Source organism: Polaribacter sp. M10 (assembly GCF_054968445.1).
In genome coordinates, this window is sequence record NZ_JBSSBG010000001.1 from 115,344 (window position 1) to 230,686 (window position 115,343).

At 29.3% G+C, this 115,343-nt stretch carries 100 protein-coding genes (2 of these 100 cut by a window edge); 72 read left to right on the plus strand and 28 right to left on the minus strand.

The features are described from left to right. The 9 genes from ACWYN7_RS00475 to ACWYN7_RS00515 form a co-directional block, all read left to right on the plus strand. Positions 1 to 303: the 3' portion of a hypothetical protein gene (locus tag ACWYN7_RS00475; RefSeq protein WP_462857881.1), read on the plus strand. It extends 6 nt beyond the left edge of the window; the window shows 303 of its 309 coding nt (coding positions 7-309); the start codon falls outside the window, past its left edge; its stop codon occupies positions 301 to 303. 155 nt (positions 304 to 458) lie between these two features. Then, positions 459 to 1,916, plus strand: a complete 1,458-nt coding sequence (locus tag ACWYN7_RS00480) for an NAD(P)/FAD-dependent oxidoreductase (protein ID WP_462857882.1) — start codon at positions 459 to 461, stop codon at positions 1,914 to 1,916. A 96-nt stretch (positions 1,917 to 2,012) separates the two neighbouring features. Continuing rightward, the gene (locus ACWYN7_RS00485; RefSeq protein WP_462857883.1) at positions 2,013 to 2,147 is read left to right on the plus strand and encodes a hypothetical protein; all 135 of its coding nucleotides are present in this window, start codon (positions 2,013 to 2,015) and stop codon (positions 2,145 to 2,147) included. 154 nt (positions 2,148 to 2,301) lie between these two features. After that, positions 2,302 to 3,612, plus strand: coding sequence for a TolC family protein (locus tag ACWYN7_RS00490; RefSeq protein WP_462857884.1), 1,311 nt, complete (start codon positions 2,302 to 2,304; stop codon positions 3,610 to 3,612). A gap of 50 nt (positions 3,613 to 3,662) precedes the next feature. Continuing rightward, a complete protein-coding gene (locus tag ACWYN7_RS00495) occupies positions 3,663 to 4,736 on the plus strand; it encodes an efflux RND transporter periplasmic adaptor subunit (RefSeq protein WP_462857885.1) in 1,074 nt (357 codons plus the stop codon). 128 nt (positions 4,737 to 4,864) lie between these two features. After that, positions 4,865 to 8,059: an efflux RND transporter permease subunit gene (locus ACWYN7_RS00500; RefSeq protein WP_462857886.1), complete on the plus strand. Its 3,195-nt coding sequence runs from the start codon at positions 4,865 to 4,867 to the stop codon at positions 8,057 to 8,059. Positions 8,060 to 8,155: 96 nt separating this feature from the next. Then, on the plus strand, positions 8,156 to 8,461 hold the full coding sequence (locus ACWYN7_RS00505; RefSeq protein WP_462857887.1) for a hypothetical protein: 306 nt from the start codon (positions 8,156 to 8,158) through the stop codon (positions 8,459 to 8,461). A 20-nt stretch (positions 8,462 to 8,481) separates the two neighbouring features. Then, the gene (locus ACWYN7_RS00510) at positions 8,482 to 8,667 is read left to right on the plus strand and encodes a YgaP family membrane protein (RefSeq protein ID WP_462857888.1); all 186 of its coding nucleotides are present in this window, start codon (positions 8,482 to 8,484) and stop codon (positions 8,665 to 8,667) included. 105 nt (positions 8,668 to 8,772) lie between these two features. Further along, positions 8,773 to 9,174, plus strand: a complete 402-nt coding sequence (locus tag ACWYN7_RS00515) for a VOC family protein (protein ID WP_462857889.1) — start codon at positions 8,773 to 8,775, stop codon at positions 9,172 to 9,174. A gap of 40 nt (positions 9,175 to 9,214) precedes the next feature. Here the strand turns inward: ACWYN7_RS00515 and ACWYN7_RS00520 are convergent, their stop codons facing one another. Continuing rightward, positions 9,215 to 10,117, minus strand: a complete 903-nt coding sequence (locus ACWYN7_RS00520; protein ID WP_462857890.1) for a YihY/virulence factor BrkB family protein — start codon at positions 10,115 to 10,117, stop codon at positions 9,215 to 9,217. A 415-nt stretch (positions 10,118 to 10,532) separates the two neighbouring features. Here ACWYN7_RS00520 and ACWYN7_RS00525 point away from each other — a divergent pair, with 415 nt between their 5' ends. Continuing rightward, the gene (locus tag ACWYN7_RS00525; protein WP_462857891.1) at positions 10,533 to 11,402 is read left to right on the plus strand and encodes a DUF6252 domain-containing protein; all 870 of its coding nucleotides are present in this window, start codon (positions 10,533 to 10,535) and stop codon (positions 11,400 to 11,402) included. A 61-nt stretch (positions 11,403 to 11,463) separates the two neighbouring features. Here ACWYN7_RS00525 and ACWYN7_RS00530 read toward each other — a convergent pair whose 3' ends face one another. Both ACWYN7_RS00530 and ACWYN7_RS00535 read right to left on the minus strand, forming a co-directional pair. Then, positions 11,464 to 14,916, minus strand: coding sequence for a hypothetical protein (locus ACWYN7_RS00530; protein WP_462857892.1), 3,453 nt, complete (start codon positions 14,914 to 14,916; stop codon positions 11,464 to 11,466). Between the two features lie 151 nt (positions 14,917 to 15,067). Next, the gene (locus ACWYN7_RS00535; protein ID WP_462857893.1) at positions 15,068 to 16,246 is read right to left on the minus strand and encodes an acyl-CoA dehydrogenase family protein; all 1,179 of its coding nucleotides are present in this window, start codon (positions 16,244 to 16,246) and stop codon (positions 15,068 to 15,070) included. 187 nt (positions 16,247 to 16,433) lie between these two features. On the opposite strand from ACWYN7_RS00535, the gene rnpA reads away from it, so the two are divergent. The 21 genes from rnpA (at position 16,434) to purD (ending at position 38,637) form a co-directional block, all read left to right on the plus strand. Then, positions 16,434 to 16,820: a ribonuclease P protein component gene (gene rnpA / locus ACWYN7_RS00540; RefSeq protein ID WP_462857894.1), complete on the plus strand. Its 387-nt coding sequence runs from the start codon at positions 16,434 to 16,436 to the stop codon at positions 16,818 to 16,820. Next, complete coding sequence (locus ACWYN7_RS00545) at positions 16,813 to 18,447, plus strand: S41 family peptidase (RefSeq protein ID WP_462857895.1); 1,635 nt, start codon at positions 16,813 to 16,815, stop codon at positions 18,445 to 18,447. Before rnpA ends, ACWYN7_RS00545 begins: the two co-directional genes overlap by 8 nt. A 25-nt stretch (positions 18,448 to 18,472) precedes the next feature. Next, complete coding sequence (locus ACWYN7_RS00550) at positions 18,473 to 20,152, plus strand: DUF6909 family protein (RefSeq protein WP_462857896.1); 1,680 nt, start codon at positions 18,473 to 18,475, stop codon at positions 20,150 to 20,152. Between the two features lie 39 nt (positions 20,153 to 20,191). Further along, positions 20,192 to 21,235 (plus strand): hypothetical protein, encoded by a 1,044-nt coding sequence (locus tag ACWYN7_RS00555; RefSeq protein WP_462857897.1) that lies wholly within the window; start codon positions 20,192 to 20,194, stop codon positions 21,233 to 21,235. 3 nt (positions 21,236 to 21,238) lie between these two features. Continuing rightward, on the plus strand, positions 21,239 to 22,246 hold the full coding sequence (gene rfbB, locus ACWYN7_RS00560) for a dTDP-glucose 4,6-dehydratase (RefSeq protein WP_462857898.1): 1,008 nt from the start codon (positions 21,239 to 21,241) through the stop codon (positions 22,244 to 22,246). After that, positions 22,246 to 23,100, plus strand: coding sequence for a glucose-1-phosphate thymidylyltransferase RfbA (gene rfbA, locus ACWYN7_RS00565; protein ID WP_462857899.1), 855 nt, complete (start codon positions 22,246 to 22,248; stop codon positions 23,098 to 23,100). Before rfbB ends, rfbA begins: the two co-directional genes overlap by 1 nt. Beyond that, positions 23,100 to 23,642: a dTDP-4-dehydrorhamnose 3,5-epimerase gene (gene rfbC, locus ACWYN7_RS00570; protein WP_462857900.1), complete on the plus strand. Its 543-nt coding sequence runs from the start codon at positions 23,100 to 23,102 to the stop codon at positions 23,640 to 23,642. Before rfbA ends, rfbC begins: the two co-directional genes overlap by 1 nt. Positions 23,643 to 23,852: 210 nt before the next feature. Further along, positions 23,853 to 25,238 (plus strand): lipopolysaccharide biosynthesis protein, encoded by a 1,386-nt coding sequence (locus tag ACWYN7_RS00575; protein ID WP_462857901.1) that lies wholly within the window; start codon positions 23,853 to 23,855, stop codon positions 25,236 to 25,238. 118 nt (positions 25,239 to 25,356) lie between these two features. Continuing rightward, positions 25,357 to 25,815: an acyltransferase gene (locus tag ACWYN7_RS00580; protein ID WP_462857902.1), complete on the plus strand. Its 459-nt coding sequence runs from the start codon at positions 25,357 to 25,359 to the stop codon at positions 25,813 to 25,815. After that, entirely contained in the window at positions 25,812 to 26,813 is a 1,002-nt protein-coding gene (locus ACWYN7_RS00585; RefSeq protein ID WP_462857903.1) for a hypothetical protein, read from the plus strand. The genes ACWYN7_RS00580 and ACWYN7_RS00585 overlap by 4 nt, the downstream gene beginning before the upstream one ends. Beyond that, positions 26,800 to 27,645 (plus strand): hypothetical protein, encoded by an 846-nt coding sequence (locus tag ACWYN7_RS00590; protein ID WP_462857904.1) that lies wholly within the window; start codon positions 26,800 to 26,802, stop codon positions 27,643 to 27,645. The genes ACWYN7_RS00585 and ACWYN7_RS00590 overlap by 14 nt, the downstream gene beginning before the upstream one ends. Positions 27,646 to 27,647: 2 nt before the next feature. Next, complete coding sequence (locus ACWYN7_RS00595; RefSeq protein ID WP_462857905.1) at positions 27,648 to 28,409, plus strand: glycosyltransferase family 2 protein; 762 nt, start codon at positions 27,648 to 27,650, stop codon at positions 28,407 to 28,409. Between the two features lie 403 nt (positions 28,410 to 28,812). Further along, positions 28,813 to 29,580: an O-antigen ligase family protein gene (locus ACWYN7_RS00600; protein ID WP_462857906.1), complete on the plus strand. Its 768-nt coding sequence runs from the start codon at positions 28,813 to 28,815 to the stop codon at positions 29,578 to 29,580. Next, positions 29,558 to 30,643, plus strand: a complete 1,086-nt coding sequence (locus ACWYN7_RS00605) for a glycosyltransferase (RefSeq protein ID WP_462857907.1) — start codon at positions 29,558 to 29,560, stop codon at positions 30,641 to 30,643. Before ACWYN7_RS00600 ends, ACWYN7_RS00605 begins: the two co-directional genes overlap by 23 nt. Then, positions 30,636 to 31,856 (plus strand): O-antigen ligase family protein, encoded by a 1,221-nt coding sequence (locus ACWYN7_RS00610; protein ID WP_462857908.1) that lies wholly within the window; start codon positions 30,636 to 30,638, stop codon positions 31,854 to 31,856. Before ACWYN7_RS00605 ends, ACWYN7_RS00610 begins: the two co-directional genes overlap by 8 nt. Continuing rightward, on the plus strand, positions 31,840 to 32,388 hold the full coding sequence (locus ACWYN7_RS00615; protein ID WP_462857909.1) for a WcaF family extracellular polysaccharide biosynthesis acetyltransferase: 549 nt from the start codon (positions 31,840 to 31,842) through the stop codon (positions 32,386 to 32,388). Before ACWYN7_RS00610 ends, ACWYN7_RS00615 begins: the two co-directional genes overlap by 17 nt. Then, complete coding sequence (locus ACWYN7_RS00620; protein ID WP_462857910.1) at positions 32,378 to 33,544, plus strand: glycosyltransferase; 1,167 nt, start codon at positions 32,378 to 32,380, stop codon at positions 33,542 to 33,544. The genes ACWYN7_RS00615 and ACWYN7_RS00620 overlap by 11 nt, the downstream gene beginning before the upstream one ends. A gap of 56 nt (positions 33,545 to 33,600) precedes the next feature. Next, positions 33,601 to 34,935: an exopolysaccharide biosynthesis polyprenyl glycosylphosphotransferase gene (locus ACWYN7_RS00625; RefSeq protein ID WP_462858294.1), complete on the plus strand. Its 1,335-nt coding sequence runs from the start codon at positions 33,601 to 33,603 to the stop codon at positions 34,933 to 34,935. 3 nt (positions 34,936 to 34,938) lie between these two features. Next, the gene (locus ACWYN7_RS00630; RefSeq protein ID WP_462857911.1) at positions 34,939 to 35,709 is read left to right on the plus strand and encodes a glycosyltransferase family protein; all 771 of its coding nucleotides are present in this window, start codon (positions 34,939 to 34,941) and stop codon (positions 35,707 to 35,709) included. 209 nt (positions 35,710 to 35,918) lie between these two features. Then, entirely contained in the window at positions 35,919 to 37,271 is a 1,353-nt protein-coding gene (locus ACWYN7_RS00635) for an exopolysaccharide biosynthesis polyprenyl glycosylphosphotransferase (protein WP_462857912.1), read from the plus strand. Positions 37,272 to 37,362: 91 nt separating this feature from the next. Continuing rightward, positions 37,363 to 38,637, plus strand: coding sequence for a phosphoribosylamine--glycine ligase (gene purD, locus ACWYN7_RS00640; protein WP_462857913.1), 1,275 nt, complete (start codon positions 37,363 to 37,365; stop codon positions 38,635 to 38,637). Between the two features lie 21 nt (positions 38,638 to 38,658). On the opposite strand, the gene ACWYN7_RS00645 is transcribed toward purD, so the two are convergent. Next, positions 38,659 to 39,699 (minus strand): sensor histidine kinase, encoded by a 1,041-nt coding sequence (locus ACWYN7_RS00645; protein WP_462857914.1) that lies wholly within the window; start codon positions 39,697 to 39,699, stop codon positions 38,659 to 38,661. Positions 39,700 to 39,734: 35 nt separating this feature from the next. Then, complete coding sequence (locus tag ACWYN7_RS00650) at positions 39,735 to 40,430, minus strand: response regulator transcription factor (RefSeq protein WP_462857915.1); 696 nt, start codon at positions 40,428 to 40,430, stop codon at positions 39,735 to 39,737. Between the two features lie 183 nt (positions 40,431 to 40,613). On the opposite strand from ACWYN7_RS00650, the gene ACWYN7_RS00655 reads away from it, so the two are divergent. Both ACWYN7_RS00655 and ACWYN7_RS00660 read left to right on the plus strand, forming a co-directional pair. Next, positions 40,614 to 42,302, plus strand: a complete 1,689-nt coding sequence (locus ACWYN7_RS00655) for a T9SS type A sorting domain-containing protein (RefSeq protein WP_462857916.1) — start codon at positions 40,614 to 40,616, stop codon at positions 42,300 to 42,302. A gap of 93 nt (positions 42,303 to 42,395) precedes the next feature. Beyond that, on the plus strand, positions 42,396 to 43,118 hold the full coding sequence (locus ACWYN7_RS00660) for a 3'-5' exonuclease (RefSeq protein ID WP_462857917.1): 723 nt from the start codon (positions 42,396 to 42,398) through the stop codon (positions 43,116 to 43,118). Here ACWYN7_RS00660 and ACWYN7_RS00665 read toward each other — a convergent pair. Then, positions 43,115 to 44,974: an ABC-F family ATP-binding cassette domain-containing protein gene (locus tag ACWYN7_RS00665; RefSeq protein ID WP_462857918.1), complete on the minus strand. Its 1,860-nt coding sequence runs from the start codon at positions 44,972 to 44,974 to the stop codon at positions 43,115 to 43,117. The two genes, ACWYN7_RS00660 and ACWYN7_RS00665, sit on opposite strands and share 4 nt — an antisense overlap. Before the next feature lie 368 nt (positions 44,975 to 45,342). Here ACWYN7_RS00665 and ACWYN7_RS00670 point away from each other — a divergent pair, with 368 nt between their 5' ends. The 5 genes from ACWYN7_RS00670 (at position 45,343) to ACWYN7_RS00690 (ending at position 50,041) form a co-directional block, all read left to right on the plus strand. Then, on the plus strand, positions 45,343 to 46,359 hold the full coding sequence (locus tag ACWYN7_RS00670; RefSeq protein WP_462857919.1) for a sugar phosphate nucleotidyltransferase: 1,017 nt from the start codon (positions 45,343 to 45,345) through the stop codon (positions 46,357 to 46,359). Between the two features lie 69 nt (positions 46,360 to 46,428). Beyond that, a complete protein-coding gene (locus ACWYN7_RS00675; RefSeq protein ID WP_462857920.1) occupies positions 46,429 to 47,340 on the plus strand; it encodes a tetratricopeptide repeat protein in 912 nt (303 codons plus the stop codon). Between the two features lie 3 nt (positions 47,341 to 47,343). Continuing rightward, positions 47,344 to 48,114, plus strand: a complete 771-nt coding sequence (lolB1, locus tag ACWYN7_RS00680; protein WP_462857921.1) for a lipoprotein insertase outer membrane protein LolB1 — start codon at positions 47,344 to 47,346, stop codon at positions 48,112 to 48,114. Then, positions 48,115 to 49,353 (plus strand): murein hydrolase activator EnvC family protein, encoded by a 1,239-nt coding sequence (locus tag ACWYN7_RS00685; protein WP_462857922.1) that lies wholly within the window; start codon positions 48,115 to 48,117, stop codon positions 49,351 to 49,353. Between the two features lie 127 nt (positions 49,354 to 49,480). Beyond that, positions 49,481 to 50,041, plus strand: a complete 561-nt coding sequence (locus ACWYN7_RS00690; RefSeq protein WP_462857923.1) for a type 1 glutamine amidotransferase domain-containing protein — start codon at positions 49,481 to 49,483, stop codon at positions 50,039 to 50,041. Positions 50,042 to 50,108: 67 nt separating this feature from the next. Here the strand turns inward: ACWYN7_RS00690 and ACWYN7_RS00695 are convergent, their stop codons facing one another. Genes ACWYN7_RS00695 through ACWYN7_RS00705 form a run of 3 tightly spaced genes read right to left on the minus strand, consistent with a single transcriptional unit; the run spans position 50,109 to position 52,083 of the window. Further along, entirely contained in the window at positions 50,109 to 50,606 is a 498-nt protein-coding gene (locus ACWYN7_RS00695; RefSeq protein ID WP_462857924.1) for a mechanosensitive ion channel domain-containing protein, read from the minus strand. Between the two features lie 14 nt (positions 50,607 to 50,620). Then, positions 50,621 to 51,130, minus strand: coding sequence for an acyl-CoA thioesterase (locus ACWYN7_RS00700; protein ID WP_462857925.1), 510 nt, complete (start codon positions 51,128 to 51,130; stop codon positions 50,621 to 50,623). Between the two features lie 47 nt (positions 51,131 to 51,177). Beyond that, positions 51,178 to 52,083 (minus strand): HU domain-containing protein, encoded by a 906-nt coding sequence (locus ACWYN7_RS00705; RefSeq protein ID WP_462857926.1) that lies wholly within the window; start codon positions 52,081 to 52,083, stop codon positions 51,178 to 51,180. 92 nt (positions 52,084 to 52,175) lie between these two features. Between ACWYN7_RS00705 and dprA the strand changes: the two genes are divergently transcribed. The 6 genes from dprA (at position 52,176) to ACWYN7_RS00735 (ending at position 56,811) form a co-directional block, all read left to right on the plus strand. Further along, on the plus strand, positions 52,176 to 53,276 hold the full coding sequence (gene dprA / locus ACWYN7_RS00710) for a DNA-processing protein DprA (RefSeq protein ID WP_462857927.1): 1,101 nt from the start codon (positions 52,176 to 52,178) through the stop codon (positions 53,274 to 53,276). 35 nt (positions 53,277 to 53,311) lie between these two features. After that, positions 53,312 to 54,379, plus strand: a complete 1,068-nt coding sequence (locus ACWYN7_RS00715) for a hypothetical protein (protein WP_462857928.1) — start codon at positions 53,312 to 53,314, stop codon at positions 54,377 to 54,379. 36 nt (positions 54,380 to 54,415) lie between these two features. Beyond that, entirely contained in the window at positions 54,416 to 55,189 is a 774-nt protein-coding gene (locus ACWYN7_RS00720) for an alpha/beta fold hydrolase (RefSeq protein WP_462857929.1), read from the plus strand. A gap of 115 nt (positions 55,190 to 55,304) precedes the next feature. Then, a complete protein-coding gene (locus ACWYN7_RS00725; RefSeq protein WP_462857930.1) occupies positions 55,305 to 56,165 on the plus strand; it encodes a phosphatase PAP2 family protein in 861 nt (286 codons plus the stop codon). Between the two features lie 38 nt (positions 56,166 to 56,203). Continuing rightward, positions 56,204 to 56,530, plus strand: coding sequence for a nucleotide pyrophosphohydrolase (locus ACWYN7_RS00730; protein WP_088353997.1), 327 nt, complete (start codon positions 56,204 to 56,206; stop codon positions 56,528 to 56,530). After that, positions 56,530 to 56,811 carry a hypothetical protein gene (locus tag ACWYN7_RS00735; protein WP_462857931.1) on the plus strand — a complete coding sequence of 94 codons (282 nt, stop codon included), beginning with the start codon at positions 56,530 to 56,532 and terminating at the stop codon, positions 56,809 to 56,811. Before ACWYN7_RS00730 ends, ACWYN7_RS00735 begins: the two co-directional genes overlap by 1 nt. 49 nt (positions 56,812 to 56,860) lie before the next feature. On the opposite strand, the gene ACWYN7_RS00740 is transcribed toward ACWYN7_RS00735, so the two are convergent. Further along, positions 56,861 to 59,965, minus strand: a complete 3,105-nt coding sequence (locus ACWYN7_RS00740; RefSeq protein WP_462857932.1) for a WD40/YVTN/BNR-like repeat-containing protein — start codon at positions 59,963 to 59,965, stop codon at positions 56,861 to 56,863. A 55-nt stretch (positions 59,966 to 60,020) separates the two neighbouring features. Here ACWYN7_RS00740 and ACWYN7_RS00745 point away from each other — a divergent pair, with 55 nt between their 5' ends. The 4 genes from ACWYN7_RS00745 to ACWYN7_RS00760 all read left to right on the plus strand — a co-directional run bounded on the left by ACWYN7_RS00745 (position 60,021) and on the right by ACWYN7_RS00760 (position 64,725). After that, positions 60,021 to 61,250: a 3-phosphoshikimate 1-carboxyvinyltransferase gene (locus ACWYN7_RS00745; protein WP_462857933.1), complete on the plus strand. Its 1,230-nt coding sequence runs from the start codon at positions 60,021 to 60,023 to the stop codon at positions 61,248 to 61,250. A 74-nt stretch (positions 61,251 to 61,324) separates the two neighbouring features. Next, positions 61,325 to 62,374 carry a tRNA preQ1(34) S-adenosylmethionine ribosyltransferase-isomerase QueA gene (queA, locus tag ACWYN7_RS00750; protein ID WP_462857934.1) on the plus strand — a complete coding sequence of 350 codons (1,050 nt, stop codon included), beginning with the start codon at positions 61,325 to 61,327 and terminating at the stop codon, positions 62,372 to 62,374. A gap of 231 nt (positions 62,375 to 62,605) precedes the next feature. Beyond that, on the plus strand, positions 62,606 to 63,643 hold the full coding sequence (gene rlmN / locus ACWYN7_RS00755) for a dual-specificity RNA methyltransferase RlmN (RefSeq protein WP_462857935.1): 1,038 nt from the start codon (positions 62,606 to 62,608) through the stop codon (positions 63,641 to 63,643). 104 nt (positions 63,644 to 63,747) lie between these two features. Next, positions 63,748 to 64,725 carry a polyprenyl synthetase family protein gene (locus tag ACWYN7_RS00760; RefSeq protein ID WP_462857936.1) on the plus strand — a complete coding sequence of 326 codons (978 nt, stop codon included), beginning with the start codon at positions 63,748 to 63,750 and terminating at the stop codon, positions 64,723 to 64,725. On the opposite strand, the gene ACWYN7_RS00765 is transcribed toward ACWYN7_RS00760, so the two are convergent. After that, positions 64,722 to 66,620, minus strand: coding sequence for a DUF4139 domain-containing protein (locus tag ACWYN7_RS00765; protein ID WP_462857937.1), 1,899 nt, complete (start codon positions 66,618 to 66,620; stop codon positions 64,722 to 64,724). The two genes, ACWYN7_RS00760 and ACWYN7_RS00765, sit on opposite strands and share 4 nt — an antisense overlap. 115 nt (positions 66,621 to 66,735) lie before the next feature. Continuing rightward, a complete protein-coding gene (locus tag ACWYN7_RS00770) occupies positions 66,736 to 68,244 on the minus strand; it encodes a GH3 auxin-responsive promoter family protein (RefSeq protein WP_462857938.1) in 1,509 nt (502 codons plus the stop codon). Positions 68,245 to 68,302: 58 nt separating this feature from the next. Here ACWYN7_RS00770 and ACWYN7_RS00775 point away from each other — a divergent pair, with 58 nt between their 5' ends. Together ACWYN7_RS00775 and ACWYN7_RS00780 are read left to right on the plus strand one after the other, a co-directional pair. Next, positions 68,303 to 69,094 (plus strand): DUF2797 domain-containing protein, encoded by a 792-nt coding sequence (locus tag ACWYN7_RS00775; RefSeq protein WP_462857939.1) that lies wholly within the window; start codon positions 68,303 to 68,305, stop codon positions 69,092 to 69,094. A 12-nt stretch (positions 69,095 to 69,106) separates the two neighbouring features. Beyond that, positions 69,107 to 69,529, plus strand: a complete 423-nt coding sequence (locus ACWYN7_RS00780) for a secondary thiamine-phosphate synthase enzyme YjbQ (RefSeq protein WP_462858296.1) — start codon at positions 69,107 to 69,109, stop codon at positions 69,527 to 69,529. Here ACWYN7_RS00780 and ACWYN7_RS00785 read toward each other — a convergent pair whose 3' ends face one another. The 8 genes from ACWYN7_RS00785 to ACWYN7_RS00820 form a co-directional block, all read right to left on the minus strand. Continuing rightward, entirely contained in the window at positions 69,530 to 70,348 is an 819-nt protein-coding gene (locus tag ACWYN7_RS00785) for an HAD family hydrolase (protein WP_462857940.1), read from the minus strand. Between the two features lie 4 nt (positions 70,349 to 70,352). Further along, positions 70,353 to 71,366, minus strand: coding sequence for a LacI family DNA-binding transcriptional regulator (locus tag ACWYN7_RS00790; protein WP_462857941.1), 1,014 nt, complete (start codon positions 71,364 to 71,366; stop codon positions 70,353 to 70,355). Positions 71,367 to 71,402: 36 nt separating this feature from the next. Further along, positions 71,403 to 72,818 carry a mannosyltransferase gene (locus ACWYN7_RS00795; RefSeq protein ID WP_462857942.1) on the minus strand — a complete coding sequence of 472 codons (1,416 nt, stop codon included), beginning with the start codon at positions 72,816 to 72,818 and terminating at the stop codon, positions 71,403 to 71,405. Continuing rightward, positions 72,818 to 74,308, minus strand: a complete 1,491-nt coding sequence (locus tag ACWYN7_RS00800; protein WP_462857943.1) for a cellulose synthase family protein — start codon at positions 74,306 to 74,308, stop codon at positions 72,818 to 72,820. The genes ACWYN7_RS00795 and ACWYN7_RS00800 overlap by 1 nt, the downstream gene beginning before the upstream one ends. Continuing rightward, positions 74,308 to 75,000, minus strand: coding sequence for a glycosyltransferase family 2 protein (locus ACWYN7_RS00805; protein WP_462857944.1), 693 nt, complete (start codon positions 74,998 to 75,000; stop codon positions 74,308 to 74,310). Before ACWYN7_RS00805 ends, ACWYN7_RS00800 begins: the two co-directional genes overlap by 1 nt. Continuing rightward, the gene (locus tag ACWYN7_RS00810) at positions 75,000 to 75,476 is read right to left on the minus strand and encodes a toxin-antitoxin system YwqK family antitoxin (RefSeq protein ID WP_462857945.1); all 477 of its coding nucleotides are present in this window, start codon (positions 75,474 to 75,476) and stop codon (positions 75,000 to 75,002) included. Before ACWYN7_RS00810 ends, ACWYN7_RS00805 begins: the two co-directional genes overlap by 1 nt. Before the next feature lie 102 nt (positions 75,477 to 75,578). Next, on the minus strand, positions 75,579 to 77,198 hold the full coding sequence (locus tag ACWYN7_RS00815) for a 4Fe-4S binding protein (RefSeq protein ID WP_462857946.1): 1,620 nt from the start codon (positions 77,196 to 77,198) through the stop codon (positions 75,579 to 75,581). Between the two features lie 101 nt (positions 77,199 to 77,299). Then, entirely contained in the window at positions 77,300 to 78,649 is a 1,350-nt protein-coding gene (locus tag ACWYN7_RS00820; protein ID WP_462857947.1) for an NAD(P)/FAD-dependent oxidoreductase, read from the minus strand. A 171-nt stretch (positions 78,650 to 78,820) separates the two neighbouring features. Here ACWYN7_RS00820 and ACWYN7_RS00825 point away from each other — a divergent pair, with 171 nt between their 5' ends. From ACWYN7_RS00825 to ACWYN7_RS00850, 6 genes are all read left to right on the plus strand, one after another. Further along, positions 78,821 to 79,702 (plus strand): NUDIX hydrolase, encoded by an 882-nt coding sequence (locus ACWYN7_RS00825; protein WP_462857948.1) that lies wholly within the window; start codon positions 78,821 to 78,823, stop codon positions 79,700 to 79,702. 26 nt (positions 79,703 to 79,728) lie between these two features. Next, positions 79,729 to 80,730 (plus strand): glycoside hydrolase family 113, encoded by a 1,002-nt coding sequence (locus ACWYN7_RS00830; protein WP_462857949.1) that lies wholly within the window; start codon positions 79,729 to 79,731, stop codon positions 80,728 to 80,730. A 79-nt stretch (positions 80,731 to 80,809) separates the two neighbouring features. Then, positions 80,810 to 81,643: a universal stress protein gene (locus tag ACWYN7_RS00835; RefSeq protein WP_462857950.1), complete on the plus strand. Its 834-nt coding sequence runs from the start codon at positions 80,810 to 80,812 to the stop codon at positions 81,641 to 81,643. Positions 81,644 to 81,650: 7 nt separating this feature from the next. Continuing rightward, positions 81,651 to 82,388, plus strand: a complete 738-nt coding sequence (locus ACWYN7_RS00840) for a hypothetical protein (protein ID WP_462857951.1) — start codon at positions 81,651 to 81,653, stop codon at positions 82,386 to 82,388. Further along, on the plus strand, positions 82,388 to 83,665 hold the full coding sequence (locus tag ACWYN7_RS00845) for a BamA/TamA family outer membrane protein (RefSeq protein WP_462857952.1): 1,278 nt from the start codon (positions 82,388 to 82,390) through the stop codon (positions 83,663 to 83,665). Before ACWYN7_RS00840 ends, ACWYN7_RS00845 begins: the two co-directional genes overlap by 1 nt. A 69-nt stretch (positions 83,666 to 83,734) precedes the next feature. Further along, positions 83,735 to 84,460 (plus strand): metallophosphoesterase family protein, encoded by a 726-nt coding sequence (locus tag ACWYN7_RS00850; protein ID WP_462857953.1) that lies wholly within the window; start codon positions 83,735 to 83,737, stop codon positions 84,458 to 84,460. Between the two features lie 265 nt (positions 84,461 to 84,725). Here ACWYN7_RS00850 and ACWYN7_RS00855 read toward each other — a convergent pair whose 3' ends face one another. The 4 genes from ACWYN7_RS00855 to mfd form a co-directional block, all read right to left on the minus strand. Then, positions 84,726 to 86,087: a hypothetical protein gene (locus ACWYN7_RS00855; RefSeq protein ID WP_462857954.1), complete on the minus strand. Its 1,362-nt coding sequence runs from the start codon at positions 86,085 to 86,087 to the stop codon at positions 84,726 to 84,728. 26 nt (positions 86,088 to 86,113) lie between these two features. Beyond that, complete coding sequence (locus ACWYN7_RS00860) at positions 86,114 to 88,516, minus strand: TonB-dependent receptor (RefSeq protein WP_462857955.1); 2,403 nt, start codon at positions 88,514 to 88,516, stop codon at positions 86,114 to 86,116. 274 nt (positions 88,517 to 88,790) lie between these two features. Beyond that, entirely contained in the window at positions 88,791 to 89,648 is an 858-nt protein-coding gene (locus ACWYN7_RS00865) for a DMT family transporter (RefSeq protein ID WP_462857956.1), read from the minus strand. 72 nt (positions 89,649 to 89,720) lie between these two features. Beyond that, a complete protein-coding gene (gene mfd, locus ACWYN7_RS00870) occupies positions 89,721 to 93,053 on the minus strand; it encodes a transcription-repair coupling factor (protein ID WP_462857957.1) in 3,333 nt (1,110 codons plus the stop codon). Positions 93,054 to 93,178: 125 nt separating this feature from the next. On the opposite strand from mfd, the gene ACWYN7_RS00875 reads away from it, so the two are divergent. After that, positions 93,179 to 93,775 (plus strand): hypothetical protein, encoded by a 597-nt coding sequence (locus tag ACWYN7_RS00875; RefSeq protein ID WP_462857958.1) that lies wholly within the window; start codon positions 93,179 to 93,181, stop codon positions 93,773 to 93,775. Here the strand turns inward: ACWYN7_RS00875 and ACWYN7_RS00880 are convergent. Together ACWYN7_RS00880 and ACWYN7_RS00885 are read right to left on the minus strand one after the other, a co-directional pair. Further along, the gene (locus ACWYN7_RS00880; RefSeq protein ID WP_462857959.1) at positions 93,772 to 94,254 is read right to left on the minus strand and encodes a thioredoxin family protein; all 483 of its coding nucleotides are present in this window, start codon (positions 94,252 to 94,254) and stop codon (positions 93,772 to 93,774) included. The genes ACWYN7_RS00875 and ACWYN7_RS00880 overlap by 4 nt on opposite strands. Before the next feature lie 9 nt (positions 94,255 to 94,263). Further along, positions 94,264 to 96,498: a TonB-dependent receptor gene (locus ACWYN7_RS00885; RefSeq protein WP_462857960.1), complete on the minus strand. Its 2,235-nt coding sequence runs from the start codon at positions 96,496 to 96,498 to the stop codon at positions 94,264 to 94,266. Between the two features lie 99 nt (positions 96,499 to 96,597). Between ACWYN7_RS00885 and ACWYN7_RS00890 the strand changes: the two genes are divergently transcribed. The 12 genes from ACWYN7_RS00890 (at position 96,598) to ACWYN7_RS00945 (ending at position 110,573) form a co-directional block, all read left to right on the plus strand. Further along, on the plus strand, positions 96,598 to 97,254 hold the full coding sequence (locus ACWYN7_RS00890) for a metal-dependent transcriptional regulator (RefSeq protein WP_462857961.1): 657 nt from the start codon (positions 96,598 to 96,600) through the stop codon (positions 97,252 to 97,254). Then, entirely contained in the window at positions 97,251 to 98,087 is an 837-nt protein-coding gene (locus tag ACWYN7_RS00895) for a ZIP family metal transporter (RefSeq protein WP_462857962.1), read from the plus strand. The genes ACWYN7_RS00890 and ACWYN7_RS00895 overlap by 4 nt, the downstream gene beginning before the upstream one ends. A 77-nt stretch (positions 98,088 to 98,164) precedes the next feature. Beyond that, positions 98,165 to 101,290: a UvrD-helicase domain-containing protein gene (locus ACWYN7_RS00900; protein WP_462857963.1), complete on the plus strand. Its 3,126-nt coding sequence runs from the start codon at positions 98,165 to 98,167 to the stop codon at positions 101,288 to 101,290. A gap of 48 nt (positions 101,291 to 101,338) precedes the next feature. Next, complete coding sequence (gene kbl, locus ACWYN7_RS00905; protein WP_462857964.1) at positions 101,339 to 102,532, plus strand: glycine C-acetyltransferase; 1,194 nt, start codon at positions 101,339 to 101,341, stop codon at positions 102,530 to 102,532. A 115-nt stretch (positions 102,533 to 102,647) separates the two neighbouring features. After that, on the plus strand, positions 102,648 to 103,997 hold the full coding sequence (locus tag ACWYN7_RS00910; RefSeq protein ID WP_462857965.1) for an OmpA family protein: 1,350 nt from the start codon (positions 102,648 to 102,650) through the stop codon (positions 103,995 to 103,997). A 154-nt stretch (positions 103,998 to 104,151) separates the two neighbouring features. Further along, positions 104,152 to 105,663, plus strand: coding sequence for a F0F1 ATP synthase subunit beta (gene atpD / locus ACWYN7_RS00915; RefSeq protein ID WP_462857966.1), 1,512 nt, complete (start codon positions 104,152 to 104,154; stop codon positions 105,661 to 105,663). A 65-nt stretch (positions 105,664 to 105,728) separates the two neighbouring features. Then, positions 105,729 to 106,022 carry a FoF1 ATP synthase subunit delta/epsilon gene (locus ACWYN7_RS00920; protein ID WP_462857967.1) on the plus strand — a complete coding sequence of 98 codons (294 nt, stop codon included), beginning with the start codon at positions 105,729 to 105,731 and terminating at the stop codon, positions 106,020 to 106,022. Between the two features lie 301 nt (positions 106,023 to 106,323). Then, positions 106,324 to 106,953, plus strand: coding sequence for a hypothetical protein (locus tag ACWYN7_RS00925; RefSeq protein ID WP_462857968.1), 630 nt, complete (start codon positions 106,324 to 106,326; stop codon positions 106,951 to 106,953). A 598-nt stretch (positions 106,954 to 107,551) separates the two neighbouring features. Continuing rightward, the gene (locus tag ACWYN7_RS00930) at positions 107,552 to 108,298 is read left to right on the plus strand and encodes a sensor histidine kinase (protein WP_462857969.1); all 747 of its coding nucleotides are present in this window, start codon (positions 107,552 to 107,554) and stop codon (positions 108,296 to 108,298) included. After that, on the plus strand, positions 108,295 to 108,939 hold the full coding sequence (locus tag ACWYN7_RS00935; RefSeq protein ID WP_462857970.1) for a response regulator transcription factor: 645 nt from the start codon (positions 108,295 to 108,297) through the stop codon (positions 108,937 to 108,939). Before ACWYN7_RS00930 ends, ACWYN7_RS00935 begins: the two co-directional genes overlap by 4 nt. Before the next feature lie 20 nt (positions 108,940 to 108,959). Then, positions 108,960 to 109,355: a 30S ribosome-binding factor RbfA gene (gene rbfA, locus ACWYN7_RS00940; protein ID WP_462857971.1), complete on the plus strand. Its 396-nt coding sequence runs from the start codon at positions 108,960 to 108,962 to the stop codon at positions 109,353 to 109,355. Positions 109,356 to 109,370: 15 nt separating this feature from the next. Further along, a complete protein-coding gene (locus tag ACWYN7_RS00945; protein WP_462857972.1) occupies positions 109,371 to 110,573 on the plus strand; it encodes an ABC transporter permease in 1,203 nt (400 codons plus the stop codon). Between the two features lies 1 nt (position 110,574). Here ACWYN7_RS00945 and dusB read toward each other — a convergent pair whose 3' ends face one another. Further along, positions 110,575 to 111,576, minus strand: coding sequence for a tRNA dihydrouridine synthase DusB (gene dusB / locus ACWYN7_RS00950; RefSeq protein WP_462857973.1), 1,002 nt, complete (start codon positions 111,574 to 111,576; stop codon positions 110,575 to 110,577). Positions 111,577 to 111,666: 90 nt separating this feature from the next. Next, positions 111,667 to 112,890: a M28 family peptidase gene (locus ACWYN7_RS00955; RefSeq protein WP_462857974.1), complete on the minus strand. Its 1,224-nt coding sequence runs from the start codon at positions 112,888 to 112,890 to the stop codon at positions 111,667 to 111,669. Between the two features lie 42 nt (positions 112,891 to 112,932). Here ACWYN7_RS00955 and ACWYN7_RS00960 point away from each other — a divergent pair, with 42 nt between their 5' ends. The 3 genes from ACWYN7_RS00960 to lepA form a co-directional block, all read left to right on the plus strand. Beyond that, positions 112,933 to 114,030, plus strand: coding sequence for a TolB family protein (locus tag ACWYN7_RS00960; protein WP_462857975.1), 1,098 nt, complete (start codon positions 112,933 to 112,935; stop codon positions 114,028 to 114,030). Positions 114,031 to 114,141: 111 nt separating this feature from the next. Further along, the gene (locus tag ACWYN7_RS00965; protein ID WP_462857976.1) at positions 114,142 to 114,417 is read left to right on the plus strand and encodes an EF-hand domain-containing protein; all 276 of its coding nucleotides are present in this window, start codon (positions 114,142 to 114,144) and stop codon (positions 114,415 to 114,417) included. Positions 114,418 to 114,527: 110 nt separating this feature from the next. Next, positions 114,528 to 115,343, plus strand: the 5' end (the start) of a protein-coding gene (gene lepA, locus ACWYN7_RS00970) for a translation elongation factor 4 (protein ID WP_462857977.1). 981 nt of this gene lie beyond the right edge of the window; the window shows 816 of its 1,797 coding nt (coding positions 1-816); the start codon lies at positions 114,528 to 114,530; the stop codon falls past the right edge of the window.

The following is a 115,343-nucleotide window of genomic DNA, read 5'->3' on the forward strand; positions in this document are numbered from 1 at the left end:
GGAACATTAATCTCTTTAATTAGTGTTTTTATTGGTATTTTAGGCGCTAATCTTTTTGGTGTTTTTAATAAAAAATATTCTTTTGGTTTTACAGGAAATACTTTAATAGGTGTTTTTGGTAGCATTTTATTTATCAAATTATTTGGCAGATTAGGTTTTAATCCTTGGTATATTATGCAAAACGAAACATTTAATAGTTGGTTATTTGTTATTAACTGTTTGGTTTCTTTTTTAGGAGGCGTTTTAGGTCTCTATTTTCTGAAAAAAATATATTTTAAAATGAATAAAAAAGCAGCTAATTAGCTGCTTTTTTTGTGTAACAAAAGTTACTGTACAATACTCTTAAAAATACAATCTTTACAAAGGTTAAAGTGTTTTATTTGTAAGATAATCAAACTGGTACTTAAAATTTGATGTTTTAACTCAAGCTTTTTTAATAAATATCAAATCAAAACAAGATGTCTAAAATCGTCATTTTAGGAGCAGGAATTTCTGGTCATGTAGCAGCTTCACACCTTAGAAGAAAGTTGGCTAAAAAACACGAAGTTGTTGTAGTTTCTCCTAATAGCAATTACCAATGGATTCCTTCTAATATTTGGGTTGGAATTGGTAGAATGAAATCAAAAAAAATCTTATTTCCTTTAGCACCTTTATATAAAAAGAAAGGAATTGGTTACAAACAAGCCAAAGCAATTTCTTTTTTTCCTGAAGGAGATGCAAATGAAGAAAAACCTTACGTTTTGGTAGAATATGTTGTGGGAGAAAATAAAGGAAAACAAGAAAAAGTTACTTACGATTATTTAATAAATGCTACCGGACCAAAATTAAATTTTGAAGCCACAGAAGGTCTAATTCCCGGACAAAATAAAACCTATTCTGTTTGTACATATACACATGCAGATCATGCTTGGGAAGGTTTAAACGAATCTATTCAGCAAATGAAAGCTGGAAAAAAAATGAAGATTTTAATTGGTACAGGTCATGCAAAATCTACTTGTCAAGGTGCAGCTTTTGAGTATATTTTAAATGTAGAAAAAGAATTACGTCGTCATAAAGTTAGAGATATGGCAGAAATAACCTGGATTTCTAATGAATATAGTTTAGGCGATTTTGGGATGGATGGAATGCTGATGAGTTATGGAGATATGATAATGAAATCTAGCGAAATGATTGAAATGATTTTTGAAGATAGAAACATTAAATGGATACTTGGAGCTGGTGTAAATAAAATTGAAGATGGTGTTGCTCATTATGAGAATTTAGATGGCGAATACAAATCAGAAACCTATGATTTTGCCATGTTAATTCCAGCTTTTTCTGGTCATGGATTTAAAGCTTATGATAAAAATAAAGAAGATATTACAGAAAAATTGTTTAAAGGTTTTATGATTGTAGATGCTGATTATACACCAAAACCTTACGAAGAATGGACGGTTCAAGATTGGCCAGAAACCTATCAAAACCCTAGTTATAAAAATATTTTTGCACCAGGAATTGCATTTGCGCCACCACATACAATTTCTAAACCAAGAACAAGTAAAAACGGAACACCTATTTTTCCTGCACCACCAAGAACAGGAATGCCATCAGGAATTACAGCAAAATTAGTTGCAGATAATATTATAGACTCTATTAAAAAAGGAGGTGAATCTTTGCATCACAAAGGATCTATGGGAAATATGGGTGCAGCATGTATTGCATCTGCAGGATTTGGTTTTTGGGACGGAAGTGGTGTAAGTATCACAACATATCCAATTGTTCCAGATTTTGTAAAATATCCAGATTCTCATGGAAGACATTTAGGTAAAACTTTTGGTGCAATTGGTTTGGCAGGTCATTGGCTTAAATTAATGCTACATCATGCATTTATTTACAAAGCAAAAATGAAACCTTTTTGGTGGTTGATTCCTGAATAGGAATCAAACTAACAAAGGTTGATTCCTGAATAGGAATCCAACTAACAAAGGTTGATTTGAAAAAAGAAAAATAATAATAATTTTAAAATATAAAGTATGAGAAGAATATCTCCAAGAATGCGATTTAGAATGATGAATCCTGTTCTTCAGTTTTTTAAATTCATTATCTTAAGTGTAAAAATAATGGTGATAGTTGCTGGAGGACATGGAGGCACTAGAAAAGTAAACTGATGTGGTTATCAGTTTTGGTTGGTTAAAGATGTTAAGTGGTTTTAATATCTTAAAAAGAGAGCTTTTTGCTCTCTTTTTGTTTTTAACATGTAACATAGGTTACAGACTACAACTTATTCTCACCATATTTTTGTACCAGATAATTATAAGATAGATGAAAAACACAGTAAACATATTTTTATTTCTTTTGTTTGTAAGCACTTTTTCTTTACAAGCACAGAAATTAAAACCGATTTCTAAAGCAGAAGTTTTAAAACAAGTTTCTGAAAAGAATACAACTATTAAAATATCAGAATCAGAATTTAACGCAGCAAAAGCAGATTACAATCAAACAAATGCAGTGTTTTTACCAAACATTACAGCAAGTCATACTGGTATTTCTACAACAAATCCTTTAATGGCTTTTGGGTCTAAATTAAATCAAGAAATTTTAACTCAGAACGATTTTAATCCTGCTTTGTTAAACGATCCTACAACTACAAGAAACTTTGCAACAAAGTTAGAAGTTCAGCAACCATTAATAAATCTTGATGGTTTTTATCAACGAAAAGCAGCAAAATCTAAAATGCAAGCCATGTCTTTAAAAACAGAAAGAACACAAGATTACTTGGTCTTTGAAGTAGACAAGGCTTACATGCAATTACAATTGGCATACAAAGCTGTAGAAGTTTTAGAAAAAGCGTTAAAAGCGGCAAATGCCAACAAAGAAATGGCAGCCAATAGTTTTAAAGAAGGGTTTTTACAGAAAGCAGATGTTTTAAATGTTGAGGTAAGAGTTACTGAAGTTAAAAACCAATTACAAACCGCAAAAAGTAATGTGCAAAATGCTTCTAATTATTTGTCTTTTTTAATGAATGATGAAAGCTATGTGATCTACAAACCAACAGAAAATTTATCAGTAGCTAGTTTTAATGTTGATGACAAAAAAATATCAGAAAACAGAAGCGATATCAAAGCAATGGAACTTGCTTTAAAAGGTTACGAAGCAATGAATAAAGCTGATAAAATGGCTTTTTTACCAAGATTAAATGCCTTTGGTAGTTACGAAATGTATGATAATAAAATATTTCAAGGAGATGCAAACGGATATATCATTGGTGCGCAATTAAGTTGGGATATTTTTCAAGGATCTAAACGTTTTGGAAAAGCACAAAAAAGTAAAGCTGAATTTGAAAAATCAAAATTAGAATACAATCAATATGTATCTAAAAGTAATTTGGAATTAAACAAAGTAAAACGTCAATTGGTTGATGCTAAGAATAGATTAGAATTAACAAGTTTAGCAGTGCAACAATCCGAAGAATCTTTAAGAATTAGAAAAAACAGATTTAAAGAAGGTTTAGAAAAAACATCAGATTTGTTAATGGCAGAAACGCAATTTTCTCAAAAGCAATTAGAATATTATCAAACTATTTTCGAGTACAATTTTACTCAAACTTATTTAGAATTTTTAACCAAAGAATAGAAAAAGTTGGCAGTAAATGGCCATAGTTTTCAATAATAAAATCCATACAAATGAAAAAATATATCTACATAATTACTTTATTATCAGCTTCATTATATCTAACAAGTTGTGGTAGTGAAGACAAAAAAGCAATCGTTGATAATTCACCAGCAATTAAAGTTGTTGTAAATAAAATTACAGCAAACAATAACAATCCGTTTTTATCTGTAAGTGGAAAAATACAAGCTACCAATAGTGCAGATTTAAGTACTAGAATGATGGGTTTTGTAAAAAAAGTACACGTAAATGTTGGTGATAAAGTTAAAAAAGGTCAGCTGTTAGTTTCTATAAATAATACAGATTTACAAGCCAAAAAAGCACAAGTTGATGCTGGTATTGTGCAAGCACAAACTGCTTTTACAAATGCAGAAAAAAATTACAATCGTTTTAAAAACTTATTGGCTAGTAGTAGTATTTCTCAAAAAGAAATGGATGATATGACTACCAATTATCAAATGGCAAAAGCAGGTTTAGAATCTGCTAAACAGATGAAAAACGAAATCAATGCGCAGTTTACTTACTCTAATATTACTGCGCCTTTTAGCGGAATAATTACAAATAAAAATATAGATGCTGGAGATATGGCAAACCCAGGAATGCCTTTAATTAGCTTAGAATCTCCAAAAGATTTTGAAGTATTGGCAATGGTTCCAGAAACTGAAATTTCTGAAATTAAAAAAGGTACCAATGTAAATGTTTTGGTAAAAGCAATTGACAAAACTGTAAAAGGAAAAGTTACAGAAGTAAGTACTTCTGCAAAAAATACTGGAGGACAATATTTAGTAAAAATAGCCTTAGAAAAAACAGAAGTCAATATTTTATCAGGAATGTTTGCTACAGTACAATTCCCTGTAGAACAAAAAATGAAATCTGAGATGGTTTTAATTCCTGTAGATGCAATTGTTAAAAACGGACAATTATCGGGTGTTTATACAGTAAGTCAGACGAATACAGCTTTGTTGCGTTGGTTGCGTTTGGGTAGAACTTATGGTAATAATGTTGAAGTTTTATCAGGATTAAATGCTGATGAATCTTATATAATTTCTGCTGATGGTAAATTATTTAACGGAGCAAAAATAAAATAAGCACATCCTCAATCCTTCCCAATGGGAAGGAAGCCAAAACGGAATCGAACTAAAAAAAATAAAAAATTAACTGTAAAAATTCCCAAACAGTTTTTCCCCTTTGGGGAAATTAAAAGGGGCTTAATAATATGAAAGAAGGTTTAGCTGGTAAAATTGCAAAAGTCTTTATTGGATCAAAACTTACAGTATTGCTGATGATCGTTTTTATGGTGATTGGTGTATACAGTTCGTTTTTAATTCCTAGAGAAGAAGAGCCACAAATTGATGTGCCAATGGCAGATATTTTTGTGGGATATCCAGGAGCAAGTCCTACAGAAGTAGAAAATAGAGTTGTAAAACCTTTAGAGAAATTAATTTCTAATATTAAAGGTGTTGAGTATGTGTATGCCACTGCAATGAACGAAAAAGCAATGGTAATTGTTCAGTTTTATGTGGGCGAAGATATTGAGCGTTCGTTCGTAAAATTGTACAACGAAATTAACAAACACATGGACCAAATGCCACAAGGTGTTACGTTTCCGTTAGTTAAAACACGTGCTATTGATGATGTACCAATGCTAGGTTTAACTTTGTGGAGCGAAAATTATAACGATTTTCAGCTTGGGCAAATGGCACAAGAGTTAGAAACTGAAATTAAAAAAGTTAATGATGTTTCAATTACACATAAAATTGGCGGAAGAAATCGTCAGTTAAGAGTGGTTTTAGACAAGGATAAATTGGCCGCAAGCGGATTAGATTTCTTGTCGGTTTCAGAAATGATAAAAGCCAACAATTCACAATTAATATCTGGTAGTTTTGATAAAAATGATACTGAATTTCTGGTAAATACAGGTAAGTTTTTAGCTTCTGTTACAGATGTAGAAAATTTAGTAGTTGGTGTGCAAAAGAATCAACCAATTTATTTAAAACAAATTGCAACTATTGTTGACGGACCAGAAATTCCACAAAATTACGTGTCTTTAGGTTTTGGAAAAGGGAGTGAAAAATCGTCTGAATATCAATCAGAATATCCTGCAGTAACTATTTCTGTAGCCAAAAGGAAAGGTGCAGATGCAATGAAAATTGCTGAAGTTATTTTAGATAAAGTAGCTCATTTACGTACCACTTTAATTCCAGATGATGTTCACGTAGAAGTTACCAGAAATTACGGAGAAACAGCTTCTCATAAAGTATCAGAATTATTGTTACACCTTATTGGTTCTATCATTGCAGTTACACTTGTGGTTATGTTAGCTATGGGCTGGAGAGGTGGTTTGGTCGTGTTTTTATCTGTACCCATTACGTTTGCTCTAACATTGCTAAGTTATTATATGTTAGATTATACCTTAAACAGAATTACACTATTTGCATTGGTTTTTGTAACAGGTATTGTGGTTGATGATTCTATAATTATTGCAGAAAATATGCACAGGCATTTTAAAATGAAACGCTTGCCTTTTAAACAAGCAGCTTTATATGCCATTAATGAAGTAGGTAACCCAACAATATTAGCAACTTTTACAGTAATTGCTTCTGTTTTACCAATGGCTTTTGTGTCTGGTTTAATGGGGCCTTATATGGCACCAATGCCAATTGGAGCATCAATTGCAATGATTTTATCATTATTTGTGGCCTTAACTATTACACCTTATTTAGGGTATATTTTCTTAAGAGAAAAAGACAAAAAAGGAGGTGAAGAAAAATCAGAAAAACCTTTAGAGCAAACCTTTATTTATAAAGTTTACAATAAGTTAGAAAGGCCTTTGTTAGAAAACGGAACCAAAAGATGGTTGTTTTTAGGAGGAACATTTTTTCTTTTGATTGCAACAATGGGGTTATTTGTAACCAATTCTGTTGCCGTAAAAATGTTGCCTTTTGATAATAAAAACGAGTTTCAAGTAGTAATTGATATGCCAGAAGGCACAACTTTAGAAAGAACAGGAGTTGTTACTCAAGAAATTGCTCAGTATTTATCTACAAGACCAGAAGTAGTTAATTATCAGAATTATGTAGGTACTTCTGCACCTATAACTTTTAACGGTTTAGTGCGTCATTACGATTTACGTGGTGGATCTAACATGGCAGATATTCAAGTAAATTTATTAGATAAAGAAGAACGTTCAATTCAAAGTCATGGAATTGCAAAATTGTTAAGAGCAGAAATTCAGAAAATTGCATCAAAATACAATGCCAATGTAAAGTTGGTTGAGGTGCCACCTGGACCTCCAGTTTTATCAACAATTGTTGCTGAGGTTTACGGACCAGATTATAACGAACAAATTAGAATTGCAAACGATGTTCAAAATATCTTAAAAAATACTGATGATGTTGTAGATATTGATTGGATGGTAGAAGCTGATCAAAAAGAATATCAATTTGAAATCAATAAAGAAAAGGCAATGTTGTATGGAGTTGCGCCACAACAAATTGCATACACAATGAATATGGCTTTATCAAACAGGCCAATTACAACTTTGTATGATGAAGATGCTGTAAATCAAGTTGGTTTGGTGTTGAGTTTAGATGAAAAAGAAAAATCTACCATTTCAGATATTTCTCAATTAAAAGTAAAGTCTAAAATTGGCAATATGGTTCCAATTGCAGATTTGGTTGATATTAAAGAAACCAATGCAGCAAAAAGTATTTATAGAAAAAATCAAAAACGTGTTGTTTATGTTATGGCAGATATGGCAGGGGAATTAGAAAGTCCTGCTTATGCAATTCTGGGAATGGAAAAGAAATTGAAAGAAATTGAACTTCCAGAAGGTTACAAATTAAACGAAATGTATTTAGGACAACCAGATTTTGAAGACGATTATACAGTAAAATGGGATGGAGAATGGCAAATTACATTAGAAGTTTTTAGAGATTTAGGAATCGCTTTTTTAGGTGCAATTATCTTAATTTATATTTTAATTGTGGGTTGGTTTCAGAACTTTAAAGCACCAGTTGTAATGATGGTTGCTATTCCTTTATCATTAATAGGAATAATTTTAGGCCATTGGATGATGGGCGCATTTTTTACAGCAACTTCATTTATTGGTATGATAGCTTTAGCCGGAATTATGGTAAGAAACTCGGTTTTATTGATCGATTTTATCAACCTAAGAATTGCAGAAGGAGTGCCAATTAAACAAGCTGCTATAGAAGCAGGAGCAGTAAGAACAACGCCAATTTTATTAACTGCAGGTACTGTTGTAATTGGAGCTTTTGTTATTTTATTCGATCCAATTTTTCAAGGGTTAGCAATTTCTTTAATGGGAGGTACCATTGTATCTACGGTTTTTACATTGTTGGTTGTACCATTGGTGTATTATATGATTGAAAAGAAGAATTATAAATAGTTGGTCAGGTTGAGCGCAGTCGAGTCCTCTTTTTTAAGTTCAGAGGTTTTAATAAAATCTCGACTGTGCTCAAATTGACAATAAAATTTAAATCAGATGAAATTAGTTTTAGTTACAGCAGTAGAAGCATATCAAAAAGAAGTTTTGCAAATCTTTAAAAAAGCAGATATAGATAATTTTAGCAGTTCAGATATTGATGGTTATAAAAATGTAGCTACAGTATTGCAAGCTTCTAGTTGGTTTTCTGGACAAAAACACGGAAATGAATCTACGATGTTTTTCTCTTTTACAGAAGAACAAAAAATAGATAATTTGTTTGTGCTTTTAGAAGCGTTTAATAAGAATTTAAAAACAAACAATCCTTTAAAAGCGATTGTTTTACCAATAGAAAGATTTATATAAATTAATAAAAGAAGATAAAAATGTTAAATAAATATTTTAGAATTATAGTAGGATGTATGGTGTTATTAATGGTAACCTTATCTTATTATGTAAGCATAAACTGGTTGTGGTTTGGTGTATTTATTGGTGTAAATATGATTCAATCTGCATTTACAAAATGGTGTTTGTTAGAAACTATTTTGTTAAAATTAGGAGTTAAGAAATAGGTGTAAATGTGCAACTGCAAATAAGCTAACTTTTAAAGTATAAGAGCTAATCTAGGTCTGATAACAGTAGTAATTTTGGTTATGATAACAATAAACAAAAGAATTATGAAAATTAGACCTTATTTATCATTTGACGGAAATTGTCAACAAGCAGCCAACTTTTATACTTCAATTTTTGGAGGAGATATTATAGAAAAAACAACTTATAAAGAAGCAAAAATTGATATTCCAGATCATTATTTAGAAAAAATTCAACATTTAGAAATAAAATCTAAAAACTTTCATATTATGATGTACGATGCTTCTCCAGATACACCACTTACAAATGGAAATAATATGCATTTAGCAGTAGATTTTGATTCAGAAAAAGAATTAAACGATGTTTTTAATCAATTAAGTAGTGCAGGTATTGTACATACACCATTACAAGAAACCTCGTGGAATGCTATTTACGGAAGATGTACTGATAAATACAATATCCATTGGATGTTAAATTTTAAAGCTTAAAATTAAGGCTATCTAGAAATAATTTTTTAGATAGCTTTTTTTATTCTACAATCTTTTTGGGTTGTTCTAAAAGATATTTTCTTGAGTAAGCTCTTGTAAAATGCGCACCGTAAAATAAGATTAAACTAGTGTAAGAAACCCAAAGCATTATTAAAATTATAGAACCTGCAGCACCATAAGTAGAACCAGGTTCTAACTCACTAAAATAAATTGCTAATAAATATTTACCTACAACAAAAAGAATAGAAGTTAAAAGAGCACCAATTCTTACAGCTCGCCAAGGTATATTTGCGTTAGGTAAAACTTTAAACATGGCTGCAAAAATAAAATAGATAGAAGCTAAAGAAATAAAAATGTCTAAAGTAAAAATTGAGTTTACAAGATCATTAGACAAAAAGTTTTTTAAATTTTTTTCAAAAGTACTTAATAAGGATGTTAAGACTAAACTGATTAATAAAAGAAAAACAATTATTAGAATAAAACCAAAGCTTTTTAATCTTACAAAAACAGTTTCTAAAACACCATTTTTAAACCTAGGTTTTGCATCCCAAATAGCATCTAAAATATTTTGTATTTGAAAAAACACACCAGAAGAACCATAAATTAAAGTTGAAATACCAATAATTGTAGTAAAAAATGATGTTTTTTTATCACCATCATTAATCATCATTTGTTGTATTGTTTCTGCTGTTTCTGTACCAATAGCTTTAGAGATTTCATCTAGAATTTGTCCTTCTACAATTTCTTTCCCCCAAATAGATCCTACCAAATTAAAGATAATTATAATAAGTGCAGGTAAAGATAATATGGCATAATAAGCAATAATGGCAGCTTTGTTAAAAGGAGCATCGTTAAACCAAGATTTAGCACTGGTAACTAATAATTCTGGTAAATGTTTTAGTTTAAATTTTAATTTTATGTCTTTTTCTTCTTTTTTTCTCATATAAAGCTAATTTACTGAATAAAAAAGGAGTTGCCTTTTGAAACACTTTGTTTTTTAGTAAAAACAAAATTAATTTATCTTTAATTAAGATAAAGTGTGTTCATATTTAAAATTAATTTTTTATTTTTATTTATTCTAAATAAAGAATTATATTTGCAATCTAATTATTACTAATGATTGTTTTTTATACTGCAAAGAAATCGATTATTTCTATAGAAAATGCTTCTGTTTGCAATAGTGTTTGTACTTCTAATTGTATTAAGCCAAAAAATAAATGTTGCAATAAATACAAGAAAAAAGGCGTTAATTGTAAAAGATGCCCAAAAGTTTTATTAGAAACTGCTTCTTAAACTTTTGGTATTCGGGTTTAATTAAATAATTAATATCCTTACTTTTGTTTTTTAACATTTAAGCAATGAAGCATATAAAGGGTTGTTTCCTTTTTTTATCAATTTTATTCATTTTCAATTCTTGTGAAGAAAATGGGATTTTTTTTCCTGTTTACGAAAACAACGCAATATTTCAAACCACTTTTGATGGTGCAACATTTGTAACAAACGATGTTAATTTTACAATAGAAGGAGAAGATCTTTTTATAAATGCATTAGATGTTAATACAAACGAATCTTTTACTTTAAGAGTAGATAATTTTGATATTGGTACTTTTAGTTTCGAAGGTTTAAATACTATTGCAACTTATGCAGAAGACGCTTCGAATACTACTGATGTTTGGACCACTTTTAGCGAAACTTCAAGCAGAGGTACTATAGAAATAACCAACATAGATTACATTTACAATACCATATCTGGTAATTTTAATTTTATTGGCAGAAACAGTATTTCTGGTAGTTCTAAAGCTTTTTTTAGTGGTAGTTTTAGTGAGGTTCCTAAAGGAGAATTCCCAATTGGTAGCGATGGTTTTACTGCAAAAGTAGAGGGTGTAGATTACGAAGATATTAGCTTGTTTAGTAATTTAATTACCCTTGGCAATAACAAATTAATTACAATTGATGCCAATAAAAGTGCCACTGAAACCATAAGTTTAATTGTACCTTATAATGTTACTGTTGGCGAATATGATTTTGGTAGTTTTGCTTCACAAACATATCCTACAGCACAGTACACTGTAAATGGTGTAACTTATGAGGCTAGTGGTAAAATTAGAATTATTAGTCATAATATTACTACAAATCTTATTACAGGTACTTTTGAGTTTGATGCAACTGCTGCATCATCAACGAATAGTTTTGCCATAACAGAAGGGCAGTTTAGAGTTTCTTATTAAAAAAAACATCCTACAAGATTATAAAAACCTTGCAGGATGATAGTTAACAAATAGTTGTAAATTACTTTACTTTTTTACATAAAGGATCCGCTCCAATTGTTCCGTTTAAACTTTCTAAATAAAATTTAGATTTTGCTTGTTTATGCAGTTCTCTAATTTTTTCTAGGCGTTTGTTTATATTCATTTCAGCCACTAGTTCTTTATTATCTAGATTAGAAATAAAAGCTTCTAAATAGTCGATTTGTTTTTTATAAAAAGCGATGTCTTTTTCTTGTTTTAATTTTAAACGTTCTAAATACCAATCGCTATTAATTACATAATCTCTATCAAAATATTTACGCAATTCTGGGTCACTGATTTCTTTACCTTCATAATTGCCATAAGCCATTATGTGCAATAATATTTTTAAAGGAGGTATTGCTGCATCTACACTTCCGTCTTCAAAATAGTTTAAAGCTACTTTTTGTTGCGCTTCGCAAATGTTTTTAATTCCATCTACATAATCTTCTAAACCTTGCAATTCTGGTTTTAACATTCTTTCGCTAAATACAGCAGTTGGTTCATCAAAAATTCTACTCATACATCTGTAAGCAAATTTTTTGGTAATTCTATATCCTAATCTACTTGCTAAGATTTTTTCTCCTTCATATTCAAAATCATCAATTTTTTCTAAAGCATTTTTCTTAATTAAATAATTAGGATCTCTGTCTTTTGGTTCTAATCTAGCCCAAATTTCAGGGATTAATAAGCTAACATCATGATCTATTTTATTTTCTGCACCAACATATCCTGCAGCAGTGCTAAAACCATTAGATTCTGTTAAAATATGAGACAACAAAGCATTGTTTAAATCTGTTGTTGGTGTTAGCATGTTAAATGGTGCTTTGGTTAAAGCTCCTTCAGAACCTGCTCCTGTTGTTGATGGAGATTTACCTGTTAAACTACAGATAAAGTCCATAAATAATTCTGGAGTTTCTTGATAATGAATTGGGTTGTATACTGCTAAAGGTCTAATTCCGTTTGCTTTATCTACTGGGTTGTTTCTTCTTCCTGGTAAAACAGCGTTTACAACATGGTTTAAAGGTTCTTTTAAAGACATTCTTCTTACCAAACGAACACCAATATCTGCTAAATAACTAGCTTCAGTTTCTTTAATAAATTTGTTTGGCTCTAAATAACGAGGGTTTTTGGTTGGCTCTCCATTTACTAATCTTGTATGAGAAGGAACAACAAAATACTCTTCTTCTTTATCGCTATTTACAATACTTTCTATAAAGTCTTGTACAGGTTGTGTATATTTATCAAAGTTGATAGTATCTTCGTACAACGCAATAGCATCTTCTTTTTTAAGCAACTCATAGTTTGTTAAAAAACGTCCTTCAGTTACTAAATCTAATTCTGCGCCTTTGTCATAACCTCTAACTACAGCCTCATCTGGTCTTTGAAATAAATGAGCCTCGCAGTTTGTTACTATTTTTAAACTCTTATTTTTAAATTCAGGATTTAAATTTTTAAGTGATTCTCTAGGCAGTGTAATTGAAGCTGAAATATCATCTTCCGTCTGAATTTTTTCGCAAGGAGAAAAGTCTGAACGTAATTTATTTAGCATCCAATTTCCTTCTGGATTAAATCCAATACGAACATAACTACCAACAACTGGTGTATTTTGATATCTTACACCTGTACCTTTTTGACCATTAATAATTTCAACAGTCATGTATTGTTTCCAGTTTAAACCTCCATGTGCTTGTCTGTATAAACGTTTTACAAATAACACTAAAGAACGAATGTGAACAGGAATGTTTTTAAGCATTTCATTATACTCATCAGAATTTTGATCTGAAGGAGTTAATAATCGAACAGCAGAACTTAAAGATCTTTTTTCGCTTAAAAATGATCTTGATACTGGTCTGTTTGGATCTTTTACTTTCCAACGATTTGAGTAAGTATATTCAATAATTTCATCGGCCTTTTTAAAATCTTCTTCTATATCTTGAATGTTAAAATTGCTATACGTAATAGCGTTTTGCATCGATTTAGAAATTTCAGATTTACCACCACCAGAAACTGTACAAGGTTTATGACAGAAAACACCTTCTGCAAACGTATCAACTATTCTCCATAAATTAACCGATTTATGTTTCTCAAGTTTAAACTTATTACCTGTTGGATGAACATAAGTTTTGTGAGGAGATAAAGTTAATTTTTGTTCCTTACTATTATGCATCCATGTAATGCTATTTTTGTTGATGTTTACATAAGCAAACTCAGGTATATAAATTATATTAGGATACTTTTTGTCTATGGCATAGTTTTCTGGTTGCACATCAATAGTATCGCCTAAAAGTTCTTTTACTTCTTCGAAAGTATGTTTAAAATTATGGAATTCAGAGTAATCTTTACCATCTAAAGTATCGCCCATAACTCTTCTTGCAAAAGCAATAGCACCACCTGCGTGTTCTTCTTCTACTAAACCAAATAAGTTGGCTGAGTAACTGATTTGAGTTTTAATTTCTTTTTTAGAATAACCATAGTAGTTGTCTGCAATTAAAGTGATAACCACACCTCTTTCATCTCTACATGTAATTTTAAATGCGCCACCATTGTTGTATAGTTCGTTTTCGTCTTTATAACACATTCCATCTTTTCTTTGACGCTCAGTTGCATCATCAAAATGAGGTAAACCAACATCTTTTTTCTTTAGTTTTAATAATTGCGGAGCTAAAACAATACATCCTGTATGACCTGTCCAATGTTCTGGGTCTAAAGCAGCATCATTATGTGCTAAGTTTGGATCGCCAGCATTACCAAAAATAGATTCAACAAAATCTAAATTACTTACCAAGTTACCTGGTACAAAAAAACGAACTTCTAAAGATTTTTTTGAAATTACTCCTTTTACTTCAGGACATACAGTTGGCCTTAATAACATAGAAACCATTACTTTAGCCTTTTCTTCTTGGTCAGCTGTAAATGGTAATATTTTTAAATCATCAGAAGGATTAAAAGCGGCATGTAAAAAATGTGCAAAAGTAACTTTTGGTACTTCAAATTTATCTAAAGGCACAGGTAAATCACCTTCTACAATATGAAAAGTACCTTTTGTAGTTCTTTTATCGTGCAAAGGATTGTTTAAAATACCTTGTTTAACTCTGCTTGTTGTAACCAAATCACTTTTAAAAGAATTACCATCTGGTGGTAAACTTGCTTCTCTTGCTTGTCCTTTTTTAGATAGAATTAATGTGTTATTTGGTATTTTTAATGATTTATCTATAGATACTTCCTTTAAATAATCATCTATAAAACTTTGAATTCTTGAATCGGCAGGAGAATGATGATCGGCCAATAATCTTGATTTTTCTTGTAGACTTTTAACAAGACCTAATGATAATTCTTCAAATTTTGGATCTAAAAATTTCTCAGGATTTTCTTCATTGTCTTTAAAAGTTGGCTGACCTAAAGAAGCTAACCTTAAGTTTATAAACTGAACGATGTCTTTTCTAGTTTCTTGCATGGAGTTTTACTTTAATTATGATTGGAATAATTTCTAAAGCAAAACTATAGCATCAATTAGATTAAAAAGCTGTCAAATGTCATATATTCAAAAAATTAACGAATACGATATAGAAAAAATAAAAAGTAAATAGTAGTGTTGTTAATAGAAATTATTTAAATGCATTTAATCCTGTAACGTCTAAACCAGTTATTAATAAGTGAATATCATGTGTACCTTCGTAAGTTATAACACTCTCTAAATTCATTGCATGACGCATAATAGAATATTCGCCAGAAATACCCATTCCACCTAACATTTGTCTTGCTTCTCTTGCAATATTTATAGCCATTTCTACATTATTACGTTTAGCCATAGAAATTTGTGCAGAGGTTGCTTTGCCTTCATTTCTTAAAACACCTAATCTCCAAGCTAACAATTGTGCTTTGGTGATTTCAGTAATCATTTCTGCTAACTTTTTTTGTTGTAATTGAAACTGACCAATAGGTTTACCAAATTGATGACGTTCTTTGCAGTAACGCAAAGCTGTATCATAACAATCCATAGCAGCACCAATGGCTCCCCAAGCAATTCCAAAACGAGCAGAATCTAAACAACCTAAAGGAGCACCCAAACCAGATTTATTAGGCAATAGATTTTCTTTAGGCACTTTTACATTATCAAAAATTAACTCGCCTGTAGAAGAAGCGCGCAAAGACCACTTGTTATGTGTTTCTGGGGTAGAAAAACCTTCCATACCACGTTCTACAATTAAACCATGAATTCTACCTTCTTCATTTTTAGCCCAAACCACTGCAATTTGTGCAAAAGGAGCGTTAGAAATCCACATTTTTGCACCATTTAAAAGATAATGGTCTCCCATGTCTTTAAACTTAGTTTCCATACCTCCAGGATTAGAGCCATGATTGGGTTCTGTTAAACCAAAACAACCCATCCATTCTCCAGAAGCCAATTTTGGCAAATATTTTTTTCGCTGTTCTTCTGATCCGTATTTGTAAATAGGATACATTACTAAAGAAGATTGCACAGAAGCAGTAGAGCGAACACCAGAATCACCACGTTCTATTTCTTGCATAATTAATCCGTAAGAAATTTGATCTAAACCAGCACCTCCATAATTTGTAGGAATATATGAACCAAAAGCACCAATTTCTGCTAAACCACCAATAATTTGTTTTGGGAATTCTGCTTTTTGAGCATATTCTTCTATAATAGGAGACACATCTCGTTTTACCCAACTTCTAGCAGATTCACGTACTAATTTATGTTCATCAGTTAATAAATCATCAATATTATAGTAATCTGGAGCTGTAAATAAATCTGGTTTCATATCTCTAATTTTCTAAAGGATAAATTGTAAAATGTATAAATTTTAACAAAAATATTGATTATTGTTTAATTTTTTGAAATAATATTCAGAAAATATTTGTTAATTTACTTTTATAAAAATACTGAATTTTTGAATTTCCTTTGTTGAAAGTCATAAAAAGTTATCCTTTTCAATTAAGTTTGTAGTAATGAAGTTTACCCTAGGAAAACAAGAAAGATTAAAAAGTAGAAAATTAATAGAAAAGCTTTATAAAGAAGGAAAATCTGTAAAAGCTTTTCCTTTAAGAATGGTTTATCTCCAAATAGAACATACGTCAGATTTTCCTGCACAAGTTGGGGTTTCTGTAGCAAAACGAAATTTTAAGAAAGCGCCTCACAGAAATCGACTTAAAAGAGTAATGAGAGAAACGTATCGTTTACAGAAAGAAATTGTGTACAATAATTTAGACAAACCTTACGTTTTTATGATTTCGTATATTGGTAAAGAAGAAAAACCTTATGAAGAACTTTTTTCTAAAATGAATAAACTGTTAAACTTATTTGTAGAAGAAGTAAAAAATAAAGAAAATGAGTAACCTAAAAATCAAAAGACATACAATACTAATTCTATTAGTTGCAACGGTTTTTTTATCGTTTTCTTTTAAATCTAATTTTTTTGAGGTAGCCAAACAAATAGAAATATATAACTCTTTGTTTAAGGAGTTAAATATGTATTATATTGATGAAATTAATCCTGCGGATTTAACAGATAAAGTAATTAAAAACACTTTAAAAGATTTAGATCCGTACACCAATTTTTATAATGAGCAAGATGTAGAAGATGCTAGAATAAGAAGAGAAGGTGAGTATGCAGGTATAGGAGTTTCTGTTTATTATACCCAACAAGGTATTCAAATAAAAGAAATTTATAAAGGTTTTTCTGCAGATAAAGCTGCTTTAAAAGCAGGAGATGTAATAATTTCTGTAAATGGAGAATCTATTAAAAATATGGATAGAGATCAGCAATCTATGTTTTTAAAAGGCGCTCCAGATACCCAACTAAGCATAGAAATTGAGCGTCAAGGAAATATTATTAAAAAACAAGTAAACAGAGAACAAGTAGAAATAAATCCTGTTCCTTTTTTTAGTATGATTGATAATGAAACAGGTTACATTACTTTAACGAGGTTTAATAACAAAGCATCATCCGAAGTAAAAAAAGCTTACAGAGCATTAAAGAAAAAAGGAATGAAAAAGTTGGTTTTTGATTTAAGATCGAATCCAGGAGGTTCTTTAATGGAAGCCATCAATATTACAAACTTTTTTATACCAAAAGGTAAAACTATTGTTACAACCAAAGCTAAAATTAAAGAATTAAGTCAGGCTTACAAGGGCACTAATGATCCTTTAGATCTAGAAATTCCTTTGGTAGTTCTAATTGATGGTAAGTCTGCATCTGCATCAGAAATTGTTAGTGGTTCTTTGCAAGATTATGATAGAGCTGTAATTATGGGGCAGCGTTCTTTTGGTAAAGGTTTAGTTCAGCGTCAAAAAGAATTGACATATGGTACGCAATTAAAATTAACAATTTCTAAATATTATACACCAAGTGGCAGATGTATTCAAGAATTAGATTACACCAATAGAGATGATAAAACAGGTAAGGTTCCAAAATTTTCTGACCAAGGAATTAACGAATTTAAAACTGCAAAAGGACGTACAGTTTTTGATGGAGGAGGAGTACTACCTGATATAGAAATTAAAGAAACTAAAAGAACAAAAGCAACAGAAAGTTTATTAAATTCTAAAGCAATTTTTAATTTTGCTACCGATTATTTTTATAAAAATAAAGAAATTGATTCTGTAGAAAGTTTTGCTTATAAAACTGCAGATTTCAAAAAGTTTACAGAATATTTAAAAACAGATACTACGTTTGTTTTAGAACAAGAAAGGCTGTTTAAAAAAGCTTTTTTAGCTTCTAATAGAGACAATATTTTAAAAGAATATAAAAAAATAAAAAACATACTTTTAGAAGAAAAAATTAAAGAAGTGTCCAAAAATCAAGACATTATAAATGCTTTAATAGAAGAAGAAATTATTAAAAGATATTATTATAGCGAAGGTGTTTATAAACACAATTTAAAGCAAGATAACACCATATCTAAAGCTGTAGAATTATTAAAAAATCAAGATAGATATAATCAAATATTATCAGTTAATTAATTATATATTTGCTCCACAAAATAAAATGCTAGATCCAAAAAACATAGAAAGAACAAGAGCCCAAGAATCTACAAATGCAATAGAAAAACTTTATATTTCTATGCGCCATTTGTTTAGTAGAGGCTTTTACAAACCAATGGGAGTTTCAGGTGAAACTCTTCGTAAATCGTTATTGCTTTTAAGGCCAGAAATTTATGGTTCTATAGCAGAAGAAAAAATAGAATTAAAGGGTTTAACGTATGTTATCGAAAGACTTCCAGAAGGCATAGAACAATGTCAATTTATCAATTTAACTGCAGACGAAGGTTATAAAAATTCTCATTTTAAACCAATTATTCCTCCAAAAAGGAGAAGAAATTGTTACAGGATTGATAAAGATCAAATGAATATCGAAATTACCAGAGGTAGATCTGAAATTTATGATATTCTTACGCATCTTACTTTTTTGTTTATAGAATCTCATAAAATTCAAGAACGTGTTTCTTTAGACGAAGGTGAGAGTTTTACAAGAGAATGGCTTCATTTAGAAGACGTTGTTTTGCATAAAAAGAAAATATCCGAAGAAGAAAAAGAAGTCTTAATAGTTCATTTAGGAAATATTTTAGGAAGAACTTTTGATGAGGTTTCTGAAATATTTAAAGTTTTTTCTACAGAAAAAAGACCAAATAAATTTTTTGAGATCATTTATTGGTTGGGTAAACTCGCTATTAAAGAAGTGTACGAAGGAGAAAAACGAACAGTAACTTTTAGCTCTCTTTTAATAGAAGAAATAGGGCATCATATTTATGGTGAAATTTGGGCAAATGATATCAAACACATTTTAAAAGAATACAATCTTTTAAAAAGACCAATACATATTATTAGTGCAAATATGCACAGCGTTTTAAATTCTATTTATGCAAACGGAGCATTACCAGATGAAGCAGCAACGCACAAAGGCTTTGAACTTTTTCAATTATTAAGCAATGCAGATAGCAAACCTTTGCAAAAAAGAGTCAAAGATTATGCATCAGAAAATGGGTTGATTTATGTAAAAGATACTTCTGGTACAAACATTAATGTACAAATTATAGATACAGATAAAATAAATTTCGATGTTTCATCGTTTCAAAGAGAAAACTCTTTGGATAAAAATCCGGTGATTATTGTAATGGATTATGCGTTTGGTGAGCAAGCTTATGAAACTATGGATGAATTGCTTAAACCTTATAATTTTAATAATGAAAAGATTCATTTAGATGTAGAATCTGTTTCAATTATGGGGAAAGCAGGAATTTTAGAAGGTGGTAAAGGAGATATAATGATTCCTTCTGCCCATATTTTTGAAGGTACAGCAGACAATTATCCGTTTAAAAATGAGTTAACCAAAGAAGATTTAGAAAATTTTGGCGTGCAAGTTTTTGATGGTACAATGATTTCTGTTTTGGGAACATCACTCCAAAACAAAGACCTTTTAAAGTTTTTCCATGATTCTACTTGGAATGTAATTGGTTTAGAAATGGAAGGTGCACATTACCAAAAAGCCATACAATCTGCCTCTAAAATTCGAGGAAATATATCAGAAAACGTAAAAGTTAGATATGCTTATTATGCATCAGATAATCCTTTAGAAACTGGTGCAACTTTAGCCTCAGGAGGTTTAGGAATGACAGGTGTTGTGCCTACTTATGCAATTACGCAAAAAATATTAGAACAAATTTTTTAAATCAATTAAAGATCCATTTTATAACCAAACTTTAAAAAAATGTCAACAAACCAAAAAGATAAAAATAACGAAGAAGAAGTAGACTTAGGATCATTATTTTTAATTATAGGTAAAGGTTTTACAAAATTCTTTAATTTTATAGGTGCTATTTTTAAAGGGATATTTCATGTATTCATATCAATTTTAATATTCTTTAAAGATAATTTTATAAAAATCGGAATTGCAGGCTTAATTGGTGTAATAGCGGGTGTATTTTTGGAGGTAAAAAGTGAAAAAAAATATGGTTCTGAATTATTGGTAGAACCAAATTTTAAGAGTGCTTTACAACTTTATAATAATGTTAATTTTTATAATGATCTAGTAAAACAGAAAGATACTGTAACTTTAAGTAAAGTTTTCGATTTAAATATGGAAGATGCTTCTTCCTTAAAGAAATTTTCTATAGAACCTTTAGTGGTAGATACAGATAAAATTAATGCATATAACGATTTAATTTTATCAGTAGATACATTAACTATTAAGAGTTATGAATACGAAGATTTTAAAAATTCATTTACCGATTTCGATTATAAAGTACATAAAATATCTGTAGTTGCTACTAAAAATGATGTTTTTAATAAGTTAGATGATGTAATTATTTCTTCAGTTGTTAATAATAAATATTTTAACAGAATAAAAGAATTACAGAACGAAGATTTAAATAGAACAGACTCTTTATATCGACTTAATTTAGCGCAAATAGATTCTTTAAGAAGGGTTTATATGGAGGTAATGCTCGAAGAAGCCAAAAAACAAACTACAGGTACAAATATCGATTTAGGAGGACAAAAGAAAACTTCTAAAGAATTAGAATTATTTGATACCAATAGAAAAATAAATGCCGATTTAAGAAATATAGCAAAAGAGAAATCTAAGAAATATGAAGTTATAAATGTTATTTCTAACTTTCAGCCAGTGGGTTATGAACTAAAAGGAGTTACTAAAAATTATGGATTTTTATTAGGTGTTATTGGTGCTGGTTTAATGATTGTATTTTTACTTTTAATTAAATTAAATAAGTTTTTAGAGAATTATAAAAAATAAATAATGCATACAGTTTTAATAACTGGAGGAGCAGGTTTTATTGGCTCTAATTTTATTCCGTTTATTTTAGAAAAACAGAAAGATTTAAGAGTAGTTAACTTAGATTTATTAACCTATGCAGGAAATTTAGAGAACTTAAAAGAAGTTGAAGATAATTCTAACTATACTTTTATAAAAGGAGATATTTGTGATAGAAAATTGGTAGAAAGTTTGTTTAAGCAATACAACTTTACAAGTGTTATTCATTTTGCAGCAGAATCGCATGTTGATAATTCTATAAATAATCCAGATAGTTTTATTAAAACAAATGTTTTTGGCACTTTTAACGTTTTAGATGTCGCTAAAAACCATTGGATGGATGCAGCTAATAATTATAAAAATGATTTTATTAACGCTAGATTTCATCATATCTCAACAGACGAAGTTTATGGTTCTTTAGGAAAAACAGGTTTTTTTACAGAAAAAACGCCTTATGCTCCAAATAGTCCATACAGTGCTTCAAAAGCATCATCAGATTTTTTAGTTCGTAGTTATTTTCATACTTATGGGTTAAATGTAGTTACTACAAATTGTTCCAATAATTATGGGCCTAAACAACATGACGAAAAATTGATACCAACCATAATTAGAAAAGCACTTTCAGGAGAAAATATTCCTATTTATGGTGATGGTAAAAATGTTAGAGATTGGTTATATGTTATAGATCATTGTAAGGGAATAGAACTTGTTTTTAGAAATGGAAAAGCAGGAGAAACCTATAATATTGGAGGTAATAATGAGCATAATAATTTGTACATTGCCAATAAAATTTGTGATTACTTAGATGAAGTTTTTCCTAAAAACACATCTTACAAAAACCAAATAACCTTTGTTAAAGATCGTTTAGGACACGATTTTAGATATGCAATTGATGCTACTAAAATTGAAAAAGAATTAGGTTGGCAAGCAAATGAAAATTTTAACGGAGGCATAAAGAAAACAATAAACTGGTATATTAAAAAGTATAATTAATGAAAGGGATAATTTTAGCAGGTGGTTCAGGCACAAGATTGCATCCTCTTACTTTAGCAGTAAGCAAGCAATTAATGCCTATTTATGATAAACCTATGATATATTATCCTTTATCAACATTAATTTCTGCAGGTATCAACCAAATATTAATTATTTCAACTCCTAATGACCTGCATTTATTTAAAAACTTATTAGGTGATGGAACTAAGTTTGGCTGTGAATTTTATTATGAAGCGCAAGAAAATCCGAATGGTTTGGCAGAAGCGTTTTTAATAGGAAAAGATTTTATTGGTAAAGATAAGGTTGCTTTAATTTTGGGTGATAATATTTTTTATGGTACAGGATTGTCTAAATCTTTAAAAGAAAACACTAATCCAGAAGGCGGAATTGTGTATGCTTATCATGTAAATGATCCAGAAAGGTATGGAGTTATTGAATTTAATGAGCATCAGAAAGCGATTTCAATAGAAGAAAAACCTTTAAAACCAAAATCGCACTTTGTTGTACCTGGTATTTATTTTTATGATAACTCAGTGATTCAAAAAGCCGAAAATTTAGAGCCGAGTGCAAGAGGAGAATTAGAGATTACAGATATTAATAAATCCTATTTAAACGAAGGTAAACTAGCCGTAAAAATTTTAGATAAAGGTACAGCTTGGTTAGATACTGGTACTTTTAAATCGTTAATGCAAGCCAGTACATTTGTTGAAGTAATTGAAGAAAGACAAGGTTTAAAAATAGGATCTATAGAAGAGGCAGCATATAGCAGCGGATTTATAACAAAAAAACAGCTACAAGAACTGGCCAAACCATTCTTAAAAAGTGGTTATGGTAGAAATTTGATGGAAATTTAATGAAAGTTACAGAAACAAAATTAAAGGGTTGTTATATTATTGAACCCGAAATTTTCCAAGATTCTAGAGGTGTTTTTTTTGAGAGTTTCAATAAAAAGAAATTTAAAGAAAAAACGGGTTTAGAAATAGACTTTGTACAAGATAATATATCTATTTCAAATAAAGGAGTAATAAGAGGTTTACATATACAAAAAGGTGAATTTGCTCAAGCCAAATTGATTAAAGTTATAAAAGGTAAAGTTTTAGACGTAGTTGTAGATGTTAAAAAAGAATCTAAAACTTTTGGACAATCATTTAGTAGTATTTTATCAGAAGAAAATGCAAAACAATTGTTTGTACCTAGGGGGTTTTTACATGGCTTTTCCGTTTTAGAAGACAATACCATTGTTTCTTATAAATGTGATAATTATTATAATAAAGAAGCAGAAGATGGAGTTGTTTATAATGATAGTGATTTGAATATTGATTGGAGGTTGAAAGATTATGATCCAATTATTTCAGACAAGGACCAAGTTTTAAAGGTTTTTGAAGATTTTATTTAGTTTTTCTATATTTTAATAATTGCAATTCTATGTTTTGCTAAAGAGAATTAAGCTTTTTTTAGCTTTTAAAAAAGGTCAATAAAATTATTCTAAAAAAAGAATGAATTATAAAAATGAATTCTAATTACCTATTAAAGATTTAAATATATTGATTTTTAAAATGTTAATTAGAGTTTAAATTATCTATAACTTGTATTAGAAATTGCGTTAATGAGAACAATATTAAATAATCTTACTAAAAAAATTAATTTTTTTTTTAAAGGACACAAAAGATCTTTAAAGGTTAAAAAAAATATAGGATTACTTTTTTTTGTTAAAGGGTATGCAATTATCATAAATTTTGCACTTATTCCTTTAACTTTAGAGATACTAGATGAATATAAATATGGAGTTTGGATTACTATATTTAATGTTTTGACATGGATAGAATTATTTGATGTAGGTATTGGAAACGGGTTAAGAAATAAATTTACAGAATCAATAGCTAACAATAATATAAAAAAAGCTAGAGAGTATGTAAGTACTGCTTACTTTATAATGTTGACAATATCTCTAGGCTTAATTATTCTCTTTTATTTACCTTGGAGTTTTATAGATTGGGCTTTTGTATTTAATGTAGAGCCCGAATTTAATATAGAAATTAAAAAACTCATTTGGATTTTATTTACAATTACTTCAGTTCAATTCTCATTAAAGTTAATTAATACAATATTATTGGCTGACCATAGACCAGCATATGCCGCATTCGTAATTAGTATATCTAACACAATAATTTTTTTTATATTACTTGTGTTTAAAGATGACTTCCATAAGAATCTTATTGGTGTTGGTGCAATTTACACTTTAGTTCCTCTAATAATTTTTGTTTTTTTTAGTTTATGGATGTTTAATAATAAATATAAAAATATTAAGCCTTCAATTAAATTTTTTAAAAAAGAAAAAGTAAAAGATTTATTTTCTTTAGGTAGTCGTTTTTTTGTTATTCAGATAGCAGGTATTGTTATTTTTCAAACAGATGCCCTTATTATTTCTCATGTCTTATCTCCAAAAGAAGTAACTCCATATAACATAACTTTTAGGTATTTTGGAATAATTACAATGTTAACTAACTTAATTTTAACTCCTCTTTGGTCTGCATATTCTGAAGCATACGCAAGCAATGATATTCTTTGGATTAGGCAAGTTGTAAAAAAACAATTAAAAGGTGTGTTATATGTAATCCCAATATTAGTATTGATGGTGTTTTTCGGTAAAAATATTATTTTTTTATGGGTAAAAGATTTGTTGTCAATATCTTATCCATTGCTAGTGTGTTTTGCATTTTACACTCTTTTTAGTATAATCACAGGTGTCTTATCAATGGTTTTAGGAGGCATTAGTAAAATAAGAATGGTCATGTATATGACAATATTTACAATGCTAATTAATATCCCATTATCACTCTTTTTAATTAGCTTTGTAAATAATAAGTCTTATGGAGTAATTTTAGCAACAACTATTTGTTTAGTTGTAACTGCTATTGGAAACTCAATTCAAGTAAAATACTTTATTTTTTCAGTAAAAAGAACCCAATTTTTAGATAAAATGTTAAAATGATATTTATATGAAAAAGATATTTGAATACTTTAAATACTGCCTCTATAAAATAATAAATATAATTTCCGGTATTTTTACAATAAATTTACCATTCTTTATTTACATAAGAACATTTTTGTTGAAAAGAACAGGAATGATTATAGGGAATAGTTCTTTTATTGATAATGGCTTTAAATTTTTACACCCTAAAAATATTATAATAGGTAAATATGTGAGTCTTGGGCACTATAATAAAATTTGGGCATTTAATAAAGTTATTATTGGAGATTATGTGCAAACGGCATTAGGGTTAACTATTATTTCGGGGAGTCATAATGTAAATGATTATGGACCTAAAACTGATAATCAAGAAATAATTTTAGAAGGTGAGAATTGGATAGGAGCTAATGTAACAATTCTTGGAGGTGTTACCGTTGGAAAAGGAACGATTATAGGAGCAGGTTCTGTTGTTGTTAAAAGTTTGCCTAGTTATAGTGTTTGTGTTGGAAACCCTTGTAGAGTAATACGCGATAGAATTCCATCCGAACTTGTTGAGTCTCCTTTTGGAGCTTATAATCCAGATTATTTTAAAAGATGAAAGGTTTAATTAGAGATATAATAAATTCGGTTGATGATATTAGAGATTCTAGAAAAAGAAAAGGTTTTCTAAAAGAGGAGTTGTTAAGGGTAAGAATATCTTCTCATAGAGCAGTATATAATGATTTTATTATTAATCAAACAGCACAAAGATCTGGAATTATTGGAAATACTATTTTTTATAATGGAATAAAACCAGATTTTGATTTTGTGATAAATAAACCTAACAAAGCTTTAAACTATAATAAAGAGAAAAGTTTTTTACTGCATATAGAACCACCTTCTTATATAAAAAAGTTAGGATTATCATCTCCTAAAATAGTAAATAAGTTTCGTAAGGTATATACCTCCGATCTAAATTTAGTTAAAAGAGATAATGAAAAGTATTTTATTTCACCTCCTTTTGTTCACTGGCATTTAGGTGGTAATTATCATATTAATAAAATTAGAAATGATTATATTATTGATTATGATTTTTTATTAAATGGAAAATATCCAGATAAAGAGATAAATATGTCTGTAATTAATTCTAATTTAATGATTGTTGAAGGTCATAAAATAAGAGCAAGATTTTTAGAAAAACTTTGTAAAAATTATTCTAATTTTAATTTATATGGTGGTTCTAAATGGGCAAATTTTAAACAATATATAGATAACGCACCAAATGGAAAATGGTATCCTTTTTCTAAAAGTAGGTATGTGCTTGTTATAGAAAATGAAAAAGCTCCTTATTATTGGAGTGAAAAATTTTCAGATGTAATATTAAGTTTTGCAACACCTATATATTATGGATGTCCAAATATATCAGATTATTTTCCTGAGGGTAGCTATTACGCCCTTGATATTAATAAAAAAGATAGTGTAGAAGAATTAATTTCTGTGGTTGAAAGTGACTTTCATGAAAAAAATATAGAAAAGTTAATTGAAGCAAGAAATTTAATACTGAAAAAGTACAATATGTTTAGTTTTATGAATAAAGTAATAAATGAAAACCTATAAAATGGTAGTACTTGTAAATTTTGCTGATAAAAATTTTAGAAAAAAACAGAAATGGAACACTATATCAGCTAAGTTATTTGGTAATTTTGATAAAGTGTTAGAGTACACTAATAAAGATTTAAGTAAACAAGCGCTAAAGCAAAATGAAAATAGTGTAAAGTATCAAGAAAAAGGAGCAGGAAATTATTTTTGGAAACCTTATATAGTAGAAAAAGCACTTAAAGAAATAGAAATAGGAGATTATTTAATGTATGCAGATAGTGGTACTTTTTTTTTGAAAAGTATTTTACCTTTAGTAAATTATATGGAAGAAAAAGAAAAAAATATTTTTTGCTTTAGATTACCACTCATAGAAAAACAATGGACTAAAAGAGATGCTTTTCTTTTAATGGGGGCTGATGAAAAAAAATATACAGATTCACCTCAAATTTTAGCAACCTATTTTATAATTAAAAAATGTGAAGAATCTATTAAGTTTATATCTGATTATAAAAACTATTGTTTTGATAGTAGAATTCTTAGTGATGATTTAAATGTTTTAGGAAAAGATAATTACAATGAATTTATAGAACATAGACATGATCAATCTGTTTTAAGTTTGTTGTGTAAAAAATATGGCAATGTTCTTATAGAACAAGATATGAGCGATTATGGATACTTTCCTTATAAATATTTTGAGAATTCAAAAAGATTATATGATAAAGATTCCCTAGATATCACTAAAAATAAATTTAAAGGAACACTTTTGTCAAATAGAAGTGTAAATCCATTTAAACATCTTTTTAAATATATTTTAAAAAGAGCAATATTGTTTACAGGTATAAAACTATAATGATGAACCTACCTTTATTTTCTATAATTACAGTATCTTATGATTCTGATAAGACAATAGCAAGAACAATAAATTCTTTATTGTGTCAAAGTATATCAAATTTTGAATATATCGTTGTAGACGGAAAATCATCAGATAATACTGTAGATATTATTAAATCTTACGAACAAAGTTTTAAGGATAGAAACATTAAATTTATATGGATTTCTGAAAAAGATACCGGTATTTATGATGCTTTTAATAAAGGAATAAAGTTAGCTAATGGAAGTTGGATCTCTTTTTTGGGTTCTGATGATTATTATTTAGAGAACGCTTTAGAAAAATATAAAAAAGAAATAGAAAATCAACCTAAAGAATTAGACTTCATTCACTCTATAGTAAAAGTAGAAGGTAATAAAATTATTAATGATAAATGGAAGTGGAAATACTTTAGAAAAAGCATGAATATTGCTCATGTAGGTGCATTTCACAACAAAAATTATTTTATTAAATATGGCCTTTACAATACTGATTATAAAATTGCTGGAGATTATGAATTATTGTTAAGAGCAAAAGAGAATTTAAAAACTCATTGGTTTAATTCTGTTACAGCAATTATGGCTGCAGATGGTGTAAGTAATTCTCAAATAAAGAAAGTATATTTAGAAACAACAAAGGCTAAAATAGAAACAGGCAAAAGCAATTATCTTATAGCTAATATATATTATTTAAAATGGATGTTTAAATATAAAGTAAAAACTATTTTAAATGCGATTATTAAATAAATACTTAATTTATAGTAGTGTTTTTGCCTTATTTACAGAAGCCTTTTTTTTTCATTTTGTAATAGATATTAAACTTTATTACATAATTTTAATATCAAATTTTTTTATTCTGGCATCAACTAAAAAAATTACAGTACATAAAAATTTAATTTTTATAGTTGGTTTTTTTTTGATTCATGGTGCTGTAAGTTATTTATTATTACTTAGCCCAATAAAATTGTTAATTGCTCAAATCTTAGGAATTTCTTTAAGTAGTATCTACTATCATAATCTTTTAAAATTGTATAGTGTAAAAAAACTTTTTACATTGTATTTAGATTTCGCTTTTTACATCGCAATCTTATCTCTATTTATGTTTTATCTAAATATAAATTCATTTTCTATTTATAGATTAAATGGATTTATGTCAGAACCAGCTCACTATGCTGCTATTATGCTGCCTGCAACATATTATTTCCTTAGAAATAAAAAATATTTAAGGTTATCTATCTTAGTAATCACAATATTTTTATCTAAATCTACTATTGGTTTTATTGGATTAGGGTTAATAGTTATTTTACCTTTAATAAAAGTAAAACTTTTTTTAAAGTATTCATGGTTAGTAATTATTTTATTAGGTTGTAGTGTTCTTTATTTAAGCACTGAATGGAACAAGCCAGTAGATGAAAATACAAGTAACCCTTTTGTAAGAAAATTAAAAGAAACAAATAAATCTTTAAGTGCTGTTTTTACCGGTAAATTCGAAAAAAATACAAATTTAAGTTCTTACGCATTTTTAAGTAATGCATTTATTGTAAGAGAAATATTTTTAGATAAACCTTTAGGTGCTGGTTTAGGAAGTTATAGGCATGAGTATGAAAAGTATTTTTCGAAAATGAAACCTCCTCCTTATTTAATTTCTTTAAATTTTTCTAAAATTAATAAGACAGATGCAAATTCTTTATTTTTAAGAATGACTGCTGATTTAGGAATCTTTGCTTTCCTTTTTTTTCTGTATTTTATTTATAGAAGTTTTAAATTATTTAAAAGTGATGAAAAATTAGAGCAACAAAGTGTGTTTTTCTACCTAATATTAAAATTGATTAGAGAGGGGCATTATTTTCCTCCAGAATTTTATTTCTTTTTATTAATTTTTTTAAAAAATTCAGATGAAGATTTTACATATAGTTGAAGATTACTCTATCGAAAGTGGGGGGTTAAGAACAGTAATAAAAGATTTAAATGCACATTTAAATAAAGAAAATGATTTTAGCTCTTATGTTTTAACTTCTAAAGAAGAAGCTTTAGACAATGTTTTTATCGTAGAGACAGTAAAACCATGGTTGTATTCAAAAGAATGGAAGTTAAAGCTGAAAGAAATTAATAATCAATATAGTTTTGATATATTTCATATTCATGGAGTTTGGTTATATCCTCAGTATATAGCTGCAAAATTCTGTGTTAAAAATGAAATCCCTTTTATCTTAAGCTGTCATGGAATGTATGAACCATGGTTATGGGAAAATGGAACATTTAAAAAAAAGTTTTATTTTAAATATATAGTAAAAAATATTTTTAAAAAAGCTAAATATATACACGTAATTACTTCCAAAGAAAAGGAAAACTTAAAGCTTTTATTTAAAAATAATAAAATAATTGAAATACCTAATCTAATTAAGGTTCCTAAATATGAAAAGCCTGAAGAAGAAATTAAAGAAAAGTATATTTTATATTTAGGAAGGTTAGATCAAAAAAAAGGTATTGATATTTTGATTAAAGCTTTTTCAAAAGTTGAACACCAAGATGTGAAATTAAAAATTGCTGGTAAAATTAATAATTATAAATATTATTTGGATGAATTAATAAATACTTTAAAAATTAAATCGAATGTAGAATTTTTGGGGATTATTTCTGGAGAGCGAAAAGAAAATTTAATTAATAATGCGCACGTTTTAATAGCACCTTCTCACTCTGAGGTTATAGGAATGGTTAATTTAGAAGCAGCCGTTTTAAAAACACCAGTGATTACAACATATCAAACTGGTTTGAATCCAAAATGGAATAAAAATGGAGGTATTTTGATAAATCCAAATGAAAATGAGCTATTTGATTCGTTACAACAAGTATTAAAATGGGATGCAAAAAAAAGAAATTTAAATGGTCAGAAATTATATTCTTTTGTTAAGAAATACTATTCATGGCAAGAAAAAAAAGAAGATTGGTTAAAACTATATAAATCTTGTAAAAATGAATAAAAGATTAGAGAAATTTACAAAACTTGCTTTTATTAGTTTAGCAGCATTACCATTATTAAAACCTAATCATAATTCTATGATTATTATCCTCTGTATGCTGTTAACACTAATTCATTTATTTAAAACAAAAAACAAAATCAAAATTAATCTAAATATTCTCACTTATTTAATACCTTTTTTTTTATTCCTAATTTATGAATTAATCTCACAGACGTTTAACTCTAAAACAATATTATTAAATCTTCCTTTTTTAGTTTTTCCTTTACTTTTTTTATTAAAACCAAATTTTATTGATACAAAAATAAGAGATAAGTCTTTTAAAGTTTTTCAAATTTCGGTTGTATTACAAACCTTATTTTTTTTTGTTACATTTTTAAAGACGAATGCATTAAGTACATTATTTAACATAAGTAAAGAGAATATTCCTTTTTTTAGAGAGTTTGTAACCAACAACTATTACTTTGAAATCCATCCTACATATTTTAGTTCTTACCTCTTATTAAGTATTACTATTTCCTTATTTAAATTTAAAGAATCTATTTTTATTAATTTTTTAAACATTAAATTTTCCTTCTTTTTTATTATACTTTTTAGTTCTAGGATTATTATAATATTATTAATACTCACTTTATTATTCTATTTAAGTTATAGTTTATTTTTAAAAGTAGGTTCCAAAAAATCACTATTTATTATTGGTACAATACCAGTTGTAATATTTTTATTTTTTTTGAAAAGTAGTTTTGTTTTAAATCGGTTTAATGAAATAAAAAATGAAATAAATAAGCCGATTGTAGGTAATTATTATAATTCAACTAATACCAGGCTTGCAATTTATAAATGTGATGTAATTTTAACTAAAGAAATGCCTTTTTGGGGCTATGGCGATAGTCTTCAAAAAGAATTAAATAATTGCTATGCAAAAAATAATGATAGCGATTTTTATAAAATTAGTACTTTTAATACACATAATTATTATTTCTATTTGTTACTCTATGGTGGTGTTTTTTTTATTTTAACTTTTCTTTTTTATCTTTTTATGATTTTTAAAAAAATTAAATATAGCTTGTTTGGAATATTTATTTTTTTTCAGTTTTTATTAATAAATCTTACCGAAAATTACCTTTCCAGACATTATGGTATAGTTTTATTTTGTTATTTTACATCCTTGTTTATTTTTTTTAATAAAGAAAAAGTTAATGCAACAACTAGATAAATATAAACTACCAAAAAACTTTAGAGGCAGAAACGTTTTTGTTGTTCAACTATGGTGGATAGTACAAAGTGTTTTGTTTAAAAACTCTCCTCAATTCATGTATGGTTTTCGTAATTTCTTATTAAGACTTTTTGGAGCTAAAATTGGCAAAAATACCATTATAAGGCCTTCTGTAAAAGTTACTTATCCTTGGAAGGTTTCTGTAGGTGAATACTGTCAAATTGGAGATGATGTAGTTTTATATTCATTAGGTGAAATTGAGATAGGAAATCATACAGTTATATCGCAAAAGAGTTATATTTGCGCAGGATCTCATGACTATAAAAAGTCAACTTTTAATATTTTTTCAAAAAAAATAACAATTAAAGATCAATGCTGGTTAGCAACAGATGTTTTTGTTGCACCAGGTGTAACAATAGAATCTGGCACCGTTGTTGGTTCAAGAAGTAGTGTGTATCAAAATTTACCGGCAAATAAAATATGTATAGGCACACCAGCTAAGGTAATAAGAGAAAGAAAAGTTGAAGAGTAAGAAAAATATATTAATAATTTCACCCTTTTTTTATCCAGAACCAATTTCTACAGGTAAATTTAATACAGATTTTGCAGTTGGTTTAAAAGATTTGGGGCATAATGTAAAAATATTATGTTACCATCCATTATATCCAAGCTGGAAAATAAAAAAGACTACAAGCAAAATTAATAATATAGAAATTATTAGAGGAGGAAAATTTTTGTGGTTTTCTAAAAGACCTTTTCTAAGAAGAAGTATTTTAGAGTTAAGTTATGCCTTTTTTATTTTAAGAAAAATTAAGAGCAGCCAAAAAAACATAGATATTATTATTCCAGTTTTTCCTCCAAGTTTAGCTTTTTTTTCAATAATCCCTTTCTTAAGAAAAAATATCCAGAAAGTTGGTATGGTACATGATTTACAAGAGTTTTATTCTGAAGAAAAGAAAGGGTTTATTTTTAAAATTTTACAAACCATAATCCATAGAACAGAAAAGAAATGCTATAATAGTTGTAATAAATTAATATTTCTTTCTAATGAAATGAGAAATGAATCAGAAAATATTTATGGATTAAAAAATACCAAACTCGAAGTTCAATATCCTTTTATTACAGTAAAACATCATTTTACAAATGATTTAGAACACATTTTTGATAATACAAAAAGACACATTGTTTATTCTGGTGCTTTGGGTGAAAAACAAAACCCTGAAAAGCTTTATGATTTCTTTTCTAAAGCCACTTTAAGCATCGAAAATTCGATTTTTCATTTTTTCTCTAAAGGAGAGGAGTTTAATAAACTAAAACTTAAAAACAATAATCCAAACATACTTTTTCATGATTTAGTTAAAAAAGAAAATTTAGAAGAATTATATCTAAAAAGCGATGTTCAAATAATACCTCAGAAAAAGGGAACATCAAAAGGTTCGTTACCATCAAAACTACCAAATTTATTAGCTTCAGATTGTAAGGTTTTTCTTATAACTGACGAAAATAGTGAACTAGAAAAATTATTTAAAGAACATAGTTTAAGTTTTGTGGCTACCACTTGGAATAATGAAATTTTAATAAAAAATCTGAAAAAATTATTAGATGAAAAGGTTGATTTTGAACATCAAAAAAAAGTAGCTAGAACTATTTTTACTATGGATAAAATGATAGAAAAAATATTATATTAAAACAATATATTTGTTTCTTTATTAAATTTTTAAGCTTGAAGAAAAGATATTCTTATTTGATTAAACCTTTACAAATATGTTTTGATATTTTAGTAATAAATATTATTCTGTATATTAATTATGGTAATCATAATTTTAGCTTAATTTTTCATTTCTATCTCAGTTTTTTCTGGTTAATAACATCTTATTCTTTAGGGTATTATAAAATTTATAGGCATACAAGAATACTAAGGTTATTTACCATTCTAAGCAAACAAATTTTAGTATTTACTCTTGGCTATTTTGCTTTTTTTGGAGTTTTTAATGAAAATGAAGTCTTTAAAGATCAATTTATTATTTTATTGATAATTCTTTCAATTACATCTATAAACAAGTTTTTATGGTTCTTTCTCTTAAAAACTTATAGATCTTTAGGTAATAACCTAAGAACAGCAGTCGTTATAGGGTATGATGAAGCTTCAAAAAATGTGATAAAATTGTTTAAAAGTAAATCTAATTTAGGCTATAAATATTTAGGGTTTTTCAGTTCAAAAAAATATAACGATCAAGAACAATTAGGCAGTTTTAAAGATGTATTCGATTTTGTATCAAAAAATGAGGTTGATGAAGTTTACTGTTCTTTAAAAACACATTCAAAAGAACAAATTAAAAGTATCAATAAATTTACAACAGATCAAAATATCACTCTAAAATTAATTCCAGATACCATAGAGTTATATAGCAAAAATCAAAGTATAGAATATTATGATGATGCTTTAATGGTTTTAAATGTAGAAAAGTTGCCCTTTGATTTTGTAGAAAGCCTTTATAAAAAAAGAATTTTTGATATTTTCTTTTCCTTATTTATTTGTGTTTTTGTTTTGTCTTGGTTAATGCCAATTCTTTGGGTTTTGGTAAAGCTAGAATCTAAAGGGCCCTTTATTTTTAAACAAAAAAGAGAAGGGTTAAATGGCGGTGAATTTATTTGTTATAAAATCAGATCTATGAAAATAAATGATGTTTCAGATAAAGTGCATGCTACTAAAAATGATAAAAGAATTACCAAAATAGGAGCTTTTTTACGTAAAACTAGTATGGATGAACTACCTCAGTTTATAAATGTTCTTTTAGGCGATATGAGTGTTGTAGGTCCAAGGCCACATCTTGGTAGTCTCTCTTTAGAATATCAAAAAGAAGTAGCAGATTATTTAAAAAGGCATATTGTTAAACCTGGCATAACAGGTCTGGCTCAAATTAGTGGCTATAGAGGAGAGGTAAAGAAAAAATCAGATATTAAAAATCGTGTTAGGTTAGATATTTTTTATATTGAAAATTGGTCTTTCTTTTTAGATATTAAAATTATAATACAAACTGTATTAAACGTTCTTAGAGGAGAAGAAAAAGCGTATTAAAATATGAAAGAGAATTTTGAAGTAACAGCATCTATAGTGTTGTATAAGGAAGATATAGAAGAACTGTCACAAACAATACAATCTTTTTTAAGAGTTCCATTAACCAAAAAATTATATTTAATAGATAACACAAACCAGAAATTATTTCAAGGGCTTTTTAATGATAAAGAAATTGAATATATAGCCATAGGTAAAAATATTGGCTTTGGAGCTGGGCATAATGTAGTTATAGATAAAATCAAAAACACATCCAATTTTCATCTAATTTTGAACCCTGATGTTTATTTTGAAAAAACTGTTATTCCTAATTTAATTCAAGAATTAAAAAATGACGAAACCTTAGCAATGATTGCACCAAAAGTTTTGTTTCCAAATGGAGAACACCAGTATTCTTGTAGAAGATATCCACAGCTCTTAGAACTTATTGCCAGAAGATTTCCAATTTTTAAACCCATTTTAAAACCAAAAGTGTTTAAAGGTCAATATCAAGACAAAGATTTAACTCATCCCTTTTATGCAGACTACTTAGCAGGATGTTTTCATCTATATAAAACAGACGATTATGTAAAGTTAGAAGGTTTTGATGAACGCTATTTTTTATACATGGAAGATGTAGATATTTGTAAAAAAATAGATAAATTAGGAAAAAGAAAGCTTTATTTTCCTAAAGAAGAAATTAAACACGTTTTAAAACAAGGATCTTCTAAAGACATGAAATTATTTTTCAGACATGCAATGTCGGCTTTAAAATATTTTTATAAATGGGGATTATAATTTTTCGAAGTTACTTTAAATTAAATAATCTGTAAAAAAACAGAATTTATTTAGATTTATTCTATTTTTCAATTCTTTTATTGCTTTATATTCATTTATTTACCTAAAATATTTTTTATTATCCTTTTAAATTATAATATTAGCAGTTCGTTTAACATATAGTTTTTAAGAATCTTAAAGTTAAGTGAACGTTTATTAAAATAAGGAAATTGAAACAAAGGAAATCCATATTTATAAAGCCTTTAATAATAATAATTGATCTAATCATCATCTGTTCAATTATTTTTATAACATCATATCAAGATTATTTAAACTCTTCATTTCTTTCTTACATCTGTATATCTTGGTTGTTTATTTCTTATTACACAAAGTTTTATAACGTATATAGATATACACAAGTTGGGGTTTTGGTAACCTTGCTAATGTCTCAGTTTTTTGTTTTTACATTAGCTTATTTAAGCTATTTTGCTGTTTTTAAAGAAGGTGAAATTGTAGATCATCAGGGTTTTATTTTCTTGTTAATTTTATCTTTTATATCCTTTTTCAAGTTTTTTGTTTTTTATTTACTAAGAAAATTTAGATCTGAGGGTAAAGATTTTCGAAATATTGTTTTATTTGGAGATATAAATTCTGCAAAAAAATTAAAAGACTTATTCCATTCTAAAAATGATTACGGCTATCGTTTTAACGGTTTTTTCTCAAACTCAGAATACAAATCTCAAGAATATTTAGGAGCTATAAAAAAAGGATTTAAATACCTTAAAAATGGAGACGTAGATGAAATTTATTGCAATCCTTCAGAAATTAGAACCAACCAATTAATTAAAATTAGAAAATTTGCTGAAGAAAGGAATATAGAACTAAGAATTTTACCAGAAAGTAAAGCTATTTATAGAAAAGATTTTATTTTAGAATATTTTGGTACCATTCCTGTTTTAAAACCAAAACCTTTACCATTTGAAAAAATTGAAACTCACATTTCAAAAAGAATTTTAGACATTATTTTTTCAGCCTTTGTTTGCATCACCATTTTATCATGGTTATTGCCAATCTTATGGATATTTATTAGACTTGATTCTAAAGGACCTTTATTCTTTAAACAAAAAAGAGACGGAATTAACGGTCGTCAATTCTATTGTTTTAAACTGAGATCTATGACTGTTAATGATGACGCAGATAAAGTATCGGCCTCTAAAAACGACAAAAGAATTACCAAAGTAGGAGCCTTTTTAAGAAAAACAAGTTTAGATGAATTGCCACAATTTTTTAATGTTCTTTTAGGTGATATGAGCGTTGTTGGCCCAAGACCACATATGAATGCACATACCAAAAAATTTACCAATGAAATTGAAAATTATTTAATTAGAAACTCAGTAAAACCAGGTATTACCGGTCTTGCGCAAATTAGTGGTTATAGAGGAGAAGTAATTAAAAAATCTGATATCAAAAATAGAGTTCGTTTAGATATTTTTTACATAGAAAATTGGTCCTTCTTTTTAGATATCAAAATAATTTTTCAAACTTTTTTTAATGTTTTTCTAAAGGAAGAAAAAGCTTATTAAATAAAATTTGATTTATCTTTAAATTGTGCTTACCACTTAAGTAGATTTCTTAACAATTTAAAATATATTTGCAACTTCAATAACACAAAAAATGAATGTACTTATTTTAGGTTCTGGGGGTAGAGAACACGCTTTTACGTTAAAACTTTCTGAAAGCAAGAAAATTAATCAGCTTTTTGTAGCTCCAGGAAATGCAGGCACCGATAAAATTGCAACGAATATAGATATTAATCCTACAGACTTTTTGGCTGTAAAAAATATTGTTTTAAACAATAAAATTAATATGGTAGTTGTTGGTCCAGAAGCGCCTTTAGTAGCTGGTGTACACGATTTCTTTTTGGCTGATGATGAGTTGAGAAACATTCCAGTTATTGGGCCTAAAAAAGACGGAGCCTTATTAGAAGGTTCCAAAGACTTTTCGAAACAATTTATGCAAAAGCATAATGTACCTACAGCAAAATATCAATCTTTTACAAAAGATAATTTAGCAGATGGTTTTGCATTTTTAGAAACCTTAGAGCCACCTTATGTGCTAAAAGCAGATGGTTTGGCTGCTGGTAAAGGAGTTTTAATTTTAAACTCTTTAGAAGAAGCAAAAACTGAATTAGAAGAAATGGTTTCTAATCAAAAATTTGGGGAAGCATCTGCAACAGTAGTTATCGAAGAATTTTTAAAGGGAATTGAATTGTCTGTTTTTGTGTTAACAGACGGAAAAAACTATAAAATTTTACCATCAGCAAAAGATTATAAAAGAATTGGTGAAGGAGATACGGGTTTAAATACTGGTGGAATGGGTGCAATTTCTCCTGTGCCTTTTGCAGATGAATCGTTTTTAAATAAAGTTGAAGAACTGGTTGTAAAACCTACAATTGCTGGTTTACAAAAAGATGGAATTGATTATAGAGGTTTTATTTTTATTGGTTTAATGAACGATAATGGAAACCCTTCTGTAGTTGAGTATAATGTAAGAATGGGAGATCCAGAAACAGAAGTGGTATTGCCAAGAATAGAATCTGATTTATTCGATTTATTTGATGGTGTTGCGCATCAAAATTTAGATGAAAAATCTTTTTCTGTTACAGATAAAACTGCCACAACTGTTATGTTGGTTTCTGGTGGATATCCTGAAGCTTATCAAAAAGAAAAAGAAATTACCGGTTTTGAAAACGTAGAAGAATCAATCGTTTTTCATGCAGGTACAAAGTTGAAAGATAATAAAGTAGTTACTAGCGGAGGTAGAGTTATGGCTATTACATCTTTTGGAAATAGCATTGAAGAAGCATTAGAAAAAAGCTACAAAAGCATAGATAAAATTCATTTCGATAAAATGAATTATAGAAAAGATATTGGTTTTGATTTAGTGTAAACAAATTAAAATTGTATTCTTTTACCTTGCTTTTTCAATTGTAAACGAAAATTCTGAACCTTCACCATAAACACTTTTTAGTAAAATGTTTTCGTTGTGAGCTTCAACAATATGTTTAACAATAGAAAGTCCTAAACCAGAGCCACCTTGCTCTCTAGATCTGCTTTGGTCTACTCTGTAGAAACGTTCAAAAAGTCTAGAAATGTGTTCTTTTTTAATTCCTTCTCCATTATCAACCACTTTAATAATAAACTTTTTATCTGAATAATCTTCTACACTAACAATGGTTTTTCCATTGGGTTTACCATATTTAATAGAGTTTACAATTAAGTTGATTAATACTTGTTCTATTTTTTCGATATCACCTTTTACAAAAACAGGAAATTCATGATTTTTATTAAAAGCTAAGGTGATGTTTCTTTTTTTAGCTTTCATTTCGAACAAATCAAACACATTTTGAATTAGCTCTAAAATATTAAAAACTTCTACATTTAGTTTTGTTCCTTCATTTTCTAATTTAGCAATCATATCTAAATCTTTAATTACAGCAACCAATCTTTCTACACCTTTATTGGCGCGTTCCAAATACTTCATTCGTATTTCTTTATCATTAATGGCACCTTCAATTAAAGTAAGAATATATCCTTGAACCGTAAATAATGGAGTTTTTAATTCATGCGCTACATTGCCTAAAAAATCTCTTCTAAAAGAGTCTCTTTCTGTTAAACTTTCTATTTCTAGTCGTTTACCTTCAACAAATTTCTGCATACTTTTAGATAGTTTTTCAATATCTGTAGTTGCAGATTCTCTTTTTAAATCATTTACATTTAGTATAGAAACTTCTTGATATAATTTCTTTAACCGTCTGTAAATAAAGTGTTCAGCTCTGTATTGAATTATAAAGAAAGAGATGATAAATAATACTAAAGACGAAATTATGATAGTAGCAAAACCTAAGTGTTTGCTAATAGCAAAATACGCTATTAAAGAAATAGCAAAAGAAAGCAGGGTTAAATAAATAGCCGACCAAAACGCATAAGAGTATGTTTTTTTTAGTTTCAAAAAATGTAGTATTTAACCCTTTATATTAATTTGTATTATGCTTCGTCTAAGAGAACAAATTTATAACCTACACCTTTAACGGTTTTAAAGTGATTGTCGCCAATTTTTTCTCTAAGTTTTCTAATATGTACATCTATGGTTCGTCCACCAACAACAACTTCATTTCCCCAAACCGTATCTAAAATAACTTCTCTTTTAAACACTTTACCTGGTTTCGAGGTTAAAAGTGAAAAAAGTTCAAATTCTTTTCTTGGTAATGCAATTTTTTTACCAGACTTATAAACCACATATTCATCTCTGTCAATAAGAATGTCGCCAAGTTTTAAAGAATCTTCACTTTCAGATTCAGCTTTTAATCTTCTTAATAAAGATTTTATTTTACTCACCAACACTTTTGGTTTTATTGGTTTTGTGATGTAGTCATCAGCACCAGCCTCAAAACCAGCAACTTGAGAGTAATCTTCGCCTCTTGCTGTTAAAAAAGCAATAATTACGTTTTCGAGAGTTTTAATTTTTCTAATTTTTTCACAAGCCTCAATACCATCCATTTCTGGCATCATAATATCTAATAATATTAGGTGAGGTATGTTTTTTTTAGCAGATTTTACGGCATCTAACCCATTTTCTGCAGTAAATACTTGATAGCCTTCATTTTTTAGATTGTAACCAATAATCTCAATAATATCTGGCTCATCATCAACTAATAAGATTTTTATATCTTTTTTATTCATAATATTTTATCTGATAAAAGTCAAAAATACTCATAATTCTATTATAATAACAGCTTCTTAACAATGATTTAATATTGTAACCTAAATATTAATATTGGCATTTAACAATAACATAATCAGGTCAATTTACTATTGTTTAATAAAATTTATTAAATTTATGGCTTAATTAAAATCAATTCAAACATGAAAAAAAATTACTTATTTACTTTAATTTTAATCTTTTCTTGTACTCTTACAAGTATAAGTCAAACAACTGTTTTTCAAGAATCCTTTGAAACTGGGAATTCAGGTACTCCTTCTGAAAACTGTAATGATGAATCTAGTGACTTTTTTACAAGAACCGATGGAACCAATATTACAACTTCTTATGAGGTATCTGGGCAAGATGGAAATTTTTTCTTTGCTGCGATGGATACTGATGGTGCTCCATGTACATTGGATATGCAAACTTTATTATTTGATGATATAGATATTTCATCTAAATCAAATCTAACGCTAGCGCTTTTACTCGCTGAAGATCAGGCTTCTGATGGAAAATTTGATTGGGATGGAGGAGATTTATTTTATATTGAGGTAGATTACGATAACTCAGGTACCTTTACTAAAGTTTTACAGTTTGCAACTACTGCAGATACTGGCTTTAACGTTTCATCACCTATGCTAGATACAGATCTAGATGGTATTGGTGATGGTCAGGCTTTAAATGATGTTTTTTCAGAATTTACATTGGCTTTAGGAACTGGAAATTTAATAGATATTAGATTAGTTTTTGATGGTTTAGCTGCTGGTGATGAGGATATTGCTGTAGATAATATAAGGATAATAGAGGATTATGCTGCTTGTGGTTTAAGTTTAGAAGCATCAACATATACATGTGATGCAACTACATTTGGTTTAGATGGTGTAACAGTAAGTGTTCCTTATACTGGTTTAGATGCAACTATTACATCTGTAACTTCTACTATGGGGACAATAGGAGGTGATAACCCAGCAACTACTGCAGATGGTACTATTACAATTTCAGGCTTGTCTGAAGGTGATTCATGGTCTTTAACATTAAATGGAGGTGTTTTATGTGATGGAAATACAATTTCAGGAACTATTGGAGCTGTAGATTGTTACCCTACTGTTTTTGATTTAATTACAGGTACTGAAAAATTTGAATCTGTTGTAGTTACAGCAAATTCTCAGGATGATGATTGGTATTTAAGCAGTGGTGCTTACAATATGAATGGATATATAGGTACTGATGTTTATGAAGATGTAGAAACATGGTTGGTTTTTGGTCCTTTAGATATGACTGGTGTTACTGATTTACAAATGTATTTAGAAGCATCAGAATCTTTTGGAACTACTGACTTAGAGGTTTCTTATACTACTTCATATGGTTCATGTCCTGCTGATTCTAATTGGACATCTGTATCAACAATTTCCGAAGCGGGTTCAAAAACAATTGATTTTTCTGGAGTTACAGGAACTGAATTATTTATTGGTATTCAATATTTAGATGATAATGAAGATGGGTATTCTTCTTGGAGTTTGTCAAACATAAAATTAGGAGCATCTACTGCACCTATTCTAGGAACTAGACCAACATCAGATTGTGGTGCAACTGCTTCAGTTATAAATAACCAAATCGAAGGTTTTGCAACATATCCAAATCCTGTAAAAAATAGTCGTTTTACAATTACTTCTAATAGTACAGATAAAAAAGAAGTTGCTATTTTTAATGTATTAGGTAAGCAAGTTTTATCTACTAGCTTTGCTGCAACAAAATCTAACATTGATGTTTCTTCAATTGCATCAGGATTATACATTTTAAAAGTTACAGAAGGTACTAAAACTGCTACTAGTAAGTTAGTGATTAAATAAAAACATATTTTTTAAAAATATTTAAAAGCTCTGATGTATTCAGAGCTTTTTCTTTTTTTATTATATTTATGGTGATGAAAAAGAAATAAAGCAATGAATCTTACCTATAAATTAAACGATGTGCTGTTTTTAGATATAGAAACAGTACCACAAGAAGAAAATTGGGAAAACGTATCTAAAACAACTCAAGAATTGTTCGATAAGAAAACTCAATACCAACGTAAAGATGAATTTTCCGCAAAACAGTTTTACGAAAAAGCAGGCATTTGGGCAGAATTTGGTAAAATAATCTGTATTTCTGTGGGCTATTTTGTTGATGTAGAAAATGAAAAACAACTAAGAATAACTTCTTTTTATGGTGATGATGAGCATAAAATTCTTACCGATTTTAAAGTTTTATTAGACAAACACTTTGCTAAAAAAACAAATATTTTATGTGCGCATAATGGTAAGGAATTCGATTTTCCGTTTATTGCCAGACGAATGATTGTACATCAAATAGAATTACCTAAAAAACTGAATTTATTTGGCAAGAAACCTTGGGAAGTTCCACATTTAGATACTTTAGAATTGTGGAAATTTGGTGATTATAAACATTATACATCACTTAAGTTATTAACGTCTATTTTAGGAGTACCATCACCAAAAGATGATATTGATGGTAGTGAAGTTGCCAAAGTATATTACCAAGAAAAAGATATCGAAAGAATTGTTAGGTATTGCGAAAAAGACACTGTAGCAGTTGCACAAATATTATTACGCTTCAATAACGAAAATCTAGTAAAAACAGAAAATATTGTAAGTGTAGATTATTAATCTTCTAATTTCATAGAAAGCTCTAACCAACGTTCTTCTTTCTGTTCTAAAGTTGTAATAATTTTTTGCAATTCTTCAGATTTTTTAGGAATATCATCAGGTGCAATTTCTACATTCAAAAACTGTTTTTCGATACGTTCTTTTTGATTTTGAAGACGTTCAATTTCTGCTTCTAAAGCACCAAATTCTCTTTTTTCAGTAAAGCTTAAACTACTTTTAGTGCTTTTCTTTTCAACCTTTTGTGCAATAGGTTTTTCTATTTCAACTTCTTTTTCTGCAGAGCTGTCATAAGCTCTAAAATCTGAATAGTTGCCAGGAAAATTTTCTACAATTCCATTGCCTCTAAAAACGAACAAAGCATCTACAATTTTATCCATAAAATAACGATCGTGAGAAACAACCAATAAATTTCCAGGATAATCTAACAAAAAGTTTTCGAGTACATTTAAGGTAACAACATCAAGGTCGTTTGTAGGTTCATCTAAAATTAAGAAATTAGGATTTTGAATTAAAACTGCACATAAATACAAACGTTTTTGTTCGCCTCCAGATAGTTTTTCTACAAAATCGTATTGCTTTTTTTTATCAAACAAAAAACGTTCTAAAAGTTGCGATGCAGAAATTTTTCTTCCTTTGGTTAACGGAATAAACTCTCCAAATTCTTTAATAACTTCAATAACTTTCTGTCCTTCTTTTACACTGATTCCTGCTTGCGTATAATAACCAAACTTAATAGTTTCACCAATTATTACTTTACCAGCATCAACAGGGCTTTTTTGTGTTATTATATTTAAAAAAGAAGATTTTCCTGTTCCGTTTTTACCAATAATTCCTATGCGTTCTCCTCTTTTAAACACATAATCGAAACCATTTAGAATTACTTTATCTCCAAAAGATTTATGCAGTTTGTGTAGTTCAAGAATTTTACTTCCTAAACGTTCCATATTTATTTCTAATTGTACTGTATGGTCTTTTCTACGTTGATGTGCTTTTTCTTTAATTGCGTAAAAATCATCAGTTCTAGACTTCGATTTTGTAGTTCTGGCTTTTGGTTGTTTACGCATCCAGTCTAATTCTTTTTTAAATAGACTTTTGGCTTTACTTAAATTGGTAGCTTCTAGAGCTAAACGTTCTTCTTTATTTTGTAGATAATAAGAGTAATTACCTTTGTATTTGTAAATTTTACCTTCGTCTAATTCTAAAATTTCATCACAAACACGCTCTAAAAAATAACGATCGTGAGTAACCATAAAAAGTGTAATCTTTTCTTTGGCAAAAAATGATTCTAACCATTCTATCATTTCTAAATCTAAATGATTGGTAGGTTCATCAAGAATTAATAAATCTGGTTTGCTAATTAAAACTATGGCTAAAGAAAGTCGTTTTTTTTGTCCGCCAGAAAGCGATGAAATTTTCTGAGTTAAATCGTCTAACTTTAATTTTGATAGAATTTGTCTGTATTGTGTTTCAAAATCCCAGGCATTGTATTGGTCCATTAAATCGAAAGCAGTTTGATAAGCTTCTGCTTCTTCTGGGTTTTTTAATGCTTTTTCATATTGATTAACAATAGAAAGTATTTTGTTATCTGTAGCAAAAATGGTTTCTTCAATGGTTAAATTAGGATCTAAATCATCACTTTGTGCTAAATAGGCAATAGAAATATCTTTTCTGCTTACTACTTGCCCTTCATCAGCAGTATCTAAACCAGCAATTATATTTAGGATAGAGGTTTTACCTGTTCCGTTTTTGGCAACAAATGCTATTTTTTGATCTTTGCTAATTCCGAAAGAAATGTCTTGAAACAAAACACGTTCTCCATAAGATTTAGAAATATTTTCTACAGAAAGGTAATTCACGATTTTAGTTTTTTGCAAAGAAACAAAAAACCCAAGAGTTAACTTGGGTTTTTTAAATCATTTCAAATAAACATGAATTTGGGGGACAAAATTTAGTTTAAATTTTAAGTTGTACAAACAAATATCGAATTGGGGGACTGTCTTATTTATCTCTTTGTACATGGTAAAATTAAACGAAAAAAGAGTGCTTGTCAATCCCTATTTATGGTGAAATTTTTATCCCCCTATTTATGGGGATGTCTCTCCCCATAAATGGGGAGGCGATTAACAAATTAGAAAAAATTTAAGAGTTTTTTAGAATAAAAAACAATTTTAGAATCTGTTAATTAATGCTATCTTGCAGTAGTATTTAACTTAACAAAAATAAAATGAAAATTATTGTCCCTATGGCTGGTATTGGCTCTCGTTTAAGACCTCATACTTTAACAGTTCCAAAACCGCTAACAGTAATAGCAGGTAAACCTATTGTACAACGTTTGGTAGAAGATATTGCTTCTGTAATAGATCAAGAGATTGAAGAAATTGCTTTTGTAATTGGTAGTAGAGCTAAAGGATTTCCTGCAGACACAGAAGAAAAATTATTAAAAATTGCTGAAGAATTAGGTGCAAAAGGTTCAGTTTATGTACAAGAAGTTGCTTTAGGTACTGCACATGCTATTTATTGTGCAAAAGAATCTTTAAGTGGGCCTTGTGTTGTGGCTTATGCAGATACTTTGTTTAAAGCAGATTTTAAGTTAGATGTAAATGCAGATGGCGCAATTTGGGTAAGTCAAGTAGAAAACCCAAGTGCTTTTGGTGTAGTTAAGTTACAAGATGGTGTTATTACCGATTTTATAGAAAAACCAAACGAATTTGTATCAGACTTAGCCATAATTGGTATTTATTATTTTAAAAGTGGCGAAAAAGTTTTGAAAGAAATTCAGCATTTAATTGATAATGATTTAAAAGAAAATGGCGAATATCAACTAACCAATGTTTTAGAATCTCTAAAACAACAAGGAGCCAAATTTATACCTGGAACCGTAAATGCTTGGATGGATTGTGGTAAAAAAGATCCAACTGTAGATACCAACAAACAAACACTTTCTTTTGAACATGAAGCTGGTAATAACTTAGTTTCTGATGATGTTGTTTTGCAAAATTCAGAAATTATTCAGCCTTGTTTTATTGGTAAAAATGTTGTGTTAAGAGACTCTAAAGTTGGTCCTTATGTTTCTATTGGGCAAAATAGCTTGGTAAATAATTCTACCATTGTAAATTCTTTAATTCAAAATAATGTCGATATTTCTAACGCAAAATTAGATAATGCAATGATTGGAAATCATGCAAAATACAATGGCGAATTTACTTCTGTAAGTATTGGTGATTATACAGAGTTAACCTAATTTATGATTAAGGCAAAGAAAAAATATAGCAGCAATAAGAGGCACTTTATAAACCTAAAGTTGTCTCTTTTGTCTTTGCTCTTTATGCTACTTTCTGCGCCTATTTTATCGCAAGATAGTATTCCTGAAAAAGAAGATTTAACAGAAGCTGCTGAGTTAAAATTTCAGCATTATTTTTTTAGAGCATTATCAGATAAATCAATAGGAAATTACCAAAAGGCCATAGAAAACCTAGAAAATTGCAATCAGCTTTTACCAAATGATGTTGCTGTTTTTTTTGAGTTTTCTAAAAACTACTTACTGCTTAACAATACATTATTAGCCAAAGAATACATTAACAGAGCATTAGCAAAAGATGCCCAAAATATTTGGATGTTAAAACACTTGGTTAACATAAATCAAAAAGAAAAAAACTATAAAGAAGCGATAAAAAATCAGCAAAAAATTATAGCCATTAATCCAAAAGAAAAAGAGGGTTTGGTAAGACTTTTTTTGTACGATAAGCAATATGAAAAAGCCTTTGCTTTAATGAATTCTTTAGAAAAAGAAAACCTGTTATCATCTAGATTAAAACGGATTAGAGATAGCTTACAAAAAAGGAGTTTATCTCAAAAATCAGAAGAAAAACCTACAGATCTTATCAGTTTAATAGATCAATTTAAAAGTGATAAATCGTATAAAATTTTAGCACAAATTTTAAATTTATCAATCGATAATCCTACAGAATTATTAAAATATAGCGAAGATGGAATTGCACTTTTTCCTGCACAACCATTTGTGTATCTTATGAAAGCAAAAGCGCTAAATCATCAAGAAAAATATAACAAAGCCTTATCTACATTACAAAATGGTATTGATTTTGTGATAGAAGACCAAATGGAAGTAGATTTTTATAAAGAATTTGTGATAACCTATAAAGGTTTAGGAAATTTAGAAAAGGAAAATAAATACCAACAAAAACTAAATAAATTGAAGAGTTAATACATGAAGTATATAAAGTACATTCTCCTTTTTACAATAATATTTACGTCTTGTAAAACAACAAAAAATATGATTGATGCAACTGCAACAGCAAAAGACATTTCTGCAAGAAAAGTAGCCAAAAAACACATTGCTGCTAATTTTGATAAAAATACAATAGACGCAAAATTAAAGATGAATTTTGATAACGGAAAAACCAAACAAAGTTTATCTGTAAGTCTAAAAATGAAAAAAGATGAAGTAATTTGGCTAAAAGGAAGCAAGTTTATTACTGTTTTTAAAGCCGAAATTACACCAACTTCGGTACGTTTTTATTCTTCTGTACTTAAAAATTCTTTTGAAGGCGATTTTTCTATGATTAAAGATTTATTAGGTGTTGAAATTAATTTTGAACAGCTACAAAACTTGTTTTTAGGGCAGTCTTTAACTGATGTTAGAGCAGAAGACCAAGAAGTAGAAATTGTAAATAATAGGTATATTTTATCTCCAGAAAAGCAAGCTGAATTATTCGATATTTTTTTTAATATTAATCCTGCGCATTTTAAATTAGACGAACAAACCATTGTAAATGCAGATAAAGATTTACGATTAGATGTAAAATATCCATCGTATAATTTAATAGAAGATGTTGTTTTTCCATCAGCCATAAATATTAAGGCAAAGAATAAAAAAAAGGTTACTACAATAGATTTTGAATACAAATCTGTTGTTTTTAATGATGAAGTAAATATGTCTTTTAATATGCCTAAAGGATATAAAAAACTATCCATTTAAATGAAGTTTTTAAAGTATTACATTCTTTTATTATTCGTTTTTTTAATGAGTTTCTCTGCATTTAGTCAAACTAGAAAGCAGTTAGAAAATCAGCGAAAAAAATACAAGTCCGAAATTTTAAAATTAAACAGACTGCTTTTTAACGAAGAAAAAAAAGAAAAAAATGCATTAGAGGCTTTAAAAGATATCAACCAAAAAATCGATGTTCGTAATAAGTTAATCAACACAATTAATTTAGAAGCAAAACTTTTAACTAATGAAATAAAAACGAACGAACGAAAGATTACAAAACTAGAAAAAGAATTAAAAGCTTTAAAGCAAGATTATGCAGAGATGATTTACAAATCTTACAAAAGTAAATCTCAACAAAGTAAATTAATGTTTTTACTGTCTTCTAAGAATTTTTATCAAGCATACAAACGTTTAGAATACACAAAACAGTATTCGAAATTTAGAAAAAAACAAGGAGAAGAAATACAGGTACAAGCTAATTTTATTAAAAAACTGAACGATTCTTTAGGATATCAAAAGAAAGTAAAAGACACTTTAATTTTGGTAGAAAAAAGACAAAAAGAAGAAATTGAGGGCGATAAAAAAAATCAAGAAAAATTAATTTCTCAAATCAAAAAGAAAGAAGGAAAATACAAAAGAGAAATTCAAAGAAATGCCAAAGAAGAACGCAAAGTTGCTGCGAGAATAGATAAGATTATTAAAGAAGAAATTGCCAAAGCTAACAGACTGGCAATGGCCAAAAATAAAGATAAAAAAACGGTAGTTAAAAAAAGCAGTAATTTTATCTTAAGTCCAGAAGCAAAAGCATTGGCTGTAAAATTTGAACAAAATAAAGGTAAATTACCTTGGCCAGTAAAAGAAGGTTTAATTGTTAGAAGATTTGGAGTACAACCACATCCTATTTTTCCAGGAATTACCATAAATAGTACAGGTTTGCACTTTGCAACATCGCAAGGAAGTGAGGCTATTGCTGTTTTTAATGGAGAAGTACTAAATATTTCTTTAGGTTCTGGAGGTACAAAAAATGTGATGATTAGACATGGAAACTATATAACCTCTTATAATAACCTAGAAAACGCTTATGTTAAAAAAGGCGATAAAATATCAGTTGGGCAAAAAATTGGAAGAATTTTTACGGATAAGGTTTCTAAGAAAACAAAACTTGTTTTTGTATTATTTAAAAATACCACACGTTTAAATCCTGCTTCTTGGATTTTAAAAAGATAAAATTTTCTTAAAATAGTATATGTGTCAATTTCACAATCTATTGAGTTAAACACAGGTTTTTATCATTCGTACATTTGAAATGAGTTAATAAAGTATTAACTTTTATATGAATCTTAAAAACATAGAAATGGAAAATTTAGATAGAAAGACAGTAGCAATTTTAGCTACCAATGGTTTTGAAGAAAGTGAATTAAGAGAACCAAAAATAGCCTTAGAAAAAGCGGGTGCAGATGTAGAAATTATATCATTAGAAAAAGGTGAAATAAAATCTTGGAACAATGGAGATTGGGGTAAAGCCTACAAAGTAGATAAAACGTTAAATGAGGTTACCCAAGCAGATTACAATGCTTTGGTGCTTCCAGGTGGTGTAATTAACCCAGATATTTTAAGAAGAGATAAAAACGCAATTAGTTTTATAAAATCGTTTTTTGAACATCATAAACCAGTTGCAGCAATTTGTCATGCACCTTGGTTATTGGCAGAAGCAGACGTTTTACAAGGTAGAAATGTAACCTCATTTAGCTCAATTAAAACAGATATTATTAATGCTGGTGCAAATTGGACAGACGAAGAAGTTGTAGTAGATGCTGGATTAGTAACCAGTAGAAATCCTGATGATTTACCTGCATTTAATGATAAGTTAGTAGAAGAGGTTTACGAAGGGAAACACCAAGAACAAATGGCGTAATTGTTCATTAATAATCAATAAAAAAAAGTGCAATTTTCAATTGCACTTTTTTTTGTTTTAAAAACTATTATTCTGCTTTAAAACGAATATTTTTCTGAATAATTACAGAATTCGGAATAGTAATTAATTCGTTTTCGGGTGTTTTTAAGGTGATAAAAAACACGCCAATATCTAAAATTTTTCCGGTAATATTATTGTCTTTTTCTAACACAGTAATCGAGTCTCCAATTTTTACAGGATAATTGATAAATAAGATTAAACCTGCAGTAATATTAGAAAGTATAGACCATTGTGCAAAAAAAGCGATCCCTAAAATGGTTAAGAAAGAAGAAATATAAACTAAGAGTTGTTTTTCGTCAACCCCCCAAATAAAGGCAATAATTACAATCATAGAAACATAAATTAATATGGAAATTATTTTATTAGTTACTAAGATTCTTACTTGCTGAAAACCAAATTTTAATTGAATTTTTCTTAACGATTTTGTAATTAAAAGACGCGAAAAAAACGCTATAATAATTATAGCAACTGTCCATAAAATTTTAAAACTATTAAAAACTTCCATATTATTTTAATTCGCTAACTAAAAAGCGCTTTTAGCTCTGTAGCTTCATTAGGTTTTATTTTTCCTGCTAAAACCAAACTCAATTGTTTTCTTCTTAAAGCACCATCAAAACGTTCTTTTTCTAAATCTGTTTCTGGTATTAAGCCCGGTATTTGTACGGGTTTTCCTGTTTCATCAACGGCAACAAAAGTGTAAATACCTTCGTTAACTTTAGTTCTTTTTCCAGATTGTCTGTCTTCGATCCAAACATCAACATAAACTTCCATAGAAGAATTAAAAGCTCTAGAAACTTTTGCTTCTATAGTAACAACACTTCCTACAGGTACAGATTTGTTAAAAGCAACATGATTTACAGAGGCAGTAACTACAATTCTAGAAGAATGACGTCTGGCAGCAATACTACAAGCTCTATCCATTCTGGCTAAAAGTTCTCCTCCAAAAAGGTTATCTAAATAATTAGTATCGCCAGGTAAAACTAAATCTGTAAGTACTGTTAAAGATGCGTTAGATGTCTTTGCTTTCATTTGTTTAAATTTCTGCAAAGATATAAGGATACTATCCTAAATAAAAGTTATTTTCTTTCTAATAACCAAGCGTCTTTAGATACAGTTGCTTGAATTTTATACAGATTATTAATTGCATCGTTTCTATCAGCAAAGCTATTAAAAACAACTTCTGTTAAACCCCATTTGTTAACGCCAATTATACTAGCATTATAACCTTGTTTTTTAAGTTGATTTACTTTTTTCACAGCATTTTCTCTAATCTGAAAAGCACCTGCAACTACATGATAAGGTTTTGCTTGTTTTTTAACAACATTTAATTCGATTGTAGGCAAAGGATTAGAAATTACAAAAGTTGCAGTCTGTATTTTTTTCTCTAAAGATTTTTGCTGATTAGCCTGTAAAGTTTCTTGTTTGTTTTGTTGATAAAAATTGCTAGTAGTTAAACCTAAAGTTAATAAAATTGCAGCAGTAGCAGCATATTTAATAAATGCAGGTATTCCTTTTCTTTCTTTTTTATCTACAACAGGTATTAAAGGTTTTACAATTTCTTGATGTCTTTTTATTGATGCAGAGGTTACCGCTGTTAAACCAAAAGATTCAGGTAGATAATTAACGTTTTTATTTGGTTCAAAAATAATTTGACCCTTTTCATTTAAACTTAAAGCACCAATAGCACCAATTTCTAAAGATTTAGATTGCAGTTCATTTTGCCATCTAATTACAGATAAAGTAATTGCATTAGAAGCTTTTTCAAAAGAAATATTTTCTGAAGAAGCAATATAATTTGCCAATAAACCATCACTTACTTTTAAATGACTATTAAATGTAATCTGTTTAGAGGGTGCATAAAAAGTATGCGTGTTTTCATCTAAACTTGCGCCTATTTTATTGGTTACAAAACCTCCAAAATCGGGTACAATTACACAATCGTATCTGTAAAGTAAATCGTTTATATAGTTGGCTAAATTCATAAATACAAAAGTAGAATATTTATTTTAGAAATTAAATTTTTTCAAAAAAATATCAACAAAAAATTATATATTGTATGTTAAATTGCCATCTGTTGAAAGAAGAAGAATTATTAGCCATTTTACGTTTGCAAAAAAGCAAAGGAGTTGGAGATATTTTAGCCAAAAAACTAATTGTTAATGTTGGTGATGCTGAGCAAGTTTTTAAAGAAAAAACATCAATTTTAGAAAAAATAAATGGCATAGGCGCTCATGCTTTAAAACATTTATATGATAAAGAAAGTTTAATTCTAGCAGAAAAAGAACTTCAATATATTCTTAATAATAATTTTGATTACACTTATTTTTTAGATGATAACTATCCTAAAAACCTCCTAAATTGTATCGATAGTCCTATTTTATTATTTAAAGATGGTAACATCAATCTACAAAACGATAAAATAATTTCTATTGTTGGTACAAGAAATATGAGTTCTTATGGTCGTGATTTTATCGATAATTTAATCGAAGAATTGGCAGAATACAATCCGATTATTGTTAGTGGTTTTGCTTACGGAGTAGATATTTGTGCTCATAAAGCAGCTATAAAAAAGAATTTGCAAACCATTGCTGTTTTGGCTCATGGATTTGAGCAGATTTATCCAAAAGTTCATAAAAAATACATTAATCAAGTGAATGAAAATGGAGGTTTTTTTACTGAGTTTTGGAGCGAAGAACAACCTCTAAGAGAAAATTTTTTAAAAAGGAACAGAATTGTTGCAGGTATTTCTAAGGCAACCCTAATTATAGAAAGTGCTGCAAAAGGGGGCTCTCTAGTAACTGCAGATATTGCCAATTCTTACAATAGAGATGTTTTTGCAGTTCCTGGTAGAACTACAGATATTTATAGCAAAGGATGTAATAATTTAATAAAAAATAACAAAGCGCAGCTTTTAACATCAGCAACAGACATTGTAAAAATGTTAAATTGGGATATTAAAGTGCAACCTAAAGTAATTCAAAAACAGTTGTTTGTAGCATTAAACGAAAATGAACAAAAAATCTACGATTTATTATTCGAAAAAGGACAACAGCTTCTCGATGTTATTGCCATAGAATGTAATATTCCTATTTTTGAGTTATCATCTATTTTATTGCAAATGGAATTAAAAGGCGTTCTAAAACCTTTACCTGGCAAGATGTTTGAAATCGTCTAATTTAATCGCTATTTTTGTAAAATACAACAGAAAATATGGCTGATAATCAAAAATTAATATCAAAAAAAAAACCAACTTTCCCTATTAGCAAGTTGTTAGCGGCTTTTTTAAAAAAGCACAACAGAAGCAGTAAAATAAGTATTTTATATAACGATTTATTGCGCTTTCAGGGTTCAGTTTCTGTGTTCGATAAAAATGATGAAGATACACTTTGGGTTAGAACTTTTTATTCTGAGTGGGATAGAGAAGAAATAGATTTAAGTTTAAAGAAAATTTATACCATTTTGCATTCTGATGGTAATGATAAAACAATCCCTTTTTTAAATATTGATGCTATAGATTTCTGTACGTTTGGTAATTCTAAGCCATTTCGAATTAAAGTACGTAATATTTTAAATGATAATTTTACCTATTTCTATGTAAAACAAGCAGATGCTTCTCGTGTTTATGGTTTAGAGTTAGAGCACATTTTATCACCTTATACCATAAATTATTTGGTGTATAAAGATACTTTAATAGAAGAGCATATTTCTGGTATTCCTGGCGATGATTTTATCGAAAATATTTTACCAACCTGTTCTAGATCAGAAAAGGCACAAATTGCCAAAGAGTTTGTAAAATTTAAAGAACGATGTTTTATTCGTCTTTTAGGCGATATGCGTTCTTATAATTATGTAATTACACCCATTCATGATTTCGATAAAATTGTATATAAAATTAGAGCCATAGATTTTGATCAACAATCGTTTGAAGGTAACCTAAAAGTATACAATTTGCAGTTTTTAAAAGAAAACCAAAAAATGGTACAAATGGTGAGTAAAAGATTGGAAAACAGTTCTATAAATCAATATAAAATAGAAGAGCGTTCTTATATTGCAAAAAGAATGATCAGCTCACCAGATAGAATTCAGCACATTATTAGGTGTATGAAACAAGATAGCATTTCTTTTCCAAAACATATTGAGCGCTTAAAACAAGATTTAATAGATTATGTGGGTGATGTTGAGTTTAAAAAATGTAAAAATATGGGAGAAGTTTTAGAAACTATTTTAATTTTTGTAAAACGAAATTATTTAGACATTAGCAGCAAAGAATTGTTTTAAAAGCAATTTTAAACTCAAATTTACAGCGAAAAGAAAATGACAGAAAATACAATACTACATTCAACAATAAAAGGAGAAGGCAAACCATTGCTTGTTTTACACGGTTATTTTGGCATGTCTGATAACTGGAAAACTTTAGGAAATCAGTTTTCAGAAGATTACCAAGTACATTTAATAGACCAAAGAAATCATGGACGTAGTTTTCATTCAGATGCTTTTAATTATCAGCTTTTAGCAGAAGATTTATTCAACTATATAAAACATCATCAATTAGAAAATGTATATATTATTGGGCATTCTATGGGCGGAAAAACAGCCATGTTATTTGCTGTAAATTATCCAGATTTAGTTGATAAATTAATTATTGTTGATATTTCACCTAAAGCCTACGAACCACATCACAATGCAATTTTAGCAGGTTTAAATGCTGTGGATTTTTCAATTCAAAACTCCAGAAAACTAGTTGATGAACAATTGAGTAAATACATCCCAGAATTGGGTGTTCGTCAATTTTTGATGAAAAATGTATATTGGGTAGCAAAAGGGCAATTAGGTTTTCGATTCAATTTAGAATCCTTAACTAATAACAATCCAGAAGTTGGGCAGCCTTTGCCAAAAAACACTGTGTTTAACAAAGAAACTTTGTTTTTAAAAGGAGAAAAATCTGGATATATTTTATCCGAAGAACAAATGATAATCGACAATCATTTTCCAAAAAATCGGGTTGTAGAAATTGCTAATGCTGGGCATTGGTTGCATGCAGAAAATCCGAAAGATTTTTATACAGCCGTTTGTCGTTTTTTAGGATAAAAAAGAAATCATTTTTAAAGTTTGTTATTTTGGTAACTATTTCTAAAGTACAGCAGGTTTTAAACCTTTTCAATTACTTTAGAAACTTTATATTTGCAGGTTCAAACTTTACCTTATGAAAAAAAGATTTTTTCTTTTTATGTTGATTGTGAGTGCAATCAAAACTTTTTCTCAAGACCAAAAAGTATCTTTTAATTTAAATTCTGAAAGAAATTTATGGCAAAATTTTACTTATGATTTAGGAAATATTGCAGGAGGTATGGGCCATGCGTATTCAAGACCTTTCCATTGGCAAAAACAACAATTTGCTAATTTAGGTTATGTTGCTGCTGGTACTGCAGGTTTTTATTTTATTGATGATAATGTAGATCGTTGGGCTGTAAAAAATAGAGCAAACATACCAAATTGGTTAGTAAATTATGGTAATAATATTGGTGACCCAAACAACAATTACAGATTAACAGGTGCTGTTTATTTAGCGGGTTTATTTACTAAAAATCCTAAATTACGAAGAACAGGAGTTTTATTAATTTCTTCTGCTTCTGCTGCAGGTTTACTACAGCAAGTTTCTAAAAGAATTATTGGTAGAGCCAGACCTAGAATAGAAGTAGGTAAAGCTACATTCGATCCTTTTCATATAGATCGTGTTTACAATTACGATTCTTTTCCTTCTGGCCATGTTATGTTAGGTTTTACAAACGCTTACGTAATAGCGAAACAATTTAAAAGTCCGTGGATAAAAGCTGGTTTATACACCATAGGTTCTATACCAGGTTTTAGTAGAATTTTAGATCGTTTTCATTGGATTTCTGATGTTGCTTTTTCTACAGCCATTAGTATTTTTATTGTAGAAGCCATAGATCGTTTTTTAGACACAAAGTACGATGAAAAGTATAACGAAATTAAGAAGGATAAAAAAGTAGCTTGGAATTTACAATTTGCTCCAGGAACTTTAGGAGTAACCATGAATTTTTAGCAATTTTTACACTATTAAACACATTTTAACTCAACAAAATGAATATAGAAAACGCACAAAAACAGGTAGACGATTGGATTAAAAATCACGGAGTTCGTTATTTTAACGAGCTTACAAATATGGCACAATTAACAGAAGAAGTTGGTGAGGTGGCTAGAATTATTGCGCGTAGATATGGAGAACAAAGTGAAAAAGAATCTGATAAAAATAAAGATTTAGGCGAAGAATTAGCAGATGTGCTTTTTGTGGTTTTATGTTTGGCTAACCAAACAGGAATTGATTTACAAGACGCTTTTGAAAAGAAGTTAGATATTAAAACAAAAAGAGATCACGATCGTCATCATAACAATCAAAAATTAAAATAATGAGTTTTATTAAAAATTTTGTTGAAGGAGCAAAAATTATCTCAGCAAAAATGCAAACAAAGCTTTTTTGGGTAAATTTTGCTAAAGTAGCAGTTCCGTTTTTTTTAATTGTTACAATTATTTCTTTGTTGATGAATAGTTCAGCTGCAATTTTTTCTGGTGATTTTGATTCCGTAGTTCAAGATAATTTTGCAGATCATAAATGGAAAACGTTTTTCGGCTATAAACTCTTCTTTAGTTTTATTTATGCCTTTTACATGACAGCATTAAAAACAAAATAAAAAAAGCGACTTTTAAGTCGCTTTTTTTATGAGTACAATGAATGCAGCATTAATCCAATTGAATTAAATCGATGTCACTTTCTTTTACTTTTGAGTTCAATTCTTTTACACTTTTATCAAATAAAGCATACAGTTTAGCCAATTCTAAATCAATTTCTTTTGTAATTTCATTTTTAAATTCGGTTGCTTGATTTGTTGGAGCATAATTTCCAATTCTGGTTAACGAATTTAAATGACCTAGTTTATTATTCAAACGAATTGGGTAATTTAAAGGATCTTGCCCGCTTTTCGATTTTGTTTGATATAATGTTTCCTCAACAACAGTCATATCTTTTACTAATTTATCAGCAAAATCAAGTAAGTCTTTATGTTTCTTTTTGTCTTTGATAGATTTTTTTAACAAACCAACTTGACTACGAACTTTCTTCACATTTTTTAAAGCCTTATGAATTTCAGTCATTTTTTTGTTGATGTCATTGATAAAATCAAATTGAGCTTTCATATCACTTTCAGAAGCTTCAGACATTGGGTTTTTTACAATGGTAAAATCCTGAGATTTTTTTACATCATTTACAGCCAACTCAACTTTATAGTTTCCAGGCAAAGCCATTGGTCCAGATAAAGAAGCCCACCATAAAATCATACCTTTTACAGATTCTGCACCATCATACATCATGTTCCAATTAAAAATATTGTTGCCTTCTTCTATGTTCAATTTGCCTTCTTTTTTATCTTTATCAGGCTTTGTAGAGAATTTTTTAATCAAGTTATCATTGGCATCAAAAATAGAAATAGAAGCTACATCTTTTTCTTTTAGTTCTTTAATGTAATAGTAAATATTTACACCACCAGAATGATTTGTACCTGCAGTTCTAGAAGTTCTTCCTCTACCACCAGATAAATTATATGCATCTTTAGGTTTGTATAAAATTACATCTTCTTCTTTTGATGTATTTAATTGATGTAAAGGAGTTAAATCATCAATAATCCAAAGAGCACGACCTTGAGTTGCTGCGATTAAATTATCATCTTTTATGGCTAAATCTGTAATAGGCACAATTGGTAAATTTTGTTGAAAAGTTTGCCAGTTTTTACCATCATCAAAAGAAATATACATACCTCTTTCTGTACCTGCGTACAATAAACCTTTGCGTTTTGGGTCTGCTCTTAAAGCTCTTGTAAAATCTTCATTGGCAATTCCGTTTACAATTAACTCCCAAGATTTTCCGTAATTTTCTGTTTTGTAGATGTAAGGTTTGTAATCGCCAGACTTGTATTTTGTACCCACAATATAAGCACCTCCTTTTGTAAAAGGATCAATTTCTATGCAGTTAATCATCATCCATTCTGGCATTTTTTTTGGGGTGATGTTATCCCAAGATTCGCCATTATTTTTAGTGATGTGCACCAAGCCATCATCAGAACCTGTGTAAATTAAACCAGGTTCGTAAGGCGATTCTGCAACAGCGAAAATAGTTCCATAATATTCTACACCAGTATTGTCTTTGGTAATTGGTCCTCCAGAAGGCCCTAAAGTTTTAGGGTCGTTTCTTGTTAAATCTGGACTAATTAATTGCCAAGATTGCCCTTCATCTTCAGTAACATGCAAATGATTAGAAGCTGCATACAATCTTTTTTTATGAGTTGGCGAAAATAAAATTGGGAAATTCCACTGAAAACGATATTTAAAATCCTCTGCTCCATGCCCCATAGGATCATCTGGCCAAACATTAATTGCACGAGATTCGTTGGTTTTATGATTTACTCTTGTTAATAAACCACCATAACTTCCACCATAAACAATATCATCATTTAAAGGATCTACAGCAATATGTGCACTTTCTCCACCAGCAGTAGAAGACCAATCAGATTCAGTAATAAATCTACCTTCAGTTCTATGAGAAATTCTTACAGTAGAATTGTCTTGTTGTGCTGCTAAAATTCTGTACGGAAAATGATTATCTGTCGTAACTCTATAAAATTGCGCTGTAGGTTGATTGTTCATGCTGCTCCAATTTTCGCCAGCATCAAAAGAGATTTGTGCTCCACCATCATCACCAATAATCATTCTTTGGTTGTCTTCTGGAGCAATCCATAAATCATGATGATCTCCATGAGGAGCGTTGTAGGTTTTGTAAGTTTTTCCACCATCTGTAGATTTATGATAACGAACATTTAAAACATATAAAATATCTTCATCTTGTGTATCTGCATACAAACGTGTGTAATACCAAGCTCTTTGTCTTAATTTTCTTTCAGAATTGATCAATTTCCAAGTTTTACCAGCATCCGTAGATTTGTAAACTCCCCCTTTTTTATTTTCGATTAAAGCATACACAATATCAGAATTTACAGGTGAAACGGTAATACCTGCAATACCCCAAATTCCATCAGGTAAACCTTTATTGGTAGAAATGTTTGTCCAAGTTTCTCCTTCATCTGTACTTTTCCAAAGAGCAGAACCATCACCACCAGAAGACAAACTATAAGGAGTTCTTCTGATGTTCCAAGTAGTGGCATATAAAATTCTTGGATTATTTGGATCGATCACCAAATCTACAACTCCAGAATCTTCGTTAGAAAACAATACTTTTCGCCAAGTTTCGCCACCATCAGTAGTTTTGTAAACGCCACGTTCTTGAGTGGGTTTGTATAAATCTCCCATAACACCTGCAAAAACAATATCAGAATTTTTTGGGTGAATGCGCATTCTAGGAATGTGTCTTGAGTTTTTTAAACCCACGTGTTTCCAGGTTTTACCTGCATTTACCGATTTCCAAATTCCATCACCAGAAGAAACATTTCCACGAACGGTTTTTTCTCCCATTCCAACATACATCACATTATTGTCAGATTCAGAAACGGCTACAGCACCTACAGAACCACCAAAAAAACCGTCAGAAATATTTTGCCAGGTATTACCAGCATCTGTGGTTTTCCAGACTCCACCACCAGTTGCGCCCATATAAAAAAGGTTTGCTTTGCCAGCAACACCTGTTACAGCAGCACTTCTTCCTCCTCTAAAAGGGCCAATATTTCTCCATTTTATTGCGCTAAAATATTCATCAGAAACTTTGGTAGATTTTTTTTGTGCATTAACTTTGGCATTTGCAGAAAAGAAGATGCAAATTGCCAGAAAAAAGAGTTTTTTCATTGTGGTTAGTTATAAAATTAAGCATTAAAAGTAAGAATTAAAATCAATTTTTAGAATGGACATATTGTTAAATGTTTTAGAGGATAAAAAAATAGACCAAAAAATAACAATTTCTGGTTCTAAAAGTGAATCGAATAGATTATTGATTTTGCAAAAATTATTTCCAGAAATTTCTATAGAAAATTTATCAGATTCTGACGATTCTGTGCACATGCAACATGCTTTATCTACAGATGAAGAATTGGTAAATATAGGTCATGCAGGTACTGCAATGCGTTTTTTAACTTCTTATTTTGCCGTACAAAAAGGCAGAGAAACTGTATTAACAGGTTCTGAAAGAATGCAAAATAGACCTATAGAAATTTTAGTTGATGCTTTAAAAAGTTTAGGAGCAAATATTACTTACGAAGATAAAGTTGGGTATCCACCAATTAGAATAAAAGGAACTCAAATAATTAAAGACAAAGTTCAAATTAATGGTAATGTTAGTAGCCAGTACATTTCATCATTATTGTTAATTGCAGCAAAATTAGAAAACGGATTAGAAATTGAGTTAACAGGTAAAATTACCTCTATTCCTTATATTAAAATGACGTTGAGTTTGTTATCTCAAATTGGTATTGAAAGTGAGTTTGAAGAAAACATTATTAAAGTTTTACCTAAAAAAACAATCGAAAAACAAACAGTAGTTGTAGAATCAGATTGGTCATCAGCAAGTTATTTTTATTCTATTGTTGCTTTGGCAGAAATTGGTTCATCAATTCAATTATCAGCCTACAAAAAAGAAAGTTTACAAGGTGATTCTTGTTTGGCAGAAATCTATACCCATTTTGGAGTAACAACTACTTTTGGCGATAATTTTATCACCTTAAAAAAAGTTAGTGAAACTAAAAAAGATACTTTAGAAATTAATCTAAAAAATGCACCAGATATTGCGCAAACTATTGTGGTAACTTGTTTTGCAGAAAATATTGCGTGTAATTTAACAGGTTTACATACTTTAAAAATTAAAGAAACAGACAGATTAGTAGCTTTGCATGATGAATTATCTAAATTAGGTGCAAATATTGCTGTAACTGAAGAAACTTTGCATTTGGAAGTAACCAATACCATTCATAAAAGTATAGCCATAAAAACCTATAACGATCATAGAATGGCAATGGCTTTTGCACCATTAGCTTTGCGAGTTCCTATTCAAATAAATAATGCTGAAGTAGTTACAAAATCTTACCAAAAATTCTGGGAAGATATGAAACAATTAGGTATTAAAATTGATGAACTTTAAAGATAAATAGGCAAACACTTGACAACGCCTATTTTCATATCGTATATTTGCATCTTTTACAGCAAAATACACTTATGAAATTATCAAACTTCGATTTTGAACTGCCAGAAGAATTGTTAGCAATTTATCCTGCAGAACATAGAGACGAATCTCGTTTAATGGTCTTAAATAGAAAAGACCAAACTATAGAACACAAAACATTTAAAGACGTTATCAACTATTTTGACGAAGGTGATGTCTTAATGTTAAACAATACCAAAGTTTTTCCAGCAAGAATGTATGGTAATAAAGAAAAAACTGGGGCAAGAATTGAGGTTTTCTTATTAAGAGAACTAAATGCAGAAAATCGATTATGGGATGTTTTAGTAGATCCTGCAAGAAAAATTAGAATTGGTAATAAATTATTTTTTGGTGATGATGATAGTTTAGTAGCAGAAGTTATCGATAATACAACATCTAGAGGTAGAACTTTACGTTTTTTGTTTGATGGTAGTTACGAAGCTTTTAGAGAAAAATTATTAGAACTTGGCGAAACACCTTTACCAAGAACCATAAAAAGAGAAGTAGAACCTTCTGATGAAGAGCGTTACCAAACTATTTATGCAAAACACGAAGGTGCTGTAGCTGCACCAACTGCTGGTTTACATTTTTCGAAACACCTATTAAAGCGTTTAGAAATTAAAGGAGTAGATTTTGCAGAAATGACATTACATGTAGGTTTAGGTTCTTTTAGCCCTGTAGAGGTAGAAGATTTGTCTAAACACAAAATGGATTCTGAACAGATAATTATTCCTGCAGCATCTGCAGATAAAATAAACCAAGCAAAAGCAGAAAAAAGAAGAATTTGTGCAGTAGGTACTACTGTAATGAGAACTGTAGAATCTTCTGTGTCTTCTAATGCACAGTTAAATGCTTTTGAAGGTTGGACAAATAAATTTATTTTTCCTCCTTATGATTTTAGCATTGCAAACACCATGATTACAAATTTTCATACGCCAAAATCTACCTTAATGATGCAAGCAGCTGCATTTGCGGGTTACGATTTTTTAATGGAAGCTTACAAAGAAGCTGTTAAAGAAGGTTATAAATTCTCTACTTACGGAGATGCTATGTTAATTATTTAAGATAATAAAGAATTTTTAAATTTTATAAATTAAGCTGACAATTAGTAATTTAATTGTCAGTTTTTTTATTTGGGCGTTCCCTAAAAAGGTCGCGCTTTCCATTGCAATCTTTTATTCGTACCTCATAAAAGGATTTCCACTTCAATCGCTAACGCAGCCAATTTATAAACAATAGTAATTAGCTAAAATTATATGCGTATTTTTGCAATTCTATTTTTAAAATAAGAAAACTTGGATAAAAAGAAAGACATAAGAGCCTTAACCAAAGAACAGTTGCGCGATTTTTTTGTAAAAAATGGCGATAAAGCTTTTCGTGGAAACCAAGTTTATGAATGGCTTTGGAACAAGTCTTTGCATACTTTTGAAGATATGACAAACATTTCTAAAGCAACAAGAGAAATGTTAGAAGCCAATTTTGTTATCAATCATATTAAGGTAGATTCTATGCAGAAAAGTAATGATGGTACTATAAAAAATGGTATTAAATTACACGATGGTTTAGTAGTAGAATCAGTTTTAATTCCTACAGAAAAAAGAACCACAGCATGTGTTTCCAGTCAAGTTGGGTGTAGTTTAGATTGTAAATTCTGTGCAACAGCGCGTTTAAAAAGAATGCGAAATCTAAATCCTGATGAAATTTACGATCAAGTAGTTGTTATTGATAAACAAAGTAGATTGTATCACAATAAAAAATTGACAAATATTGTTTTTATGGGAATGGGAGAACCATTAATGAACTATAAAAACGTATTAAAATCTATAGAGATGATTACTTCTCCAGAAGGTTTAGGAATGTCATCAAAAAGAATAACAGTTTCTACTTCTGGTGTACCAAAAATGATTAAAAAAATGGCAGATGAAGAAGTGAAATTCAATTTGGCAGTTTCTTTACACTCAGCCATAGATGAAGTAAGAACCTCAATTATGCCTTTTAATACTAATTTTCCATTAAAAGATTTAAAGGAATCTTTAGAATATTGGTATGCAAAAACCAAAAGAGCCATTACTTACGAATATGTGGTTTGGGATGGAATTAACGATAGCAAAGAAGACATAAAAGCACTTGTTGAGTTCTGTAAATATGTGCCATGTAAAGTCAATTTAATCGAGTACAATCCTATAGACGATGGTCAATTTCAACAAGCAAGTAACTCAGCTATAAATAATTATATTTCTAATTTAGAAATGCACGATATTACTGTAAATGTAAGACGAAGTAGAGGTAAAGATATAGATGCAGCTTGTGGGCAATTGGCCAATAAAGCTTAACTTTTTATAGATAAATCATGAATTTTGTAATGATTTAATTAACAAAATTCAACTTTAATTTTTTTGTACTTTTACACCAAATACTGAAACCTGTTCAGCATAAAATGAAGCCAGTAGAACTTTTTAAACTTCCTATTAAATCTGAGATGGAACTCTTTGAAAAAAAATTCAAAGATGCAATGCTTTCTAAAGTTCCGCTTTTAAATAGAATAACCTATTACATTGTTCGTAGAAAAGGAAAACAAATGCGCCCAATGTTTGTTTTTTTGGTTGCAAAGATGGTTTCTGATGGTGGTTTTGATGAAAGAACTTACAGAGGTGCATCTGTTGTAGAATTAATTCATACAGCAACTTTAGTGCACGATGATGTTGTAGATGATTCTAACAGAAGACGTGGTTTCTTTTCTGTAAATGCGCTCTGGAAAAACAAAATTGCAGTTTTAGTTGGCGATTTTTTATTGTCTAAAGGATTACTTTTATCCATAGATAATGAAGATTTCGATTTGCTAAAACTAATTTCTATTGCCGTTCGTGAAATGAGCGAAGGTGAGTTGTTGCAAATAGAAAAAGCCCGAAAATTAGACATTACAGAAGATATTTATTTTGATATTATCAGACAAAAAACAGCCACTTTAATTGCTGCTTGCTGTGGAATTGGAGCTGCCTCTGTAGGTGCAAAAAATGATGTTGTGCAGCAAATGCGAAAATTTGGAGAATACATAGGTATTGCTTTTCAAATAAAAGATGATTTGTTCGATTATTCTGATGCCAAAATAGGAAAACCAACAGGTATAGATATTAAAGAACAGAAAATGACTCTGCCTTTAATTTACACTCTAAATAACTGCTCTAAAAAGGAAAAAGCTTGGTTAATTAACTCTATTAAAAAACACAACAAAGACAAAAAAAGAGTAAAAGAAGTAATTGCGTTTGTAAAAGAAAATGGCGGAATTGAGTATACAGTTTCTAAAATGAATGATTATAGACAAAGAGCATTAAACATTTTAGAAACCTACCCAGCATCACCTTATAAAAAATCTTTACTACAAATGATTGATTATGTGGTTGAAAGAAAAATTTAATCTAAATTAATCACATAATTTTTAGGATGCTTTACAGCATATTTTAATTTAAAATTAGTTACTTTTTTTGATGGTAAATTTATGGTCCATTTAAGTTCACCAGTTTCTGCATTTAAAATTCCTTTTGTAATATCTGTATCTAATTCAATTTTTATTGTTTCAGACATTGATATCGGAATTTGGTCTAAAACTATAATATTAATCGCTTCATTTTTATTGTTTTTTAATGCGTAGTTCCACACTCTAGATTCTTCTTTTTTGTTTCCAATAAATTGTCTAGTTGTAAAATCTTTTTCTTTAGTTCTAGAAATGGTTACATTTTTATCAATACCTAAAGAAATTTCTAATTCTTTTTTGGCAATCCTTGTATCAATTAAAGTAGTGCCAACAAAAGTGTCTTCAAAATAAATATTAGCTTCAGCTTCTAATAAATTAAACTTTTCCCAATCTGTGATTTTAGCAACTAAAAATGCACTTTGTTCAGCTTTAGGAAAAGAATAATATTGATAGTTACTGGTTATATCAAAAATTCTCATTGGTATACTAAAATTTTTATTACTAGTTTTTATAGAGTAAGGTTTAAGCACTTCAAAATTAACAGTGGTTTGGTTTACAACTTGTTTTGTGTTAATAATACTTACTTTTTCTTTGTTTATAGAGGATACTCCTCTAATAGAAATACCAGCAGTTCTGCCAGTTAATGCAGTTCCAATATTTCGTTTGTTTTTGCTGCTTCCTTTTCTTTGTGTTCCATAACCCACAACAACAATTTCGTCTAATTGATTGCTGTCTTCTTCAAGGTTAACATTTACATAATTACTTGTAATAGATATTTCTTTTGATTTAAAACCTAAATAGCTAATTAATAATCTGTTATTTGTATCTGGTATTTCAATTGAAAATTTTCCATCAAAATCGGTAGTTGTTCCAATGGTTGTGCCTTTAATGTTAATACTAGCACCAGGTAAAGGCTCTCCAGAACCACTAACTATCCCTGTAATTTTATTAATATTGTTTTTATAATCTGGCGGATTTGTTCCATAATCTATAAAATAAGGAATTACTTCTTTTACTTTGTTTGATTTTGATGGGTTACCAGAAGAAAAACTCAGTTTTACATTGGTCCAATCTACTTTTGAATTTTGATATAAATTTGCTTTATAAACTAATTCTAAAGGAGAGTTTATATTTTTTACTCGAACATCATAAGAAGGATACCAGCCTACATGATCAACATTATAACTTAAAATAAATTTTGTGTTTTTAGTGTGTTCAGATTTTAAACGGATTGTAATTTCACCTGAACCAAAATTTTTGTCTAAAGCAAAGTCGCTTACCTGTTTTTCTATCTTAGAAGCTTCTAAATTTAAATTTTTTAATTCATTTTTTAGTTTAAACTCGGTTGTTTTTAATGCCTTAATTTTGGTTCCATAAAAGTTTGCAGCTTCTTTAAAAGTAGTTGCAGTTAAGGTTTGGTTACCACCAATTGATTTGTTAGACTTCAAAAATAAAATTTCTTCTTTTACAATTTCTAGTTCAATATTTTTTGAGCTGATATTATTTTCAATTAATGATAATTGAATTTCTAATTTCTGTAATTCAGGATTCTTTTTTATTTGTTTTAAGTAATCTTTTTGAAAATTAATAGCCTGAATTTCTATGTCTTTGGCCTTAACCTGAATACTTTTAGAATCGATAAAAGGTGATAAGTTTGTAAATTTTAAAGTGTTTTCTCCTTTAATTAAAGAAACTGTTTTTTCTCTATGTATTTGCGCACTTTTTAAGAAAACTGTAGCTGAATTTACTTCAGATTTTATAAATATTTCTTTGGTTTTTTGAGCTCTAATAAAGGTTGATAACTGAATACAAATAAATAAAAAAAGAAATTTTTTCATAACATATAGTTTTAATGGTTAGTAGTTTCATCAAAAATATAAGTTTCATATACTAGTAAAAATCAGTATTGAGTAAGTAAGGTGTTTTATTTGGTGAAAGAGAAGTTTGAGTTAGTTAAAGTTTTAATAACTCCTCAATAAAATCTCTTTGATTAGATAACCTTGGCACTTTATGTTGGCCACCAAGTTTGTCTTTTTTCTTAAGCCATTCGTAAAATAAACCATTTTTGGCAACATGAATTTTAGGCATAGCTAAAGTCATAGAATTATAACGTTTTGCTTCATAATCAGAATTGATAGACTTTAAAGAATTGTCTAACATTTCAGTAAAATAATTCATGTTTTCTGGTTGTTTGTTAAACTCTATAATCCATTCATGGCCACCGCTTTTTTTATCCTTCATAAAAATAGGCCCTACAGTATAATCTGTAATAGTAGCATCTGTTTTTTCGCATGCCAATTTTAAAGCATCTTCTACATTTTCTATATTTAGCTCTTCACCAAAAACATTAATATAATGTCTAGTTCTTCCTGTAATTTTTATTCTGTAAGGATCTAAACTTGTAAAACGAATGGTATCACCAATTAAATAACGCCATAAACCACTATTTGTAGTTATAATTAATGCATAATCAATTTCTTTTTTTACTTCAGAAAGTGGAATAGTTTCTGAACTTTCACCTTTATAATTAGACATAGGAATAAATTCATAGAAAATTCCGTAGTCTAACATCAACAACAATTCTTTAGAATTATTTCTGTCTTGAATGGCAAAAAAACCTTCAGAAGCATTGTAGGTTTCGTAATATTTAAAGTCAGCCTTTGGGATTAGTTTTTTATACTGTTCTCTGTAAGGATTAAAGTTTACGCCTCCATGAAAATACACTTCTAAATTTGGCCAAACTTCTAAAATATTATCTTTTCCTGTGCGTTCTAAAACGTTGTTTAAAAGTACTAACATCCAACTTGGTACGCCTACTAAACTGGTTATATCTTCGTGAATGGTTTCTTCAATAATTGCTTCCATTTTGGTTTCCCATTCAGCCATTAAGGCTACTTCTTGGCTTGGTGCAGAACTGTAATCTGCCCAAAAAGGAAGGTTTTCTGTAATAATTGCAGACAAATCTCCAAAGTAAGAATTATTGTCTTTGTAAATTTCGGAACTACCACCTAATTTTAGACCTTTACCCTTAAAGAGTTGTGTTTCTTCGTTATTATTAATGTACAAACACAGCATATCTTTACCAGCTTTCATATGGCAATACTCTAGAGCTTCATCACTCACAGGAATAAATTTACTTTTTGCATTTGTAGTTCCACTAGATTTTGCAAACCATTTTATATGCGTTGGCCAAAATAAATTCTGTTCACCTTGTCTGCATCTTTCTATTAATGGTTCTATGGTTTCATATTTTTGAATCGGTACCAATTTTACAAAATCTTTGTAAGTTTTGATTGATGAAAATTGATGCGTTTTACCAAATTCGGTTCTCTTGGCTGTAGAAATCAGTTTTAATAAAAGCTCATTTTGCACATCATTTGGATATTTTAAAAACAATTCTATTTGATGAATTCGTTTTTTTAAAAACCAAGAAATTATAGAATTTACAATGGTGTAAGCCATAAATTAAGTTCGAATTTTTATGTAATTTTGTGAGAAGTTAAAAATACTAAAATTTGTTATGCAATATCAAGGAGTCTTAAAAAAAATGAAAACTGAAAATTCTACTGAAATTCAGTATTATTTAGATATGAAATCTGATTTTTTAAACGTGAATCAGTTGTTAAACAAAGTAATAACACTTTCGTTTGTTACTTACGAATGTTTAAACTGCCATTTAGAAAAAAAGATTTACAGACAAGGTTTTTGCAAATCTTGTTTTTTTGATGCTCCAAATGCTGGTGATTGGATTATGAGACCAGAATTAAGTAAAGCACATTTAGATATTGAAGATCGTGATTTAGTGTACGAAAAATCTGTGCAATTGCAACCACATATTGTGTATTTGGCAAATTCTAGTAATGTAAAAGTTGGTGTAACAAGAAAACAACAAGTGCCCACAAGATGGATAGATCAAGGTGCACATGAAGCCATAGAAATTGTAGAAGTGCCCAACAGATATTTAGCTGGTATAACAGAAGTTGCTTTAAAAGAACATGTGGCTGATAAAACCAATTGGCGTAAAATGCTAAAGAATGATATTGAAGACGAAAATTTAGTAGAATGGAGAGATCAATTAAAACAATATATTCCTGATGAAGCTAAAGAATATTTTATTGAAAATAATTCTGAAACGAATATTAACTTTCCTGTTGTAAAATATCCTGTAAAACCTAAGAGTTTAAACTTAATTAAAACACAAAAATATACTGGTAAATTAGTGGGTATAAAAGGACAATATTTAATTTTTGAAGACGAAACTGTTTTTAATATAAGAGCTAACGAAGGTTTAGTAGTTTCTTTAGAAGTTTAGTCTTTTTCTATGATGATTTTCGAACAAAAAGAAATACAATTACAAGCTTACAAAAGAGGTTTTCATTCTATAACTGCCAAGGTAATTCAAGCATTTCCAGAAATTAAAACCATAGAAAAAGGGTTTTTAAAAGTATTTATAAAACATACCTCAGCAAGTTTAACCATTAACGAAGATGCAGACCCAAGTGTAAGAGTAGATTTTGAAAGTCATTTTAACAAAATGGTTCCAGAAAATGCGCCTTATTACATTCATACTTATGAAGGCTCTGATGATATGCCTGCACATTTAAAAGCATCTTTATTGGGTTGTTCTGTAGAAATTCCGATAACTAATGGCAAATTAAATTTGGGCACTTGGCAAGGAATTTATTTATGCGAACATAGAAATTATGGAGGTGCAAGAAAGTTAGTACTTACAGCTTTCGGAGTTTAATTATTTCTTAGTTTTCTCGGTAATTAATTTTTCTAAAACACGTTCAACACCATAATTATCGTTACTTTTTGTAACATAATTTGCAAGTTGTTTAATGTCTTTGTGTGCATTTTCCATGGCAAAACTAAATTCTGCCTCTTGCATCATTTCTATATCATTATGATAATCACCAAAAACCATTGTTTCTGCTTTGGTAACATTTAAAAGTTGTTGTACATGTCTTAAAGCATTTCCTTTATTTGCTTTTGCATCAGAAATATCTAACCAATTTTTACCAGATACTTTTAGTAAAACTTCGCTTTTTAAGTGTTGTATTACTGGATAAATAGATTCTTCTGAAGAATCGAAATGATAAACCGCAACTTTAAAAACAGGTATTGTTTTTGCAATTTCCATTACATCATCTACTTGCTCAAAACTATGGTAATATTCTTGAAAAAGATTGATAAAACGTTCGTCTGTACTTTCAATAAAAGCTCTTCCATCGCAACATAAAACCATATTAGCACCCTTAATTTGCCTTAAAATAGGTATTAAATTGATTACTTTTTCTGGCTCTAAAAAATTAGAAAGCAACACCTTGTCTCCTTTTTTGGCAACTCCGCCATTTTCTGCAATTACATGAATATCATTTTTTATAACATCTAATTTAGAAACAATACTATTGTGTTGTCTGCCACTTGCTGCGCAAAAATGAATGTTGTTTTTTTGTAGCTTTTTAAAAAGATCAAAAAAAAGAGGACTCACATTACCTTGCGAGTTTAATAAGGTTCCATCCATATCAGAAACCACTAGTTTTACTTTCGAGAAATTGTCCATTTTTTTATCTAGTAGAATCTCTAATTACCACGTCTGTAGTAATTACTTCTGTAACCACCTCTTTGGTTTTATTTTTTAATTTATCAATTAAAATTTGAGTTGCTTTTGCGCCCATTTGTTCTCCATGCTGACTAATAGTAGTCATTTTTGGGCTAGAATGTCTAGATAAAATTCCGTTAGAAAAAGCAATTACAGCAACGTCTTTTGGTATTTTTTTACCACTTTTTTTAAGCGCTTTCATTGTAGAAACTGCTACAGATTCTCCAGTGGTCATCACAGCATCAATTTCTGTAGATTTTACAAATGGTTTTACTTCTTTACCATATTTCTTATAATCTCTTTCTTTGATGTTTAAAACCAAATTTTCATCAAAAGGAAGCCCCATTTTTTCGAGTCCTTGTTTGTATCCTAAAAAACGTTGCTGACCAATATAATAATCGCTCATTGTAGAAATAAAGGCGATTTTTTTGTGTCCTTTTTTGTACAAAAATTCTACTGTAGTTTTGGCGGAGTTTAAATCGTCTGTTATAACTTTATCACATGAAATCGATTTCGCAACTCTATCAAACATAACAATTGGAGTTCCGTTTTCTATAGATTCTTTAAAATGATCTACTTTTTGGTTTAATTCTGTTTCTTTTGACATCGATAATAGAAAACCGTCAATACTTCCATTAGAAAGCATTTCTATAATTTCTACTTCCTTATCAAAAGATTGATTAGAAATACATGTAATTACTTTATAGCCATTTTCTAATGCAGTTTTTTCGATACCTTTAAATACTTGGGCAAAGAAATAATTAAGCATTGTAGGTATAATTACTCCAATAGTTTTGGTGCTTCTATTTTTTAAGCTTAAAGCATTAAAATTAGGCTTGTAATTATGCTCTTTGGCATATTTTTGAATTTTTGCTTTTGTGCCTTCGCTAATCTCATAGCTGTCATTCAATGCTTTAGATACAGTAGAAATAGAAACATTGAATTCTTTGGCAATATCTTTTATGGTTAGTTTTTTCATAAAATAAACTTAGCCACTAATATATAAAAATATTATTCAGTGACATTTTAAAAAAATATTAAATGTAATTTTTTTGTGTGATTTATTCACTATTTCGTAAAATAAAAATAAGAAAACAATAACATATTCAAAAGCAACAATTCCTAAATTTTCTTGCCAAGGTTGGTTTGCGTATGCTTGATAACTTAAAATGATAACCAAACTCCAAATTACAGGGAATTTATATCTGGTAAAAACGGATAAAAATATAGGCGTTGCCAAATACCAAGGATGAACAGTTGTAGCTGTAAAATAGTAAAAACACAAGCCAAATAATAAGGATGTAAACAACTGTTTTAGTGTAATGTTTTTTCTGAAAAATGTTAGAAAAAGTAAAAACAGAATGGTTAGAATTGGTGTTATTTTGCCAATAATTGCAATTTCGTTATAGCCTCTAAAAAGATATCCTATTTCTCTAAAAATGTAATAAAAGCTAGCGTTAAATTCGAATTTACCAAACCATAAACCTACAGAATTCGAATAATTAGAAATTAATGTTGATGATAAAAAAGGTAGAAATAAGATAATATTTACAAGGATTATTATGGTGTAAAAAGAGATTAATTGAAACATCTTTCTGGGATTAAATTTAAAACCAATCCATTTTATGTTGTTTGTTTTGTCTTTGCCATAAATTTTTACAAACCACTGAAAAAATAGTGGTAAAAATAACAACGTAATTAATTTAACAGAAATAGAACAACCAATTAATATTGCAGCCCAAATCCATTTTTGTTGATACAATTGATACATTCCGAAAATAAAGAAGAATAACATTACAGATTCGAAATGTAAATTCCCAGTCATTTCTATAATGATAAAAGGATTTAAAATGTACCAGAAAATATTTTTTATAGGAAGATTTATTTTTTCTAAAAGTTTCTTTCCAAAAAATAGAATTCCAATATCTGCTAAAATAATAATCAACCTTAAAACGATAACAGCACCAAAAATACTTTTGCTAGAAAAAAGTGCTGCAATAAAAAAACACAACTGGTTTAAAGGCGGATAATTGGTGTAATGACTCCCATTTAATTCGCCCATTCCAGTATACAATTCAGCAGCTTCTGCAATTGGATAATTATGTTGTTGAATAAATGTTTCTGGTAAAGATAAATACGGATTTAAACCTTCTAGAATCATTCTTCCATCCCAAATAAATCTGTAAAAATCTTGAGACAAATTAGGGATTGCAAACAAGAATATCAGTCTAAAAATTATAGAAATTCCTGCTAAATTAGAAAATGAGATTTCTCTGTTTTTTATCAACAAATAAAAACATCCAAAGAGAGAAAACCACAACAGAAGTAGGTAGTTAAACTGAGTTCTTTCTAAAAAATAAGCAAATAAAAAATATAGAATAATACTGATAAAAATCAATACAACATGTTGATATTTCTTAAAAAAAGACACTATGCTTTAGAAAATATCGACTTAAAGAACACATAAGAAAAACCAACAAAAAGCATAAAGTGGAAAGGAAATAAACCAAAATCGCCTCCTTGATCTCCAACTATAAACGCGCTATACATTCCAAAAACAAAGTACAAAGAAAGTAAACCTTCTAAAATAACATGTACAGAAGGTTTCTTTTTAATGTATTTGTTGGTTTTCCAACCGTCTTTTAAGTTTTTAATATTGAATTTAGGAGTTCTAACAAATTCACTTTTTTTACCAAAATGACCTTCTAAAACAGCAATAGTGTTGTGTAAAGAAAACCCCATTGCTATAGAGAAAAACGTAAAAAATGCACCTATATATCTTATAAATCTTTTAAAACCACCACCATAAATGTTTTTGTACATAAACCAATAACACGTAAAAAAGATTAGTGTACTGATTACAAAAAAGCTCATTACATAAAAATAAATTTTTAAATGAGCATACTCATTTTTAATGTATAACATAGGTATGCTTAAAATGGCAACCAATAAAATACAGGTAAACATAGAGCTGTTTAATAAATGCAGCATACTATGAATTTTGGTTTTAAAAGAAGAATTTTTATTGGTGATAATTCTTTTAATCATTTTCTGAAAATTCTCTGCACCACCTTTGTTCCATCTAAATTGTTGAGATCTTGCAGCACTAATTACTACAGGCAATTCTGCAGGTGTTTCTACTTTTTCTAAATATTTAAATTTCCAGTTTTTTAATTGTGCTCTATAACTTAAATCTAAATCTTCTGTAAGTGTATCACCCTCCCAATTACCAGCATCGTAAATGGTTTCTTTACGCCAAATACCAGCAGTACCATTAAAATTTATAAAATGGCCTTTGCAATTTCTACCCACTTGTTCTAAGGTAAAATGTGCATCTAAGGCAAAAGCTTGTATTTTTGTAAGTGTAGAATAATCTCTATTGATATGACTCCATCTTGTTTGTACCACTCCAATTTCTGGATTTTTAAAATAAGGTACAGTTTGCTTTAACCAATCTGTTTTTGGTAGAAAATCGGCATCAAAAATGGCAATAAATTCACCTTTTGCAATTTCTAAACCTTCTTTTAATGCACCTGCTTTAAAACCTTTACGATTGCTTCTTCTGATGTGCTCAATATCAATACCTTTTTTTTGAATTTTTTTCACCAATTTTGCAGTCATTTCTACAGATTCGTCAGTAGAATCGTCTAAAACTTGAATTTCTAGTTTTTCTAAAGGATAATCGATTTTAGCAATGTTTTTTAACAAACGTTCCATTACATACAATTCGTTATAAACGGGTAATTGTATGGTTACATAAGGTATTTCTTCTGGATTATTAAAATCGAACTGAGGGCAGTTGTCTTCGTTGTTTCTGTTTTTTAAATAGTTTACTAAAAGGTTTAGTTGTGCTATTGCATACATTAAAATTAGCAACAAACTAATAGAGTAAATAATAATTATTATGTATTCTAGAACCATTATTTAAAACTGTATTTAAAAATCCAACTTAAAATTTTAATTCCTGCAAAGATAGTACCTTTTACTGTACCTGAAACTTTTGAGACCCCAATTCTGTTTCTATATTTTACAGGTATTTCTGTATAACTTAATTTTTGTTTTAATGCTTTTAATTGCATTTCTACTGTCCAACCATAAGTTTTATCAACCATATTTAATGCTAAAAGTTTGTTGTATTTTATAGCTCTAAAAGGCCCTAAGTCAGAGAATTTAGCACCAAAAAAAAGTTTCATTAAAAAAGTAGCTAGCCAATTACCAAATACTTGTTGAGGTGTCATAGCACCATCTTCTCGCAATTTTTTTACTCTTGCACCAACAACAAAATCGATATTATCATTTATAATAGGAGCAATAATTTCTGTTAGTTGTTCTGGATAATCAGAATAATCGCCATCTAAAAACACAATAATTTCTGGTTTTTTTTCTTGTTTGCTGATGTATTTCATGCCCTTTAAACAAGCATAACCATATCCTTTCTTAGTTTCGGTTAAAACAGTTGCACCTGCTTTTTCTGCATTTAAAACAGTATTATCAGTAGAATTGTTATTTACAACAATAACTTCATCAACAATTGTAGGTATATCTTTAATAACATTACCTATGGAATCTTGTTCATTGTAAGCAGGAATAATAACTTTTATAATAGGTTGCATTATCTTAAATCGTTTAGATTATTCTCTTTTCTGAAAGATGAAAAATCTGTCCATTCTTTTAATTTCTTACCTGCTTTAAATTTAGAGGCTTTTATGAGTTTATTTTTTTTGTAAATCAAACAGTATCCGTTTTTTTTATTGTTTTTAAGTTGGCATTTGTGATTTATGTTTCCTGCTTTATCATAAAACAGCCACCAATCACTTTGCAAACCCATTTTAAAATGTCCTTCTTTTTCAGGAATTGAGTTCACGTTGTAAAAGTACCAATATTTTACTTTTTTTCCATTTTTATATCGACCTTCTTCTCTTATGTTACCATTTTTGTAATAAAACTTCCAATAATCAACTTTTTTTTCATTTAAAATCCAGCCTTCTTGTTTTAGATTTCCATTTTTAAAATATCTTTTTTGATATGTTTTTTGCGATAAAGCCATCATTGAAAAAAGTAAAAAACAACAAGTAGTTATATTTTTCATGTTATAATAGGTTTCACAAAACCCACAAATTTTTAAGCCGATTATTGAAATTAAAGCCTTTTTGGATTTGAAGTAAATGATTTTTAAAAATTAAGTAGCTGTTTATTTTTTATTGATAAGATTCATTAAATCAACATCATTACCCAATAATATTTCAGTAGGATTTATTCTACCATCTTCAGGGCCATTTTCTAGTTTTAAAACTCCTCTTGGACAAACAGCAGAACAAATTCCACAACCTACACAACTAGAACGTACAATGTTTTCGCCCTTTTGTGCATAAGCTCTTACATCAATTCCTTGCTCACAATAGGTAGAACAGTTTCCACAAGAAATGCATTGTCCGCCATTAGTAGTAATTCTAAAACGCGATTTAAAACGTTGTACTAAACCTAAATAGGCAGCCAAAGGACAACCAAATCTACACCAAACTCTGTTTCCAAAAATAGGGTAGAAGCCAGTACCAATTACACCCGCAAACCAAGCTCCAATGAAAAAACTATAGGTGTCTTTTATCCATTGCGATTTTATCCCAAGAAAAGAAGAAGTACCCGAAAAATAACAATATAAAGTCACTAATGTCATCACCAAAGAAAATAGAAGAACAGCATGAATTAACCATCTTTCCAGTTTCCAGGCATTTAAACTTTTGTTAGAATGTTGTCTGTAAGGATCTCCTAAAGTTTCTGCTAAACCTCCACAACCACAAACCCAAGAACAGTACCATCTTTTACCAAAGAAATACACCATAACAGGCACAATTACTAAGGTTAAAACGATTCCCCAAACTAGAATAAAAATACCTATTCCTCCACTTTCGGTTAAACTTTTTAAATTCCATTCAAAGAAAAAATCATAATCTAAAGGAAACGCATTTTTAAAATCGTAACCAGGCATATTTAAGCTGGTCATAATTTCTGGAATTAAAAAAGCAAACACAATTTGAAAAAACAATACAGAGGTTGTTCTTATAATTTGATATTTATTATGCCTGTATTTTATGTACATTCTAACCCCCATTACTAGCATAATTGTACAATACAAAAATCCGTAAACAAACCATTGAGAAGCTGCACCACCATTTAATGCTTGACTAATTGGATCTAAAATAAATGTCCAGTTTACTACATAATCTGGTCTAAAATAAAGAACCAAATAGAATACTACCAAATACACCAAAACCAACCAAGCAATCCAACCTCTGTTTGTTGCAGATTCTAAATAAATTCCGTCATTTTTAATACCTGGTTTTCCTAAAAGAATCAAATTTGGAAGTATAAATAACAAAGCACCAATTATTCCCAAACCAAAAGTTAAAAACCAAAATAAGCCTGCATTTTCTTTTACAAAACCACTACCTGCTTTTTTAGCAATTTCGTAGCTTAAAGTGTGGGGTTTTCCAAAAATTTTATATTGATATTGTTCTCCCTTTTTTGCCCAGTTTTTTTCTTTGTTATATTTAGCAATCAATGCATCATAATGATTATTTGAAGCTTCAAAAGCATTTCTAGCTTCTGTGGAAAATTCAAAAATATTTAATCTTTTATCTACAATTGCTTTGGATAGTTCTTGTTTTATAATTTCACTTTTATAGCCTTTTTCAGAAATATAAGTATCTAATTCTTGTTGAGAAAGCGAAAAATTTCCTGTAAAAATAGATGCTGTAAAAATCGATAATCCTATTAAGAAAATGATTAAACCAAATTGCTTTATAATATTCATTTATTTTGAGATTTCCTACAAGGTTTTCTAAACCTTGTAGGTATTTGTTACTTATTTATACTTATGTCTACAGGGTTTTTTGAAACCTTGCAGAAACAGGATTACGCTTTTGAGAAAATTCGTTTCCAACTTTTCTTTTTTATTTTGATGTTTGTTTGATGTTCTTTATTGAATTTATCAACAATTTCTGCCTCATATAACGTATAAAATTCAGGATCAAAATTTGCATCTCTTAAAAATTCTAAAACGTGCTCTATAGTTTGATTTTCATTTAGCCAACGATCAAAAATTTCGTGTCGCATTCGAATTCCGAAAGTATTTATACCCTGAAATTTATGACTATTTTTATCAAAAGAAATGGTAATGCAAATATTTTCTTTAGGATGTTTCCATTGAAAATAAGCTTCGTTTTCTTGCTTATTTCTTTCACTAAAAACCCTACCATAAGTTTGGTATTCAATGTCTAAAAACTTGGCTGAATTAAACCAATTTCCTGGTTTGTATGCTGTTTTTTTGTTGCAAATTGTTTGTGCCAAAGTTTCTCCCATCATTCTACCTGTATACCAAACTGCCTCAATATTTCTGCGTTGTCCAATGGCTTCTCTTTGTTCTGCACAATCTCCAATGGCATAAACATCAGCAATATTCGTTTCTAAAAAACGATTGACCAAAACACCTCTTTTGGTTTCAATACCTGAGCCTTTTAAAAAATCGATATTCGGAGTTACACCAGCAGTTAAACCAACAACATTACAAGGAATTTCTTTGCCAGTTTCTTCGATAATTATCGATTTAACTTTGCCATTTTCATCCGCTTTTATTTCTTTTAAATTGGTGCTTAAACGCAAATCTATATGATGTTCAGTAATGTGTTTGTTAATCATTTCAGATTCTTGAGCAGGCAAAACTCCGTTCCAAAAACTAGATTCACGAACTAAAAAAGTAACAGGTATTTTTCTGCTTCTTAGCATTTCTGCCAATTCAATGCCTATTAATCCACCACCCACAATTACAGCTCTTTTACAAACTTTATTATTAGGTGCAAATTTTTCTAGATTCTCTAAATCTTGTTTATGATACATGCCTAAAACACCATCTAAATCTTGACCAGGCCAACCAAATTTATTCGGTTTAGAACCAGTAGCAATAATTAGTTTATCATAAGAAAGAGTAGAACCATCTTTAAACTCTAAAGATTTTTGTGCTGTATTTACTTTAGAAACATAACCCTCTTTTAAATCGATTTTATTTTTATCCCAAAACCAATTCTCATAAGGTTGTGTATGTTCAAATTTCATATGCCCCATATAAATATACATGAGCGCAGTTCTAGAAAAGAAGTACTTTGTTTCTGCAGATATAAGGGTTATTTTACTATCAGAATTTTTTCTGATGTGTCTAGCAGCTGTAACTCCAGAAATTCCATTTCCTATAATAACAATATGTTGCATGGTTAATTAATTAGTTCTTGGTTTATGTCGATGCTAAAGTTAAGAACTTAAAAACGGACAGTAATTTAGAATTGATATAAATAAAATGACAAAAATTTAAATTGTAAGTATTCAAAAAATGTAAAGACTGATGTGGTAATCTGTACCGAAAACAAATTAAAATCAACCAAAATGAAAAACAGTAATCCCAAAATTTTAGCAGCTTTCTTTTTATTTGTCAATTTAGCGATTGTTGCTCAAGAAAATGATGCAACAAATTCATCACAAGCAAGTAATATTCAAACGTATACACCATCAAAATTATTAAACAAAGGACAGTGGGATATTAAGTTTTTCAACAATTTATACACAGAAACAAAAGCAACCAATAATGGAATTAAAGCTGATAAATTAAGAGAGAATTATTTTACTTCTACAGTAGATATTTTTACAGGTATTTCTGATAATAACAGGCTAAATATTGGTTTATTGTTAGAGTACAGATCTAATACCAATAATGGTAAAAGTACTACTTCTGTGTTTAATTTTGCTGATGACAATAGTTCTAGAAATGGTTTGTCTTCTTTTGCACCCGCTTTAAAATGGCAACCTATAGAAAGTGTGGGTAATTTTTCGATTCAAAGTGCATTCCATATTCCTTTAATAGATGAAGAATCTGATGCAAATGGAGTTTATTTAGATCAAACAGCTTATACTTTTCAGAACCGTTTTTTTTATGATTATACTTTGCCAAGTGGTAATTGGCAATTGTTTACAGAGTTAAATACAGAATATAATTTTGGTGATGATGCTAGTTTTGCTGATAAAACTTTTGTGTTGGCACCAGGTGTTTTTATGAGTTATTTTCCTAGTGATAAATCTACAATTTTAGGGTTTGTGCAACATTATCAACGTTTTGGAGATTTTACACAAGACTTTACAGCTTTGGGTTTTGGAGGTAAATATCAATTAACAGAAGTGTTAAACTTAGAAATTTTGTACAGTAAATTTGTAAGAGGTAATGATACAGGTTTAGGGCAAAGTTTTAACATTGGTTTAAGAGCGTTGTTTTAGTAAAAAATACTATTTTTAAGGGATTTATGAAAACAAAACATCTCTTACTAATAGGTATTCTCTTTTTGCAATTTTCTTGCACTAGCCAATCTAAAAAAATAAACGGACTCAGTTTTGTAGCATCTAGAGATTCTATAAACATTAAACATATTAAACCAGTTTTAAACGTAAAAGGCAATTATGTAGCTTTAATGCCTTATAGTTTTATCAGAAATATCGAAATCCCGAAAGTTGAGTTTAATACCAATAGAGAATGGTTTGGAGAATCTGAAAATGGTTTATTACAATATGCTAGAGAATTTCAAAAAGTTGATGTAAAAATTATGATTAAACCTCATTTGTGGATAAGAAGAGGTGGTTTTACTGGTGATTTAAAAGCAAATTCTGAAGAAAATTGGATTATTTTAGAAAACAGTTATCGAGATTATATATTAAATTATGCCAAAGCTGCAGAAAATATTAATGCAGAAATTCTTTGTATTGGCACAGAGTTGGAGGAATTTGTGATGAACAGACCAGAATATTGGCAAAAATTAATCAAAGAAATTCGACAGATTTATAAAGGCAAACTTACATATGCAGCCAATTGGGATGAGTACAAAAGATTGCCTTTTTGGCATCAATTAGATTTTATTGGTATTGATGCTTATTTTCCATTATCAGAAAAAAAATCTCCAACAGTATTCGATTTTGAAGAAGGTTGGAAAACTCATAAAGCCGAAATTAGTCAGGTTCAGAAAAAAGTAAATAAACCAGTTTTGTTTACAGAGTTTGGCTATAGAAGTGTAGATTTTACAGGTAGAAGACCTTGGGAATTTAATAGAATGCAAGGCAGTGTAAATTTAGAAGCACAAGCCAATGGTTTACAAGCCATACACAATCAATTCTGGAAAGAAGAATGGTTTGCAGGTGGTTTTGTTTGGAAATGGTTTCATAGACATGATAAAGTTGGTGGTATAGAAAATAACAGGTTTACACCTCAAAATAAACCTGCTGAAGAACTTTTAAAAAAATTATATCACAAATAATTCTACAAACATGATATATATCTTAAAATAAATTAGATATCAAATTTATATTTGTCACAGAAATTTTAAAAAGACCATCATGAAAAAAATTATTGTACCTATAGATTTTTCTAATTATTCTGAATATGCATTAAAAGCAGCAGCATTACTTGCTAAAAAAACAGAGGCTGTAATTTATGCGTTACACATGTTAGATATTCAAGAAATTAATTTATCTCAAAGTCCTAATTTTAGTCAAGAAAAGTCTATTTATTTCTTAAAAATGGCCGAAAAAAAGTTTAAAAACTTTTTACAAAAAGAATTTTTACAAGAAGTAAAAGTAGTTCCTGTGGTTAAGCATTATAAAGTTTTTAGCGAAATAAATGAAATTGCTAAAGAAATAAATGCAGATTTGGTAATTATGGGTTCTGAAGGCGCAACAGGATTTAAAGAATTTTTTACAGGTTCTAATACAGAAAAAGTAATCAGACATTCAGAAGTGCCAGTTTTGGTAATTAAAAACGAATTGAATGATGCTAACTTTAAAAATATTGTTTTTGCAACAGATTTTTCTGAAGAATCTATACCAGCATACAAAAATATGCTAGCTACTTTAGATTTTTTAAACGCAAAAAAACATTTAATATACGTAAATTTACCAAACGAAAACTTTAAAACTACTCCAGAAATGGATGCCTTAGCTAATAATTTTTTAATGAAAGCAGAAGGTAATATAGATAGATTAATTAACGTTAATTATGTATGTGCAAAATCTATAGAACAAGGAATTTTAAGTTATTCTAATGCAGCAGGTGCAGATTTAATTACCTTAATAACTCATGGTAGAACAGGTTTAGCACACCTTTTTTCTGGTAGTATTTCAGAGGATGTTTCTAACCATGCAACATTGCCAATTATGACCTTTAAAATGTAATATGTATATGAAGTTGAAATATTTTCTTTTTATCAGTAGTTTATTGTTTTTTTCGTGTTCAGAAGATAATGATATTACCACTCCAAGAAATTTAGAAGAATATATTACAACCAATTCTAGTAGAACTTTAGACGAAGTAATTGCTTGTGCAGCAACTGCAGACGGTAGTACAAGTACAACTTATATTTTTTATTATCCAATAGATGGTGCAACAGACATTAGATATTACGAAACAGAAGGTACAGACGTAGACGAAAATGATTTTTCGAATTACAGAAGAGAAAGCTTAACCTCTAGCGATGTTTTTGGCGGAAAACTAGAACAGTTTACAAGATCAGATTCAGAAGAAGCTTGGTGTATTGTTACGTATTTAACAGATGGTAAATTTCATAAATCGAATCCTATTCGTTTAAAAAATGCATCAAATTCAACAGTTTGGGAAGAAGAAGTAGAAATTGATCAAACAGAAAGTTTAATGCCAAAATTTACTTGGTCTGATTTTGATACCACAGATAATGCCATTTATTTTCAGGTTATTTCTGATGAAGATGACGAATTTATTTCAGGTACTTACACTTACGATCAATATTTTCAATTTTACGATACAAACAATGTTGTATTAAATATTAATACCACAACACCAGAAGATTTAATAGCAGAAGCTACGTATAATTTTACACTTATGGCTGTAAGTGAAGATAATTGGGTAAATTTGGTGATAGAAAATTCATTTACAGCCCAATAATGCCACTGAGAAAATTTCTCTTCTTTTTATTTTTTTTAGGATGTTCTGCTAGTATTTTATCGCAAGAAAAACGAATTGAGGCGCTAAAAATTCAGGGAGCAAAAAAGGTAAATGTTGGTTTTTTAAAATCTATCTTAACATCAAAAGAAGGGCAAGCTTTAGATTCAATTAATTTAGAGAAAGATATTGTACTTTTAAAAAGATTGCCAGCAATTAGTCACGCTTATTATCAAGTATTTCATTCAGATAAAAACTTATATATCGTTTTAATTTACATCGAAGAAAATTATACCATTTTACCCAATGTAAATCTTTGGACAACCACAAACAATCAGTTTTCTTATAAATTAGGTTTGTACGATTATAATTTTTTAGGTAGAAACATCACCTTTGGTGGCTTTTATCAAAATAATGGTTTCAATTCTTATGCCATTAATTTTAAAGCACCCAATTTGTTTTCTAAAAAATGGGGTTTGGCTTTAAATCATCAAAACTGGAAAAGCGAAGAACCACTTTATTTTAAAAATCAATCTGCCAATTATTTGTACAATAATACTTCTGTAGAAGCTTTGGGCCTGTATCAAATCAATCTAAAACATGAAATTAATTTTGGTATAAATTTATTTAAAGAAAAATATCAATATTTATCAGGAGCTACAGATCCAGCAATTCCGCAAAAACTGAATTTAAACAAAGCTTTGCTTAAAATGGTATATTCATTTGATAGTTTAGACTATTTTTATCAATATATAAGTGGTTTTAAAAGTGTTTTATACACACAATATGTAATTACAGAAAATGATTTTCAAAACGATTTTTATATTTTTTGGAACGATTTCTTTTATTTTAAAAGAATTGGAAAGAAAGGAAATTGGGCAAACAGATTGCGTTTTGGTTTATCATCTAACGAAAACACGCCTTTTGCACCATTTGCAGTAGATAATAATGTAAACTTAAGAGGTGTAGGGATTTTAGTAGATAGAGGAACAGGAAGTTTTGTTTTAAATTCTGAATACAGACACACAATTTACGATAAAAAATGGCTGGCCATACAAACCAATCTTTTTACAGATTTTGGTTCTTGGAGAACACCTGGAGGTAAATTTAACGACTTTTTTAAAAGCGAAATCATCAGAATTTATTCTGGAGTTGGTTTGCGTTTTATCAGTAAAAAAATATACAATGCAACCTTTAGAATTGATTATGGTTTTAGTGTTTTAAATCATTCAGGCCAATCTAAAGGAGGTTTGGTTTTTGGTATAGGGCAGTATTTTTAATAATAATTTAATATCAATTATTTTAGTTTCAGCAAAAACCAGTTAGTTTTGTTCAACTAAAAAAAGAAAATGAGAACATTTGCAATTGGAGATATTCACGGAGGTTTAAAAGCACTTACTCAAGTACTAAACCAATTAGAACTTAAAGACGGAGATAAAATTATCTTTATGGGAGATTATGTAGATGGTTGGAGCGAGTCTGCACAAGTGGTGGATACTTTAATCGATTTATCAAAAAAAATAGACTGTATTTTTATAAAAGGAAATCATGATGTTTGGTGCGAAGATTGGCTAAAAAACGATACTGTAAATCCTTCTTGGTACATGCATGGAGGCAAAGAAACTATGGAGAGTTACCACGATTTTTCTTTAGCAGAAAAAAAGGAGCACATTGCTTTTTTCGAAAATGCCAAAATGTATTATTTAGACAATGAAAACCGATTGTTTCTACACGCAGGTTTTACATCTATGCATGGTGTAGAAAAAGAAGCTTTTCAGAAAACTTTTTGTTTAGACAGAACTTTGTGGGAAATGACTTTGGCTATGGATAAAGAATTAACCTCAGAGGCCTCTTTTTACCCAAAAAGATTACAACATTACAACGAAATTTATATTGGGCATACACCCACAACAAATTACGGAATACCAACACCAGTTAACATTGCAAATCTTTGGAATATAGATACAGGAGCTGCGTTTAAAGGTAAAATTACAGCTATAAATATCGAAACAAAAGCATATTTTCAGAGCGATAATTTACCAGGATTATACCCAAATGAAAAAGGTAGAAACTAATAGTTAGAGTATAAACATATTATTTTTTAGTAGCTATTTCCTGCTTTCACTACTCGCTTTTTTTAGTTTTGTTCTCGATACAAATTTTTCATTCTTCAAAATTCACTCGAACTGACAACTAAAAAAGAGCTCAAACAAGTCGTTCAATCAGGGCTAGACTAGTTTGCTGGCTTTTTTACTAAAACAGAATAAAAGGTTCTTTTAAAAAACAAAAAAGGTGTAAGATTTGTTCTTACACCTTTTTTACTAGAATTTATTGTGGGGCTTACCAAGCACCAATAAAATGACTTCCTTCTGCGTTTTCTAATTCAGCACCTTTTGTAACTACACCAGTTTCTGTGTCAATTACATAAATATTACCATTTTTTCCTACAGCAGCAGCAGTAAAGTAAATTTCGTTACCATCTACAGCAAACCCTTGGTATTGAAACATTTCCATATCTATTTCATAAGGAATGTCGTCAATTTTTGTTGCTGTTTTTGCATCTAAATCAACCAAAGCAAAATAACTTTCTCCTCTACCAGAAATACCTTCTTGAGAGTTTTCATGACGATAAGCTAAAACCGCTTTTCCGTTTGCAGCTGGTCTCCAAGCCAAAACATAAGTACCTGTAACTCCTAAAGCAGCATCTAAATTAAAGTCGTAAGAATTATCATAGTCATTATCTGCATCAATTTTTAAAATATGAGAACCTTCTGGATCACTTTGGTTTGCTTGGTAAACACTTCCATTGTATTCAAAAGCATTTATACTTCTATAACCATTTGTATTTCCATGACCTACAGTAGAGGTAATTACAGTTGCATTTAATAAAGAAGGATAATCTACTACAATTGTTTTAGAACCTAAAATTTCGTAATCGCTATCACTTTCTACAGTAGTTGGGTCTACTTTACTTAAACGTGCACCAATGTATAATTTATCTCCAGCAGTATTTAAAGTTGGCATATCTATTCTAGAAATGTAATATCCTTTAGCTTCTTCTTCATCACTTAAAGGAACCTCATAAGTTTGATAGTTTTTAATAGACGAGTTTACCAAATCTAAAGTAACAATACCAATAGTTGCACTTGTACGTACATAAACATCATCTGCAACATCTTCTGTACCATTATCATTAATTTCATGTTCTGTAGAAACATAAACAGCAGCACCAGTTTGGTCTCCGTCAAATAATTTAATCCATCTAGGAGCTGTACCCACATATTCAGAAATACTTACTTCTGTACCAGTTTGAGTATAAGTTTGTCCACCTTCTACAGTATATTTTGTGTAAATACCTCCAGTATCACCTGCATAACTGATGTTAAATATTGTGCTACCATCTTCTGAAGCTTGTAACCTTGCAGTTCTGTTAGATGGTGCTACAAATCCATTTTCAAACGGATTTATAGAAACATTTGGGTCTTTTGCATCATCACTAGAAACCGCGTAAATTAATGTTCCACCATTTCCATCTCCTGGTTCCTCACCCATTTTTGCGCCTGCAATAGTTATCCATCTCGCTTCTCTTGGTTCTTCTGGTTCTGGTTCTGTAACTTCATTTACATCGTTACTACATGCGTTTAATAGTCCAAAAGTTAGTATAAAAGCTAATGCTTTATAATTTAAAATAGAATTTTTCATTTTAGTTTTATTTTGAAAGTTTATGGTTAAAATTTATGTATTGAGTAATTTAATTTTAGGTAAAATGCACGTCCTGGTTTTTGTACAGATAAATTATCGTAGGCAGCTTCATCAAAAATATTTTTAGCATCGAAACTTAAAACAAATTTTTTGTTAGGGAATGTATAGCTCAAGCCAATGTCTTGTATAAATTGTTTCGGAATTAAAAACTTTTCTTGCCCAACTGTATTGGTTCCTTGAGGCACTATATAAGAGAATTCGTCTGTAAAATAGGCGTTATAAAATAGGTTTAAACGAGTGTTGTTTTGAAAGACGTTTTTTAAAGAATATCGTAAAGAGGTATTTAGGGTAAACAAAGGTGTATTAGGTACATCTACTGTTATACCAGCTGTGTTTTTGGTTTTTAAACTTAAACGCGAAAAGTTAAAATTAAACCCAAAATTATTATTGTAAGTATAATTAATTTGAGCTTCTATTCCTTTAGAAGTACTTTCTTGATTAAAATTGGCATATTGTACCAATTCATCATTCTCCCATCCATCAATATCAAAGCCAATTAAATCTTTTATATTTCTAGAAAAAAGATTGGTAGAAACCACTAAGCCATGTTTTTTAATATAGAATTTTCCGAAACGAAAACCTAAATTGTAATTATGGCTGATTTCTGGTTTTATGCTTAGGTTTGCAATGGTATTGTCTCCTAAATCTCCAAAAACTTCTGTTTCGCTAGGCAATCTTACTGCTTTTTCTGTTGATGCTAAAACTGTTAAATTGGGTAAAATTGCGTAAGATGTAGCTAAACCATATCCGTTGTAATTTTTATTACTTTGGTATGTTTCATCAATAATTTCAGTTTCTGCATCATTCCATTCTGGAGATGTGTTTAACACTTTTTGACGGTAATGTTTGCCAAAAATGTTAGTTTTCAGTTTATTGTTAAAAGCACTTATTTCATAACTTAAAGAAAAAATGTTTTTATATAAATCGCTGGTTTGCTGAAACGTGTTTTCTAAAAGAGAAATCATTTCATCAGAATCTTCTCTATCTACACCACTATAAACATGATTTAATAGTACTTTATGCTTTCTATTAATTTGGTAAGAAACACCCGATCTTAAAGAAGCTACTTTTCTTTTGATGTTTAATAAAGTAGGTCCGTTTTCATTTTGAGATCCCCAGATATATTCAAATTCATCACCTTTATAATCAATTGCTCTTTCGCCTGTCCAACTATACGCAATTGCAGTAGTATCATTTACCACTCTGTTTCTTTTACCAATTAAACCGTTTATATTTACGTCTAAACCTTTGGTTAAGAAATCTTTTTTAATGTAAGTTAAATTAGTAAGCAAAGCATCAGATTCTAAGAATCTGCCATTATAAGGTGTTGTGTTTACAAACGCTCCATGTTGTACTTCTTTATAATCATCAGAACCAGAAATACCAATTAAAAATTGATCTGCCCATTTTACATCTGTATAACCAAATTGTAACATACCACCTGTAGATCTGTAAGCATCGTTAAATCTTCTAGCAGTTATTAGCGTTTGTACACCACCCAAACCTTTATCTACAATTGTTTTTCCGCTAATTTTATAATCGTTATCAGAATAATTATGAAAACCAGATGCTTTAATGGTAAACCCTGAGTTTTTGTAGCGATATAAACTATTTATACTTGCTTGAAAAGTGTTGAAAGAACCATAAGAAACAGCAGCATTTAAATTTGTTTTTGCTCCTTTTTTCATCACAATATTAATTGCGCCACCTAAAGCATCATCAGCTAAATGCCCTGGAACAACACCTTTGTAGACTTCAATATTCTCGATCATAGAAGGAGGGATGCTGTTTAAGCTAAAAGAAGATCCGTAGACAGAAATAGGAATTCCATCAATAAAAATACTGATAGATCTACCAGATAAACCATTTAAAGAATATTCTACATTAGAACCTAAACCTCCATTTTGCCTTAATTTTACACCAACTGTAGTGTTTAACAACTCGTTTGTTTGTATGTTTCTAATACTAGCTTCTTTGGTTTCTATAATATTTACTACAAAACCTTGTGTTTCTTTTTTTGTTTTTTCGGTTTTTGTAATTACGCTAATTTCATCTAGTTTATTGTTTGCAAATTCTAGAGTAACAGTAACATTTTTTGTTTTAGAATTTAGGTTTATATCTACCGTTTTTGGTTTTGAGTTTAGAGAAAGAAATTTAGCTTTGTAATTGCCAAAAGGAATATTATTAAAAGAAAAATGACCATTAAAATCTGATGTTGTTTCAAATGTTTTTTCGGTTCCTGTTAGAGCAATGTATACTCCTGTTGCAGGCTCATTATTATCTAGGTTAACTTTTCCAACGATGTTTCCATTTTGTCCGAAAACAGAAAAAGATATGAAGAAGAAAAATAGCGTTCTTAAAAAAAACATAAATTTAATTTTTGACAAATATAATCTTATTTATAATTAGTCTAAATAAAATTAGGTCTTTTACAGAATTTTTAATGTATGGTTAATTTTGGAAGAAAAACAATTATTTTATGGAGTTCTAATTATTAATAATTAAAAATTAGAGCCTTATTTTTAATGATTCTATATAGTGGGTTTTGTCAATTAAGCCTATAAATGGAATTTAAAGGCACCAATTTTATAATTTAAGTGCAGAAAAATAAAGTTGAGATTTAAGTTTTGGTAAAAAGGAAGCTTATTTACTACTTCTAAAACTTTCTATGATTACTGTTGATAATATTAAACTACCTCCAATAAAAGTAGTAAAAGAAGGAACCTCATTTACAAATATATAAGCAATTATAATTCCGAAAATGGGTTGTACACTACTAATTATACTTGTGGTTGTGGCAGAAAAGTGTTGTAAAGAATTTACCATTAATGTATGCCCAATGGCTGTAGTTAATAAAGCAACTAGCAATAATAAAGGCAGTTCATCAATAGCATTAGAAAAATCACTGAAAAACAAAGTTGGTATCAAAAACACGGTAACCACAATCATTTGATAAAACATTAGCAAACTACCATTGTAAGTTTTTACTTCATTTTTAACCATTAAATTTCTGAGTGCATAAAAGAATGCAGAAAGTATTCCGAATAAAATTCCTTGTAGTTCATTATTTTCTATAGAGAATTCTGGTACTAAAATATAAACACCAATTAGAACCAAAATAGCCAAGAAAATATGAATAACATTTATTTTTTGTTTGCTGAAAAAAGGTTCTAAAAAAGCGGTAATTACAGGATAAGTATAAATAGACAACATTCCTAAGGCAACATTAGATAGTTTTAATGCGTAAAAATAGGTTACCCAATGAGCACCCATTAGAAATCCACTAATTAGAAAAGAGATTTTATCTTTTTTAGATTTTATGGTAAAGTCAATTTTTTGGTACTTACAAAATACAAACATTAAAATTGAAGCTAAAAAAGCCCTACATAAAATAATAGCTTCTGCTGGCATTGCTATATACCTGCCTAAAACACCAGAAGTACTTACAAAGAGTGTTCCTAAAAGTAAAATGGATAAATTTTTTGCGTGTTGATTTTGCATTATTTTGTTTGTGATAATGGTTTGTAAAGGAACTGTATTTTAATTTATAGCAATGCAAACAATGCAATTGAATTATATCTTTTGTAAAATTGTTAAAGCAGTTTTTACAGAATCAATCTTAATAAAAGTTATCATTAAACGCAAACCAGATTTTGTTTGTTTTTCTTTCATAACACAACTTTTTGGGTTGTGTTGAACGTATTTTAACATTCTAGAAAAAGCTTCTGTTTGATAAAAATCACTTTGTTGGTCTGATACAAAATAGCCAATCATTCTTTTTTGTTTCAGAATAATTTTTTCTAAACCCAAATCTTTTGCCAACCATTTTATACGCACAGAATCTAATAAATCTTCAACCTTAGTAGGTATTTCTCCAAATCTATCAGTAATTTCAGATTCAAAAACTTGCAATTCTTTTTCTTCGTTTAAAGTGCCCAACTTGTTGTATAAGGCTAACCTTTCTGTAATGGAATTGATATAATCATCAGGAAATAAAATTTCGAAATCCGTATCAATTTGAACCTCTTTTACGTATTCTTTTGGTTTAGAATTATCTGTAGGATACAATTCTTTAAACTCATTTTCTTTTAATTCTTCAATGGCTTCTTGTAATATTTTTTGATACGTATCAAATCCAATATCGTTTATAAATCCACTTTGTTCACCACCTAATAAATCTCCTGCACCACGAATTTCTAAATCTTTCATGGCAATGTTAATTCCGCTTCCTAAATCAGAAAATAACACCAAAGCTTCAATACGTTTTCTGGCATCATCTGTCATCATATGATAAGGAGGTGTTATAAAATAACAGAAGGCTTTTTTGTTAGAACGTCCAACTCTTCCTCGCATTTGATGTAAATCAGACAAACCAAAATTATTGGCATTATTTATAAAAATTGTATTGGCATTAGGCACATCTAAACCACTTTCTATAATGGTTGTTGATACTAAAACATCAAAATCACCAGCCATAAAACCAAGCATTAATTCCTCTAGTTTTTTGCCTTCCATTTGTCCATGGCCAATTCCTATTTTTGCTGATGGAACCAATCTTTGTAATAAACCAGCTACTTCTTTAATATTTTCGATTCTATTATGAATAAAGAAAACTTGGCCACCTCTAGAAATTTCGTAAGAAATGGCATCTCTGATGGTTTCTTCACCAAAACGAATTACCTGACTTTCTATGGGATGTCTGTTTGGTGGTGGTGTTTTTATTACTGATAAATCTCTGGCAGCCATTAAACTAAATTGTAAAGTTCTCGGAATTGGAGTAGCAGTTAGGGTTAAAGTATCTACATTTTCTTTTAGCGTTTTTAGTTTGTCTTTAACAGCAACTCCAAATTTTTGTTCTTCATCAATAATTAAAAGCCCTAAATCTTTAAATTTTATACGCTGATTGGTTAATTGATGTGTACCAATTATAATATCAACTTCGCCATTATTTACGCCATCAATAGCAATGGTTTTTTGTTTGGCAGTTTTAAAACGATTTAAATAATCAATTTTAATCGGAAAATCTTTTAATCTTTCAGAAAAGGTCTTGTAATGCTGAAAGGCCAAAATTGTAGTGGGTACTAAAATGGCAACTTGTTTTCCATTATCTACAGCTTTAAATGCGGCTCTTACAGCTACTTCTGTTTTTCCAAAACCAACATCACCACAAACCAATCTATCCATGGGTTGTTCTTTTTCCATATCATTTTTTACATCTTGAGTTGCTGTAAATTGATCTGGAGTGTCTTCGTACATAAAACTACCTTCTAATTCGTGTTGTATGTGCGTGTCTGGGCCAAAAGCAAATCCTTTTTGTAATTTTCTTTTGGCATACAACTGAATTAAATTAAAAGCAATGTGTTTAACTCTTACTTTTGTTTTTTGTTTGATTTTTTTCCAAGCACCAGAACCTAATTTGTAAATCTTAGGCGCTTTACCATCTTTACCATTAAATTTTGATATTTTATGAAGTGAGTGAATGCTTACATATAAAATATCGCGTTCGCCGTAAATTAATTTAATAGCTTCTTGTTTATTGCCTTGAACATCAATTTTTTGCAAACCACCAAATTTTCCAATTCCATGATCCATGTGTGTTACATAATCGCCAATTTCAAGCTTATTTAATTCTTGAAGCGTAATAGCTTGCTTTTTAGCGTAACCATTTTTTAATCTGAATTTATGATAGCGTTCAAAAATTTGATGATCTGTATAACAAACTAATTTACGATCTACATCTACAAAACCTTGATAAAGAGGAAAAACAACAGTTTCGTAATGTACTTCTTGTTCTGCATCATCAAAAATATCATGAAAACGTTTGGCTTGCTGTTCGTTAGCGCAAAAAATATAATTGGTAAAACCAGCTTTGTGGTATTCCTCTAAATTATCAATTAATAAATTGAATTGTTTGTTAAAAGAGGGTTGAGGTTGTGTATTAAAAACGATATCAGATTTTTCATCAGAATTGGAATTCCCAAAATTTACCAATGTAAAATCTTGCAATTGTTTTTTGATGAAGCTACCATCACAAAATAATTCAGACGGTTTTGCGTGCTTAATTTCTTTGGATAATTCTTTAAAAGCAACATCAGCTTTGCTAAAAAATTTGTCGAGGCTATTAGAAAGTAATTTTGTGTTTTTTGTAAAAATGATGGTTTTAGATGATATATACTTTAAAAAACTTTCTCTTTTTTCTTGCAATGCCTTGTTTTCTACATTTGGCATTATCGAAACTTTTTTCAGTTTTTCTTTAGATAATTGAGTTTCTACATCAAAAGTTCTGATGCTGTCTATTTCATCACCAAAAAATTCAATTCGATAAGGTTCATCATTAGAAAAAGAAAAAACATCTATAATTCCACCTCTTACAGAGAAATCTCCTGGTTCTGTAACAAAATCTACACGTTTAAATTTGTATTCGAACAAAACTTCATTTACAAAATCTAAAGACAAATTATCGTTAACTCCAACTTTTAGCGTATTTTTTTCTAGTTCTGTTTTGGTAACTACTTTTTCGAACAATGCTGTTGGGTAAGTAACAATTACAGCAGGTTTTTTACGAGAATTTATTCTGTTTAATACCTCTGAACGCAACAATACATTGGCATTGTCTGTTTCTTCAATTTGGTAAGGTCTTCTGTAAGAACCTGGGTAAAAAAGAACATTTTTATCGCCTAAAAGTTGTTCTAAATCATTTAAATAATATGCAGCTTCTTCTTTATCATTAAAAATTAAAAGATAAGGTTTGTCTGCCTTTTTAAAAGTTTCTGAAATAACAAAAGACAATGAAGACCCAACCAAATTCGTAATTTGAAAATGGTTTTTGTCTTGTTGAAGGGCTTTAACGAACTGCGATACACTCGCAGATTTTTGATATTGGTTTACAATGTTCTGCTTGCTCAACGTAATAAATTTTTACAAATGTAACTTTCTTAACCAAGAAAAAACAATGGATAAATATGTTTTATGCAATATTATAATATATTTGTAAGAAAAGAAGTTATGAATACGAATAAAACCCTATGATTATGAAACTTAAAATTTTAATCCTTTTAATTTTTATAGTATTAATTAAAAGCAATGTTAATGCACAAGATGCCAATAATAGATGGGCTGTTGGTGTTGGAGCAGCTGGTTTACTTTACTCAGAAAAAGATGGCTCTTCTGTTGGATTCAGATATTCTGATCAATTTCCAAGATTAACCTTGGCTACCTATGCATTTACAAATATAACCTTATCTGCTGCAATTTCAACGTCTAGAAACGATGGGAAACAGTATACAACCTTTGATGGTAATATTAGGTACGATTTTGGTACTTCTGAAAACAAACTCGCTATTTATGCTTTATTAGGGGGTAGTTTGGTAGATACCAAAGACTATTTAGCACCGTTTATAAATGTTGGTGGAGGAGGAACACTTTGGTTTTCTGATAGATTTGGACTAAATGGACAAGCCATGTACAAGATTAATTATTATGGTTTGCAAAAACAAGGTTCACATATATATGTTGGTGGAGGTTTAGTTTATCGTTTTTCTTTTTCTGGTTCAGGAGGAGGTTCTTCAAGAAAAAGTAGAGTTAGGAGAGATACAGGCAGAAAACGTATCTGGGAGATGAAGCATTAATGGTTAAGATAGTTCTCTAATAATTTTTTCATTTTTTTACTGTTGATGTAACTATCAATCTGAATATCTATTTCGAATTTTGAATTTAGAATTGTAGTTGTTGGATAACTTATTTTTCCATTTATGTTAGCCAATTCTTTAGCTAACTCATGTGTGCCTGTTTTATTACCTGAAGGTTTATAAACAAAAGTTTTGCCTAAAAATGTGATGTCTTTGGTCTCTTCACCATTTAATCTAATGAAATAAAAATGATTGTTTAACAGTTCAATTATTTTATTGTTTTTGAATGTTGTTTTTTTCATTCCTTCACAGATTTTACACCAATCTGTGTAGATAAAAATAAATAGAGGTTTGGGGTCGATTTTTTGCAAACTTTCAACTTCAGAAAACGAATATTCTTTTAGTTTAATTTTTGAGTTTTGCCCTTTTAGGGCAAAACATCCGAAGAAAAAAATGATAATTAGAAGTTTGCTTTTCATCAGTTTTAATTAAAATATGGTGTAGCGTAAACCTACAAAAGCTCTAATTCCTTGGTTAGAAGCGTACACATAACTAGGATCAAAAGTTAAAGCATCAGGATTGTTTGGATCTACTTGTTGGTCAAAAGGATCAAAAGCTCTAGAAATGCTATTGGCTGGTGGTGTAAAATTCAATAAATTTTTAATTCCACCATAAACTTCAAAACTATTAGAAAACTTTTTCGACAATTGAATGTTTTGTATGCTATACCAAGGCGAATATTCGTCTCTTAAATCATTAGGACCTAATAATGGTAATCGCATTGGGCCATAAATGTTTCCTGTATAATCTAATTTTAAATCATTAGTAAAACGATAAGAAACAGACCAAACTCCGCTAAAACTTTCGGTTAATAATTGCTTGGTTTTAATATCATTTTCAGTAACAGAAACATCCATTAAAGTAGCACCTAAATTAAAAGATAAGCCGTTTGTAAAAAGTACATCTGCGTTTAATGAAACTCCTTTAGAAACTGAATGTCCATCTAAATTAGCATAAATAATTTTGTTTACATCTGTTTCGTAATCAGGTAGAATTCGGTTGTTAAAATAGGTGTAAAAAGCACTAGCATCTAAGGTGATAAAGCTGTTTTCTGTATTAATTTTCTTTACAAAATTAAGGTTTGCATTCCATGAAGTTTCAGGATCTAAATCACCCTCAAACTCAACTTCTCTGGCACCAGTTAATGCAGCATGATCTTCTGTAAAAACATTGGCAACTCTAAATCCATTACCCATACTTGCTCTAAAAATATTAGCATTATTTCTAGAATTCCATTTGTAATTTATTCTTGGAGAAAAGATATTTCCATGAATGCTATTGTAATCCCATCTTGCACCTAATAGTAATTTTTTACGGTTGCTTAAACTAATTTCATCTTGTAAAAAAATACCAGGTAAATGAATTATAGACGGTTTATTTGTAATTCCATCCTCTTCAAAAGTTGCAAAAGTATTATCATCATAAGAAGTGTATCTATAAGCTAAGCCTAATAAAATATCGTGTTTGTCTTTAATTTGTTTATTGTAAACCAATTGTCCAAATGCAATAAATTGTTCAGCATCATAAGCATCAGTTCCGTAAAAAGAATCTTGATAATGCCCATTTGCGCTAAACTGAAAATTTATATTTTTTGTTGTTGGTAGTTGATATGTACCAAAAAGCTCCCACCTGTTTGTATAAATACTTTCTCCGTATTTAATGTCTGTTCCTCTAAATTCACGTTCCCAATCCAATTCTCCTCCCCATCTGTCTTCGTAAACATATCTCGCAGCAATTGTAAAAACTTTATTACTTTTTCTTTCAATGTTGATTTTATTAAAAAATGATATTCTATTTTGAAGTGTTAAATCCGTAAAATTATCTTCATTATTATCAATTCTATTTTGAAAATTAAAATAATTAATCCCTAATAATCCCTGTGTTTTTTCTGATAATTGGTAGCGTAACCCTAAATCTGTATTTATTTCTCCCCATGAAGTTACAAAAGTATCTGTTGATAATTTTGGTGAATTTGTTGGTTTTTTTGTGATGATATTTATAATTCCGCCAACAGCTTCAGAACCATATAAAGTAGATGCTGGGCCTTTAACAACTTCTACTCTTTCTATTAAAGCTTGCGGAATTCCTGTTAAACCATACACTGTAGATAAACCACTTACAATTGGCATTCCATCAATTAAAACAAAAGTATATGGGCCTTCTAAACCATTGATATGAATATCGCCAGTATTGCAAACATTACAGTTTAATTGCGGTCTAACTCCGTTTACATTTTGTAATGATTCAAAAACAGAAGGCGTTGGGTTTTTCTTAAAAAAAGCCTCACTATACACTTCTACTGGCACTGGACTTGCGGTTTTAGAAACTGGTCTTAAAGTTCCAGAAACTACAATTTCATCCAAAGAATTATCATCAGATAAAGTGAAATTTTTAATTAAATTTTGATTGTTTTTAAGCGTGATTTTTAAAGATTTTGTTTGATAACCAATGCTGCTAATAACAATGGTATATGTTCCTTTTTCTATGTTTTTTAACTCGTAAAACCCTTTTTCGTTGGATGAAGTTCCGAATTTCGTTTTCTTTAAATAAATATTTGCAAACGGAATTTCATCACCATTTTCTGCTGTTATTTTTCCAGAAATAGTTTGACTAAATATGTTATTTGCTAAGCATAAGATAATTACAAGAATTAAGGGCTTCATTTTTTTAAATTTAAGCAAATGTAAAATAAAATTTAGACAAACCTAAAAACATTATTAAATAAGTCAAAATTTACTATATTTGTGTTTTAAATTATATTGATGTTTAGTCAGTCTGAAGAAAATTATATAAAAGCAATTTATCATTTAGAGGCAATTTCTAATAAAGGAATTAGTACAAATGCAATTGCTAAAAAATTAGTTACAAAAGCCTCATCTGTATCTGATATGATTAAAAAGTTATCAGAAAAAGAATTGGTGATTTATAAAAAATACCAAGGTGTTAAATTAACTTCTTTTGGTAAAAAAATAGCGGCAAACATAGTTCGTAAACATAGACTTTGGGAAGTTTTTTTAGTAGATAAACTTAATTTTTCTTGGGATGAAGTTCATGAAGTTGCAGAACAGTTAGAGCATATAAAATCGCCAAAATTAATAAATCAATTAGATGCTTTATTGGGTTTTCCTACACACGATCCTCATGGAGATCCAATACCAGATAAAGATGGAAATTTAAATGTTATCGATAAAATTTTGTTATCATCATTATTAAAAACTGAATCTGGAGTTTGTGTTGGTGTAGATGATTCTTCATCAGAATTTCTACAATTTTTAGATAAAAAAGGCATTACCTTAGGTAAAAAAATAAAAGTTTTAGAAAAAGAAGATTACGATGATTCTTTAACCATAATAATAGAAGATCAAAAACTATCTATTTCTAACAAAATAGCCAATAATATATATATTAAAAAGTTATGAATACATTCGATCAATTAGTTGCTTTTGGAAAAGAACATCCAATTCAAGCAGCATTTTTTGCCTCACTTTTTACTTGGGGATTAACAGCCTTAGGAGCAGCTTTAGTGTTCTTTTTTAAAAAACTAAACAGAGCTGTTTTAGACGGAATGTTAGGTTTTACAGGAGGTGTAATGGTTGCAGCCAGCTTTTGGAGTTTGCTTTCGCCTGCTATAGAAAATAGTCCTGGAGAAGGGTTTGTAAAAGTTTTACCAGCTGCAATTGGTTTTGCACTAGGGGCATTATCTCTTTTTGGGATGGATAAGATTTTGCCTCATTTGCATATCAATTTTAAAGATAGTGAAGTAGAAGGTGTTAAAACTGAGTTGCATAGATCTACCTTGTTGGTTTTGGCAATTACATTGCATAATATTCCAGAAGGTTTAGCTGTTGGTGTTTTATTTGGTGCTGCATCTACATTGGTAGGTGTAGAGCAAACAGAAATGATTATTGCTGCAATTTCTTTAGCAATCGGAATTGGAATTCAGAATTTTCCAGAAGGTTTTGCTGTGGCAATGCCCTTAAGAAGACAAGGAGTTAGTAGATTTAAGAGTTTTTGGTATGGACAATTATCAGCAATTGTAGAACCAATGGCAGCAGTTTTAGGTGCTTTAGCAGTTTCTTTCTTTACGCCAATTTTACCATATGCATTAGCATTTGCTGCAGGAGCAATGATTTTTGTAGTGGTCGAAGAAGTTATACCAGAAACACAAAGAGATAAATATACAGATATCGCAACACTTGGGTTTATAGGTGGTTTTATTGTAATGATGTCTTTAGATGTTGGTTTAGGTTAAAATTGAAAAGAAACAAAATATTACAAAAGCCAAACAGATTCTGTTTGGCTTTTTGTATTTTGCAATAAAATTATTCTGTGCAAAAAACAGCAACTTTTCAAGTGTATAATGCTTCTGCAGGAAGTGGAAAAACCTTTACTTTAGTTAAAGAATATCTTAAAGTTTTATTAAGCTCAGAAGATATTTTTACTTTTCAAAAAGTCTTAGCAATTACGTTTACCAACAAAGCTGCTGGTGAAATGAAAGAGCGTGTTTTGTCTAATTTAGAAGATTTTTCTGAAGGTATAGAAAATGATCTCTTTAAAATTATTATTCAAGAAATTACTGTTGATAAACCTACAATTCAAACTAGAAGTAAAAAGATTTTAGAGGTAATTCTGCAAAATTACTCTGCTTTTTCAATTACTACAATCGATAGTTTTACACATAAAATAATTAAAAGTTTTGCTTACGATTTAGGATTATCTCTAAATTTTGAAGTAGAAATGGATGCAATTTCTTTGTTAAATGAAGCTGTAGATGTTTTAATTTCTAAAATTGGTACAGATAAAAAACTTACAAAACTTTTAATAGATTATTCTTTAGATAAAACTGATGATGATAAATCTTGGGATATTTCTAGAGATTTAAACGAGTTTGCAAAAGTATTGCTAAATGAAGACGATATTCAGCATTTTAGAACCCTTTCTACTAAAAATTTAGAAGAATTTACGGATTTAAAATCTAAATTATTTTTACATCAAAAAGAGATAAAAATTGAATTATCTAAAATCGGAGAAGATTGTTTGGCGCTTTTAGAACACAATAATTTGAGTCAAAAAGATTTTTTAAGAGGTTCAATTCCTAAATTTTTTGCTGATGTTAGCTTAAAATCTGTCGATTTTAATTTTTTATCAAGAGCGGCAACTATAGAAAAAGCGATTGATAATCATCAATATTATGCCAAATCAACCCCAAATAATATTGCACAAACTATAGAAAATATAGTTCCAGAAATTATAGCATTTTATCAAAAAGCAAAAGCAGTTTACAGTCAGTTTTTATTGAATAAATTGGTGTTAAAAAACATAATTCCGTTAGCAGTTTTAAATAACATCAACCAAGAATTAGAAAGTATAAAAGAAGAGAGTAATATACGATTAAATGCAGAATTTAATCAACTAATTTCTGATAATATTAAAGAACAACCTGCACCTTTTATTTACGAAAGAATTGGGCAGCGTTTTCAACATTTTTTTATTGATGAAATGCAAGATACTTCTGTTTTACAATGGAGTAATTTAATTCCGTTAATAGACAATGCATTAGCACAAGAAAGTAGTAATTTACTGTTGGTTGGCGATGGAAAACAGGCAATTTATAGATGGAGAGGAGGTAAAGCAGAACAGTTTATAGACTTAGGTTCAGAGGCAGAAAATCCTTTTCATATTGCTAAAGAAATTAAAAATTTAGAAACTAATTTTAGGAGTTATTCTGAGGTTATCAATTTCAATAATTCATTTTTTCAACATATCTCAAATTTTCTGAATAATGAATCGTATAAAAACTTATTTGTTGATGGTAATAAGCAATTAGAAAATGCTAAAAAAGGCGGATTTGTATCACTGAATTTTCTTGATAAAGAGGAGGATAAAGATGATGAGAAAATAAAATATCCGAAGAAAGTTTTAGAGCAAATAAATCAACTGAAAACAAGTTTTTCTTTGGATGAAATTTGTGTATTAACACGCAAAAAAAAAGATGGAATTGCTATTGCAAATTATCTAACAGAAAACGGAATCGATATTGTGTCTTCAGAAACTTTGTTGTTGCAAAATAGTAGTAAAGTTGGTTTTATTATTGATGTTTTAAAGATGATCCAAAATCCGAACGACGAAGAAACACGTTTTGAAATCTTGTATTTTTTACATCAACATTTACAAATAAAAAGTGCGAAACATATTTTCTTAAAAGAGTTTGCGAAATCGAATAATGAAACAATATTTGAAGTTTTAAAAAACTACGGAATATATTTTGATTTAAACTCGTTTCATCAACTACCATTTTATGAAAAAATAGAAGAAATTATTCGAAGTTTTAATTTGATTGAAACTTCTGATGCGTATTTGCAATTTTTCTTAGATGTGGTTTTAGAGCAACAAAGAAAATCGACAGATGTTGGCTCGTTTTTAGAGTTTTGGGAACTTAAGAAAGAAAAATTGAGTATTGTGGCATCAGAAAGTGCAAATGCAGTTCAAATTATGACCATTCATAAGTCAAAAGGTTTAGAATTTCCTGTAGTTATTTTTCCTTGTGATGTAAATATTTACAATCAAATAAATCCAAAAGTTTGGTTAGATAATTTGCCAGAATCATATGATAATTTTCAAGAATTATTGGTCGATTTTAATGCCAGTTTAGCTTCAGTTAGTAGCAGAGGAGAAGCGATTTATCATCAACAAAGACAAGAATTAGAGCTCGATAATTTTAATTTATTATACGTTGCATTAACTAGAGCTGTTGAGCAATTGCACATTATAACAGATAAAAAAATATCGGTAAAAGGAGAAGAAAACGTCCATCATTTTTCGGGTATTTTTATAAATTATTTAAAACAGAAAAACCTTTGGAAAGATGATGTGTTAGAGTATTCTTTTGGCGATAAAGCTAGAGTTAGCAAACCTCTAAAAGAGAGTTCAGTTTCTAAAATTCACGAAAAATTTATTTCTACGCCTTGGCAGGATCATAATTTAGTTTTGCTGGCAAGTTCATCAAAATTATGGGATACAACTCAAGGAAAAGCCATCGGATTTGGGAATCTATTTCATGAAGTTTTATCTAAAATCTACACAAAAGGTGATGTAGAAAAGGTTGTATCGCAATATAATCAGCAAGGAATTTTAAATGAAACTGAGTCTAAATCTTTCATCGATAAAATTAATGGTATAGTACAACATCCTCAATTAAATAAATATTTTTTAGATGATGTAGTCGTCTATAATGAAAGAGAAATTGTAGATGTAGATAATCAAATTATTATTCCAGATAGATTGGTTTTTAGCTACAATGCAATAATCATTATTGATTATAAAACAGGTAATAAATCATTAGAGCACAGACAACAGCTTTTAAAGTACGAACATGTATTAAAAACTATGGGTTTTAAAATTGAAAAAAAACTACTCATATATATTAATGATGAAATTGATATTGTTGAGGTATAGTTAAAGAAAATAAACTTTGTAACTTTGTGTTTGTTAAATTCATAAAAAATGTACGGTAAAATTAAAGATACTCTAAGTTTAGAGTTGCAAAATATAAAGGATGAAGGCTTATACAAATCAGAAAGAATCATCACATCTGCACAAGATACCATTATAAAAATTTCTACAGGAGAAGAGGTTATCAATTTTTGTGCAAATAATTACTTAGGATTGTCTAATCATCCGGAAGTTATACAAGCTGCAAAAAACATTATGGATACTCACGGATTTGGAATGTCTTCAGTTCGTTTTATTTGTGGTACACAAGATATTCATAAACAATTAGAAAAAAAGATTGCAGATTTTTACACAACAGAAGATACCATTTTATACGCAGCTGCTTTTGATGCTAATGGAGGTGTTTTTGAGCCATTATTAACCAAAGAAGACGCCATTATTTCTGATAGTTTAAATCACGCTTCCATTATTGATGGAGTTCGTTTGTGTAAAGCATCTAGATATCGTTATCAGAATAATGATATGAATTCACTAGAAACCCAATTAATTGAGGCGAATAAACAAAATCATCGTTTTAAAATTATTGTAACTGATGGTGTTTTTTCTATGGATGGAATCGTTGCCAAACTAGATGAAATTTGCGATTTAGCAGATAAATACGATGCTTTAGTTATGGTTGATGAATGCCATGCAACCGGATTTATTGGTAAAACAGGAAGAGGTACAGTTGAGTTAAAAAATGTAATGGATAGAGTTGATATTGTTACTGGTACTTTAGGTAAAGCTTTAGGAGGTGCAATGGGTGGTTATACTACAGGTAAAAAAGAAATTATCGAGATTTTACGTCAACGCTCACGTCCTTATTTGTTTTCTAATTCGCTAGCCCCAGCAATTGTTGGTGCATCTTTAAAAGTTTTTGATCTTATTGCTACAGATACATCTTTAAGAGACAAATTAGAATGGAATACAAATTATTTTAGGACTGAAATGGAAAAAGCAGGTTTCGATTTGGTTGGCGCAGATTCAGCAATAGTTCCTGTAATGTTGTACGATGCTAAACTTTCTCAAATTATGGCAGATAAATTATTAGAAGAAGGAATCTATGTTATTGGTTTCTTTTTTCCAGTTGTATCTAAAGGAAAAGCAAGGATTAGAGTTCAGCTTTCAGCAGCACACACTGTAGATCATTTAAACAAGGCAATTTCAGCTTTTACAAAAATTGGAAAGGAGCTAAAAGTTATTTAGGATTGATAAAAACTTGTAGTTTTAGTAATATTTTGTAGATTTGTTTTGTAAATAAGTTTTAACAACTTACTTTTGCGTATAAAAAATAAAGAACTTTTAATTTAAAAATTTGATAATGAAACGATTAAGAATAGCTGTGATAGCTTTATTTGCGTTAGTGATGGTTAGCAGTGCTAATGCTCAGGATAGAAATAACCCATGGGCTGTTGGCTTTGGTGTTAATTTAGTAGACTTTTATGATGGTAGCGATATTGGCGGTCAATTAGAAGATGTTTTAGGAAATAAAGATTGGAATATTTTACCTTCAATTTCTAGAATTACTGCAGATAGATACTTAGATAAAGGTTTTTCGTTGCAGTTAGCTGGGTCGATTAATAAAATTACTTATCTAGAAGCAGAAGATGATTCAGATTTTCTTTATTATTCATTTGGAGCTAATGTAAAGTATGATTTAAATAATTTATTTGGCGAAACTGGTTGGTTCGATCCTTTTGTATATTTAGGAGGTTCTTATGTTTCTGCTGATTCAGAGGGTGAAGCTATGGCTAATATAGGTTTTGGTTTCAATACTTGGATGAATGATAACCTAGGATTAACTTTTCAACATGCCACTATAGCAGGTTTTGCTGATAATGTAAAAACTCATTACCAAACTTCTTTAGGATTAACTATTCAATTTGGAGGAACAGATACTGATGGTGATGGTGTTTATGATAAAGATGATGCTTGTCCAGAAGTTGCTGGTTTAGAAGAATTCAATGGTTGTCCTGATGCAGATGGAGATGGAGTAAAAGATTCAGATGATGCTTGTCCAGAAGTTCCTGGTTTAGTAGCAATGAATGGTTGTCCTGATGCAGATGGAGATGGTGTTGCTGATAAAGATGATATGTGTCCAAATGAAAAAGGTACAAAAGCAAACAAAGGTTGTCCAGATGCTGATGGAGATGGTGTAGTTGGTAAAGATGATAAATGTCCTACAGTTGCAGGACCTGCTGCTAACAACGGATGTCCTTGGCCAGATACTGATGGTGATGGTGTTTTAGATAAAGATGATAACTGTAAAAACGAAGCTGGTCCAGCATCAAACTCAGGTTGTCCAGAACCAAAATCATACAAGGAAATAATTGGTGAAGGTACTTTTAAGCATATTTTATTTAACACTAACAGAGCTAGCTTTAAATCTGGTGTTACTAAGCAATTAGATGGAATGATTAGTGTAATGAATGAGTATGAAAAAGCAGAATTTGATATTAATGGTTATGCAGATAGTACAGGTACTAAAGCTTATAACTTAATGTTATCTGATAAAAGAGCTAATGCTGTTAAGAATTACTTTGTTAAAAAAGGAATTAACGAAGCTAGATTAACTGCTAAAGGTTTTGGAGAAGAAAATCCAGTAGATACTAATAGCACTAGAAAAGGTAGAGCTAACAATAGAAGAGTAGAAGTTAAAGTTAAGAACTAATCTCTTATTTTAAAATATTAAAAGCCTCATCAATTTGATGAGGCTTTTTTAATTAAAAAAACTTTTTTAATTGCAATCAAAAAAGTAACTTTGCGCCTTGAAAAAGAGAGGGGAAATCCTATATAAAACAATAATAATTTAATTAGATACAAAAATGTCTACAACAACAGGTAAAGTTTCTCAAATTATTGGGCCAGTTATTGATGTTGAGTTCAATACTGAAAGCAATGAGCTTCCAAAAATTTATGACTCATTAGAAATTAAAAAAGCTGATGGCTCTATTTTAGTTTTAGAAGTTCAACAACATATTGGTGAAGATACTGTTAGAACTATTTCTATGGATGCTACTGATGGATTGCAAAGAGGAGCTGAAGTAATAGCTACTGGAAGTCCAATTCAAATGCCAATAGGAAACGACATTTATGGTCGTTTATTTAACGTTACTGGTGATTCTATTGATGGTTTAGGTAACTTAAGTAAAGACGGTGATAATGGTTTGCCAATTCACAGATCTGCTCCGAAATTTGAAGATTTATCTGTATCTACAGAAGTTTTATTTACTGGTATTAAAGTAATCGATTTAATTGAGCCTTATGCAAAAGGAGGTAAAATTGGGTTATTTGGTGGTGCAGGTGTAGGTAAAACTGTACTTATTCAAGAGTTAATTAACAATATTGCAAAAGGTCATGGTGGTTTATCTGTTTTTGCAGGTGTTGGAGAAAGAACTCGTGAAGGAAACGATTTACTTAGAGAGATGTTAGAATCTGGAATTATCAAATATGGTGATGATTTTATGCATTCTATGGAAGAAGGAGGATGGGATTTATCTAAAGTTGATAAAGCTGGAATGAAAGACTCTAAAGCTACTTTCGTATTTGGTCAAATGAATGAGCCACCTGGAGCACGTGCAAGAGTTGCTTTGTCTGGTTTAACTATTGCAGAATACTTTAGAGATGGGGCAGGAGAAGCACAGGGTAAAGATGTACTTTTCTTTGTAGACAACATCTTTAGATTTACACAAGCAGGTTCTGAGGTATCTGCACTTTTAGGTCGTATGCCATCTGCAGTAGGTTATCAACCAACATTAGCAACAGAAATGGGTGCAATGCAAGAGCGTATTACATCTACTAAAAAAGGTTCTATTACATCTGTACAAGCGGTTTACGTACCTGCAGATGATTTAACAGATCCAGCACCAGCAACAACATTTGCGCACTTAGATGCTACTACAGTATTGTCTCGTAAAATTGCAGAGTTAGGTATTTATCCTGCAGTAGATCCTTTAGATTCTACTTCAAGAATTTTAACTGCTGAAATTTTAGGTGATGAGCACTATGATTGTGCACAAAGAGTAAAAGAAATTTTACAACGTTATAAAGAATTACAAGATATTATCGCAATTTTAGGTATGGAAGAATTATCTGAAGAAGATAAATTAGTAGTTCATAGAGCAAGACGTGTACAACGTTTCTTATCTCAACCTTTCCACGTAGCTGAACAATTTACAGGTATTCCTGGAGTTTTAGTTGATATTAAAGACACAATTAAAGGATTTAATATGATTATGGATGGTGAGTTAGATAAATATCCAGAAGCAGCATTTAACTTAAGAGGATCTATTCAAGATGCAATTGATGCTGGTGAAAAAATGTTAGCAGAAGCATAAACAAAGTTTTAAGTTTTGTGTTATAATTAAATAACAAAAAACTAAAAATTAAAAACTAAAAGAAAATGTTTTTAGAAATTGTTACACCAGAAGCTATATTGTTTTCATCAGAAGTTGATTCTTTATCAGTACCTGGTTTAAATGGAGAGTTTCAAATGTTAAATAATCACGCTCCAATAGTTTCTGTTTTAAAAGAAGGAACTATTTATATTCATGTTCACTCTCAAACTAAATTAGAGTTGGATGATTTACATGGTAAATTAATTCCAGATGAATCAGATGATAAAATATTAACATTAGCTATTAATTCTGGAACTTTAGAATTAAATGATAATAAGGCTATTATTTTAGCTGATTAATTTATAATAATACATTAAAAAAAGCCTTAAAGCAGTATCTGTTTTAAGGCTTTTTTATTTTAGATATAGTTCTAAAAAAAACACCTTTACAATAAAGATGTTTTTTTTAGCAATTTTCCCTTTTTCGAAACTCATTTAACTAAGTAAATAGAACACTTCAAATATCATCTAAACATCAAAACATACCAAAAGTGAAAACATTGTAAATTTTAGAGGAAAAACCCTTTTTTTTATTCCTGTTGATGTACACCTATAAAATTTATAGTATATTTTCACATTATTAATTTTTAATTCATTTATAATGAAATCGCTACCAATAAAATTAAGTTTTTTATTCGCTTTTATGTTACTTGTATCTTCTTGTAATCAAGTAAAATCGAAAGAAGATCCAGATCATTTATCTTGCTATCCTAATAACAAAAGACCAAGTCAAGCTATTACTTATAAAGAAATGGCAAGTATGTTTAAAGAATACGATAATGGACAAAAAAAAGTTTTAGATGAATATATTACTAAAAAGTCTGATGGAAAACAGAAGGTAGCTACCATTTCAGAATTTTTTAGTATTGATGAATTGAAACAATACATTGCTTATATAGAAAAATTATCTAAAGAAAAGGACATTAAATTAACAGGAGTTAAAATTTTTACTGCAGCTTATCCTTCAGATTATAAAGTAAAAGCATATCAAAATAGAGTTTCTTTTATTTTAATGCCAACTACAGATATAGGGGATAAGAAGAATGTTGCTTACGAGCCTTTAAAATCGTCTAAAGGGAAACCTGTACCTATGCAAAATGTTTTAAATATGTATGCAGATGAAACTACTAAAAAAGTGGATAGAGCCTCTATGTTTACTTTAAGGTTTATGCAAGATGATGATGAAAGTTCTGCTTTAAACAGGGGCGCCCTGCATCCTAAAACCGATTAAAAATGTCTTTTGAAATTGAAGAAGTTTACAAATATTTTGAATATTTATCTTTACTATTAGCTTTAGTTTTTTATACAAAATATAAAGGTTATTCGTTTTATAAGTTTTTTGTGTTGTTTTTATTGAATAGTTTTATATTCAACCTAATAGCATTAAATTTTAAAAGTGTAAATAACCACGAATTATTCAATATTTATACTTTTTTTGAGTTTAATATTTTTACATTATTGTATTATCATCTGATATCAAATAAAAGAAATTTAAATACAATTAAAATTCTAGCCATTTTATTTAATGCTCTTTATTTGTTAAGCTTCTTTATAAAAGCGCTACAATCATATTCTGTTCCTTTTGAAGCTTTACTTAATAGTGTTTTTATAATCATATACTTTAAGGAGTTGTTAATGTCTGATAAAGTTTTAAATTATAAAAAATTGTTGCCTTTTTGGGTATCAGTTGGGTTTTTAATTTTCTATCTTACAACAATTCCATTTTTTACTATTGTGTATTTTAATTTTTTTAAAGCTGAATTTGGAGGAGAATTACTTTATTCTATAATTATTTTATTTAATTTGTGTTTTATATATGGTTTAATTAGATGCAAGAAGAAGGAGATATAGTTCTTATCATATCATCATTATTAGTGCTTTTTATTGTGGTAGCATTAATAATTTTATTTACTGTTTTTCAGAAAAAGAAAACCTTTTTATTAGAAAAACAAGAAGAAGATAAAAAACGTTTTGAAAGAGAAATTGCAGAAACTCAAATAGAAATTAGAGAAGAAACTTTAAGAAATATAAGTTGGGAGTTGCATGATAATATTGGTCAATTGTTAACATTGGCAAAAATTCAATTACAAAATGCAACTAAAGAGAATATAGCAGAAGTAACAAAAACCATTTCTCAAGGATTAACAGAAGTCCGTTCTTTATCTAAATTGATTAACCCAGAAGCCATTAAAAATATTGAACTAAAAGAAGCGATACAATTAGAAATAGATCGTTTTAATCGATTAAATTTTATCGCTTCTAAATTAAATGTTATTGGTGAGGTGCAAGAGATTGATAAAAAATCGAGCATAATCATTTTTAGAATTTTACAAGAATTTTTCTCAAATACCATAAAACATTCAAGAGCTTCAGACTTAAAGGTAACTTTAGAATATTCTAATACTAATCTAAGAATTATTGCAAGCGATAATGGAGTTGGTTTTTCATCCGAAGTAAAAAAAGATGGTATTGGGCTGATAAATATTAAAAATAGAGCTCACTTAATTGGTGCTGAAGCCGTATTTACATCAGAAGAAAATAAAGGAACAACCTTAGAAATTAATTATAAATTATGACGCAATTTTCGGTAGTTGTTGTTGATGACCATACATTGTTATCGCAAGCCATACAAACAATGGTAAACACTTTTGAAAAATTTAATGTATTGTATACTTGTAAAAACGGTCAAGAATTAATCGATAAATTTACAAGTGCATCCGAAAATATTCCTGATATTGTTTTGATGGATATTAATATGCCAATTTTAAACGGAATTGAAACGACAGAGTGGATTCATAAAAATCATCCAAAAGTAAATGTAATGGCTTTGTCTGTAGAAGATGATGATAAAACTGTTTTAAAAATGCTAAAGGCTGGTGCAATAGGTTATTTATTAAAAGATACTGAAAAATCTGTGTTAGAAAAAGCCTTGATAGAAATTGCTGAAAACGGATTTTATCATTCTAAAAATGTAACCAATTTATTAATGAAATCTATTTCTGGTAATAGAGATGAAGAAATAGTTTTAAAAGAAAAAGAAATTATATTTCTAAAATTGGCCTGTACTGAATTAACTTATAAAGAAATTGCAGATAGAATGTGTTTAAGCCCAAAAACAATAGATGGTTACAGAAATAGCTTGTTTATAAAACTAAACGTAAAAAACAGAGTGGGTTTGGTAATGTATGCTATTAAAAATAAGATATACACTCCATAAAAATATCGTAAATTTGCGGCATGGAAGAAACAAACAGACAAAGAAAAATTGCAGGAGTTCTGCAAAAAGATTTGGTAGATGTGTTGCAGAAAGCTGCACAAGATGGAATGAAAGGTGTTATTATATCTGTTTCTAAGGTTCATGTAACTTCAGATTTAGGGGTAGCAAAAGTATATTTAAGTATTTTTCCATCAGAAAAAAGAGACGAAATTGTAAAAGGTGTACAATCGAACACTTTTTTTATTCGTCATGAAATGGCAAAAAGAACTAGAAATCAATTAAGAAGAATGCCAGAATTATTGTTTTTTGGTGATGATACTTTAGATTATTTAGAAGAAATTGATAAATCTTTAAAGGGTGAAGATGAAAATCCTATTAAAAACCCTGATGTTTTACCAAGACGTAAAAAAATATAAATTCAATATACTTAATTGAATTTTTCTCTATACATAGCCAAAAGATATTTATTTACAAAAACCAGTAATAATGCTATAAATATTATTACCATAATTGCATCTTTTGGTGTTATTGTTGGTTCTTTAGCCTTATTTATTATACTTTCTGGTTTTTCTGGTTTGCGAACTTTTAGTTACAGTTTGCTAGATGCATCAGACCCAGATATTAAAATTACGGCAGTAAAAGGAAAATCTTTTTTTATTGATGAAAATATCAATCAAATACTAAAAAGTAATCCTGCTATAAAAGCAAGTTCTAAAATTATTGAAGAACGTGTTTTTTTAGAGTATCAAAGCAAAAACGAAATTGCCTATATAAAAGGTGTAGAAGATAATTATGCCCAAATTACAAATATAGATTCGTCTTTAAGTGTAGGAAATTGGCTAGAAAAAGAATACTTAAAAACGGCTGTAGTGGGTAGAACTATTGCAGCAAAATTATCTTTGGGAGTTAGAAGTTTTGGTGAACCTTTGTCTATAATGATACCAAAACCTGGTACAGGTTTTATAAATCCGACAAATGCATTTTACAAAACAAATGTTCAAATAGTTGGTTTGTATACAGGTACAGAAGATTTTGAAAGTAAATTTGTTTTTGTAAATCTACAAGAAGCTAGTAATTTATTGCGTTTTAAAGAAAATCAAGTTACTGCTTTAGAATTAAAACTTACAGATTATGTTTTAGTTGATGATATTGCTGAAGATTTACAAGATAAATTAGGTGCTGATTTTAAAGTGCAAACCAAAGAACAGTTAAATGAAGTATTCTATAAGGTGATAAATACAGAGAATTTTGTGTCTTATCTTATTTTTACATTGATTGTAATTATTGCCTTATTTAATGTAGTTGGAGCTATAATTATGATGATTATTGATAAAAAACAGAACCTAAAAACCTTATTTAATTTAGGAACTACCATAAAAGAAATAAAACGAATATTTGTTTTACAAGGCTTTTTACTAACTGTTACAGGTATGGCAATTGGTTTAGTTATTGGGGTTATTGCTGTATTTTTGCAAATAAAATTTGGTTTATTTATGATTACAGAAAACTTAGCTTACCCAGTAGAATTTAGATTTTCTAATCTATTCATTGTCATATTTACGATTACAACTTTAGGATATGTAGCTGCTAAAATTGCAAGTAGCAGAATATCTAAAGAATTTGTAGAAAAATAAATTATCTAATTTCTGGAATAATAGTATTCCCAAATTTTGCTTCTACTTCATCAAAAGCATTAAAAACATCTTTAGGATCATCAGAAGTAACCATTTTGGTTCTGTATTCTTTAAAATGCGGAATTCCTTTAAAATAGTTAGTGTAATGTCTTCTGGTTTCTACAACTCCCAAACGTTCGCCTTTCCAGTCTATGGCCATTTGCAAATGACGTCTTGCCATTTCTGTGCGCTCGCTAATTGTTGGTTTTGGTAAATGTTCTCCTGTTTTAAAAAAGTGTTTTACTTCGTTAAAAAACCAAGGATAACCAATAGATGCTCTACCAATCATACAACCATCTAAGCCATATTTATCGCGCATTTCCATGGCTCTTTCTGGTGATGTTACATCTCCATTTCCAAAAACAGGAATATGCATTCTAGGGTTGTTTTTTACTTGTGCAATTGGTTTCCAATCTGCATCACCCTTATACATTTGTGCTCTTGTTCTACCATGAATCGAAATGGCTTTACAACCTACATCTTGCAAGCGTTCTGCAACTTCTACAATTCGTATAGAATCATGGTCCCAGCCCAAACGAGTTTTTACAGTAATAGGTAAATTGGTGTGCTTAACCATCGCTTCTGTTAAAGAAACCATTAAGTCAATATCTTTTAAAATACCTGCACCTGCACCTTTAGAAACTACTTTTTTTACAGGACAGCCAAAGTTGATATCAATAATATCCGGATTTGATTTTTCAACGATTTCAATGGTTTTTAACATCGAATCTAAATTGGCACCAAAAATCTGAATTCCTACAGGTCTTTCTTTTTCGTAAATATCTAGTTTGATAACACTTTTTGCGGCATCACGAATTAAACCTTCAGAAGAAATAAATTCTGTGTACACCACATCTGCTCCATTTTCTTTGCACAAAGCTCTAAAAGGTGGATCTGAAACATCTTCCATGGGTGCTAACAATAATGGAAAATCTGGAAGTTCAATGTCTGCTATTTTAACCAAAAAAATAAATTTTGTGCAAAATTAAGGTTTTTAGGGCTGATAACCCAATAACTACTACAAAGTATATAAACAAAAATAAATATATATGATTTAAAATTGAATCACTTTCTCAACTTCTGCATCTCCTCTTTGTACAATTACTTTTGTTGAATTGCCTTTTTCAAAAACGGATAAAGCACGCATATAACTCATCATATCTACAACAGTACTATCTCCTAATTGAATAACGATATCTCCTTTTTTAAGTCCGGCTTTTTGTGCAGGTTTACCTTCTGAAACTCCGTCAATACGCATTCCTTTACCATCAAATAAGTAATCTGGTATTACACCTAAACCAACTTTAAAACGTGGCGTACTTTCGCTTTCGTTTTTGGTTTTTCTAAACGCTAATTTTCCATTATCATCTAAATCAGAAATAATATTAAAAATATAATCAGAAATTAAATACATTCCATCATAATTCAATTTTTCTGAATCATCACCTGGTTTGTGATAATCTTCATGTTGACCCGTAAAAAAATGCAATACAGGAATATCTGCCAAATAAAAACTTGTGTGATCACTTGGTCCAACTCCAGATTCTTGCTGAATTAATTTAAAATTATCGTTATGCGATTTTAAAATTTGTTTAAAAATTGGCGAAGTTCCTGTACCATAAACAGCTAAAGAAGAATCTTTTTTCATGCGTCCAACCATATCCATATTAATCATATACGATACTTTTTTGGTGTCTATTGTTGGGTTTTTTACAAAATAATTAGAACCTAAAAGTCCCATTTCTTCACCAGAAAAAGCCATAAAAAGATAATTATTGTTGGTGTTTTTATCTTTTAATTTAGCCGCTAAATTTAATAAAACCGAAACTCCAGAAGCATTATCATCTGCACCATTATGTATGGCTTTTATAGAATCTCTGTATAAAGAACCTTCGCCACCAAAACCTAAATGATCGTAATGCGCGCCAATAATAACCGTATTTTCTGCTTTGTTATCTATAAAACCAAGTACATTATTTCCTGTAATAGTTCCATCTCCATTTACATCAAACTTTACTTCGTCATGCGGATTTGTTTTTGGTTTAAACGTAAAAGGTTGCAAATAATCTTTGGTGCCTTTTTGTAATAAACCTAATTCTTTAAAACGTTTTGCAATATATTCCGAAGCTTTTATCTCTCCTTCAGTTCCAGTTTGTCGTCCTTCTAATTCATCCGAAGCTAAAAAAGTTACATCTTCTTTAATTCGAGATTCTTGATTTATTTTTGGAGTACAAGAGTATAAAACCGCTAAAAAGAGAATTAAAATGCTATTTTTCATATAGATATATTATTTTTGCAAAGTTAATTAATAAATAAGAAAATGAGAATTCTTTTTTTACTGGTAGTAGCTTCCTTTGTGCTTTCTTGCAAAAGCGAAAAAAAACAAACCGAAACTAAAGTTTCTAAAAAAAATGAAGTAAAAAACTCTTTAATTTATCCTGAAGAAACCCATTTTAAAAGTTTACGTCAAGTTACTTTTGGAGGTGATAATGCAGAAGCGTATTGGAGCTTCGACGATAAACAATTGGTGTTTCAATCCAACTATAAAAATTGGAATGTAAGTTGTGATCAAATGTTTTTAATGAATGCAGATGAAGATTTTAAAAATAAAATGCCACCAATGATTTCTACAGGAAAAGGACGTACAACTTGTGCTTATTTCTTACCTGATAATAAACATATTATTTATGCATCTACACATTTAGTAGATGAAAACTGCCCAGAAGTACCTTTGCGTAAAAACGGAAAGTACATTTGGCCAGTGTACGATTCTTTCGATATTTTTGTTGCGGATTTAGAAGGGAATATTGTAAAACAATTGACTAATGAAAAAGGATATGATGCAGAACCTACAGTATCCCCAAAAGGCGATAAAATTGTGTTTACATCTACCAGAAGTGGCGATTTAGAATTGTACACCATGAATATTGATGGTTCTGATGTAAAACAAATTACAGACGAATTGGGGTATGATGGTGGTGCGTTTTTCTCTCCTGATGGTACAAAAATTATCTTCCGTTCTTCAAGACCAAAAACAAAAGAAGAAATTAAAGCATATAAAGATTTATTGGCTGAAGGTTTAGTAGAACCAACAGAAATGGAGCTTTACATTTGTAATGCAGATGGTTCTGAATTGCGCCAATTAACAGATTTAGGAAACGCCAATTGGAGCCCGTTTTTTCATCCTTCAGGAAAAAAGATTTTATTTTCATCGAATTTTGAAGCAGAAAAAGGGTTTCCTTTCAATTTATATTTGATAGATATAGATGGTAAAAACCTAGAAAGAGTTACACATGGAGAAACGTTCGATGCTTTTCCTGTTTTTTCTAATGATGGAAAAAAACTGGCTTTTTCATCAAACAGAAATAATGGAGGAGGTAGAGATACCAACTTATTTATTGCAGAATGGCAAGACTAACAGGATTGAATTCTGAAATAAATTAAAAGAGATACCAATTGGTTTATTGCAGAATTACAAGATTAAAAATTCCTTTTTTGATTAATTTTACAAACACAAATTTTTAAAGTTATGGGAGCAAAAGAAAATATATTAAAAGACATTCATTCGTTAATGAACGAAAAATTTACAAATCCTGAAGCCGCTTTTCAAAATTATGACAAAGACAAAGACGGAGCTTTAAATAAATCTGAAATTAAAGATTTGCTAAAAGATGCAGGAGTTTCTGGCTTTTTAAGAGGTATTGTAGCAGGAGAAATGTTAAAAGGCTATGACAAATCTGGAGACGAAACCATAAATTGGGAAGAGTTTAAAGTAGCCATTGCAGAGTTAGATAGAGATTATTAATCTCCAATAAAATCTTAGTAAAAGCACAATGGTTTCATTGTGCTTTTTTTATTTGACAAGGTGAGTAAATAGCATATCTTTGTCAGTTGAAAGTAGTTAGAAAACGAAGTATGAAGAACATTAGAAACTTTTGCATAATTGCACACATAGATCATGGTAAAAGTACATTAGCAGATAGATTGTTAGATTATACTGGCTCTGTAACAGAACGTGAAAAACAGAATCAGTTACTAGATAATATGGACTTAGAGCGCGAACGTGGAATTACCATTAAATCGCACGCCATTCAAATGGATTATATCCACAATGGAGAGCCATTTATTTTAAATTTAATTGATACTCCAGGTCACGTAGATTTCTCTTACGAAGTTTCTAGATCTATTGCAGCTTGTGAAGGTGCCTTGTTAATTGTAGATGCTGCACAAAGTATACAAGCACAAACCATTTCTAACTTATACTTGGCTTTAGAGAACGATTTAGAAATAATTCCGGTTTTAAATAAGGTAGATTTACCATCAGCAAATCCAGAAGAAGTTACAGACGATATTGTAGATTTATTAGGTTGCGATCCAGAAGAAGTAATCCACGCAAGTGGAAAAACTGGTTTTGGAGTTGATAATATTTTAACGGCAATTATAGATAGAATTCCTGCACCAAAAGGTGATCCAGAAGCACCATTACAAGCTTTAATTTTCGATTCTGTTTACAATTCTTATAGAGGAATTGAAACGTATTTTAGAGTGATAAATGGAGAAATCAAAAAAGGCCAAGAGATAAAGTTCATGGCAACTGGTAAAAATTATTTTGCTGATGAAGTTGGTACTTTAAAGTTATCTCAAGTTGTAAAAAAATCCGTAAAAACTGGTGATGTTGGGTATTTAATTACGGGTATTAAAACTGCTAAAGAAGTAAAAGTTGGTGATACC

Excerpts from the sequence above, each read along its gene's own strand:
- purD (WP_462857913.1), top strand. The coding sequence starts at position 37,363 with ATGAATGTACTTATTTTAGGTTCTGGGGGTAGAGAACACGCTTTTACG.
- lolB1 (WP_462857921.1), top strand. The coding sequence starts at position 47,344 with ATGAAGTATATAAAGTACATTCTCCTTTTTACAATAATATTTACGTCT.
- ACWYN7_RS00910 (WP_462857965.1), top strand. The coding sequence starts at position 102,648 with ATGAAACGATTAAGAATAGCTGTGATAGCTTTATTTGCGTTAGTGATG.
- ACWYN7_RS00920 (WP_462857967.1), top strand. The coding sequence starts at position 105,729 with ATGTTTTTAGAAATTGTTACACCAGAAGCTATATTGTTTTCATCAGAA.
- ACWYN7_RS00515 (WP_462857889.1), top strand. The coding sequence starts at position 8,773 with ATGAAAATTAGACCTTATTTATCATTTGACGGAAATTGTCAACAAGCA.
- ACWYN7_RS00875 (WP_462857958.1), top strand. The coding sequence starts at position 93,179 with ATGAAACTTAAAATTTTAATCCTTTTAATTTTTATAGTATTAATTAAA.
- ACWYN7_RS00530 (WP_462857892.1), bottom strand. The coding sequence starts at position 14,916 with ATGCAAGAAACTAGAAAAGACATCGTTCAGTTTATAAACTTAAGGTTA.
- kbl (WP_462857964.1), top strand. The coding sequence starts at position 101,339 with ATGTACGGTAAAATTAAAGATACTCTAAGTTTAGAGTTGCAAAATATA.
- ACWYN7_RS00585 (WP_462857903.1), top strand. The coding sequence starts at position 25,812 with ATGAAAGGTTTAATTAGAGATATAATAAATTCGGTTGATGATATTAGA.
- ACWYN7_RS00785 (WP_462857940.1), bottom strand. The coding sequence starts at position 70,348 with ATGGACAATTTCTCGAAAGTAAAACTAGTGGTTTCTGATATGGATGGA.
- ACWYN7_RS00955 (WP_462857974.1), bottom strand. The coding sequence starts at position 112,890 with ATGAAAAATAGCATTTTAATTCTCTTTTTAGCGGTTTTATACTCTTGT.
- ACWYN7_RS00735 (WP_462857931.1), top strand. The coding sequence starts at position 56,530 with ATGAGTTTTATTAAAAATTTTGTTGAAGGAGCAAAAATTATCTCAGCA.
- ACWYN7_RS00730 (WP_088353997.1), top strand. The coding sequence starts at position 56,204 with ATGAATATAGAAAACGCACAAAAACAGGTAGACGATTGGATTAAAAAT.
- ACWYN7_RS00495 (WP_462857885.1), top strand. The coding sequence starts at position 3,663 with ATGAAAAAATATATCTACATAATTACTTTATTATCAGCTTCATTATAT.
- ACWYN7_RS00790 (WP_462857941.1), bottom strand. The coding sequence starts at position 71,366 with ATGAAAAAACTAACCATAAAAGATATTGCCAAAGAATTCAATGTTTCT.
- ACWYN7_RS00925 (WP_462857968.1), top strand. The coding sequence starts at position 106,324 with ATGAAATCGCTACCAATAAAATTAAGTTTTTTATTCGCTTTTATGTTA.
- ACWYN7_RS00525 (WP_462857891.1), top strand. The coding sequence starts at position 10,533 with ATGAAGCATATAAAGGGTTGTTTCCTTTTTTTATCAATTTTATTCATT.
- ACWYN7_RS00615 (WP_462857909.1), top strand. The coding sequence starts at position 31,840 with ATGCAACAACTAGATAAATATAAACTACCAAAAAACTTTAGAGGCAGA.
- ACWYN7_RS00815 (WP_462857946.1), bottom strand. The coding sequence starts at position 77,198 with ATGAATATTATAAAGCAATTTGGTTTAATCATTTTCTTAATAGGATTA.
- ACWYN7_RS00485 (WP_462857883.1), top strand. The coding sequence starts at position 2,013 with ATGAGAAGAATATCTCCAAGAATGCGATTTAGAATGATGAATCCTGTT.
- ACWYN7_RS00535 (WP_462857893.1), bottom strand. The coding sequence starts at position 16,246 with ATGAAACCAGATTTATTTACAGCTCCAGATTACTATAATATTGATGAT.
- ACWYN7_RS00705 (WP_462857926.1), bottom strand. The coding sequence starts at position 52,083 with ATGAATTTAGCCAACTATATAAACGATTTACTTTACAGATACGATTGT.
- ACWYN7_RS00685 (WP_462857922.1), top strand. The coding sequence starts at position 48,115 with ATGAAGTTTTTAAAGTATTACATTCTTTTATTATTCGTTTTTTTAATG.
- ACWYN7_RS00745 (WP_462857933.1), top strand. The coding sequence starts at position 60,021 with ATGGACATATTGTTAAATGTTTTAGAGGATAAAAAAATAGACCAAAAA.
- ACWYN7_RS00510 (WP_462857888.1), top strand. The coding sequence starts at position 8,482 with ATGTTAAATAAATATTTTAGAATTATAGTAGGATGTATGGTGTTATTA.
- ACWYN7_RS00650 (WP_462857915.1), bottom strand. The coding sequence starts at position 40,430 with ATGAATAAAAAAGATATAAAAATCTTATTAGTTGATGATGAGCCAGAT.
- ACWYN7_RS00590 (WP_462857904.1), top strand. The coding sequence starts at position 26,800 with ATGAAAACCTATAAAATGGTAGTACTTGTAAATTTTGCTGATAAAAAT.
- ACWYN7_RS00720 (WP_462857929.1), top strand. The coding sequence starts at position 54,416 with ATGACAGAAAATACAATACTACATTCAACAATAAAAGGAGAAGGCAAA.
- ACWYN7_RS00850 (WP_462857953.1), top strand. The coding sequence starts at position 83,735 with ATGAGAACATTTGCAATTGGAGATATTCACGGAGGTTTAAAAGCACTT.
- ACWYN7_RS00855 (WP_462857954.1), bottom strand. The coding sequence starts at position 86,087 with ATGAAAAATTCTATTTTAAATTATAAAGCATTAGCTTTTATACTAACT.
- ACWYN7_RS00960 (WP_462857975.1), top strand. The coding sequence starts at position 112,933 with ATGAGAATTCTTTTTTTACTGGTAGTAGCTTCCTTTGTGCTTTCTTGC.
- ACWYN7_RS00600 (WP_462857906.1), top strand. The coding sequence starts at position 28,813 with ATGTCAGAACCAGCTCACTATGCTGCTATTATGCTGCCTGCAACATAT.
- ACWYN7_RS00840 (WP_462857951.1), top strand. The coding sequence starts at position 81,651 with ATGAAGTTGAAATATTTTCTTTTTATCAGTAGTTTATTGTTTTTTTCG.
- ACWYN7_RS00890 (WP_462857961.1), top strand. The coding sequence starts at position 96,598 with ATGTTTAGTCAGTCTGAAGAAAATTATATAAAAGCAATTTATCATTTA.
- rfbB (WP_462857898.1), top strand. The coding sequence starts at position 21,239 with ATGCATACAGTTTTAATAACTGGAGGAGCAGGTTTTATTGGCTCTAAT.
- ACWYN7_RS00865 (WP_462857956.1), bottom strand. The coding sequence starts at position 89,648 with ATGCAAAATCAACACGCAAAAAATTTATCCATTTTACTTTTAGGAACA.
- ACWYN7_RS00765 (WP_462857937.1), bottom strand. The coding sequence starts at position 66,620 with ATGAAAAAATTTCTTTTTTTATTTATTTGTATTCAGTTATCAACCTTT.
- ACWYN7_RS00555 (WP_462857897.1), top strand. The coding sequence starts at position 20,192 with ATGTCAACAAACCAAAAAGATAAAAATAACGAAGAAGAAGTAGACTTA.
- ACWYN7_RS00860 (WP_462857955.1), bottom strand. The coding sequence starts at position 88,516 with ATGTTTTTTTTAAGAACGCTATTTTTCTTCTTCATATCTTTTTCTGTT.
- ACWYN7_RS00695 (WP_462857924.1), bottom strand. The coding sequence starts at position 50,606 with ATGGAAGTTTTTAATAGTTTTAAAATTTTATGGACAGTTGCTATAATT.
- ACWYN7_RS00490 (WP_462857884.1), top strand. The coding sequence starts at position 2,302 with ATGAAAAACACAGTAAACATATTTTTATTTCTTTTGTTTGTAAGCACT.
- ACWYN7_RS00690 (WP_462857923.1), top strand. The coding sequence starts at position 49,481 with ATGGAAAATTTAGATAGAAAGACAGTAGCAATTTTAGCTACCAATGGT.
- ACWYN7_RS00800 (WP_462857943.1), bottom strand. The coding sequence starts at position 74,308 with ATGGTTCTAGAATACATAATAATTATTATTTACTCTATTAGTTTGTTG.
- ACWYN7_RS00545 (WP_462857895.1), top strand. The coding sequence starts at position 16,813 with ATGAGTAACCTAAAAATCAAAAGACATACAATACTAATTCTATTAGTT.
- ACWYN7_RS00930 (WP_462857969.1), top strand. The coding sequence starts at position 107,552 with ATGCAAGAAGAAGGAGATATAGTTCTTATCATATCATCATTATTAGTG.
- ACWYN7_RS00480 (WP_462857882.1), top strand. The coding sequence starts at position 459 with ATGTCTAAAATCGTCATTTTAGGAGCAGGAATTTCTGGTCATGTAGCA.
- ACWYN7_RS00770 (WP_462857938.1), bottom strand. The coding sequence starts at position 68,244 with ATGGCTTACACCATTGTAAATTCTATAATTTCTTGGTTTTTAAAAAAA.
- ACWYN7_RS00835 (WP_462857950.1), top strand. The coding sequence starts at position 80,810 with ATGAAAAAAATTATTGTACCTATAGATTTTTCTAATTATTCTGAATAT.
- ACWYN7_RS00965 (WP_462857976.1), top strand. The coding sequence starts at position 114,142 with ATGGGAGCAAAAGAAAATATATTAAAAGACATTCATTCGTTAATGAAC.
- rbfA (WP_462857971.1), top strand. The coding sequence starts at position 108,960 with ATGGAAGAAACAAACAGACAAAGAAAAATTGCAGGAGTTCTGCAAAAA.
- ACWYN7_RS00725 (WP_462857930.1), top strand. The coding sequence starts at position 55,305 with ATGAAAAAAAGATTTTTTCTTTTTATGTTGATTGTGAGTGCAATCAAA.
- ACWYN7_RS00885 (WP_462857960.1), bottom strand. The coding sequence starts at position 96,498 with ATGAAGCCCTTAATTCTTGTAATTATCTTATGCTTAGCAAATAACATA.
- ACWYN7_RS00715 (WP_462857928.1), top strand. The coding sequence starts at position 53,312 with ATGGCTGATAATCAAAAATTAATATCAAAAAAAAAACCAACTTTCCCT.
- ACWYN7_RS00760 (WP_462857936.1), top strand. The coding sequence starts at position 63,748 with ATGAAGCCAGTAGAACTTTTTAAACTTCCTATTAAATCTGAGATGGAA.
- ACWYN7_RS00775 (WP_462857939.1), top strand. The coding sequence starts at position 68,303 with ATGCAATATCAAGGAGTCTTAAAAAAAATGAAAACTGAAAATTCTACT.
- ACWYN7_RS00670 (WP_462857919.1), top strand. The coding sequence starts at position 45,343 with ATGAAAATTATTGTCCCTATGGCTGGTATTGGCTCTCGTTTAAGACCT.
- ACWYN7_RS00500 (WP_462857886.1), top strand. The coding sequence starts at position 4,865 with ATGAAAGAAGGTTTAGCTGGTAAAATTGCAAAAGTCTTTATTGGATCA.
- ACWYN7_RS00880 (WP_462857959.1), bottom strand. The coding sequence starts at position 94,254 with ATGAAAAGCAAACTTCTAATTATCATTTTTTTCTTCGGATGTTTTGCC.
- ACWYN7_RS00820 (WP_462857947.1), bottom strand. The coding sequence starts at position 78,649 with ATGCAACATATTGTTATTATAGGAAATGGAATTTCTGGAGTTACAGCT.
- ACWYN7_RS00830 (WP_462857949.1), top strand. The coding sequence starts at position 79,729 with ATGAAAACAAAACATCTCTTACTAATAGGTATTCTCTTTTTGCAATTT.
- ACWYN7_RS00805 (WP_462857944.1), bottom strand. The coding sequence starts at position 75,000 with ATGCAACCTATTATAAAAGTTATTATTCCTGCTTACAATGAACAAGAT.
- ACWYN7_RS00505 (WP_462857887.1), top strand. The coding sequence starts at position 8,156 with ATGAAATTAGTTTTAGTTACAGCAGTAGAAGCATATCAAAAAGAAGTT.
- queA (WP_462857934.1), top strand. The coding sequence starts at position 61,325 with ATGAAATTATCAAACTTCGATTTTGAACTGCCAGAAGAATTGTTAGCA.
- ACWYN7_RS00825 (WP_462857948.1), top strand. The coding sequence starts at position 78,821 with ATGAAAAACAGTAATCCCAAAATTTTAGCAGCTTTCTTTTTATTTGTC.
- ACWYN7_RS00845 (WP_462857952.1), top strand. The coding sequence starts at position 82,388 with ATGCCACTGAGAAAATTTCTCTTCTTTTTATTTTTTTTAGGATGTTCT.
- ACWYN7_RS00935 (WP_462857970.1), top strand. The coding sequence starts at position 108,295 with ATGACGCAATTTTCGGTAGTTGTTGTTGATGACCATACATTGTTATCG.
- ACWYN7_RS00550 (WP_462857896.1), top strand. The coding sequence starts at position 18,473 with ATGCTAGATCCAAAAAACATAGAAAGAACAAGAGCCCAAGAATCTACA.
- ACWYN7_RS00895 (WP_462857962.1), top strand. The coding sequence starts at position 97,251 with ATGAATACATTCGATCAATTAGTTGCTTTTGGAAAAGAACATCCAATT.
- ACWYN7_RS00520 (WP_462857890.1), bottom strand. The coding sequence starts at position 10,117 with ATGAGAAAAAAAGAAGAAAAAGACATAAAATTAAAATTTAAACTAAAA.
- ACWYN7_RS00605 (WP_462857907.1), top strand. The coding sequence starts at position 29,558 with ATGAAGATTTTACATATAGTTGAAGATTACTCTATCGAAAGTGGGGGG.
- ACWYN7_RS00610 (WP_462857908.1), top strand. The coding sequence starts at position 30,636 with ATGAATAAAAGATTAGAGAAATTTACAAAACTTGCTTTTATTAGTTTA.
- ACWYN7_RS00575 (WP_462857901.1), top strand. The coding sequence starts at position 23,853 with ATGAGAACAATATTAAATAATCTTACTAAAAAAATTAATTTTTTTTTT.
- ACWYN7_RS00780 (WP_462858296.1), top strand. The coding sequence starts at position 69,107 with ATGATTTTCGAACAAAAAGAAATACAATTACAAGCTTACAAAAGAGGT.
- rfbA (WP_462857899.1), top strand. The coding sequence starts at position 22,246 with ATGAAAGGGATAATTTTAGCAGGTGGTTCAGGCACAAGATTGCATCCT.
- ACWYN7_RS00660 (WP_462857917.1), top strand. The coding sequence starts at position 42,396 with ATGAATCTTACCTATAAATTAAACGATGTGCTGTTTTTAGATATAGAA.
- ACWYN7_RS00630 (WP_462857911.1), top strand. The coding sequence starts at position 34,939 with ATGAAAGAGAATTTTGAAGTAACAGCATCTATAGTGTTGTATAAGGAA.
- ACWYN7_RS00655 (WP_462857916.1), top strand. The coding sequence starts at position 40,614 with ATGAAAAAAAATTACTTATTTACTTTAATTTTAATCTTTTCTTGTACT.
- ACWYN7_RS00700 (WP_462857925.1), bottom strand. The coding sequence starts at position 51,130 with ATGAAAGCAAAGACATCTAACGCATCTTTAACAGTACTTACAGATTTA.
- atpD (WP_462857966.1), top strand. The coding sequence starts at position 104,152 with ATGTCTACAACAACAGGTAAAGTTTCTCAAATTATTGGGCCAGTTATT.
- ACWYN7_RS00595 (WP_462857905.1), top strand. The coding sequence starts at position 27,648 with ATGAACCTACCTTTATTTTCTATAATTACAGTATCTTATGATTCTGAT.
- ACWYN7_RS00810 (WP_462857945.1), bottom strand. The coding sequence starts at position 75,476 with ATGAAAAATATAACTACTTGTTGTTTTTTACTTTTTTCAATGATGGCT.
- rnpA (WP_462857894.1), top strand. The coding sequence starts at position 16,434 with ATGAAGTTTACCCTAGGAAAACAAGAAAGATTAAAAAGTAGAAAATTA.
- rfbC (WP_462857900.1), top strand. The coding sequence starts at position 23,100 with ATGAAAGTTACAGAAACAAAATTAAAGGGTTGTTATATTATTGAACCC.
- ACWYN7_RS00740 (WP_462857932.1), bottom strand. The coding sequence starts at position 59,965 with ATGAAAAAACTCTTTTTTCTGGCAATTTGCATCTTCTTTTCTGCAAAT.